The 115343-nt window shown below is 64.1% G+C and carries 74 protein-coding genes, 1 tRNA gene, 1 pseudogene and 1 CRISPR repeat array (2 of these 77 cut by a window edge); of the genes and pseudogenes, 43 read left to right on the top strand and 33 right to left on the bottom strand.

Features of this window, described 5'->3' with window-relative positions; translation table 11 throughout:
* From gyrA to KF838_00610, 5 genes are all read right to left on the bottom strand, one after another.
* Positions 1-2374 carry the 5' portion of a DNA gyrase subunit A gene (gene gyrA, locus KF838_00630; protein QYK48372.1) on the bottom strand. Its footprint begins 314 nt before the window's first position, so 2374 of the gene's 2688 nt are visible here — the first part of the coding sequence; it begins with the start codon at positions 2372-2374; its stop codon lies off the left edge, out of view.
* Between the two features lie 174 nt (positions 2375-2548).
* Positions 2549-4357, bottom strand: coding sequence for a hypothetical protein (locus KF838_00625; GenBank protein QYK48371.1), 1809 nt, complete (start codon positions 4355-4357; stop codon positions 2549-2551).
* 609 nt (positions 4358-4966) lie between these two features.
* Positions 4967-6715: a 30S ribosomal protein S1 gene (locus tag KF838_00620; protein ID QYK48370.1), complete on the bottom strand. Its 1749-nt coding sequence runs from the start codon at positions 6713-6715 to the stop codon at positions 4967-4969.
* Positions 6716-6991: 276 nt separating this feature from the next.
* A complete protein-coding gene (locus tag KF838_00615) occupies positions 6992-7708 on the bottom strand; it encodes a TrkA family potassium uptake protein (protein QYK48369.1) in 717 nt (238 codons plus the stop codon).
* A gap of 35 nt (positions 7709-7743) precedes the next feature.
* The gene (locus KF838_00610) at positions 7744-9606 is read right to left on the bottom strand and encodes a hypothetical protein (protein ID QYK48368.1); all 1863 of its coding nucleotides are present in this window, start codon (positions 9604-9606) and stop codon (positions 7744-7746) included.
* A 68-nt stretch (positions 9607-9674) separates the two neighbouring features.
* Between KF838_00610 and KF838_00605 the strand changes: the two genes are divergently transcribed.
* Entirely contained in the window at positions 9675-10649 is a 975-nt protein-coding gene (locus KF838_00605; protein ID QYK48367.1) for a calcium/sodium antiporter, read from the top strand.
* A 537-nt stretch (positions 10650-11186) separates the two neighbouring features.
* Here KF838_00605 and trpS read toward each other — a convergent pair.
* A complete protein-coding gene (gene trpS, locus KF838_00600) occupies positions 11187-12257 on the bottom strand; it encodes a tryptophan--tRNA ligase (protein ID QYK48366.1) in 1071 nt (356 codons plus the stop codon).
* An 85-nt stretch (positions 12258-12342) separates the two neighbouring features.
* Here trpS and corA point away from each other — a divergent pair, with 85 nt between their 5' ends.
* On the top strand, positions 12343-13470 hold the full coding sequence (gene corA / locus KF838_00595; GenBank protein ID QYK48365.1) for a magnesium/cobalt transporter CorA: 1128 nt from the start codon (positions 12343-12345) through the stop codon (positions 13468-13470).
* Positions 13471-13497: 27 nt separating this feature from the next.
* Here corA and KF838_00590 read toward each other — a convergent pair whose 3' ends face one another.
* Together KF838_00590 and KF838_00585 are read right to left on the bottom strand one after the other, a co-directional pair.
* On the bottom strand, positions 13498-15009 hold the full coding sequence (locus KF838_00590; GenBank protein ID QYK48364.1) for a DUF1501 domain-containing protein: 1512 nt from the start codon (positions 15007-15009) through the stop codon (positions 13498-13500).
* A 51-nt stretch (positions 15010-15060) separates the two neighbouring features.
* On the bottom strand, positions 15061-16839 hold the full coding sequence (locus tag KF838_00585; GenBank protein ID QYK48363.1) for a DUF1553 domain-containing protein: 1779 nt from the start codon (positions 16837-16839) through the stop codon (positions 15061-15063).
* An 89-nt stretch (positions 16840-16928) separates the two neighbouring features.
* Here KF838_00585 and KF838_00580 point away from each other — a divergent pair.
* Positions 16929-17015, top strand: a tRNA-Ser gene (locus KF838_00580).
* Between the two features lie 364 nt (positions 17016-17379).
* Here KF838_00580 and KF838_00575 read toward each other — a convergent pair.
* From KF838_00575 to KF838_00550, 6 genes are all read right to left on the bottom strand, one after another.
* A complete protein-coding gene (locus tag KF838_00575; protein QYK48362.1) occupies positions 17380-19158 on the bottom strand; it encodes a recombinase family protein in 1779 nt (592 codons plus the stop codon).
* Between the two features lie 83 nt (positions 19159-19241).
* Positions 19242-19778 (bottom strand): DUF2924 domain-containing protein, encoded by a 537-nt coding sequence (locus KF838_00570; protein ID QYK48361.1) that lies wholly within the window; start codon positions 19776-19778, stop codon positions 19242-19244.
* Positions 19775-20314: a hypothetical protein gene (locus tag KF838_00565; protein ID QYK48360.1), complete on the bottom strand. Its 540-nt coding sequence runs from the start codon at positions 20312-20314 to the stop codon at positions 19775-19777. The genes KF838_00570 and KF838_00565 overlap by 4 nt, the downstream gene beginning before the upstream one ends.
* A gap of 102 nt (positions 20315-20416) precedes the next feature.
* On the bottom strand, positions 20417-20668 hold the full coding sequence (locus tag KF838_00560) for a hypothetical protein (GenBank protein ID QYK48359.1): 252 nt from the start codon (positions 20666-20668) through the stop codon (positions 20417-20419).
* 81 nt (positions 20669-20749) lie between these two features.
* Positions 20750-21100, bottom strand: coding sequence for a hypothetical protein (locus KF838_00555; GenBank protein ID QYK48358.1), 351 nt, complete (start codon positions 21098-21100; stop codon positions 20750-20752).
* 39 nt (positions 21101-21139) lie between these two features.
* Complete coding sequence (locus KF838_00550) at positions 21140-21391, bottom strand: hypothetical protein (protein QYK48357.1); 252 nt, start codon at positions 21389-21391, stop codon at positions 21140-21142.
* Positions 21392-21831: 440 nt separating this feature from the next.
* Here KF838_00550 and cas1 point away from each other — a divergent pair, with 440 nt between their 5' ends.
* From cas1 to KF838_00480, 14 genes are all read left to right on the top strand, one after another.
* Positions 21832-23619: a CRISPR-associated endonuclease Cas1 gene (gene cas1, locus KF838_00545; protein ID QYK48356.1), complete on the top strand. Its 1788-nt coding sequence runs from the start codon at positions 21832-21834 to the stop codon at positions 23617-23619.
* 3 nt (positions 23620-23622) lie between these two features.
* Positions 23623-23913: a CRISPR-associated endonuclease Cas2 gene (gene cas2, locus KF838_00540; protein ID QYK48355.1), complete on the top strand. Its 291-nt coding sequence runs from the start codon at positions 23623-23625 to the stop codon at positions 23911-23913.
* Positions 23914-23980: 67 nt separating this feature from the next.
* Positions 23981-28402, top strand: coding sequence for a type V CRISPR-associated protein Cas12b (gene cas12b / locus KF838_00535; GenBank protein QYK48354.1), 4422 nt, complete (start codon positions 23981-23983; stop codon positions 28400-28402).
* 412 nt (positions 28403-28814) lie between these two features.
* Positions 28815-32686: a CRISPR direct-repeat array (repeat unit 36 nt; unit sequence GCCGCATCGGCCAACACGGCTCTGATCGATGGACAC).
* Positions 32687-32794: 108 nt separating this feature from the next.
* The gene (locus tag KF838_00530; GenBank protein ID QYK48353.1) at positions 32795-36433 is read left to right on the top strand and encodes a tetratricopeptide repeat protein; all 3639 of its coding nucleotides are present in this window, start codon (positions 32795-32797) and stop codon (positions 36431-36433) included.
* Positions 36434-37512: 1079 nt separating this feature from the next.
* Positions 37513-39126 (top strand): DNA modification methylase, encoded by a 1614-nt coding sequence (locus KF838_00525; GenBank protein QYK48352.1) that lies wholly within the window; start codon positions 37513-37515, stop codon positions 39124-39126.
* On the top strand, positions 39126-39938 hold the full coding sequence (locus KF838_00520) for a hypothetical protein (GenBank protein ID QYK48351.1): 813 nt from the start codon (positions 39126-39128) through the stop codon (positions 39936-39938). The genes KF838_00525 and KF838_00520 overlap by 1 nt, the downstream gene beginning before the upstream one ends.
* Positions 39939-40111: 173 nt before the next feature.
* A complete protein-coding gene (gene terL / locus KF838_00515; protein ID QYK48350.1) occupies positions 40112-41758 on the top strand; it encodes a phage terminase large subunit in 1647 nt (548 codons plus the stop codon).
* Between the two features lie 1099 nt (positions 41759-42857).
* Entirely contained in the window at positions 42858-43556 is a 699-nt protein-coding gene (locus KF838_00510; GenBank protein ID QYK48349.1) for a hypothetical protein, read from the top strand.
* Between the two features lie 8 nt (positions 43557-43564).
* Positions 43565-44953, top strand: coding sequence for a TolC family protein (locus tag KF838_00505; GenBank protein ID QYK48348.1), 1389 nt, complete (start codon positions 43565-43567; stop codon positions 44951-44953).
* On the top strand, positions 44950-46656 hold the full coding sequence (locus KF838_00500; protein ID QYK48347.1) for an efflux RND transporter periplasmic adaptor subunit: 1707 nt from the start codon (positions 44950-44952) through the stop codon (positions 46654-46656). Before KF838_00505 ends, KF838_00500 begins: the two co-directional genes overlap by 4 nt.
* 15 nt (positions 46657-46671) lie before the next feature.
* Positions 46672-50358, top strand: a complete 3687-nt coding sequence (locus tag KF838_00495; protein ID QYK48346.1) for an efflux RND transporter permease subunit — start codon at positions 46672-46674, stop codon at positions 50356-50358.
* Positions 50359-50528: 170 nt separating this feature from the next.
* Positions 50529-50843: a cation transporter gene (locus KF838_00490; GenBank protein QYK48345.1), complete on the top strand. Its 315-nt coding sequence runs from the start codon at positions 50529-50531 to the stop codon at positions 50841-50843.
* 54 nt (positions 50844-50897) lie between these two features.
* Positions 50898-51350, top strand: a complete 453-nt coding sequence (locus tag KF838_00485; protein QYK48344.1) for a metal-sensitive transcriptional regulator — start codon at positions 50898-50900, stop codon at positions 51348-51350.
* Positions 51351-51392: 42 nt separating this feature from the next.
* Positions 51393-53894 carry a copper-translocating P-type ATPase gene (locus tag KF838_00480; GenBank protein QYK48343.1) on the top strand — a complete coding sequence of 834 codons (2502 nt, stop codon included), beginning with the start codon at positions 51393-51395 and terminating at the stop codon, positions 53892-53894.
* Between the two features lie 1147 nt (positions 53895-55041).
* Here KF838_00480 and KF838_00475 read toward each other — a convergent pair.
* The 3 genes from KF838_00475 to KF838_00465 form a co-directional block, all read right to left on the bottom strand.
* Entirely contained in the window at positions 55042-55251 is a 210-nt protein-coding gene (locus KF838_00475) for a hypothetical protein (protein ID QYK48342.1), read from the bottom strand.
* A gap of 127 nt (positions 55252-55378) precedes the next feature.
* A complete protein-coding gene (locus KF838_00470) occupies positions 55379-58195 on the bottom strand; it encodes a protein kinase (GenBank protein ID QYK48341.1) in 2817 nt (938 codons plus the stop codon).
* A gap of 21 nt (positions 58196-58216) precedes the next feature.
* Complete coding sequence (locus KF838_00465; GenBank protein QYK48340.1) at positions 58217-58843, bottom strand: sigma-70 family RNA polymerase sigma factor; 627 nt, start codon at positions 58841-58843, stop codon at positions 58217-58219.
* Between the two features lie 127 nt (positions 58844-58970).
* Between KF838_00465 and KF838_00460 the strand changes: the two genes are divergently transcribed.
* The 3 genes from KF838_00460 (at position 58971) to KF838_00450 (ending at position 61902) form a co-directional block, all read left to right on the top strand.
* The gene (locus KF838_00460) at positions 58971-59624 is read left to right on the top strand and encodes a hydrolase (protein QYK48339.1); all 654 of its coding nucleotides are present in this window, start codon (positions 58971-58973) and stop codon (positions 59622-59624) included.
* Positions 59625-59783: 159 nt separating this feature from the next.
* Entirely contained in the window at positions 59784-60716 is a 933-nt protein-coding gene (locus tag KF838_00455; GenBank protein QYK48338.1) for a pirin family protein, read from the top strand.
* 178 nt (positions 60717-60894) lie between these two features.
* Positions 60895-61902, top strand: a complete 1008-nt coding sequence (locus KF838_00450) for a zinc-dependent alcohol dehydrogenase family protein (protein QYK48337.1) — start codon at positions 60895-60897, stop codon at positions 61900-61902.
* 72 nt (positions 61903-61974) lie between these two features.
* On the opposite strand, the gene KF838_00445 is transcribed toward KF838_00450, so the two are convergent.
* Complete coding sequence (locus KF838_00445) at positions 61975-62157, bottom strand: hypothetical protein (GenBank protein ID QYK48336.1); 183 nt, start codon at positions 62155-62157, stop codon at positions 61975-61977.
* Positions 62158-62173: 16 nt separating this feature from the next.
* Here KF838_00445 and KF838_00440 point away from each other — a divergent pair, with 16 nt between their 5' ends.
* The 3 genes from KF838_00440 to KF838_00430 all read left to right on the top strand — a co-directional run bounded on the left by KF838_00440 (position 62174) and on the right by KF838_00430 (position 65601).
* A complete protein-coding gene (locus tag KF838_00440) occupies positions 62174-62893 on the top strand; it encodes a hydrolase (GenBank protein QYK48335.1) in 720 nt (239 codons plus the stop codon).
* 134 nt (positions 62894-63027) lie between these two features.
* Positions 63028-63648, top strand: a complete 621-nt coding sequence (locus tag KF838_00435) for an antibiotic biosynthesis monooxygenase (GenBank protein ID QYK48334.1) — start codon at positions 63028-63030, stop codon at positions 63646-63648.
* An 18-nt stretch (positions 63649-63666) separates the two neighbouring features.
* Positions 63667-65601, top strand: coding sequence for an amidohydrolase (locus tag KF838_00430; protein ID QYK48333.1), 1935 nt, complete (start codon positions 63667-63669; stop codon positions 65599-65601).
* A gap of 853 nt (positions 65602-66454) precedes the next feature.
* On the opposite strand, the gene KF838_00425 is transcribed toward KF838_00430, so the two are convergent.
* From KF838_00425 to KF838_00410, 4 genes are all read right to left on the bottom strand, one after another.
* Positions 66455-67147: a hypothetical protein gene (locus KF838_00425; protein QYK48332.1), complete on the bottom strand. Its 693-nt coding sequence runs from the start codon at positions 67145-67147 to the stop codon at positions 66455-66457.
* Between the two features lie 408 nt (positions 67148-67555).
* Positions 67556-68839, bottom strand: a complete 1284-nt coding sequence (locus tag KF838_00420; GenBank protein ID QYK48331.1) for a hypothetical protein — start codon at positions 68837-68839, stop codon at positions 67556-67558.
* A 175-nt stretch (positions 68840-69014) separates the two neighbouring features.
* Positions 69015-71753 (bottom strand): serine/threonine protein kinase, encoded by a 2739-nt coding sequence (locus tag KF838_00415; protein ID QYK48330.1) that lies wholly within the window; start codon positions 71751-71753, stop codon positions 69015-69017.
* A gap of 206 nt (positions 71754-71959) precedes the next feature.
* On the bottom strand, positions 71960-72553 hold the full coding sequence (locus KF838_00410) for a sigma-70 family RNA polymerase sigma factor (protein ID QYK48329.1): 594 nt from the start codon (positions 72551-72553) through the stop codon (positions 71960-71962).
* A 975-nt stretch (positions 72554-73528) separates the two neighbouring features.
* Here KF838_00410 and KF838_00405 point away from each other — a divergent pair.
* Both KF838_00405 and KF838_00400 read left to right on the top strand, forming a co-directional pair.
* A complete protein-coding gene (locus tag KF838_00405) occupies positions 73529-76759 on the top strand; it encodes a hypothetical protein (protein ID QYK48328.1) in 3231 nt (1076 codons plus the stop codon).
* Positions 76760-77493: 734 nt separating this feature from the next.
* The gene (locus KF838_00400) at positions 77494-79677 is read left to right on the top strand and encodes a hypothetical protein (GenBank protein ID QYK48327.1); all 2184 of its coding nucleotides are present in this window, start codon (positions 77494-77496) and stop codon (positions 79675-79677) included.
* A 435-nt stretch (positions 79678-80112) separates the two neighbouring features.
* Here KF838_00400 and typA read toward each other — a convergent pair whose 3' ends face one another.
* Both typA and KF838_00390 read right to left on the bottom strand, forming a co-directional pair.
* Positions 80113-81996: a translational GTPase TypA gene (gene typA / locus KF838_00395; GenBank protein ID QYK48326.1), complete on the bottom strand. Its 1884-nt coding sequence runs from the start codon at positions 81994-81996 to the stop codon at positions 80113-80115.
* A gap of 315 nt (positions 81997-82311) precedes the next feature.
* A complete protein-coding gene (locus tag KF838_00390; GenBank protein QYK48325.1) occupies positions 82312-82680 on the bottom strand; it encodes a hypothetical protein in 369 nt (122 codons plus the stop codon).
* Positions 82681-82804: 124 nt separating this feature from the next.
* Here KF838_00390 and KF838_00385 point away from each other — a divergent pair, with 124 nt between their 5' ends.
* Together KF838_00385 and KF838_00380 are read left to right on the top strand one after the other, a co-directional pair.
* On the top strand, positions 82805-83722 hold the full coding sequence (locus KF838_00385) for a prepilin-type N-terminal cleavage/methylation domain-containing protein (GenBank protein ID QYK48324.1): 918 nt from the start codon (positions 82805-82807) through the stop codon (positions 83720-83722).
* 257 nt (positions 83723-83979) lie between these two features.
* Complete coding sequence (locus KF838_00380) at positions 83980-84828, top strand: transposase (protein QYK48323.1); 849 nt, start codon at positions 83980-83982, stop codon at positions 84826-84828.
* A 527-nt stretch (positions 84829-85355) separates the two neighbouring features.
* On the opposite strand, the gene KF838_00375 is transcribed toward KF838_00380, so the two are convergent.
* The 3 genes from KF838_00375 to rmuC are packed head-to-tail and all read right to left on the bottom strand — an operon-like array spanning position 85356 to position 87664.
* Positions 85356-85979: a hypothetical protein gene (locus tag KF838_00375; GenBank protein ID QYK48322.1), complete on the bottom strand. Its 624-nt coding sequence runs from the start codon at positions 85977-85979 to the stop codon at positions 85356-85358.
* Positions 85976-86164 carry a hypothetical protein gene (locus tag KF838_00370; protein ID QYK48321.1) on the bottom strand — a complete coding sequence of 63 codons (189 nt, stop codon included), beginning with the start codon at positions 86162-86164 and terminating at the stop codon, positions 85976-85978. Before KF838_00370 ends, KF838_00375 begins: the two co-directional genes overlap by 4 nt.
* 45 nt (positions 86165-86209) lie before the next feature.
* Positions 86210-87664: a DNA recombination protein RmuC gene (gene rmuC, locus KF838_00365; protein ID QYK48320.1), complete on the bottom strand. Its 1455-nt coding sequence runs from the start codon at positions 87662-87664 to the stop codon at positions 86210-86212.
* 323 nt (positions 87665-87987) lie between these two features.
* Between rmuC and KF838_00360 the strand changes: the two genes are divergently transcribed.
* The 10 genes from KF838_00360 to argS all read left to right on the top strand — a co-directional run bounded on the left by KF838_00360 (position 87988) and on the right by argS (position 97619).
* Positions 87988-88602, top strand: a complete 615-nt coding sequence (locus KF838_00360) for a response regulator (protein QYK48319.1) — start codon at positions 87988-87990, stop codon at positions 88600-88602.
* A 107-nt stretch (positions 88603-88709) separates the two neighbouring features.
* Positions 88710-89018: a co-chaperone GroES gene (locus tag KF838_00355; GenBank protein QYK48318.1), complete on the top strand. Its 309-nt coding sequence runs from the start codon at positions 88710-88712 to the stop codon at positions 89016-89018.
* A 102-nt stretch (positions 89019-89120) separates the two neighbouring features.
* Positions 89121-89354: a hypothetical protein gene (locus KF838_00350; GenBank protein ID QYK48317.1), complete on the top strand. Its 234-nt coding sequence runs from the start codon at positions 89121-89123 to the stop codon at positions 89352-89354.
* A gap of 236 nt (positions 89355-89590) precedes the next feature.
* The gene (groL, locus tag KF838_00345) at positions 89591-91249 is read left to right on the top strand and encodes a chaperonin GroEL (GenBank protein QYK48316.1); all 1659 of its coding nucleotides are present in this window, start codon (positions 89591-89593) and stop codon (positions 91247-91249) included.
* A gap of 50 nt (positions 91250-91299) precedes the next feature.
* Positions 91300-92664 carry a hypothetical protein gene (locus KF838_00340; GenBank protein ID QYK48315.1) on the top strand — a complete coding sequence of 455 codons (1365 nt, stop codon included), beginning with the start codon at positions 91300-91302 and terminating at the stop codon, positions 92662-92664.
* Positions 92665-92797: 133 nt separating this feature from the next.
* Positions 92798-93229, top strand: coding sequence for a hypothetical protein (locus KF838_00335; GenBank protein QYK48314.1), 432 nt, complete (start codon positions 92798-92800; stop codon positions 93227-93229).
* A 27-nt stretch (positions 93230-93256) separates the two neighbouring features.
* On the top strand, positions 93257-93754 hold the full coding sequence (locus KF838_00330; GenBank protein ID QYK48313.1) for a hypothetical protein: 498 nt from the start codon (positions 93257-93259) through the stop codon (positions 93752-93754).
* 1 nt (position 93755) lies between these two features.
* Positions 93756-93941, top strand: a complete 186-nt coding sequence (locus KF838_00325; protein ID QYK48312.1) for a hypothetical protein — start codon at positions 93756-93758, stop codon at positions 93939-93941.
* 737 nt (positions 93942-94678) lie between these two features.
* Positions 94679-95659, top strand: coding sequence for an NAD(P)-dependent alcohol dehydrogenase (locus tag KF838_00320; protein ID QYK48311.1), 981 nt, complete (start codon positions 94679-94681; stop codon positions 95657-95659).
* A gap of 88 nt (positions 95660-95747) precedes the next feature.
* A complete protein-coding gene (gene argS / locus KF838_00315; protein ID QYK48310.1) occupies positions 95748-97619 on the top strand; it encodes an arginine--tRNA ligase in 1872 nt (623 codons plus the stop codon).
* A 1-nt stretch (position 97620) separates the two neighbouring features.
* Here the strand turns inward: argS and KF838_00310 are convergent, their stop codons facing one another.
* On the bottom strand, positions 97621-98754 hold the full coding sequence (locus KF838_00310) for a 6-phosphofructokinase (GenBank protein QYK48309.1): 1134 nt from the start codon (positions 98752-98754) through the stop codon (positions 97621-97623).
* A gap of 60 nt (positions 98755-98814) precedes the next feature.
* The gene (locus KF838_00305) at positions 98815-99045 is read right to left on the bottom strand and encodes an NINE protein (GenBank protein QYK48308.1); all 231 of its coding nucleotides are present in this window, start codon (positions 99043-99045) and stop codon (positions 98815-98817) included.
* 194 nt (positions 99046-99239) lie between these two features.
* On the opposite strand from KF838_00305, the gene KF838_00300 reads away from it, so the two are divergent.
* From KF838_00300 to KF838_00285, 4 genes and pseudogenes are all read left to right on the top strand, one after another.
* Complete coding sequence (locus KF838_00300) at positions 99240-100298, top strand: DUF58 domain-containing protein (GenBank protein ID QYK48307.1); 1059 nt, start codon at positions 99240-99242, stop codon at positions 100296-100298.
* A 48-nt stretch (positions 100299-100346) separates the two neighbouring features.
* Positions 100347-102659, top strand: a complete 2313-nt coding sequence (locus KF838_00295; protein ID QYK48306.1) for a BatA and WFA domain-containing protein — start codon at positions 100347-100349, stop codon at positions 102657-102659.
* The gene (locus tag KF838_00290) at positions 102656-105058 is read left to right on the top strand and encodes a hypothetical protein (GenBank protein QYK48305.1); all 2403 of its coding nucleotides are present in this window, start codon (positions 102656-102658) and stop codon (positions 105056-105058) included. The genes KF838_00295 and KF838_00290 overlap by 4 nt, the downstream gene beginning before the upstream one ends.
* Positions 105059-105489: 431 nt before the next feature.
* Positions 105490-108070, top strand: a pseudogene (locus KF838_00285) (ATP-dependent Clp protease ATP-binding subunit).
* Positions 108071-108172: 102 nt separating this feature from the next.
* On the opposite strand, the gene KF838_00280 reads toward KF838_00285, so the two are convergent.
* From KF838_00280 to KF838_00270, 3 genes are all read right to left on the bottom strand, one after another.
* A complete protein-coding gene (locus tag KF838_00280; protein ID QYK48304.1) occupies positions 108173-108967 on the bottom strand; it encodes a PEP-CTERM sorting domain-containing protein in 795 nt (264 codons plus the stop codon).
* A 304-nt stretch (positions 108968-109271) separates the two neighbouring features.
* Entirely contained in the window at positions 109272-110069 is a 798-nt protein-coding gene (locus KF838_00275; protein ID QYK48303.1) for a hypothetical protein, read from the bottom strand.
* 147 nt (positions 110070-110216) lie between these two features.
* Positions 110217-110858, bottom strand: coding sequence for a sigma-70 family RNA polymerase sigma factor (locus KF838_00270; GenBank protein QYK48302.1), 642 nt, complete (start codon positions 110856-110858; stop codon positions 110217-110219).
* 63 nt (positions 110859-110921) lie between these two features.
* On the opposite strand from KF838_00270, the gene KF838_00265 reads away from it, so the two are divergent.
* Positions 110922-112799 carry a serine/threonine protein kinase gene (locus tag KF838_00265; GenBank protein ID QYK48301.1) on the top strand — a complete coding sequence of 626 codons (1878 nt, stop codon included), beginning with the start codon at positions 110922-110924 and terminating at the stop codon, positions 112797-112799.
* A 103-nt stretch (positions 112800-112902) separates the two neighbouring features.
* Positions 112903-114945, top strand: coding sequence for a serine/threonine protein kinase (locus tag KF838_00260; protein QYK48300.1), 2043 nt, complete (start codon positions 112903-112905; stop codon positions 114943-114945).
* A gap of 106 nt (positions 114946-115051) precedes the next feature.
* On the opposite strand, the gene KF838_00255 is transcribed toward KF838_00260, so the two are convergent.
* Positions 115052-115343: the 3' portion of a hypothetical protein gene (locus tag KF838_00255; GenBank protein ID QYK48299.1), read on the bottom strand. It continues 239 nt past the right edge of the window; the window shows 292 of its 531 coding nt (coding positions 240-531); its start codon lies beyond the right edge, outside the window — the gene reads right to left on this strand; its stop codon occupies positions 115052-115054.

Raw genomic sequence — 115343 nt, 5'->3', positions numbered from 1 at the left:
GTTTGCCGTAGCCGTTCTGGGTGACGGTCAGGAGCGTGAGCGTGGGATCCTGCGTGATCAGGTCTCCGTCGGCATCCTCGATCATGGGGATGGGCACGACGCCGATGACCTTGTTTCCCTCTTCGAGTTCGATTCCCTTGACGCCCGCGGCGGCTCGCCCCATCAGGCGTGCGTCCTGCTCGTTGAAGCGGATGGCCATGCCGTTCGCGGTCGCGAGGAGGATGTCGTCGTTTCCGTCTGTGAGGGTGACGGCGAGAAGTGAATCGCCCTCTTTCAACCCGACGGCGATGATGCCGCCCCGGTTGACGTTGCGATACTCCTTCAGCGCGGTGCGCTTGACGATGCCCCCCTCGGAGACGAATGTGAGGAACTGGCTCGAAGACTCGAAGTTCTTGACGGTGAGGAACGCGCGGCAGCGCTCACCCTCGCGGAGATCGAGGAGATTGACAAGCGCCCTTCCCTTGGAGGTGCGGGTCATTTCCGGGAGCTCGAAGACCCGCTTCTTGAAGACACGACCCGTGTTCGTGAAGCAGAGCAGGTCGTCGTGCGTGGAGGCGACGAAGAGGTGCTCGATGAAGTCGTCGTCTTTGGCGTCGGAGGCGATGATGCCCTTCCCGCCCCGGTTCTGTGTACGGTATGTGTCGAGGGGGACACGCTTGGCATAGCCCGCGTGAGAGATCGTGACGGCGACGTCGTGCTCCTGGATCAGCGCGCCGACGTCGATATCTTCCGCGGCTTCTTCGATCCGTGTGACGCGGGGCGCGTTGTAGCGGGCACGCATATCGGCGCAGTCGCTCTTGATGATGTCGAGGACGAGTTGCCCGTCGCCGAGGATCCGCTCGTAACCCTCGATCTCGTTGACGACGCTGCGATACTCGCCGGTGAGACGCTCGATCTCCAGCCCGGTCAGCTGGATCAATCGCATGTTGCCGATGGTCTCGGCTTGCAGGCGGGAGAGCGCGACGCCGCCCTGCGATTCGGCGGCAAGGAGCTGGCGCTGGAGGCGCTCGGGGAGCGCGGCGTGGTGCGGGTGCGTCGGCGGGATGCGGAATCGACGCTCCATCAGGCGTTGGATGGCCTCTTCCCGCGTGGTGCTGGCGCGGATGATCCGGATCACCTCGTCGATGTCGCAGACCGCATAGATCAGGGACTCGAGGACGTGGGCCCGCTTCTTCGCTTCGCGGAGCAGGAAGCTCGTGCGCCTGCGGATGACCTCGACCCGGTGGTTGATGTAGCAATCGATCATCTCTCTGAGGCCGAGCGTCCTGGGACGGCGCCCGACCAGAGCGATGTTGATGATGCTGAAGGTCTGCTGGAGCGGCGTGTGCTCGTAGAGCTGCCGCTCGACGACAGCGGGGTCCGCGCCCTTCTTGAGTTCGATGACGATGCGTGTCTGGGCTTCGCGACCGGACTCGTTGCGTACGTCGGAGATGTTCTCCAGACGCTCTTCCTTGACGCCCTCGACGATCTTCTCGACGAGGCCGTTCTGGCCCAGTCCGTAGGGGATTCTGTCGATGACGAGCTGGTCGCGTCCGGACTTGGTCTGCTCGACGTGGCAGATGCCTCGAACGTAGACGCGCCCGCGCCCTGAGGAATAGGCCTCGATGATGCCGGCGCGGCCCATGATGACGCCGCCGGTCGGGAAGTCGGGCCCCTTGATGCCCACGCGAGTCACCTTGCCGTCGGCATCGACCTCGTCGGTCATGAGCTCGCCGAGGGAGATCGTCGGCTTCTCGATGACGCGGACGATCGAGTCGAGCACCTCGGTCGGGTTGTGCGGCGCGAGCGACGTCGCCATGCCGACGGCGATGCCGAGCCCGCCGTTGATCAGCAGGTTGGGGAACCTGCCGGGGAGCACCGTCGGCTCCATCAGGCGGTCGTCGTAGTTGGGCTGCTCATCGACGGTTTCGAACTCAAGATCGGCGAGCATGTCGACTGCGGCGTGCGTGAGGCGTGCCTCGGTGTAACGCATGGCGGCCGGCGGGTCTCCCTCGATCGATCCGAAGTTGCCCTGCGGATCGATCAGCTGAACGCGCATCTTCCATTTTTGGGCCATGCCGACCATGGTCGGGTAGATCACGCTCTCGCCGTGCGGGTGGTAGTCGCCCGACGTGTTGCCAGCGATCTTCGCACACTTGAGGTGCTTCTTGTTCGGACGCAGCTTGAGCACGTTCATCGCGACGAGAATGCGCCGCTGAGAGGGCTTGAGACCGTCGCGGACATCGGGCAACGCCCGGTCCATGATCGTGCTCATCGCGTAAGTGAGGTATGAATCCTTCAGCTCTCTGCCGATGTCGGTGTCCATCATCCGGCCCGCTTCATCGGGCGCCGGCGATGACGATCCGTCGTTGGTCACGATGTCCTGTTCGGCCATGCGGCGGGGCTCCCGGAACGCGCCTTGGCGCGCTCCGGAATGGTAGGTTTCACACCCCACAGAATCCCGGTTTCCGACCCTGATTCGGCCCTCTTTCCGAGCATTTCAGCGAGATGGCCAGGGCGGATCGAAGCCCCGCCACTTCTACCGAACGACCCAGGTCCCCGAGGTGGTTCACCCGCCTGATTCGATGCCCGTTTCGGCCTCGGCGCGGCCATCCCCCGTAGTGTTCGGACCCGCGCTCGGGATGGGAGAGACGACATCGAGCAGGTCGCAGAGGATCAGAATCGCGAGCGCGCCGGCCTCCGGCGGCATGCGCTGATCCCAGAGCGATGCACGCACACCGCCATTTGCTCGCTCGGGGGACGCGTACATGTGGCATGTCGCCTCGTCCGCCGTCAGCGAGCCGATGAACCGGACACCGCCGAGCAGGCGCGCGAGTTCGCGGGGTAACTCCTCGGGCGGGGTCAGACGCTGATCGGCGATCATGGAAGATGCCGCGGCGATCGCGCGGAGAGACTGAGCGGTCGGGAGTGGGTTCGATGCCCCGGTGAAGAGGATCCCCCCCACCATGTCCGCGCCATCGTCGCCGCCGTCTTCGGGCCTGATCTGGTGCGTCCAGATGATTGCTCTCATCTGGCGGAGCGACTCAGCGGCTGGGATCGGCCCTTCTGCGGGCGCGAGCGCTTGTTCCGCCCAGAGCAGCCAGGGCATCTGGCCGACGATCATCGGCGCGGGAGTGTTCAGGAACGCCTCGCGAACGAGCTTCGTCGCCATCGAGACGTGCTCCGGCGAGCCGGAGTAACGAGCCCGGACCGACCTTCCCCATGCGAGGAACGAGCGTTCCGGCCCGGAGAGCGATCCAACCTCGGCCTCATCCATCCGTCGATCGCACGAGCGGAGCATGGCGGCAACGTCATCTGGAAGCACTTCGGCGGCATCGAAAGCCGCACGCGTCGCGATGGAGACGATCGCAGCGGACATCGGCGAGGCATCGGGTGCGATCTCTTCCGGGCCGACGAACGCGAGATCCTCGATGATCCTGCGAGCGAGCCGCGCGGCGTGGTCTCGCACGTCCTTCTCTCCGCCGTGACGGCGGGCCGCACGGGCGAGCGCGAACGCGACCAGTCCCTGCTCGATCGGCGAGCCGACGGCGGGCTCGTAGCGATCCTGCAGCGGGAGATATGTACCCGCGATGCCGGCTCTCTCGCCGGGCTCGGTCTCGCGTGAGAGAAGATTGGAGACGATGCGATCCGTCAGCGACTCCAGATCCTGCACAGTCGGTGGCGATGTCGATGGGAACCCCGAACCCCGGTAGAGAAAGTGAGGCGATGCGCCCGCGCCCGTCTGCGCCAGGTGCGTCGTGCGAAACGTCATGAACGACACACCAAGATCTCGGCGAACTTGCGATGGATCTCTGATCGCGTTCTCGGGAGAGCCGGTCACCGCTGAGGCGACCGCGCCGATCGCGGCCCGGGGCTCTGTGCCGGTGGCGAGCATGGTGCCGGGAAAGAGACCCTCGACGCGATCGCCCAAACGTGCCGCGACGCCGTGGATTCCGGGCGAGAGTGTGAGGTAGAGGTCCTTCATCGCGTCAGGTGCAACGGGCACGGGTGGAGAGGCCAACTCGAGCGAGAGCACGAGGGATCGGGCAACCTCGCGCCGAAGATCCGGATCCACCGGGATCGGCACGCGTCCCGAGGCCTCGCGGATGGCTCGCGCCGAGGCCTCTCGGATCGCTACCCCGCGCCCGGGCGCGAATGAGACGCCCCGGCCCACGATGCGCCCGGCGTATCGAATCGTGACCGACGCCGGACAATCGGGGAGTGCGGCGTGCGACAGGTCTGAATCCGGCGGGATCGAAATCGCATCGACCCACGCGCGGACCTTGTTGAACGCGGCCATCGCCTCGGCGGGCTCGGGGAGCCCCTGAGCGACGGCCCGTCCGGGAAAGAGAGGAGCCGCGGAAAGTCCGAGAACCACGAGCAGAGCACACAAGAGCGGCGACCATACTTGATGCCATCTGCGTTGCAGGGGAGGTTGGTGTTGGCGGTGTGTGTTGCACGCACACAACGGTGTTGTTTCTGGTATGCTGTGTTCGCGGACCTGACCCCCTCTGGGGCTCTGGAAACGCGTTCTCGCGTCGGGCATGGTGGCCTGGCACGCCCATTGAACATGGATGTGCGAAGGACACCCAAAGATGCTGAGAGCACTTCTTACCATGTCTGACAGCCGCCTCCGGATCGCGATGCTTGCCGCGTTGAGCTTCCTGGCCCTCTGCTGAAGGTCTTCCTTCTGAACAGGGTAAGGAACCCCGCGGGCCGGCGTCGCGATTGTCGTTTCGGGCGAGTACCCCAGACCGCCCGCCTCAGACTGCCTTGCACCGTCCCCTTCATCACGGGACTTGATCGATCACACGCCCCGGCCTGGAAGGTCGGGGCGTGTCGGTTGTGGTGCCACCTGTCTCCAGACCTACGGGCCCAGCCCACGGCCTGCGCTGCTCTGGAGAGCAGTGCCACCGGAATGAAAAGCCCCGGCCAGATGGCCGGGGCTGGTGTGAGATCAGAGGTTCAGGCGTCGATCAGGATCTGATCAGAGCTGGATCTTGTCGGTGCCCATGGAGCCGTGGGTGTCCATGCCGCCTCGTGTGGGCTTGGGCGTGCCGCCTGCAGCGCGATCGGCGGTCTCGTCGCGTGTCTGGGTGTTGTCGCCCCACTGTGCACGCTTGAGGGAGAGGCCGATCTTGCGGTCGCCTGTATCGACGCGGAGGATCTTGACGTCGACCTCGTCGCCGGGCTTGACCACATCCTGCGGGTTCTCGACCTTGTGGTCGGCCAGCTCGGAGATATGGAGGAGGCCTTCGAGATCGGACTCGAGCTCGACGAAGACGCCGAAGTTGGTGATCTTGGTGACCGCGCCGCGGACGACCATGCCGGGCTTGTAGTGCTCGGGGATCGCGGTGACCCACGGATCCTCGGTGAGCTGCTTGAGGCCGAGGGAGATGCGCTGCTTTTCCTGATCGACTTCGAGCACGACGCAGCGGGTCGAGTCGCCCTTCTTGACGACCTCGTTGGGGTGGGTGACCTTGCGGGTCCAAGACATGTCGGAGATGTGGAGCAGGCCGTCGATGCCGGGCTCGATCTCGACGAACGCGCCGTAGTTGGCCAGGTTGCGGACCTTGCCCTCGACGACCGTTCCCGGGGGGTACTTCTCGCCGACGAGTTCCCACGGGTTGACGTCGATCTGCTTCATGCCGAGCGAGATCTCCTGCTTGTCCTTGTTGATCTCAAGGACAACGACATCAACCTCCTGGTTGGGCTGCACCATCTCGGACGGGTGGTTGATGCGACGGGTCCACGACATCTCGGAGATGTGGACGAGACCCTCGATGCCGTCCTCCAGTCGGACGAACGCGCCGTAGGACATGAGGTTGACGACCGCGCCGCGGACGCGCGAGCCGACGGGGTACTTCTTCTCGATCTCCTCCCACGGAGAGGCCTCACGCTGCTTGAGGCCGAGCGCGATCTTCTCCTTCTCCCGATCGATGTTGAGGACCTTGACCTCGATCTTCTGGTCGATCTTGAGGAGTTCGCTGGGGTGGTTGATCCGGCCCCAGGACATGTCGGTGATGTGCAGCAGGCCGTCGATCCCGCCGAGGTCGATGAACGCGCCGAAGTCGGCGATGTTCTTGACCGTGCCTGTCACGACCTCGCCCTCCTTCAGCGTGGACATGAGGCGCTTCTTCGCGGCATCGCGCTCGTCCTCGATCAGCTTGCGCCGTGAGATGACGATGTTCTTCCGCTCGGTGTCGATCTTCAGGATCTGGGCCCGGACCTTGCGGCCGATGTAGTCGCCGATCTCGCCCGGGCGACGGACATCGACCTGAGAGGCGGGCAGGAAGACCGGCACGCCGATATCGACGAGCAGGCCGCCCTTGATCTTGCGGGTCACCATGCCCTCGACAACGTCGCCCTCGCGCTGCGTGTCGATGATGCGCTGCCAGTTGAGCATGCGGTCGGCGCGACGCTTGGAGACCTGGACCGTGCCGTCCTCGCCCTCGAGCGATTCGAGCAGCACGTCGATCGTGTCGCCGACCTTGAGTTCGGGCATGTTGTCGAACTCGTCACGCGGGATCAGTCCCTCGGACTTCAGCCCGACCTCGACGACGACGCCGTCGCCCTGGAAACCGATGACCTTGCCCTTGATCAATTTGCCGGGCGTGAGGTCGCCGATCTTGTCCCCGAGCAGCGCGTCCATGCCGCCCTTGGAGGATCCCATCAGAAGCTCGAGCTCCGCGTCGAGGTTGCCGCCGAGGGCGCCGATCAGATTGTGGTCGATCATGAGAACGGTGGTCTTCCCGGGGGTGTCCCGGATGTCTGGGCCCGTCTGATCGTGACACGGTCGGCGAGTGTCGCGAGTTCGGATGCCCTTGCCGCGCCGTTGTTCGGACGCGCGGCAGCCCCTGAGGGGCGATTGCTTCAACCGGGTGTCACCGCCTCCCGCACACGCGAGATATTCAGCGGGCCGACCGATTCGCAGGAAGGGAAGGATAGGCCAAGCTCTCCACCCCGGCCAAACCCCCGCCCGCCCCTGGCTCCGTCGCCTTCCGGGGCGTGATCACGCCTCGATCCGCGCAAAGTCCTCGTCCTTCCCCATGAGAATCAGGACATCGGAATCTCGCAGCGGCTCGGTCGGGAGCGGGACCTCGATTCGCGCCTCCGGCTCCCCAGATCGGACCGTCGCCCCTGCGGGCACTGACCCGTGATGGGCCGGGCGGACGCGCTTGACAGCCACAACGTGCAGCCCCGCCTTGGCGCGGAGGTTGAGTTCGATCAGTGTTTTCCCCACCCATGCTCTGGGCACACCGAGTTCGACGATGCTGTACCCCTCGTGGAACTCGATGTGGCTGAGCAGGTTGGGGGTGCGGATCCGGTTGGCCCAGCGGTCGGCCGACTCCTCCTCGGGGTTCACCACCTCGTCCGCACCGATCTTCGCGAGGATGCGTGCTGCGAGCGGGGACGCCGCGCGGGCGATCACACGCCCGACGCCGTGCTGCTTGAGAAGCACCGTGACGAGTAGTGTCGCCTCGAAGTTGTTGCCGATGCCGACGACCGCAGCGGAGAGATTCTGAGGGAGGTTCGCGCGGAGCGCATCCTCATCGGTGGCGTCGAACGCGACCGCGAGCGTGACATCGTCGCGAAGGTCCTCCACGATCGAGCGGCTTCGATCGATCGCGATGACCTCAACACCCCGTGCCGCGAGCGAGACCGCGAGCCCCTTCCCGAACTGCCCGAGCCCGATCACCGCGACCGGCCCGCTCGAATCCTGTGGCATCGTTCCGCCTCCTGGCGGGCACCAAGCGCCCGCGATCAACTCAGGTTCACACCCTCACGAGGAAAGACATAATCACGCGACGGGGGCCGACGCATCACCAGCGCTCCGAGCAACGCGAGCGGCCCGATACGCCCCAGCAGCATCGTCCCGATCAGCACCCAACGCCCGCCCGTGGAAAGATCGGGCGTGATGCCGAGCGAGAGCCCGGTCGTGGTCGCGGCCGAGACCGCCTCGAACGCCAGCGGTCCGATCGGCCCCGGGTCGGTCAGCGCGAGCATGATCGCGGAGCCCATCGCCAGGAGCATCATCGACATCGCGATCGCGCCGGCCTTGCGAACCAGCGTCTCGGGGATCGCTCGCCCAAACGCCTCCGTCTCCGACCGACCCCGCACCGTCGCCAGAATCGACAGCACAAGCACCGCGAGGGTCGTTGTCCGCATCCCGCCCGCCGCAGAACCAGGCGAGCCGCCGACGAACATCAACCCGATCAGCACGATGACTGAGGCAGGCGTGAGTTCCTCCGTTGGAACGCTGGCGAGCCCGGCCGTGCGAGGCGTTACGGCGAGAAACGCCGCATCCGCGATCTCTCCGTGCCAGGGGCGCATCGCGGCGTGGCTGCCGAAGCTCTGCGCGATCAGAATCGAGACGAACCCGATCGCGAGCAGTGCGGCCGTCGTCGTCAGCGTCAGTTTCGAGTGCAGCGAGAGGCCCGCGGAAGCCGCCCGGCTGCGCGGGACTCGCCCCGCCACGGCCCGACGACTGCGGCGCCTTGCCCTGAGCACTTTGAGCACATCGGCGAGCACGGGAAAGCCGATGCCCCCGAGGATGATCAGCGGCATGGCAGCAACATACGGCAGCGCGGCGTTGCGATACGGGATCATGCTTGACCCCGTCAGATCGAACCCAGCGTTGCAGAACGCGCTCACGCTGTGGAAGACGCTCAGCCAGACCCTGCGGCCCATCGAGAGGGACTCGCCGGATTCGGCACGCCAAAGTGGCAGCATGATCCCCGCGCCGACGGCCTGTATCGCCAGCGTTGCGAGCAGCACGAAGACGACGAATCGCCACAGATCGCCGATCGAGCCCCGCTCCAGCAGTTCACGCATCGAGACGTGCTCGCGCAGCGAGAGAGCTCGCCTGAACAGAATCGAGAGCCCGGCCCCGAAGAGCACGATGCCGAGCGCGCCCAACTGGATGAACGCCAGGATCACCCCCTGTCCCGCCTCGGTGAATCCCGTCCCTGTGTCGCGCACCACGAGCCCCGTCACGCATACCGCCGATGTGGCGGTGAACAGAGCGTCCGTCCACGTGATGCCGCTCGGCGTGCACACGGGGAGCTTGAGCAGCCCCGCGCACGCGAGGATCATCGAAGCAAACCAGAGCGGGAGCATGAACGCTCCGGGAACCACTTTGAGTGCTCCTCGCACCCCGCGCACCACCTCGACAGCGCACGTGAGCAGGATCGCGCCTTCAAACAGGCGGATCGCAACGGTTGAATCCGTGCCGGCGGTCAGCCCCCCCACCACCGCAGCCGCGAGAAGCAGGATCAGCATCGGCGCGTCGAACATCCGCAGGGCGGTCGCGGCGTCCGGTGCGTTGCGACCCACCGCGAGCAGGGCCAGCCGCCTGAGCGCGTGGGGCCAGTCTCTGGGCACGGGCGGCCTATTGCCCGTCGCCAGACGCACGAGCCAGTACGCGCCGACGATGAAGCACTCGACAAGCGGCAGGACCGTGTCGCCCTGCGGAACCGCATCGCCCAGGCGCATCGCCACAGCGCAGGCGCCTGAGATCGCCAGCCCTCGGGATACCCAGACGCCGATCGATTGCACCGAGACCGCGAGCCCGACCCGCCGGGGGCGGCTCTCCGAACGCCCGGTTGATTCACGCTCGCCTTCCATCGGCTCGCCCAGCGTAGCGTGCGTCCGCCTCGCTCGCGAGCGTGCCCGAGACGCGGAATAATCTGCACATGAAGGATTTCCTCCTTTTCGCGGCGGGGCTCGGGATGCTGCTGGTCGGCGGGCGGGTGCTCGTCTCCGCGGCGGTCGATATCGCCCAGCGATTCGGCGTGCCGACGCTGCTGATCGGGCTGACACTCGTGGCGTGGGGAACCTCAGCACCCGAACTCGCGTTCAACCTGACAAGTGCGATCAAGGGGAAGCCGGATCTGGTGCTCGGCAACGTGGTCGGGGCTTCGATCTGCAACATGGGGCTTGTGCTCGGCGTGGCCGCGCTCATCGCACCGCTCGCCGTCGAGGCCCAGATCGTCCGGCGCGAGATCCCGCTGATGATCGGGATGTTCGTGCTGATGCTCGCGACGTCACTCTCGGTCGATCTCCAGCACGCGGCCGGGGGGCGTCTTGAGCCGCTGATCCTGATCGCGGCGTTCGGCGCGTACAGCGCGGTCGCGATCCGGGCCGGGCTGCGATCTCGAACAGTGGACAAGCCGCTCGAAATCCAGACCAGCGAGAACTCGATCGTCGGCAGAGTCCGCCCGCTCTGGATGGCCCTTGTGCTGGCGATTGTGGGCATGGCGTTGCTCAGTGTCGGCGGCTCGATCGCGTCGGATGCAGCGGGCGGGATCGCGGTCGGGCTGGGCCTCTCGCCCCGCGTCGTCGGATTGACGGTGGTTGCGATCGGCACCACGATGCCGGAACTCATCACGTCGATCATCGCGGTCCGCAAGGGTCAGGCCGACCTGGCCGTGGGGAACGTCGCGGGATCGTGCCTCTTCAACATCGGCGCGATCTTCGCGGTGTGCGGCCTGGTTGCGCCCGCGCCACCCGCGCCGGACGCGCTCCCGTCGATCGTTGCGATGTGCGTGCTCGGGCTGATGCTGATCCCCATGTCACGGACGCACAACAGGCACATCTCTCGCGTGGAGGGCGCGATGCTGCTCTTGGTGCAGGTCTCGTTCATCACGTACGAGTTGCTGCGGAAGTAGACGCTCACCCAGCGTTCGCACGAGTCACGATGCATCACGACGGAATCTCGGTATCGCGTGTGAGCCGAACGGACCCGCACTCGGGACACCGAGGTCTCTCGCCCACTCTGGGAGTTCCCCTCAGGTCATAGCCACACTTGTGGCAGCAGTATGGCGGCAAGGGCGTGGGAGTGATCCATACTACAACTGAAGCGACAGCGGGAGCTGCGGCGTAGGCAATCCCCTCAAGCCCGAACGCAACGACGTTCATCACCGCGGCCAACGCGCACAGGATCGACACGACCACACGAAGTGGCATCTCGAAGCCCAGTCGAGACCGGCGCACCAAGAGCGGCATCGCGAACAGGCATGCGAATACAGAGGTCATTGAGACTGAGCCGGCGATCGGAAGAGCAACCTTCTGACCAGCCAAACCCTCACGAAGCAGAGGCAAGGCCGCACCAAAGCAACAGGAAACCAGAACCGTCCCAGCGCACCCCGCGAACGCGAGTCCACAGATGAGCAGTCGGACAAGACGCCGCTGCTCGAGTTGCTCGCTCACCCCACCGTCCTCGTCCCGAAGTCGATCTTCATCGCCTTCTTCGACGCGTATAACGTCTCCTCGGCGACGGCGTTCGCCCGGCGCACACCCTTCCGGATCACATCCTGCACGATGGCATCGCCCCGCTCCCCATCCAGCTTCGCGCGGCGTTCACGCATGGGCGCGAGCAGCGCGTTGATCGCCGCGCCAAGCTCGGCTTTGACATGCCCGTGCATGACCTCCTTACCGCTCGCGTACTCGGCGCGGATTGCCTCCGCGCGTTCCTTCGGCAGGAACGCATCGCAGAGTTTCAGGAGGATGTGGTCCTGCGAGACCAGCCCGGTCGCCGGATCGGGCAGCACCGTCACCTTGTTGATCTTCTTCTGGACTGTCTTCTCGTCGTCATACAGGAAGATCGCGTTGTTGAGCGACTTGCTCATCTTGTTGACGCCGTCCAGTCCCGGGAGCCGTGCGATCCGGCCGATCTTCGCTTTCGGAATCGGGAAGACACCCCCGGCCTTCACGTGCTCCTCCGGGAGCACACGATTCCCCACGCCCGCGTAGACCTGGTTGAACTTCAGCGCGACATCGCGGCACATCTCGATGTGCGCCTCCTGGTCCTCACCGACCGGCACGAGTTCCGGCCGGAACGCGAGGATGTCGGCGCATTGCCCCACGGCGTACATCGGGAAGCCGAACGAGTAGTGGTCGCCCAGCCCCTTGCTCTCGATCTCGGTCTTGAGCGTCGGGTTCCGCATCACCTTGTTGAAGGGCAGGAGCATCGCGAACAGGAACGTGAGTTCCGCGATGGCCGGGATCTCTGACTGGAGCACGAACGTCGATCGCTCCGGGTCAAGACCCACCGCCAACCAATCCTTCACAATCCCGATCGTGTTGGCGCGGATCTCGTCCGGCTTCTCCGCGAGCGTCGTGAACGCGTGGACGTTCGCGATCAGGAAGTAGCAGTCGTAGGAATCCTGCAACGCGAGGCGGTTCTCCAGCGAGCCGACGTAATGGCCGAGATGCAGGCCGGTCGAGGTCGGGGTGTCGCCGGTGAGGATGCGGGGCTTGGTGCTGTTCGGTGTCATGGACTCAACTCTAGCGGGCTCTGGGAGTGGGCCGTGGAGATGGCTTGTTGGGCTTGGGCGCACATTCCAGCCGATCTATCCCCCTATGAGCAAGCGTCGGCGTCTGAAGCATCGTGGCGTGTACTACCGGCGTTTCACGCAGACGGCCGCCGCGCCTGGCACTCTTGTGACCCAGCCCGAGGCCGAGCCGACGCGCGTCAAGATCATGTCGTATACCGCGGACTCCTTCGAAGAATCCGAGCTCCGCCCCGGCGATCTCGGGCCGATCCAGCAGCGTCGCCCCGGGCACACCGTGTGGATCGATGTTCAGGGGCTGCGCGACCACGCCCTGATCCAGCAGATCGGCGCAGCGCTCGGGCTGCACCACCTGCTGCTCGCCGACGCGGTCAACGTCGGCCAGCGGCCCAAGGTCGAGGATTACGGCGAGGTGCTCTTCATCGTTGTGCGTCTGGCCCAGCGCGAGCCCGAGCACGGCTTCGCATGGGAGCAGATGGCCATCGCCATCGGCGACGGGTTCGTCGCGACCTTCCAGGAGACGCCGGGCGACTGCCTCGATCCACTCCGAGAGCGTCTCCGCCAGGGGAAGCAGTCGCTGCGCACCCACGGCGCGGGGTTCCTCGGCTGCATGATCGTGGATGGCGTGGTTGACGGGTACTTCCCCGCGCTCGAGGGTGTGGGCGAGGAACTCGAGAAGATGGAGGACGAGATCATCGATGCGCCGAGCCGCGCCGCCCTGCACAATATCTACGCGCTCAAGCGCGAGTTGATGGCGATGCGCCGCGCGACCTGGCCGCTGCGTGAAGCCCTCTCGCATCTCATGCGCGACGGCCATCCGCTGCTCGAAGAGAGCGTGAAGCCGTACCTGCGCGACGCCGCGGACCACGTCATCCAGATCGTTGACATCATCGAGACCTACCGCGAACTCGGGGCATCGTTCATCGACGTCTACCTTTCAAGTCTCTCGAATCGCACCAACCAGGTGATGCGCCTGCTCACGGTCATGAGCACCATCTTCATCCCCCTGACGTTCCTCGCCGGCGTCTACGGAATGAACTTCGACACCAGCAAGCGCGGCAACATGCCCGAGCTCGGCTGGCAGCACGGGTACGGACTCTTCTGGGTCATCTCCGTCGGGCTGGCAGCGGTCATGCTCACCATCTTCTGGCGACTCGGCTGGCTCAGCGGCATCGGACGCGACCAGAACGAGAAGTGACCCCGCGATCTACCCCGCGCCCACGTGCTACGCCAGCAGACCCTGCACCGGCTTCCCCTTTCCGTCCTTCGTCACGTAGAAGGGTCGCTCCTCCGTGAGATACGAAGTCTCCGGCGAGATGCCGAGCGCGGTGTACATCGTTGCGTGCGCATCGATCAGCTTCACGGGGTTCTCTACCGTCACCATCGGGTGATGGTCGGCGGTCTTGCCGTAGGCCACGCCTCGCTTGAAGCCCCCGCCGAAGAACGCCATGCAGTTTGTGCTGCTGAAGTGGCCGTGGAAGCCGTACATCCCCTCGTGCTCGATCACGAGGTCGGAGCCGTCGTGCGTCTCTGAAGCGCCGTCGGGCTCGGTGCCCGCTGCTGGCTGGCTCGCGATCGTCCGCCCGAACTCGGTGCCGATGACGACCAGCGTGCGATCCAGCATGCCGCGTTGATCGAGGTCGCGGATGAGCTGCGCGATCGGGGCGTCGAACTGCTGCTTCATCTCGCGCATGCGGCGCGCCCCGTGCTCGTGCATGTCGAAGCCCTTGAAGGGCCCGTACTGGTACTCGACCTGCACGAATCTCGCGCCCGACTCCACCAGCCGGCGAGCCAACAGCAGCCCGTGCCCGAATCGCTTTCCGTTGTCGTACCCGGGCTCGTAGAGGTCCGCGTTGGCGATCCGGGGCTCATACGCCGCGATCGTCTCGGGCGACTCTTCTTTCGTGTAGTCGAACGCCCGCTTCACGGGCGAGTCCATCATCGCCCGCGCATCGTCCATCGCCTTCAGATACTCCTGAGCCCGCGGCGCATCCCGCAGCGATGCGTCCGAAGCACGGGCCAGGTCGCCGAGCAACCGCTGCCGCCGATCGAGCCGATCGACGGACATCCCCGCCGCGGCGGAGAGCGTCGCGAGCCCCTGCGTCGCATCGGGAATCATGAACGGCGCGTGCTCAACGCCGTAGAAACCCGGGCCGATGTACTCATTGATGAAGATGCGTTCCTCATCCGAAGAGTCAATATCTCGTCCGATATAGATGTAGGGCGGGATCTGCTCGTGCCTTCGGCCCCGCGTGCGTCCCACGATTGCGCCGATGCTGGGTGCCTTCACGCCCGCGGGGAACAGATATCCCGTCATCGCGTAGTACTGCGCCTTGAGGTGGATCGCGCCGAACATCACGTCGTTCGACAGGGAACGCAGGATGCACCCCTTGTCCATGACCGATGCGATCTCTTCCATCCCCGCGCCGAGCATGACGCCGTCGGCCGCCGACGGAATCGGCTCGCACGTGCCGCGAAGATCCGACCCCTTCATGCCCGCGACAAACGGCGTGTACTGCTTCGGATCCCACGTGTCTGTCTGCGCCACGCCCCCGGGCAGCCAGATGAAGATGCACGCATCGGCCCGCGCCGGCGGCTGGGGCACAAGCCCCGGTTGAAAGAGCGATGCCCGAGCGCCGCGAGGAATCCCCAGCCCCGCCGATGCCGCCAACGCTGTGCCAAGCCCGGCACGCAGAAGATCACGCCGCGAGAACGAGTTGTTCCAACCATTCGCCATCTGTATCTCCACCGCTGACTCGCCTTCGTGCCTTCGTGCCTTCGTGCCTTCTTACTTCACGTACTGAAACTCAGGCGACACAACCATCGCCCAGCACAGATCGATAGCCGCGGCACGCCGCGCCTCGCGCCCCTCCCCCGCCTCTGCCAGATACACCATCACCACCCGCTCTTCCTCGGCCGACGGTGGACGCGAAAGGAACGCCCGGTAGATCACGCCCGCGACCTCGGCTTCAGTCGCCGCCGCCAGACGATCGAGCAGCGGCCCATTGCCGATGAGCGCGAGCAACTCCGGACCGTTCAACAACTCGAGCGATTGCACCACCGCGACATCGTCCGGACGCTGTGTGCTGATCTCGTTGCGCGAGGCCGGCTTGCCGAGCGCGCGGCTCAACGCCGTAGACTGATTCACGTGATACAGGCGCCGCGCGGGCTCGAGCCCCTGATGCATGGCGACCCGCACGCTGTCTACCACCTGCTCCGCCGTCAGCCGCCTGAGGGTCGGCGAGCGATAGAAGCGCGGCGCGTGCTTATCGGCAACGTCGAACACATCGGCGAGCGCGGCATCGAAACGCAGTTGATACGTGCGGCTCGTGAGGATCAGCGTGATCGTCCGCTTGAGATCAAACTCGTGCGCCATCAGGTCATACGCCAGCCAGTCGAGCAACTCGGGGTGCGATGGCTCAACATCAAGTCGGTAGTCGTCTGCCGGCTCGAACATCCCGAGGCCCATGTACCGCTTCCACAACCGATTGACGATCGATCGCGCGAAACGAGGGTTCGCCGGGTCCGTGATCATCGCAGACACAAGACGCAGACGCCCGGCCTCGTCCGTCGGGATATCCGTCGGCCACTCAGCAATCGCCGGCTCTCCGCCGTCCGGCTCGAACGGGAAGGCCGCAACGACGCTTCGACCCATGTTCTTCTCGCAACGGATGACCTCGAGATCGTGTTCGGAGAAGAGCCCGGCGAACGCGAGGAATCGCGTCTGCGGCCACTCGTCGTTCTCGAAGTGATTGTGGCAAGAGGCGCACTTCATGGCGGTGCCCATGAACACCTGTGCCGCGACCGCCGCGGTCTGCAGCGTCTCCGTGTGCGTCTCGTTCCGCACGAAGACGACGCGCGCCGGCTTGCCGTTGGCCTGCGTCATCACAGGCGGGTTCGCGCCGGGGATACCAAAGTCGATGATCTGCGCGACAAACACGTCGTAGGGGCGGTTCTCCTTGAACGACTCGTTGATCCACTTGCGGTAGTTGCCCCGCGTGGGGATTCCTCCCTGCAACGCGGCGTACGACGAGGCGATCGCGTCTTCCCAGAAGGGCGTCCAGTGATCGGCGTAATCGCCTGATCGTGCGAGCAGTTCGGCGACGAGCGAGGCCCGCTTGTCGGGCTCTCGCGAGGAGACGAAGCGATCCAGTTCCTCGATCGTCGGCACCACACCAATCACGTCCAGATACACGCGCCGCGCAAAGGTGTGGTCGTCAATCGTTGGTATCGCATCGGGCGAGAAGCCCGTCGCGCCGGCCTCCGCCGCTTCCGACCACCGCGCGAGAATGAAGCGGTCGATCTCGTTCGCGACATAGGGCTCGATGCTCGTCGCCAAGGCGGGCGGCTCTGCCGGCTTCGGCACCAGCCCCAGACGCAACTCGCGACGCACGGCCATCATCGCGGGCTCGTTTGATGCGAATAGATCGCCCGGGCCGATGCGAGCAGCCGGTTCTCCATCGCCCGTGCTCCCGCTGGCATGAAGCCAGCCCAGGCACAACGCTGCGCCCGCTACCACGCCAAGAGCCGCCACCCGCCCTCGCCCGAGTCGAACGAATGATTCCATGAGATCAATATACAGACCTTCCGCCCTACGCCATAGGGGGCGACTGAGATCCGACGACGCCCTTCCGACCTAGACTCTCACCCACACCCGGAAAGGTGGCAGAGCGGTTGAATGCGCCAGACTTGAAATCTGGTATGGGCTCCGGCTCATCGGGGGTTCGAATCCCCCCCTTTCCGTTCCAAACCCGGACTCTCCGGGCCGTGACTCCGTCGCTGCGGATCCGCGGCCAGTTCCTCGCGGACGTTCGCGAGATTCCCGCGAGGCCGGATTCTCAGAACCCAGAACGTCGCGCCGGTTCCACCTCTTTGGGGACCGGATTCTGAGTCGGCGAGTTTGGCAGTGTCTCGGGCCACGGTGCGCGCTCCGATTGTTCTGAGTCGCCCACTTTCGCGTGAGCCGCGGCTCGGGCACGGAGGCATGCAGTGTCTCGGGCCGGAACCGCGATGCTTCTGGAGCCGAGGCGCATGAGTTCTCACGCAACTGGCCTGAGACGGGATGCTGGCGTGTCGGGCGGGTGGTGATGTCGTGAGTTGGGGCCGCTCAGCTGCCGTGCGTTGGCAGGCCCAGTCGAACCGCCTGCAGCGACCAGTCGAGCGAGTCCGCCGCGTCGTGCAGGTCCTCGAGCGCGATCCGCGGGCTGAGCGTGCCTGTGAGCGCGGCACGGATCGCTGCGGGTGAGAGCCGCGTCAGGTGCAGCAGATGATGGACGCGGCTGCGGTGGATGCCGTGCTGGTCGGCGATCGCGTTCACCTCGCCGCGTGTGCGCATCACGGCCTCGTGAAGCACGAAGGCCTGCCCGATGGCACGCACGATGTGGGGCGATGGCACAAGCGTGCTCGCCGCGTTCAGGCGCGGCACAAGGTCGCGCCCCTCGGGCGAGAGCAGCAGGCGTCGGCCATCGTGACGCTTGATCTGGAGTTCGGTCGTCAGCACCTCGCGCCCGCCTCTGATGCCCTGCCGCTCCGATGGCTCGATCCGGACCTGCGGCGTGAAGTGGCAGCGTCGTCGAGGACGATCGCCAGCCCGTCCATTGGGCTTGGCCCGCGCGGCTTCGCCGAGCGCGTCGGCGCACGCACGGATCTGCGCGATGCTGAGCGCGACATCGATGTGATCGAGCCCCAGGACCACGCTCTCGATGATCTCTCGCACCCAGTGGTCGCGGCTGGTGGCCTCGATCTCGTCGAGGATCAGCCCGTGCGCCGCTTCGAGTCGGTCGAGCACCATCGCACGGACCAGATCATCGATCAACCCCGCGTTGACGCGCCCGATCGGGCAGGTGCGGTAACCCTGCTTGCACGCCTTGAGACTGATGTAGTACCGGACGATGTGCTTGCCGCGATCTCCCTTGAGGTTCGCGGTGTTGGCCGGGGTCATGGTCACGCCCTCGATCGTCTTGAGCTTCTTCTTGAGCAGGTGGGTGTGGGTCCAACGGGGCTCTGCCCTGGGCTTCGCCTGGTCCATGCGGGCACGCACCCGATCCCACGTCGCCCGGTCGATGATCGCCTCGTGCTGGCCCGGCCAGACCTCGCGTGTGCCTCGCCCCTTGCCCTTGGGGAGGTTGTGCCCTCGGACGTGGACGATCTGCCCGATGTAGATCGCGTTGGTCAGGACGCGACTGATGACGGACGTGTCCCAACGCTTGTCGCCGGGCGATCGGTCATTGTTCTTCGAGGGCCGCGGCGGAGGGGTCCCCTCGGCTTCGAGTTGCTTCGCGACGCCCAGCGGCGAGCCGCTCTCGAGATAGAGCGCGTAGATGCGTCGAACGATCGCTGCCTCCTCCGGCACGACACGGAGCACCTTGTTGGCGGGGTTGGGATCGCTCGGCATCGGCCTGCGGTACCCGAGAGGCGGGTTGCCGCCGACGAAGAGCCCTTTGCGCTTGGTCGCGGCCACCTTGTCGCGGATGCGTTCACCCGCGATCTCACGCTCGAACTGGGCGAAGGAGAGGAGCATGTTGAGCGTGAGCCGCCCCATCGAGGTGGTGGTGTTGAACTGCTGGGTGACCGAGACGAAGGAGACGCTGTGCTCGTCGAAGGTCTGCATGAGCCGCGCGAAGTCGGTCAGCGAGCGCGAGAGGCGATCCACCTTGTAGACGACCACGATGTCCACGCGCTGCGATCGGATGTCGGCCAGGAGGCGTTTGAGACCCGGGCGCTCGGTGTTGCCACCGGAGAACCCGCCATCGTCGTAGAGGTCGTCGATGGCGACCCAGCCGTGGCTCCGCTGGCTCTTGATGTAGTCGAGCCCCGCTTCGCGCTGGGCGTCGAGGGAGTTGAAGACCATGTCCAGCCCTTCCTCGCTGGACTTCCTCGTGTACACGGCGCACCGGTACTGCCGGAGGCCGGACGAGGAGCTGGGATCCGTCAAGGTTGGTCCGCTTCGAGCGTGTGGGTCCGCACGCGTCATGCGTTCTCCCCCTTGCGGGTGGCGCGGCTGGAGATGCCGAAGAACTTCGGACCCGACCAAGTCGAGCCCGTGATGACCGACGCCACGCGCGAGAGCGATCGGTACGTGGTGCCGTTGTAGACGTAGGCCTTGCCGTTCTCGACGACGGTGACCTCGTAGGTGCGACCCCGCCACTGCCGCACCAGCCGCGAGCCGGATGGCAGCGCGGCGCTCACGGTGGGCGCGGTCGGGCGTCGGGTCCGTGCATCCGGGTCGGGGCTTGCTGATGATGCAGGGCGATCCACGAACGCGTCACGCATCGCGACCTTGAGCAGACGCCGGGTGACCGGGTCGAAGTCGCCGTAGACATGCGCCTGTGCCCGGAACGCGACCTCGCGGATCATGAAGCGACGCTGGGGCGGTTTGCCCTCTCCTCCGTACGCACGCCAGAGGCCGAGGAGTTCGGCGTGCCCGTGCAAATCGAGCCGCGCGAGATCGACGAGGGGCCTGGATGCGGATGTGCGTGGGGCCTTGCGGGTTCGTGTGCGGCTCATGCGCCTCCCTTCTGTGAGGCGGCCTTCGCGGGTGTGGGCTTGGTCGTGCGGTGCGCCGATGCCGCGAAGCGGCCGCGCTTCCCACCATCGGTGGCTTCGAGGCGCACGAAGCGAGCGGCATCGCCCTTGGCCAAGATCTCACGCGTCATCGCGGCGTAAAGCGTCGCGGCGGGTGTCTTGCCGCCCGGGCTGGTCCAGAGGCGTGCGGCCGCCATGCGCTCGATGAGCTCGGATGCAGAGAGTCCGAGCCGAGCTTCCTTCGCGGGCAAGCCCTGCAGCACCTGAGCCGCGGCGTCGAGCGCCGAGAGGCGCTTGGGTTTGAGCTTGGCGGTGGTCTTGGTTGCGGGCTTCGGTGCCGACGTCGTAGACGCCTTCGTGCCGCCCTTGCTGGCGTCCTTGGCCGTCGCGTCGGGCTTGGCGTTCAACTTGGCGAGTGCGTCGGCGCGGGCTTTGTCGTTCGCGACCGTGTCCGGCGCGGGCTTGCTGCTCGTCTTGCTGGCGGGATTGGACTTCGTCGTGGGGGTCTTCTTGGACATGGTGGTCTCCGTCGTGGGTGTGGAACCCGTCGCACATCGCTCCGGGGAATCGCGCTGGCACCGGTCTCCCGGAGCGGCGCGTGGATGAGCGAGGCGTGGGGGTCACCTGCTCTGCACGATCGAGATCTGGAAGACCGAACCGTCGCCGAAGCGCAGCACGATCCCGGCGTTGGTCGTCAGCAGCATGGCCCGCTCGAAGGTGGTGACGTTCGCGAGGTCGTCAAGGTCGTTGACCATGTCGCGGGCGATCTCGGCAAGGGCGATGTCGTCGTCCTCGCCCTCGACCTCGTCCCTGGCGTCGAGGATGTTCTGGATGGAGTTGAGCAGGATGTCCTGAAGGTCGGTGTCGTGCATGGTGGTGCTCCTGTCTGTGGTGTGGTGCGGGTCGGGTCCAAAAGCAGCGAAGCCCGCCGTCAACTCTCGTTGGGGCGGGCTTCAGGTCGTCGGGTGGGTTGTGGATCGGTCTACGAGGTCGGGGTTGCGGGGCTGGGTTCGGGCCTCCTTGCCGCGTGCCTCGTCGCAGGCGTCGCTTCGCCCCTGGCGATAGCCAGCGTGCAAGCCGGATCTGTACCCGCTCTCGAAGGCGTGGCGCACGATGTCCCGGATCGACCAGACCGGGATCTCGTGGAAGTCGAGCGCGTCGCGACCGCGAGTCTCCAAGGTCTCCAGCAGGAGTTCCGCCTTGGCCCATTCGAGTTCCTCGTCGAGGTCGTGACGCTTGGCGAGCGCGTCGAGCGAGGGTTTGGGGTTGGTGGGATCGGGTGTGGTCTCGTGGGGGTTCGTCATGAATCGTCTCCTTCGGTGTGTGGCGCGTTGGTCGTTGGTTCAGCGGTTCGTCGGCCTCGGGGCGTACTCGAACCCGGCGTTCACCAGCCGCTCGGCGTCGGCGAGGCAGACCACCCAGTACGCGCCCTCGCCCAGCACCACCGTCCCCGCGCTGGTGCGGTCGGCGATGCTGAAGGCGCTCTCCTCGCTGCGGACCACCACCGGTTGGTGGCGAAGCCCAAGGCGCTCGTGCGCCGCCCTCGCGGCGGCCTTGAGTTGGTAGAACGGCGAGATCTGGTTCGCGTGCGTCATGGCGTTCTCCTTCGCGGGCGGCGGCAGCTCCGTGAAAGTGCCGCCCGCGTCAGAGACATCAGGGCAAGATCATCGCGCACAGGCAAGGCGATCCGGCCCATGTCGCGAGGAATCCGCGATCAGCGTCCAGAATGTGGGCAAGCAGTGGGCATGTCACGCGCAAGTGGGCGGGTGCCCGCTTGTGGCGTTGTAGCCCGACGGATCTGCATGCGTTTCATGGCGTTTCCGGGGCCTCCGTGGCATGAACAAGTGCAGGGCATGTCGACGTTCCTGCGCATGACATACGTAAAGGGGTCGTTGTCATTGTGGTCTGCGCCGTCACTCAGGTGTGGCCTTCTACAGCACGTGGTGACACCCTGTTGTTATATCTTTCGCGAGACCGCCAACGCTGCTCACCAACACAGTTCCACATGCCGATCTGTGCCCCGGGAGGTGCTCACATGTGGCCATGCCGAGGCGTTGCCGAACATGCGTATTGCCCACGGCTGTTCTACTACATGACGGTCGAGGGCGTCTTCCTGCCCAGCTCTGATACGGAGCAGGGTACGGGCGTGCATCGACGGGTAGATCGTCCAAGCCAATCGCCCAACGAACCAAAGCCCAAGAGCCCATCGCAGCCCGCATCATCCGGTAGTACGGACTCAGATCCCGAGAGGCCACTTTCAGTACGGAGTCTGGTGCTGACCAGCGAACGCCTCGGGTTGACAGCGACTCTTGACCTAGCCGAGGTCACGGGCTACACGGCGATTCCGGTCGAGTACCGCAAGGGCCGGCCCAAGCGTTCTGGACAAGTCGCTGAGCCAACAGACGACATGATGGAGCAGCCCCGACTCCTCCCGGGTCCTGAGCCCTGGCCGACAGATCGTGTGCAGATTGGGCTCCAGGTTCTGCTCCTTGAAGAGGCCGGATACACGGTGCCCGAGGCGTATCTTTACTACGCATCGGAGCGTCTGAAGCTCCGGGTTCCTGTAGATGAAGGCCTTCGATCGTTCGCCCTCGCAACGCTTGCCGAGGCCAAACGAGCGGTAGAAGGACCGCGGCCTCCTCCTTTGATAAACGATCCCCGTTGCCCGCGATGCTCCCTTCAGCCGATCTGCCTCCCCGACGAGATCAATCACCAGCGACTGACCGCCGTCACGATCGGTGGCAATGCCCCTTGCCCACCACCCGAAGAACTCACGCCTCGCAAACTCTGGCCACCCCGCGATGACGGCATTCATGTCGTCCTGCAGCGCGATGGAATCCGTGTGGGGGTGCGCGGCCAATCCGTACGCATCACAGACAAGGATGGGGAAGTCGTCCGCGACCTGCCGCTCGCGAACGTGGAATCACTGGCTGTCGTTGGCGGCGTACAAGTGTCCACACAGGCACTGACAGTCTTCGCTGAGCACGAGGTCCCAGTTGCGTACCTCACCGGCGCTGGGCGTCTGGTCGCGATGATGGATCCCATGGGACCGACCAGTGCTGCCGTCCGTGCGGCACAGATCCGAACGCTCGACACGCCCGAGAGAGCTCTTGAACTCGCTCGCGCGGTCACGGTCGCAAAGATCGCGAATCAGCGCACGCTGTTGATGCGCAACTACTGCCTCGGGAGCGGTTTGCCTGCACGTGTCGCCGACGACCTCCAGCAGTGCATCGGGTCCGCTGAGTCAGCACCCACTCTCGAAGTCCTCCGTGGCCACGAGGGCAATGCCGCGGCGATCTACTTCGCTCACTTCGCCGGCATGTTCAAGGAGGGCGTGCGAGAAATCGCCGATCGTTTCGACGCCAACGGTCGCCAGCGACGCCCGCCGCCCGATCCGATCAATGCCGTGCTCTCATTCGCATACTCCATGCTGACGCACGAATGCACGGCGGCAGCGCGGCTCGCGAGTCTCGAACCGACGATCGGTGCCCTGCATGTGACTCGCCCAGGTCGCCCAGCTCTCTCTCTCGACCTGATGGAGCCATTCCGTCCTCTGATCGCAGACTCTGTGGCCATCTCAGCGTTCAACCGAGGCGAACTGGCGGAGGGGCATTTCCTCAACACAGCCGCCGGATGTGCCCTGACAGACTACGGACGCAAGGCCTTCTTCGGGGCTTACGGCCGACGCATGGACACCGAGGTGACGCACCCGGTCTTCGAGTATCGCCTGAGCTACCGACGCATGCTCATGCTCCACGCGCGGCTTGTCGCCGCGTGGCTCCTCGGCGAGGTGCCGACACTCTCCTTCCTCACCACGAGATGACCTATGCGCCGCTGCTTCCTGGTCTGTTACGACATCCGCGAACCCAAGCGCCTGCGCCGCATCCACAAACTCATGAAGGCCTATGGCGAGCCGTGGCAATACTCGGTCTTCTATTGCACGCTGAAGGCGATCGACCGGGTTCGCCTGGAGAACGCCGCCCGCGAGATCCTGAACCTCAAGGAAGACCAACTCCTGATCGTGGACCTCGGATCCAACGAGCAGGCCGCCCGCGAGTCGTCGACCTTCATGGGTGTCGGCGTGCCGGAAGCCGAAAGCGGCATGGTGGTGATTTGATTATCCGTTGTACTATTGTTCTACTGCGTGGCAATCATCGCTGGGCCGACTTGCGCCGGAGGTACTCGTGTCAACCAAAAGCTACAAGCTGCGGCTTGATTTGCGAGCAGATCAGCCAGTTGCAGATTGCGCTCGCTTCTGTGGACGCGCCGACGAGATCGGATCCGTGGGAAGGTGGCTTGATGACACACGCGAGGTGTTCAATAACGGTGTTACGTACCTGACGGGATGGCTGCTCCGCATGCATCGCGGTGCCGGTGTGTGCAGAGAGAAGCGAGACGGCATCTGGCGAGAGTGGCAGGAGATCACGACGCTCGATGCGCTCAATGAAGCCAGGTCGCGGCACGAGAAGGATCCGGGTTCATTCGCGCTGCTGGAGAACCGCGAACTTCTCGACGCCTTCAGAGATAAAGGGAAGTCCGAAGCAGAAGCCGTCGAGCTGGCTGAGTGCTGCCGCCGCATCGCCAAGGAGTTGTGCCCGTCCAGCGAGGACAGTTCCGGTGCCCAGATGCCAAGAGACGACTTGGACCTGTTGACGCTCGAAACGTCAACTGCGAAGGGGGTCAGGGATCGCGGGGTGGACAAGACCGGCAAGCCGAAGCAGAAGAGCGGTCGCCGGCCCCGATGGATGCTGAAGCAGGCGATCGCGGCCACAGCACCTTCCGCATCAAGCTGGAGCGACTTTGAAGCACGAGTCACTGCCACTACGGAGTTTCAGAGCGCGGCCAACGACGGCAAGTCCCTGCTCAAGCAGCTGAAGCAGAAACATACAGGAGCGTGGTGCGACGTTCAAACACCCTTGTGTGAGTATGCAAACACCTGGGAGGCTGACAAGGCGAAGGCGGAAAAGCGTGTCGAAGATTCGGCCGTGAGTGGGAGCATCGCCGCCTATCGCCGACTCTTGGAGCTGGACTGTCTCCCACTTCCCGGACTTCAGCGCCCGAGCGCATATCTCCGCATCGACAGCGGATCGGCGGAGTGGAACTACGCCATCTGGAACATGGCCGGTCAGCGGGTACGGAGCCACCTGGGTTGGGTCCGCCGTCGGGCGACGGAGCGGCTGCTGTGGGAACTGCGGACGAGCCTGTTTGAACGTGGCGGATGGATTCGCACGAAGCGCGATGGCAAACCCATCCGGAAGGACGGCCTCACGCCGTACGACATCCAGTTCGAGAACCCGCCGGACGGCGAGGCTGGCGACTTCGAGCAGCGACACGCATTCGCCGGCAGGAAGTGGGTCGAGGCCCTGCGCGAATACGAAACAGATGAGATGCCCAAGCATCTCGAAGCCACTGCATTCAGCGCCGCCGAGCAACCGCGCATCCGCAGGCGGACGGCCAAAGGGTGGGCGAAGGTCCGCGACAAATGGATTGATCTCATCGCCAAGGCGAGCAAGGCCTACAGGCAGGCTCCATCGGCCGACGACCTGCTCGAAGCGTTCGACCAGATGCGGACCCGGAAAGCAAGGGACTTCGGTGATCGACGCCTCTTCGAGTGGCTCGCGTCCCCCGAACGCCGCTGGCTCTGGGATGGCACGGACAAGTGCGACGACAACGACTGCGGCCGCGAGGACCGCGATTGCCTCACGGCGTTCATCGCCCACAACGAACATCTTGCGGACCAGCCGAAGTCGATCACCTGGACGCGGGTTGATCCTGTCAAGCATCCGGTCTGGCCTTTCTTTAGCAGCAGACGCGATAACAAGAACAGAATCGTCTCAAACTCTGCGGTGGCCTACAGACTTCGCAAGGAAACGACCGACGATGGCCACAGACTGCTTCTCATTTGCAGTCAGCTACTCACCCGGCAAGACGACGGCACATATAGAAGCGTGAACGACGTTTGTGTCGCGCTGCGTGGCTACGATGACTTCGAGCGAAGCATTGCGTTGCCGGCGAATAGCGATGTCTCTGCATCGGATAAGTTGCTGTTCCTTGACGATCTTCTCGGCGGCAAGCCCCGCGAGGGAACGCTTAGCGGTATGAAGGTGACTTGGGAACGCGATGAGCTTGAGGCTTCGCATCGGAAGTGCAAGCCGACTAGGAAGCCGCCTCGCATCTATGCGAACTTTAGTTGCGATGCGGGAGAGGCAGAGTTGCCTGAGTGGTTGACGAAGGGTGTCGGATACCTCGACAAGAAGAATGCCCGCGACGGCATCAAGGGCTTGTTCAAACTGGACGGCGGTATCCGCTTCGAAGGCAAGGCAAAGAAGTCCGCTAGCGACGATACCGCGAAGCCTGGCACGATTCGGCCACCCGGCACCTGTGCATGGCCGAAGGACGCCATCGACCACGGCTTCACTGTCCGCGGAACCGACCTCGGCTATCGCACCTCGTCAGCCGGCGCGTTGTGGCGACTGTCATTCACCAAGCCCGACGGAAGGACGGCGTGGCAGGTCGGCAAGTGCGAGGGGAAACCCGTGTACGCAGTCCTTGTGCGTACTTCAACGGTCTCTCTCCCCGGCGACGGCGAGGCGCTGCCCACGGAAGAACAGGCGCTGCGTGAGCAGTTGTATTCTCTCCGCACCCGTCTCAATCTGAACAACTCGCTCCTGCGTATCGCCCGGCTTCTGGCGCTCGAGGCCATCACCCAGCGGAAGGCCGACGGCGCTAAGGTTCGCAAGCGAGCTCACGACATCACCAAACGCATTGGGACGAAGTGGAAGACGGAGACCCGGAGTCTCGACGAGACGGAGATCAAGGCAAACTGCCGCAAGGCGGCAGAGCAACTGGTGCGATGGGCATCCACCGACGCCATGACCGAGTCTCTGAAGGCGATCGGCCATGAAGGCTCGATGTGGGACTTGCTCGCCGGCCGCGATGCATCACTCAAGGCGCTCGCTGAGAGGGTGCCGACCACGGAAGTGCCGACCGAAAAGCAAGCCAAGGAACAGCGAATCGACCGCGATACGGCCAAGGCGAAGCGCCAGGCAGAGGATGAGGCGTTCGCGGAGGCGGTCCACCAGCTCTGTAGGCCGCTCGCCAAGGCGATGTGCGACGGTCACGACGCAGAAAGGCGTCGCCGAGCGACCGCCGGACTGTGGTTCGAGTTTGACCGTGCGCTCATGCGCGAGGGGAGTTACGGCGACAGTGGCGACAGAGACGGCAGGCGCGACCTGTTCGAGAAGGGGTTGCTCCGCCTGCTCCGAAAACCGCCGGTCACGAAGCACGGCGACCGCAAGGACGAAGCCAACAACCTGCCGCACGGCCGCACGCATCGCGGCGGCGTCTCAATGAACCGCCTGAACTTCCTCGACGACGTGAAGAACTTTGTCCGGCGCTGGTCCTGCCGCCCGCGTTGGCCCGGTGATGTGCGCCGCGTACCACGCGACGCCAAGGTCAACCGTGGTGATACCGAGCACCTCGATCACCTGCGCGAGCACCGGGCCAAGCTCATCGCGCATGCCGACGTGGCCCAGACGCTTGGATTCGAGCAGGACCTTCGCCGCGGGCTCTGGCGATACCGCGACATTTCAGGACAACTGCTGTGGCACCGGCCCGAGCGCGGCCACTGGTACCGTGAGCATGACGGCGGTCTTTTGCAGTGCCAGCCGGCAGGTTCCGTCAGCGACACCGATGCCCGGCATCCACATCCCGCCTACAAACCGGCCCACGTTCTCGTCTACGAAGACTTGACCCGCTACAGGATGAGTTCCGATCGTCCGAAGAACGAGAACGCCGGGCTTGCACGCTGGTCTCACCGTCAGATTCTTGCGTTTGCCCAACACATCGGCGGCCTGTTCGGCGTGCCGGTTGCCACGGTGGATGCCCGCTTCTCGTCACGGTACTGCTCGCACTGCGGCGCGCCCGGCTGCCGCGCAGTTCGATTCGATCCAGCCTGGCTGGGCCAGACTTGGATGAAACGGCTACTCCAATCTAACGACGTCCGTGACGCGGCCATGAAGCGTGTGGCGACGAATGTTCGTTCCCGCACGAACAACGACGCACACGCCCTCGACTGTGAAGAGGACCGACCCTGGGTGCTCCGTGATGGCGGCACACACTTCGTTTGCGCTAACACCAGCTGTCCCGTTCACTCCACGCCCATAGACGCGGATGAGAATGCAGCGGGAAATGTCGGTCTTCGGTTCCTTCGTGGCATCGACGGGATTCGCGCAACGATCAACGGGAACGGCGCGGTCAGTAGTAGTATTGGATACGTGGCCCCCGGTACGGTGTTGGAGCCGGTTGGCGATGGGGAGGCGTCGGAACGTGAGCCGTATTGGAGCAATCGGCACGGGGACCGCTCACGAACACCCGCCGCCAAAGCACATAAGGGGGTTCAAGGCGCGTCTACCCCCGCGGACGACATCGAAGACGAATACGAGCCCGGCGGCGTGCGCGTTCTGTTCCGCGACCCGAGCGGGGGCTTCCGCGTCAATGACCGCTGGTTCGAGGGCAAATTCTTCTGGGGCGCGGTCGCCCGGGCATGCGCGGCCGGGATCAACGCCACGAACGCCTCGCGGTTCGGGGCCACCGACGACGATTGAGCGGGCGGCTCAGGGCCGGTATACTCCGTTTGTCTCGGGAACGTGTCTTCAGCCCGTGCCCCCATGTGGCCCAGCCCGAGGGGAACTCGCCGGGTGTTCAGCGATGAAGGCGGGCAACCGCTTGTCCCGAGCGCATCGATCAGTCCCGCGTTGGCCCCGCCATCAGGCAAAGCCAGGCGTCGGACGCCGTTCATTGACAAGTTGGCTGAAGCGGCCCGTCTCGCGGCGGCCCCGCGAGCGTGACGGTGGTGAAGGGGGGTGCCGGGCACGCTCGCGGCTGCGGAACTGGCCAGATATCAAGGGCTTAGCACACGCACTCGCACCTCAGATACCACATGTTCAACCACGACATTGATCACACTCGCGACAGTCATTGCAAATGCCCGTATTTCAGAGACTTGCGAGTGCGGCAGCCGCATCGGCCAACACGGCTCTGATCGATGGACACCTTTCGGCGATCCGCCCCGGCGCGGACCTGTCGAGCCGCATCGGCCAACACGGCTCTGATCGATGGACACTGCGTGCTGTGGCCGGTTTCGGACTTGCGGGGCTTGGCCGCATCGGCCAACACGGCTCTGATCGATGGACACGAGGGTTTGGCCCGAACCGGTGGCGATCATCTCGCCGCATCGGCCAACACGGCTCTGATCGATGGACACGTCGGATGCGCTGTTGGTGTTGATCGCGGAGAAGCGCCGCATCGGCCAACACGGCTCTGATCGATGGACACTCATGGATTGCGACACGACGGGTGTGGAGCCGTCGTGCCGCATCGGCCAACACGGCTCTGATCGATGGACACACGCCCAAGGCGGACGACACGGGCGTGCTCGACGGCCGCATCGGCCAACACGGCTCTGATCGATGGACACATCACGATCTGTCCGCCGTTCTCAAAGCGAGCCGGCGCCGCATCGGCCAACACGGCTCTGATCGATGGACACTACAAACCGCGCTTGTGATCCTCACCGCCGAGCGTGGCCGCATCGGCCAACACGGCTCTGATCGATGGACACCGGGCGATACGAGCAATCGAGGCCGCCAACGCGCCGCCGCATCGGCCAACACGGCTCTGATCGATGGACACGCTAAGATTCTTCACATACACGAAATTTACCATGCCGCATCGGCCAACACGGCTCTGATCGATGGACACGCGTAGCCGTACCCGAACGCCAGCACCGAGCCGTTCGCCGCATCGGCCAACACGGCTCTGATCGATGGACACACGTCGGCGCACCGGACGTCCGCCGGCGGGAGCGAGCGCCGCATCGGCCAACACGGCTCTGATCGATGGACACTCGTTGTCTTGCGGACTCTCGTTCTGCTTCGGCGGGCCGCATCGGCCAACACGGCTCTGATCGATGGACACTCCCCTTGTTGTCTCTGTCCAACACCACCAAGCAGCCGCCGCATCGGCCAACACGGCTCTGATCGATGGACACGCCTGCCGGTTGGAGGTCCACCCCAGCGACGGCCCCGCCGCATCGGCCAACACGGCTCTGATCGATGGACACGTGGCCGGTAGATATTATGAGCGATCCCGTCGGCTCGCCGCATCGGCCAACACGGCTCTGATCGATGGACACCCTCGCTTCCAGCGCGTCGCGCACGACGAGGGCGTCGCCGCATCGGCCAACACGGCTCTGATCGATGGACACCCGCGTTCCTCCACCTGCAATCCGGTGGCCCGAGGGCCGCATCGGCCAACACGGCTCTGATCGATGGACACGCATGCGCGTATTCGAGCGGGTACGAAGCATGCCGCCGCATCGGCCAACACGGCTCTGATCGATGGACACCCGGCCATTTCCTTCCAGTCCTCCACCCCAGCCGCCGCCGCATCGGCCAACACGGCTCTGATCGATGGACACAACAGGCCGCGCACGCCAGCGGTCACACCATCGAGCCGCATCGGCCAACACGGCTCTGATCGATGGACACCGTTCCAACTCGCGCGGCATAACAATCTCCACTCGCCGCATCGGCCAACACGGCTCTGATCGATGGACACGCCGCCTCAGTCCGCAGCCGCGTCCGCACGCTGCTGCGCCGCATCGGCCAACACGGCTCTGATCGATGGACACTCCATCTCGTCAACACGCGCCACAAGCGACATCAGCCGCATCGGCCAACACGGCTCTGATCGATGGACACGTGATGATCGACGGTGGTTCCAGCACCTCTCGCCGCCGCATCGGCCAACACGGCTCTGATCGATGGACACCGAGAGCTCGCTGAGCGTCTCGGCATGGATCATTCCGCCGCATCGGCCAACACGGCTCTGATCGATGGACACCGAGGGTGTTGAGTTCGGGGAGAACCTTGTCGGGCCGCATCGGCCAACACGGCTCTGATCGATGGACACCCAGGCACTATGGCGGTACACGCACAATGCGGCGCACGCCGCATCGGCCAACACGGCTCTGATCGATGGACACTTCTCCCTCGTGTCGATCCACCGATCAATCGCGGCCGCATCGGCCAACACGGCTCTGATCGATGGACACATGCTCAACCCCGCACGCAAGCGGGGGCGAGGGTGCGCCGCATCGGCCAACACGGCTCTGATCGATGGACACCATTGAGGTCATCGTTGATGACCATCTGACGCGGCCGCATCGGCCAACACGGCTCTGATCGATGGACACGGCGGCTGCTGAACTATACGCTTTGGCATCAAAGGCCGCATCGGCCAACACGGCTCTGATCGATGGACACCACTGTGGCCGATGGTAGTGTACCCTGTTGGGGACGCCGCATCGGCCAACGCGGCTCTGATCGATGGACACTGCATATTCGTCTCGGTTGGATGTCGTCGGCTATGCCGCATCGGCCAACGCGGCTCTGATCGATGGACACAAGGTCATGCAGCGGGTGTCCTTGTGACCGGAGCGCCGCATCGGCCAACGCGGCTCTGATCGATGGACACTTCAGCCCGTTGCGAGCGCTGAGCACATACCCCGCCGCATCGGCCAACGCGGCTCTGATCGATGGACACCTTTGATCAGGGCGCGCTGGTGCTGGATGGGAGCGCCGCATCGGCCAACGCGGCTCTGATCGATGGACACTGCATGACCTCCACCGCGCCACGGGTTCCGACCACGCCGCATCGGCCAACGCGGCTCTGATCGATGGACACGGGAGCGTGTGTCGCGTGTCCAAGTCACAAACAGCGCCGCATCGGCCAACGCGGCTCTGATCGATGGACACAGCGAGCTCGGGGTCCACTTGACCAATTCGAGATCGCGCCGCATCGGCCAACGCGGCTCTGATCGATGGACACGCCATCATCTTCCTGACGTAGGAAGAGCTCGGTAGGCCGCATCGGCCAACGCGGCTCTGATCGATGGACACGGGAACATCTGGCGGTTCGTGGTCGATCGCGAGCAGCCGCATCGGCCAACGCGGCTCTGATCGATGGACACCTATCCGATGCTTATCACCACGCTCTCCGCTATGCGCCGCATCGGCCAACGCGGCTCTGATCGATGGACACGCCGAACTCGGCAGACTTCTTCGCCCTGGTCACGACGCCGCATCGGCCAACGCGGCTCTGATCGATGGACACCCGATGATCGTGGCGCGGACCACTGGCCCGGACTGTGCCGCATCGGCCAACGCGGCTCTGATCGATGGACACGACTCTGTTACGGCGGTGAAAGTTGCTGGATCGAGGCCGCATCGGCCAACGCGGCTCTGATCGATGGACACCCGAAGTAGACGTTTCTCAGGAAACCGTCGAGCTGCGCCGCATCGGCCAACGCGGCTCTGATCGATGGACACGTGAACATCGTGCATGCGTGGGGCAAGAGAGCCGTGCGCCGCATCGGCCAACGCGGCTCTGATCGATGGACACTGATTTCTTCGAGTAGTCCAGCGTTAGCGGTGTGCCGCATCGGCCAACGCGGCTCTGATCGATGGACACGCGCCGTTGGTCGCCGTGAAGCGCACCTTGGTGTCGCCGCATCGGCCAACGCGGCTCTGATCGATGGACACGCTCGGTGGCGTGCTCCTTTGTGTGATCCGCCCATACGCCGCATCGGCCAACGCGGCTCTGATCGATGGACACTTGCAGCGTGACAGGGGTATGGGGATAAACAGAGGCCGCATCGGCCAACGCGGCTCTGATCGATGGACACAACTGCGAGGTGATGACCCGGTAACCCTTGAATCGGCCGCATCGGCCAACGCGGCTCTGATCGATGGACACGAATGCCCAATGCCAAATGCCCAATGCCTCACTCTGCCGCATCGGCCAACGCGGCTCTGATCGATGGACATCTGACAGACACTCTGCCCAAGAAGAAGCTATTCAGATTGCCTTGCACTGCCGCGATGCCGTATCTTGATCTCCCACATTCTGCTACTATGGCCAACCGGGAGGTAACCATGTCAAAGCAGGTGCTCGCTGTCGCTGCTGGTGAACTGAGCTCTGGAGCAATTCTCACCGCGTTCGGCCTTGCGGCAGGTGCGCTAGGCACCATCACAGCCGGTGCAGGCATAGGTACTGCGCTCGCGTCTGGCCTTGCGGGTGCCACACTCAACGCAGGCGTCAGCATCCTCACCCACAAGCACGCCAGCTTCGCCAAGCGTGTCGCACAGAAACTGCGCGAGCCGGATGCCTTCTTCGCGAATGGTGACGTGACGCGCAAAGTAGGCGAGTGCTTGGGGGCCTGCCTTGGAGCCCTTGCAATTGACGAGAACATACCTTCCCAACATCGTAGTCTCTACAGAGAACTCTCGTCGCAGGCACCACGCCGATGGCCAGAGATCGCCGATGCTCATTCGTATCGCGGGCTCGATGAGTCAACTGTAACTCGCTTTTTCAATCGCCGTTGGCACGACCCGAGCGACCTTCAGACGCTGACACCAGATCAGTTCCAGCATCTCCTTGTAGCGATCGCCGATCGCCATCTCACGCCAGAAGAGCGTGCCACGATTGAGTTTGCGTCTGAGCGACTGCCGGGCATGCTTCCTCAGGCGGTCTTCGAGGGATTCAAACTCGCGCAGACGGACAACGACCCGGCATACGCGGCGCTTCAGTTCATGCTTGTGGGCGAGATGGCCGAGGCACTCGCGGATGTTCAACGCTCGCTCGTGGTGGTTGACTCACTTACGCGAGAAGTCCAGAAGTCGCAAGTAAAGGAGTGGAACGAGATCCAGAGCATGCGTCTCATGCTCACATCCCTCGACTCGACGCTGCGAGAATTGCATCGCATGGAGGCAGAGAGACACGAGAGACTTGCCGCTGCCATCGAGCACTCCTCAGATTCTTTGCGAAGCCTCTCTGATGGACTGGTCGAGCTCGCAGACCGCGTCGCTGACCTTACAGGCGTTACGAGCAGGATTGATCTTGGCGTCCACGAGATCACTCAGCTCGTGGCAGAAAGCGCAGTAGCTACTTCCAGACGCGCCGATGTATTCGCCGCCCAGCTCGACACCAGAATCGATGGTGTCGAGCTCATACTCTTCGAGCTCATCAAAGAGATTCGGAGTGCTGCTCACCAGCCGCGCGACGGAGTACTCGATTCGAGTCGGGTCACCTCCGAACGTGCTCGCCCTCTTGATCCGGAACCACTAGAATCAATCGTCGGCAGAGAAGGTGATGCACTGACCATCAAGTCCCTCGTGCTTGAGAAAGGCACACGACTCGTGGTCTTGGTAGGCCCGCCTTGTGTGGGCAAGAGCACTCTGGCTTTACACGTCTCGCACCGGATCTCCCGCGAAGGGAAGATACCGGGACACAGAGTTGACCTTGCAAACGTAAAGACCGCTGAGGACGCAGCGGCTCGCGTTGCAGAGTCTCTTGGCGTTCTCATCGCAGGTACTCGACAGAGCGGCGCGCAGAAGCATGTTCAGCAGACGCTGATCAATGTACTGAAAGAACGAGGCCCGGTCCTCTTGCTCTTGGATCACTTCGAGCGTCTGGTCGGCCATGCATCGAGCACGGTGCTGGCGTGGCTTCAGGGGGCTCCAGAACTCATGGTGGTCGCGGCTAGCCGGGAGGCAATAGACTACGCGGATACGCTCGGACCTTCAGCCCCGAGGTGCGAGGTTTACAGGGTTCGCCCGCTTAGGGTGCCCGAATCGAACGAGTGCGATAGTGCTCCAGCGGAAGTACTCGAACGAATCGACAGCGTTCGCTTATTCATCGATAGAGCAACTGTACGACGTCCAGGTTTCTCAGCGAGTGGCGATGATATTCGCCACATTGCCCGGATCTGCATAGCACTCGGCGGATTCCCTGCCTGCATCGAACTCGCCGCAGCTTGCGTGGACAGCGCGAGTCTCCGGCAGATCCATCAGAACCTCGCGGCAGCCGCACTCAAGCCACGACGTCTAACGACCGGGGACGCAGTATCACGATCGTACCTCTACCCCGCATTGGATGCATCACTGTCACACATGAGCGAGGTTGAACGCCGCTGCTTCCTTCAACTCGCTGATTTTCCTGTCGGTGTGAATGTGGAAGAGGCGGACGGTTTGCTCCTCACCACCCCAGACTCACCGAGTATTCGAGTTCTCCAGGATCTTCGCTACGCGAGTCTTATCGAGGTCAGCGTTGTTCATAACGCATCCTTATACACCGGCGAGCTGCGCGCTTATCTCTACGAGCCGATACGCGAGTATGCCTCCCAGCGTCTCCGCAGTGACCTCGGAGACGACCTGTACGCTGAGCATTTGAAGCGCGTCCGTTCGTACCTCATGTCATATGCTACGCGATGCAATCGTGCAATGCGCGGCTCAGACGACGTGCTCGCTCATGAGGCGTTGTTGCTTGAGAGACCGAATCTCGCGGCACTTCTCGATAAAGAGATCCAACGTGGCGACATCAGAGCGTCAGCCGAGGTCCTTCTCCAGCTTGAAGAGTCATTTCTTCGTTGCGGCCCTGCAGCAACGCTGCAAGCGTACGTCACACGCGTACTCTCGCTGCCGGGCAGTATCGACGTGGCGCATCGTTCACGACTGATAAGACGCTACTCGGAGGCATTGTGGCTTCGTGGCGATTACCCGCAGGCGCTGGAACAGTCCAAACGCGCTCTTGAACTGGCGAGTCAGCAGAGCGATGGTGAGGAACATGCCATCGCCATGGGGTGGCACGGAAGGATGCTGAGCCACGCAGCTCATCATGATGAAGCGATACCACTGCTTAGACTGGCCCATGAGAGGCTGCGGTCATCGCATCAGCACAGTGAACTCGCGCAAGTTGCGCTTACGATGTCCAACTGCTACGACTGGAAGGGAGATACAGACAAGTCTCTCACTCTTCTTACACAGTCCGAGCAGACAGCAAGGAGCTCAGGCGACCAGTCCGCGCTTGCTCGTGTGCTCAATCGACGTGGAATCGTGCTTTGGCATAATGGCTGTTCGGATCAAGCGCTGCAACTGTTTCATGAAGCGAGAGATCTGAACCGTGCGCTGAGCGATACCGTCTGGGTCGCCGGCGCAATCACGAACTGTGGCCTTGCGCTCTCTGACCTCGATCGGTTTGAAGAGGCGGCTGCGCACTTTGACGAGGCACAGCTTCTGCATCTTCAGCAGGGCAATCTCGGATGGGACGCGGTCAACGCTGTCGGACGAGCCAGGATGCTATTGTACGCAGGCCGCGATCGGGAGGCCATCGCTGAGGTCGATCGCGTCGAACCCGCTATTAAAGACATTACCTATCACGAGAATCTTGCTCTGCTACATACTGTACGCGCAGTGGCGAGGTATCTTTCCGGAGACGTGGAAAGGGCGGCTTTTGAGCTGAGAGATGCGGTGCGCAAACTGCATCGTGGATCAAGAAAAATGCTCCGCGCATACATTGCTTATGTGATCAGAGCAGAGTGCGAGCATTCCCTGGGCAACCGGGACAAGGCTGTGAAATTCTTGTATAGAGCAGCACGCGTCGCGAAGGTTCGTACCATCACATCCGATTACCGCGTTAGATATGTCCGTGACATAACGAGACGAGCCCGGATCCTCGCAGAGGATCTCGGGGTACCTGTTCCGGTAGTTGACATGTGTGAACCGAGTGTATCCTGAACGGCACAAACTATAGAGAGTCGAGCACCAATGAACCAATCGGGCCATAATGACACACCCACCATACACACAGACCTTCCCTCCGTGAGAGAGAGACTGCAGCCACTCAAGACGCACCTAGCGACGATATCGTCTCCTGGGCACTCGTACCCATGGAATGGACTCGAACAGCAGATGAAGGATGATGCGACAAGCCGACTTCGACTTGTTGGGTATGGAAGCCTTTTGAACCCGCTGTCCGCAGCTAGGACAATCTCCAACACGCCTCCCGAGGGACACCCGCCCGTTCTGGCAATGGGCGCGTTGCGCGCGTTTAACTACCGCATGCCCCAGTCTGCGATCGATCGATATGGAGTAGCAGCTGGGCCAAGCGAGCGAGCCGCACTGAACACAGAGCCCACTGGCTCAGTGGAGCACATCCTCAATGGACGCTTGCTCGAAGTAAAGGCAGAGGACATACCTGCCCTGAGAGAACGTGAGAAGCAGTATGATCTCCGGCCTGTAGCATGCGTGTGGTGGCATGGCATCAACACCGTGCCATTCACAGCGTATGTCTTATGCTGTCCGCCAGGCGGAAAGAACGGCGAGGCATACGTGGATGATACATTGAAGCCGTATCGACCGTATTACGAGCTCTGCCGTGACGGCGCGGCACTAGTCTCCGACGAGTTTCTTGAGACCTTCAAATGCACGACATTTCTGGCTGATCGTGCCACAGATATGCGCGTCTGGGAGCGAAGCTGTTAGTCCGTACTGACCGCCGCTTCCCAGCTTTCACCATGCCAGTTGGGTATGGGGCCAGTCTGCGCTCACCAGACAAGACACGACACCAGTTCCTTTCCTTCGTGGAAGTCTGCCGCCCTTCACGCCCTCCCTCGCGGCATCGATACGCCCATCTCGTTTACAACCTGTCGCTTCGTAGATTCGCGCCACGGGCCCGCTACACTCGCACCGAACGCACATAGACCCTGCCCGTCGCGGGGTCGTAACCAAGAGGAGGTTCGTTATGAAGGTATTTGCTCATCAGCACCCGGTCGGTCCTCGTCATAGGCACCGACACCGAGCCAAGGAGTACCCGCATGTCACGGACGATCCGTTCTCGTTCCAGTTCCCGCCCGATCCAGTCGAGTAAACCCAGCACCACACCCTCCAAGACCACGCCTCCGAAGCAGAGTGCCGCACGCACGCGAGCCGACAAGCCCGTCGCGGACGCCGTACCCGCCGCATCACGCGGCTCGCCGAACACAAGCCCGCCCGCCTCGCTCCGGCTCGAGCGCATCGCCGCTCGCCGCATCAATCCCGCCCCTTACAACCCGCGTCTCGACCTCAAGCCGGGCGATCCCGACTATGAGAAGCTCGCGCGCTCGGTCGACGAGTTCGGACTTGTCGAGCCGCTGGTCTGGAACCGCCGCACCGGCAACCTCGTGGGCGGCCACCAGCGTTTCAAGATCCTGCTGGCTCGGGGCGTCAAGGACGTCGACGTCAGCGTCGTCGACTTGCCCATCGAGCGCGAGAAGGCCCTCAACATCGCACTGAACAAGATCTCCGGCGACTGGGACGAGCGGAAGCTCGGCGCCCTGCTCGACGAGCTCACCGCAACGCCCGACCTCGACGTTCTGCTCACGGGTTTCGACATGGGCGAGATCGACGGTCTGATCGCAAACTCGCGGCTGGAACTCGACCCCTCACGCGAGGAATCGTTCGACATCGAAGAAGCGTTGCGACTGGCGGGCAAGGGCCCTGCCATCACGAAGCCCGGCGACCTCATCACACTCGGGCGCGACCCGCGTCTCCAGCATCGCCTGCTCTGCGGCGACTCCACCGATCACGCGCAGGTGCGTCGCCTCATGAACGGCGAGCGCGCCGTCTTGTTCGCGACGGATCCGCCGTATCTTGTTGCTTACGACGGCACGAACCATCCCGGCAAGGGCAAGGCCAACAAAGACTGGAGCGATACCTACGGCGTGACGTGGGACGATTCCGTCGAAGACACGGCGCTCTACGACGGCTTCATCGGTGCCGCCGTCGCGGAGGCCATCGCGCCCAACGCGGCGTGGTACTGCTGGCACGCGTCGCGCCGCCAGGCGATGCTGGAATCCATGTGGATCAAGCACGGCGCGTTCGTGCATGCCCAGATCATCTGGGCCAAGAACCGCGGCGTGCTCACCCGCACCTGGTACGCCTGGCAGCACGAGCCGTGTCTGTTCGGCTGGATCGTCGGCAAGAAGCCGCCGCGCCGCTCGAGCACGTATCTCTCGACTGTCTGGCAGATCCCCACGATCCCCAACGGCGACGAGCGGCCCGAGCACCCGACACCCAAGCCGCTCGACGTCTTCACCATCCCGATGGACCAGCACACGCGTCCCGGCGAGATCTGTTACGAACCCTTCGCCGGATCCGGCAGCCAGTTCATCGCGGCCGAGACACTCGGACGCCGCTGCTACGGCATCGAGATCTCGCCGACGTACTGCGACCTCATCGTCCGCCGCTACATCGCCTTCGCGGGCGAGGGCGCGGTCGATCCCGCGATCGCGAAGAAGTATCGCCTGACCGATCGGCAACCAGCGCGTGCATCGGCCGCGCCGAGTGATCGCAGCGCCGCACAGACCATCGAAGCGAAGGCCCCGGCAGCCAATGCACGCCGCGCATCCAAACCCGCAGCACGCTCACGCTCGACGAAAGGGGGACGCTGATGGCAAGGCGAACCCGCACGACGCGCTCCAAGAACCACAAGCAGCCCGCCCACCCGGAACGCAGAGCGAGCGACGGCCAATCTCCCGCTGCGTCCGACTTCCACGGGGCACCCCACCTGGGTCCCGAAGCCATCACGCCCTCAGAGCGGACAGTCCTCTCCCTCATCCGGGATGTTCGTGAAGGGCGCATGTCGGGCGTCATGCTCCACAGGGACGACCGCCTACGCGTCGTCGAGCATCTGACGGCCGAGGGGTACTCCGGGCCGGAGATCGCAGAGGTCCTGAAGGTCTCGGAGCGCACCGTCATCCGCGACCGCATCGCCGTCCGCGAGATGAACGCCCTCTTGCCGAGCCCGGAGCTGGTCGGGCAGGTTGTGGGGCACCTTGTCCGCGGCGCCGAGCAGGCGATAGGCCGCCTGCGCCGCATCGGGCGCGAGGCAGGGATCAAGCCCGCGGAGAGGATCGAGGCCGAGAGGGTGACATGGCAGATCCAGCGTGAGCTCGTGGTCACGCTCCAGGGCCTCGGCTACCTCCCCACCGCCTCCACCACTCTCAACGCGCACATCACGAACGGCGAGGAACTTCCCCAGACCGAGGCGCTCTTGGCCGAGATCGAGCGTCTGGAATCACTTCCGGCACTCCAGGCCGCGGACGGCACACTGATCGTCTCACCCGAACTCTCCGAACTCCGCTCTGTCCTCACGCGTTCCGTCGTGGCCCAGCGGCTGCACACGTTGGCTCGCGGCGATGACTCTCATCCGGACTCGCCCCGAGCCGAGGGCCATGTCGACGACACGGGAGGTGACGCATGAAGTCTCGCCCCCCACCTGCCCCCCCACCTGCCCCCCCACCGGCCCCCCCACTTCATCAACACCCACTTCATCAACACCCACCGCATCAGCCCACTCCACATCGGCCCCCACTGCGTCACACGCCCGACCCGCAGCGCGCCGGCGACGCTCGTTCCGTAGCAGAGTCCGCGGCCATGCGGGTCTCAAGAGTCCGCTGCGAGCGGGCTCGGCTCTCGCCGATCGAGTTCCTACGCATCTACCTCCCGAGCTACGCGCAGCAGCCATTCTCGCGCATGCACATCGAGATGGGAGAACTGATTGTGCAGGCGTCGGAGCGACGGGGAGCACGCGTGGCGATCGCCGCGCCACGCGGCCACGCCAAGAGCACGGTCGTCACACTCGCGACCATTCTCTGGTGCATCGTCTTCAAACTGGAGGACTACATCCTCCTCGTCTGCGACTCGCAGGATCAGGCCGTGGGCCATCTCGCATCGGTCCGCGAGCAACTGGAGAACAACCCACGGCTCCGGGAGGACTTCCCGGATGCGTGCCTGGTGCCGCCCGCGTCGCGCCGGCCGCAGGTCTGGCGGCGGAACGAGATCGTCACCGGCAACGGCGTCAAGGTCTCGGCCCTCGGCTCCGGCACCAAGATCCGCGGCCGACGCCACAACCAGGCCCGGCCCGGGCTGATCGTCGCCGACGACATCGAGAACGAGACGATGGTGCGCAGCCCCGAGCAGCGGGAGCAGCTCGCGCACTGGTTCAACGGCACGCTCTTGAAGGCCGGTGACGCCATGACGAACGTGCTCGTGGTCGGCACCATCCTGCACCATGATTCACTCCTCGCGACGCTGACGGACACGCACCGGAGCCCGGGATGGCAGAGCCGCATCTACCGCGCCATCGAGCAGATGGCCGACAATGAACCGCTCTGGGAGCAGTGGCGATCGATCTACACGGGCCTTGTGGAGGATGCGCCCTCGGGTCCTGCCGCCGCCGAACAGTTCTTCCACACGAACCGAGACGCGATGCTCGCTGGCACGAGGGTCCTGTGGCCCGAGCGCGAGAGCTACGAACAGTTGATGATCATGCGCCTGATCGAGGGGCAGGCGAGCTTCGACGCCGAGAAGCAGAACCACCCCGTCGATCCCGAGCGTGCGATCTTCCGAGAGCGCGACCTGGTCTTCTGGGACGACCACCACATCGGCGAGGCCGAGCTGCTGGTCTCCCTGCGAGGGCCGCTCGCGTTCTACGCCGCGTGCGACCCGAGTCTCGGCCGCCTCGGGCGGCACAACGACGACACGGCGATCATCGTGGTGGTACGGGACAAGGCGACGGGCGTCCTCTACGTCCTCGAAGCCGACATCACGAAGCGCACACCCAACTCGACGATTGAGCACCTCATTGAACTGGGGAAGCGTCGCAGCTTCACGCATGTCGGCATCGAGACGAACCAGTTCCAGCACTTCCTGGCCGACGAGCTGACGCGGCGAAGCAACACCGCCGGGCTTTGCCTTCCGGTTCGGAAGATCACGCACACGTCAGACAAGCTCGGACGCATCCAGAGTCTGCAGCCGCTGGTGGTCAATGGCACGCTGCGTTTCAGCCGCAAGCATCGGAAGCTGATGGAGCAGCTGATCCAGTTCCCCTTCGCGGCCCACGACGACGGGCCGGATGCGCTCGCGCTGGCCGTCGAGGTCGTGCGCCAGCCGGTCTGCTACGTCACCGATCTGGATGCCCTTGCCCGCCGCAGAGCCAACGCGGAAACACCCGAACAGCGGATGGCGAGACTGCTCTACGATGACAATCCGCGGATCTGGAAGAACATCGCAAGATGGTGAGGGTGGCTGGGCAAGTTCTGGGTCAGCGATCCGGATGCGCCGCTGTTCTGAGATGGGCGGCAGGAGTCCTACGGGCAGCGGATGCTGTGCCTCCTGAACGACGAGGATCATCCGGCGTGGAGGGAGATTGCGAGGGCGTGAGTGAATCCACTCTTGCATCAGCATGAGCGCGTCGCTCTCACCCACCCAGCCGCTGGATCGGACCGGCGGGATGCTCCTGTCGACCGGCTGGCTGAGGTTGCCGCCCAGTCGATCGGAGCCTCAGATCTCGCTTCCGCGTGCCGTCTCATACCTGGTCGTGGGAGCCTTCGATGCACCCGTTCGGAGCCCCGGATACTGCAACACGATTCCTGCGTTCATGGACGAGGGATCCGACGCGATAGCCCTGCACAATTGCGTAACAAAGACGCACTCACATTGGTCAAGGGCATTGACTGATCCAAACGCGCGATGTATACTCCCCCGCAGTATGATTCGACGTCTTGCCCACTACCGGAATATCGTCGCCATCCTCTGGGTGGTGGCGATTCCGTTCTGCTGCTGCAACTTGCGCACGCTTCTGGCGGGGGATATGGCGCGCCGCGCGGCTTCCTACTCAGATGATGGACCTGTTCTCGCTATGACGAGCCCGACAGAGGACCAAGGCCCCCGCGCTCGCAGTTGCTGTCAGGACAATTCGGCGACCAGGAGCGGGGCCTCTCACTCGGGGCCGCAGAACGACCCGTCGGATCAGCAGCGGGACTGCTCATGCGACAAGAGCGGGGGGAAGATGCTCTCGGTCGAGAAGTCTGCCCTGGAACTGCCGGCCCAGGTTGTTGTCGCGGCTCTCGAATGGGCCCCACGGCCCGAACTCCGGCATCCGGACCCGGTCCGGGGGCATGTAGAGTTTCCTCCTGCGGATCACCGATCTCTGACTTCGCTGGTGCGCATGCACTGCGCGCTCATCGTGTAGCAATCCAAGGTCCGGCCGTTGCCCCGGAGCGTCCTCCGACGCTTCTCCCGGGGGCGCTTGCGCCGGACGCCTCCTCGCGCCCACATCTCAGCTCCCTCTTTGCGATCCCGCGTTCCCTGTTCATTCCCCGATTGACGGAGGTTCAACATGTTCATTCGCACAAGCATCACTCTCGCCGCACTGCTCGCGGCTGGCACTCTGCTGGCCGGCGCCGCCCAACCCGGACACCACGACCATCACGCTCCCAAGTCGACGCAGCCCAGCCCGCAACCAGCCAAGGCGGCCAATGACCGCTGCCCGATCCAGGGCGAGGAAATCGACGCGGAGACCCCGATGCGCCAGTGGAGGGGGCACTCGATCGGTTTCTGCTGCCCAGGCTGCGACAAGAAGTGGGACGCCAAGCCCGACGCTGAGAAGGACGCGTTCCTCGCGAAGTACGTGAAGCTCGCGCCGCCAACCCCGGCGGTCGATCTCGCGCGGCGGTTCCAAGCCGCGAGAGCGGCCGGAGACACCGCTGCGATGGACCGGATGTTCTTGGGAGAAGGAAAGGCCGCCGTGCTCCAGAACGGGAGAGACGCCGGCACTTGGGAGCGATACCGAGAGGAACACCTCAAGCCCGACTTCAAGGCCTTCGGCGCGACAGCCTGGCGAACGGTGACTGAGTCCGAGACTTCGATCGGCGCGGCGACCATCGTCAGCCAGATCGTGGCGCTCACGTCGGGCGAAGGTTCGAAGAAGCGTGAGCTATCCGCCGCGGTCACGCTGGTCGTCGTGGATGATGGCGGCACGCCCAAGGTCGCCCACATGCACTGGTCTTCAGACGAGGTCGTCGCGGGCAAGAAGTGAGGTAACCCATGAGACTTACCACCCACCAAAGGCGCTTGCTCACGGCCACGCTGCTTCCCGCAGCGCTGCTCGCAGGCTGCGGTGGCACGCCCATCGCCACAGAACGCGAGGCGAGGGCAAACCTGGAGAGCGTCCGGTCTGCCTATCGACCCGGGGACGCAAAACCCGAACTGCCGTCGCTCAGCAGCGCGTCGCCGCTGGCGGACTACTTGCGATACGCCATGCTCAACAACCCGCGTGTTGAGGCCGCGTACTACGCGTGGGCCGCCTCCGTCGAGCGCATCACGCCCGCGCGGTCGCTGCCCGACCCGCGTCTGACTTTCGAGGCCGACATCACCGACGTGCTGGATGCGGTCATGCCCGGCCTCATGCTCGACCTGCCGGGACCCGGCAAGCTCCGAGCGGCCGGTGATGTGGCGGCGGCGGAGGCGCGGGTGGGGTACTTCGGCTTTGAGAGCCAGGTGCTCCGGGCTGCGTACGCCACCAAGTCGGCGTACATCCGCCTTCACTTTCTTGAGGACACGATCCGAGTGCAGCGCGAAGCGCTCGCTCTGCTCGGCGACGTCGAGTCGCAGGCGGAGCAGCAGCTCGGTGCCGGACGCGGAACGATCCAGGACGTTCTGCGAGCCCAGATCGAGCGCGAGCAGCTCTCCAACCAGATCGCCAACCTGGAGGACTCGCGGGGCGTGCTGGAGGCCGAGTTCCGGGCCGCGCTCGGTCACTCACCCGCGGATGCATCGGTGCCCGTCCCCGGCACGTTTGAAATCGGAGCGTCGCCCCCGTCCGCGGACGCGGTGCTGGAGATCGCGGCGGAGCGCAACCCGGTGCTGCGGCAGATGCAGGCCGATGTGCGCCGCGGCGAGGCCATGCTCGATCTGGCCCGCACAAGCCGGGTACCGGACTTCACGGTCGGTATCGAAGCCGATGTGAAGGCGAATCCCATCATGTGGCGTCCGACGGCCAGCATGACACTTCCGATCTGGCGCGACAAGATCGAGGCCGAGATCGCCGCGGCGCAGGCGGATAAGCGGTCCGCCGAGGCGCGGCTCTCCGCCGAGCAGATCGCCATCGCCGCCGAGCTTGCCTCCCTGCTCTACTTGTACCGAGAGAGCGGGCGCAACGAGGCGTTGTTCGGATCGTCGCTCTTGCCGAAGGCGCAGCAGTCGCTGGATGCGGTCCGATCCGGCTACGTGACCGGTCGTTCGACGTTTCTGGACGTGATCGATGCCCAGCGCCGCTTGCTCGAGTTCGAGCTCAGCGCCATCGAGGCCAGAGCGCAGAGGGAGCTGGCGATTGCGTCCATCTCACTCCTCATCTCGGGATCGGCTCCGGACGGAGCCCCGGTCCTGCCCATCAGCACTCCCGACCGCGCGCAGCCGAAGGAGGCCCGTCCATGAAGCGCAACACCATCATCTTGTCGGTCCTTCTCGTTGCCGTGCTTGCCGCGGCTGGCGGATACTGGCTGGGGAGTGGCGGCGGCCATCGGCCCCCACCCGCCAGCGGAGCCCCGGCCGGCCCGGCACCCGCTCCTGCCAAGCAGACCTACACCTGCTCGATGCACCCGCAGGTGCGTCTCGATCAGCCGGGTGATTGCCCGATCTGCGAGATGCCGTTGATCCCGGCGGCGGCGGCGACGGCGGGTGCGGCGGGTGCGGCGGGTGAAGCTCCCACGCTCCAGCTCTCCGAGCACGCGCTCGCTATGGCGAGCGTGGAGACGGTTGCGGTTGAGAGCCGGCCACTGGCCCGCGAGCTGCGGGCGGTCGGACGCATCGAGTACAACGAGTCCTCGCTGGCAACGATCACGCCGCGCGTGGACGGCTACGCGGAGCGGTTGTTTGTCAACTTCACGGGCGTTGCGATTCGCCAGGGCGACCACCTCGCCGAGGTCTACAGCCCCGAGCTGCTGGTGGCACAGCAGGAGCTCCTCATCGCGATGCAGGCGGGCGACGCGGGCGAGGCGCTGGTGAACGTCGCCAAGACTCGGCTCCGTCTGCTCGGGCTCACCGATGAGCAGATCGCGCTTCTGGTGGAACAGAAACAGACCACCGACCGGGTCACGCTCTACTCGCCGATCAGCGGCACGGTCATCGAGAAGGCGATCGTCGAGAAGGCGTCCTTCAGAGCCGGCGACATCCTGTACCGGATCGCCAACCTCGATTCGGTCTGGGTCTACCTGGAGGTGTACGAGTTCGATCTGCCATGGATCCGGCACGGCCAGAGGGTGCGGCTGTCGGCGGAAGCGATCCCGGGGCGCACCTTCGAGGGGCTTGTCACCTTCGTGCAGCCCATTGTGAACGACCAGTCCCGGACCGTGCGCATCCCCGTCCACATCGACAACACGGACCACGCGCTCAAGCCGGGAATGTTCGTGACCGCGTCGATCGAAGCATCGCTGACGGCCGAGGGCCGGGCCGCGCCGACGGGCGTCGAGGGCAAGTACACCTGCCCGATGCACCCGCAGGTGCTCAGGGAGGCCGACGGCGAGTGCCCGATCTGCGAGATGTCTCTGGAGCAGATCCCCGGCGACCCGGTGGAGGTCCACGGCGATGCGTCGGCGCATGCGGCCGACGCCCATGCGCACGAGGCGGCACCCGGCGAGACGCCCTCACTCGCGACCAAGTACTTCTGCCCGATGAAGTGCGAGGGCGAGAAGACCTACGACCAGCCCGGGCGCTGCCCGGTGTGCAAGATGAAGCTCAAGGAGATGCCGGCGGAGGCGGGCGCGTCGGGCGGTACCGGCGGCGTGCTGGCGGTGCCGGTGGCGGCCGTGCTTGATTCCGGGACGCGGCGGATCGTCTACGTGGAGAAGGCCCGGGGCTTGTTCGAGCCGCGGCAGCTCACGCTCGGGCCCAGGGCCGGCGCGTACTACCCCGTGCTGTCTGGCGTCTCCGCGGGCGAGCGTGTCGTGACGCGGGGCAACTTCCTCATTGACAGCCAGTTCCAGGTGACGGGGCACCCGAGTCTCTTCTACCCCGGCGGTCTGCACGCCACGATGGGCCACGACCACGGAGCGGCCGCGTCCGACGCGCCGCAGACTCAGCCCGACGCGGCGCCTTCTCCATCGCCACCACCTGCCCCCACCGGCGGCCACAAGCACTGAGCGAAGGAGCCACCCATGGTCAACGTGATCATCCGCTGGTGCATGAAGAACACGTTCCTGATGACGCTGATCCTGCTCGGCATCTGCGCTGCGGGGTACTGGGCGATCATGCGCCTGCCCGTGGACGCCATCCCGGACATCGGCGAGAAGCAGGTCATTGTCTACGCCGACTGGGAGGGCCGGAGCCCGCAGGACGTGGACGATCAGGTCACCTATCCGCTCACGACGAGCCTCACCGGCACGCCGGGCGTGAAGGCGATCCGCTCCATGTCCGGCTTCGGGTTCTCGATGGTCTTCGTGATCTTTGAGGACAGCGTCGACTACTACTGGGCGCGTTCGCGCGTGCTCGAACGGATGAATGTCGCTCAGCAGCGTCTGCCGGAGGGCGTGACGCCGGTGCTGGGGCCGGACGCAACGGCCCTCGGTCAGGTGTACTGGTACACGGTCGAGGGCGAAGGGTTCGATCTTGCGGAGTTGCGATCGATCCAGGACTGGTACATCCGCTACCAGCTCCAGACCGTGCCCGGGGTGAGCGAGGTGGCCAGCATCGGCGGCTTCGTCAAGCAGTACCAGATCGACATCCACCCCGACAAGATGCGGGCCCATCGCGTGACGATGATGGAGATCGTCGAGGCCGTCGGCAAGAGCAACATCGACGTGGGCGCGAAGGTCATTGAGCAGAGCGGCGTTGAGTACTTCATCCGCGGCCTGGGGTTCGTCAAATCGGTGGAGGACCTCGAGCGGGTGGTGATCCGCCAAGAGGGCGGCACGCCACTCTATCTGCGGAGCGTGGCGACGGTCCAGCTGGGCCCGGACTTCCGGCGTGGGGCGCTGGACAAGGGCGGGGTCGAGGCCGTCGGCGGCGTTGTGCTGATGCGCTACGGCGAGAACCCCCGTGAGGTGGTGGCGCGCGTCAACGAGAAGATCGCCCAGCTTGAGGCGGGCCTGCCCCGCAAGACGCTGGCCGACGGCCGGGTGTCGGCCGTTCGACTCGTGCCTTTCTACGACCGCACGACCATCGTGCAGGAGACGATCGACACGCTCAAGGAGGCGCTGTTCGAGGAGGCGTTGATCGCGGGATTCGTCGTGCTGTTCTTTCTCATGCACCTGCGCTCGACGGCAACCGTGCTCCCGACGCTGCCTCTGGCTCTGGCCGGCTCGTTCATCCTGATGTACGCGTTCGGCGTCGACAGCAACATCATGTCGCTCGCCGGGCTCGCGATCGCCATCGGCGACATCGCCGACATGGGCATCATCATGACGGAGAACATCTACCGCCGCATCGCGGGCGCGACGCCCGAGGAACGACGGGAGAAGGGCCACTTCGGGCTGGTGTACGAGGGCGCGACGGAGGTCGGGGGCGCGATCATCACGGCGGTCACGAACACGATCGTCTCGTTCATTCCGGTCTTCTTCCTGACCGACCAGGAAGGGAAGCTGTTCCAGCCGCTGGCGTTCACCAAGACCTTCGCGATCGGGTCATCGGTCGTCCTCGCCATCACGGTGGTGCCGTTCCTGTGCTACCTGCTCTTCCGGCCCGTGAACTGGAAGCTCCGCACGACGCTCGCCCTGGCCGCCGGAGTGGGCGTGCTGGCGGCGTTCGCGACTCAGTTCGCGTTCATGTGGGGTCTCGGGGGAGCGCCCGATCGCGGCTGGCTGGTCGCGGCCGCGGTGGGGATCGGCGTCGCGCTGTGCGTGATCCGGATGACGCGGGAGAAGTTCCTGCCGCTGGAGCAGAACCCGGTGTCGCGGGTCATCGCCCGCGCATACGTCCCGACGCTCCGCTGGATCCTCAACCACAAGAAGTCGTTCCTGGTGGCTCCGGTCCTCATCCTCTTCGTCGGGCTCTCGGTCTGGCTGGGCATCCACCGCACGCTCGCGCCGCTGGAGTGGGGCGTGAACGCGTTTGCGCACGAGCCGGCCTCGCCCGAACTCAAGCGTCTCATGTACGTCGACCCCGACTCGGAGCTGACGCGTCCCTTGATGGAGCTCGACCAGCTCCGGTGGCAGCGCATCGGTCTGGCCGACGGCTCCGAGCGCACGCGGCTTCTGTGGCGTCGCCAGGACCCTGCGGAGAGAGATGCCGAATCGGCCGCAGGCCTCGCCGTGCTCAAGGAGGGCCGCATTCTCCCGGGCCTGGGACGTGAGTTCATGCCGCCGCTGGATGAGGGCTCGCTGCTCTACATGCCGTCGCTCTTGCCGCAGGCATCGCTCTCGCAGGCGGTCGAGGTCAACAGCAAGCAGGACCTGGCCATCGCCAGCGTGCCGGAGGTCGAGAGCGTGGTCGGCAAGATTGGGCGGGCCGAGTCCGCGCTGGACCCCGCGCCGATCGGGATGATGGAGTCCATCGTGATCCTCAAGCCGGAGAGCCAGTGGCGGACACGCCCCGTCGAGCGTGTGTTCTCCGACTGGCCCGCTGCGCTCCGCACGCCGCTTTCCTGGGTCTGGCCGGAAGAGCGTCGCATCACCAAGCAGGAGATCCTCGCCGAACTGCAGGAGAAGACCGCGATCCCGGGCGTGCTTCCCACTTGGCTGCAGCCGATCCAGACGCGGCTGGTCATGCTGCAGACGGGCTTCCGGGCGATGATGGGCGTCAAGATCTACGGGAGTGATCTCCGCGAGATCGAGAGGGTGGGCCTGCAGATCGAGCAGCTTCTTCGGGAGGTGCCCGGCGCTACGGACATCGTCGCCGACCGCATCGTCGGCAAGCCCTACATCCAGATCGAGATCGACCGAGAGCGGATTGCCCGCTACGGCGTCAACATCCGCGACGTGCAGGATGTGATCGAGGTTGCGCTGGGCGGCATGAATCTCATGGAGTCGGTCGAGGGCCGCGAGCGTTATCCGATCCGCGTCCGGCTGGCCCGCGACTTCCGCGAGGATATGGATGCGATTCAGCGGATCAACGTCCCCTCCTCCACTGGAGCGCAGGTGCCCCTCGCGCAACTGGTGTCGATCTCAACGGTGCTGGGCCCGCAGGAGATAAAGGGCGAGCGGGGGCTGCTCGTCGGCTACGTGACGATGAACACGCGCGACCGCGACGAGGTCTCGGTTGTGAAGGACGCGGAGCGCGTGCTCCAGCAGGCCCTCAAGGACGGGCGGCTGACGCTCCCGCCCGGCACCTACTGGGAGTGGTCCGGCCAGTTCGAGAACCAGGTGCGAGCCACCAAGCGGATGCAGATCCTCGTTCCGATCACGCTGGGCATCATGTTCGTGATGCTGTACCTCGGCTTCTCACGCTGGTGGATCGCCCCGATCATCTTCTTCGGCGTGCTCGTGTCGGCGTGCGGAGGGTTTATCATGCTCGCGCTCTGGGGCGTGAACCTCTCGGTGGCGGTATGGGTCGGCTTCTTGGCGCTCTTCGGTGTCGTGGACGACGACGGAGTTGTCGTTTCGACTTATCTCGAAGGGGTCTTCAAAGGAGGTCGATTCAACTCCATCGGAGAAGTCCGTGAAGCCGTGATCGTGGCCGGTCTCAAACGCATCCGCCCGTGCCTCATGACTACCGCTACGACCTTCTTTGGACTCATGCCCATCTTCTGGGCGACCGGTAGAGGTGCCGATGTCATGCGGCCAATGGCCATCCCGATGATGGGCGGCATGTCCGTATCGCTCATCACGCTGTTCATCGTGCCGTGCGTCTTCTGTGCCGTCGAGGAATGGAAATGGAGCCGTGCCCGCCGCAGGCAGCTCGCGGCATGACATCCGCGGCGCCGAGGGACGCCCGCCGGCCGAGAACTCGATGTCGTTCGGCATGTGAACGCGTCCATCGAAGGGCGCTGGGATGAGCGAATCGGTGAAACGTCGGAAGAACGAGAGCATCAGAGTTGTATCACATACTCTGGGGGAGTATATTTGAACAGGTGCTTCACATGACCACGACGACCCAATCTCAGCCGGCTCGATACACCCTCGCCATCGACGACATGAGCTGCGGCCACTGCGTCCGGGCGGTCTCCGGAGCGCTCGGACGGGTTCCCGGCGTCACTGTCCGCTCGGTCGCCGTGGGCAACGCGGAGATCGAAGCCCCCGATGGGCTGAGCGTCGCGGCGGCACTGGCGGCCGTCGAGGAGGCGGGATATCCGGTGCGAATCAGGGAGACCAGCCCCTCAAATGGCACGGCCACCCAAAGTGCGTGCTGTGACTCGGGCAATCCCGGCAACATCCGGCGTGGCTGCTGTGGTTGAGTGAGCGCATGCGCCGGGTCCCTGTGAGGGTCTTTGTCTGAAGGATGATCAGTCATGAAGAGACGCAAGAAGTCCGGATCGAAGAGCGAGACTGCGAGCCCATCCCGCAACGGACACGTTGCTGACGGCGCTTCGGGGACCGGCGCGAAGGCCGCCGCTTGCTGCGGCTGCGCGGCGACAGACGTGACAGCATCGACGCTGGATGGGTTCGGCCCCGGCGCGCACGCCGCGGGCGTCGACGCCGGTCTCAAGGCCGCCAACCTCCGGCACCTCAGGCGCATCGAGGGCCAGGTCCGCGGCATCGCCGCGATGATCGAGGAGGACCGCTACTGCGCGGACATCATCCAGCAGTGCGCGGCGGTGCAGGAGTCGCTGCGATCCGTGGCGAAGAACCTGCTGAGGAACCACCTCGGGCACTGCGCCAGCCGCGCCATGCACGGCGACAAGCAACAGCAGGACGCGATGGTCGAGGAGCTGATTGAACTGGTCGGAAGGATCGCACGTTGAGCGCGACGGTGCGCCACGCGTCAACGCACAAGGGCAAGAGCCATGACTACCAAGAACGCTGGCGATGACCGCGCGCCCGCGCACGGCGATACCTCGCACGGCTCCACGCCATCGCACCCTTGGCAGCCCGTGTCGGAGCGGTGCGATCTGCCGATCGAGGGCATGACGTGCGCCTCGTGCGCCATGCGCATCGAGAAACGCCTGGCCAAGCAGCCCGGCGTCACCTCCGCGAGTGTCAACTTCGCCACCAAGGTCGCAACGGTGAAGTTCGATCCGGTGGCTACCGGCCCGGAGGCCCTGGCCAAGGCCGTGGACGACATCGGGTACAGGGCGATCGTGCCCGCGGCCCGATCTGCCGGCCCTCGAGCACCGCATGGACAGAGCGGCCACGATCACGCGGCGATGTTGCGCGAGACGGACTCGACACGGCTTCGGCCACACGCCCACGGGCAGCATGCGGCGGCTGGCGGAGACGACCATTCGGCCCACATGAGCGTGGGCGAGGCCGAGGCACAGCGCCTGCTGGTCAAGATCATCGTTGGGGCGACCCTTTCGCTGCCGGTGCTTGTCATCGCGATGTCGCACGGCACGATCGACGCGTTCAATGTTCCCTGGATCAACTGGCTCCAGCTCGCGCTGACCACGCCCGTGCTCTTCTGGTGCGGGTGGCAGTTCTTCCGCTCGGCCTGGAAGGGTCTCCGGCATTTCAGCGCGAACATGGACACGCTGGTCGCGATGGGCACGGGCGCGGCGTACGTCTACTCGCTGGCGGCGACGGTCTGGCCGTCGTTCTTCGCGGGTGTGGCGGGCGGCGCTGCGGGGGCGGGCGGAGCGGCACACGTTGCGCACGCCGCAGACGTAACGGGCGGGACGCACATGGTGCCCGTCTATTTCGAAGCCGCCGCGGTCATCATCGTGCTCATCCTTCTGGGCAAGTACTTCGAGGCCCGGGCCTCCGGCCGAACCACCGCAGCGATCAAGCGGCTGATCGGCCTGCAACCCAAGACCGCCCGGGTGCTGCGGGACGGCGTCGAGGGCGACGTGCCGATCGAGGCCGTTGTGGTCGGTGACCGCGTGCTGGTGCGGCCCGGCGAGAAGATCCCCGTGGACGGCACGGTCGAGAGCGGGCAGTCGGCGGTCGATGAGTCGATGCTGACCGGCGAGAGCTTGCCCATCGAGAAGAAGGCCGGCGACAGCGTTTTTGGCGCGACGATGAACACGACCGGAGCCCTGCGGCTCATCGCGACCAAGGTGGGGGCCGACTCCGCACTCCAGCAGATCGTGCGGCTGGTGCAGGAGGCCCAGGGGAGCAAGGCCCCGATCGCCCGCCTTGCCGACAGGATCAGCGGCGTCTTCGTGCCCATCGTGATCGGCATCGCTCTGGCGACCTTCATCGTGTGGTGGTACGTGTCGCCACCAGACTCCCGGTTGAGCATGGCTCTGGTCACGGCGGTGTCGGTGCTCATCATCGCGTGCCCGTGCGCGCTCGGATTGGCAACGCCAACGGCGATCGTGGTCGGCACGGGACGCGGGGCCGAGCAAGGCATCCTCATCAAGGACGGCGAAGCCCTGGAGACTGCGCACAAACTGACCGCGATCGTGTTCGATAAGACGGGGACGATCACACACGGGAGGCCCGCGGTGACGGATGTCGTCCCTGCCGCGAACTCGGGCGTTGACGCTGAGGAACTTCTGCGGCTGGCGGCCTCGGCGGAGCGTCACAGCGAGCACCCGCTCGCCGCGGCGATCGTGCGCGAGGCGACTGCCCGGGGCGCGCGACTGGTCGAGCCCACGGAGTTTGGCGCGATCGTCGGGCATGGTGTCGAGGCGAGCGTGGATGGGAAGCGGCTGCTCGTGGGCAAGGCGGCGCTGCTCGAACAGCGCGGTATCGCGATCACCCTCGCGGACAAGGGCGCGGAACTGGCGGCGATGGGGCGCACGCCGATGTTTGTTGCGATCGATGGGCGTGAGGCGGGGATCGTGGCTGTCGCTGACACGATCCGGCCGGAGTCAAAGGAGGCGGTCGAGACGATGCGCGGGCTGGGGCTGCGGGTGGTGATGATGACCGGCGACAACCGGCTCACGGCGGAGGCCGTGGCGTCGCAGGTGGGGGTCGATCAGGTCTTTGCCGAGGTGCTGCCGAAGGACAAGGCCGACAAGGTTCGATCGCTGCAGGAGGAGGGCCATGTCGTGGGCATGGTGGGCGACGGCATCAACGATGCGCCGGCGCTCGCGCGGGCGGACGTCGGGCTCGCTGTCGGTACGGGGACGGACGTCGCGATGGAGTCGGCGGACATCACGCTCATGCGGGGCGATCTCCGCGCGGTGCCGCAGGCGATCGCCCTCTCGCACGCGACGATGCGGACGATTCGTCAGAACCTCTTCTGGGCGTTCATCTACAACGTGGTGGGCATCCCCGTCGCGGCGGGCGTGCTCTATCCGCTTACCGGGTGGTTGCTCTCGCCGATGATCGCGAGCGCTGCGATGGCCTTCAGCAGCGTGAGTGTGGTGCTGAACAGCCTTCGACTCAAGCGTGTCCGGTAGCGACCGTCGTCGAACGAAAGCGTGTTCCCAGCACACGATACCTGCGGACCACCGTTCCGGTGGTACCCATTCGCTACGGGCGCGACATACGGCGTTTCGGTCAATGCGGTGCTCACCTTTCTGGCCCTGCGCGCTCTGGGGCGGGGCTTCCGATCTTTCTTTCGACGCGTCGGCTGATCGTTGCCGGGAACCGAATGACACCAGCCCTTTCATTTGTATCGTGCGAGCGAGGTTCACTCGGAATCCCATTCGACGGACCAAATGCCTAGAAGGCGAAACGGCAACGCCATGAGTGGTGGCATGGGTGTGTGCCAAGGCCTGAGCGGCCGCAGGTTCCCATGTATCTCGTGGCCGTGCCGCACTTCTCCACCTGTATCGTGTCTTGCATTGCAGATCGATCGTGCTGTAACCTGCTTTATGACAACCCTTTATGCGCCTTTTGTGCGTAGACACACATGACAAATCTGCCACCCTCCACCCCACCGATCCCGACATTTCTGGACATTTCATCACACTCTGCAACTCCCCTGAGTTGCCATTTCCTGCCAGTTTGTGCCAATCTGGACGTTGTTGATCGGTCTCTGATCGCCCAACCGGGGTCCGAATCCACTTTGTCTTCGCGCCGAGTCTCGCACGATCTGCGACTCCGGCAGGACCAGTTCAAACACAGGCCGATTCTGACACGCCGGCGCTCTCCCCGTTCCAAACCCGGACTCTCCGGGCCGTGACTCCGTCGCTGCGGATCCGCGGCCAGTTCCTCGCGGACGTTCGCGAGATTCCCGCGAGGCCGGATTCTCAGAACCCAGAATGTCGCGCCGGTTCCGCCTCTTTGGGGACCGGATTCTGAGTCGGCGAGTTTGGCAGTGTCTCGGGCCGCGGTGCGCGCTCCGATTGTTCTGAGTCGCCCACTTTCGCGTGAGCCGCGGCTCGGGCACGGAGGCATGCAGTGTCTCGGGCCGCATAGCGAGCTCCGATTGTTCTGAGTCGCCCACTTTCGCGTGAGCCGCGGCTCGGGCACGGAGGCATGCAGTGTCTCGGGCCGGAACCGCGATGCTTCTGGAGCCGAGGCGCATGAGTTCTCACGCAACTGGCGTGAGACGGGATGCTGGCGTGTCGGGCGGGTGGTGATGTCGTGAGTTGGGGCCGCTCAGCTGCCGTGCGTTGGCAGGCCCAGTCGAACCGCCTGCAGCGACCAGTCGAGCGAGTCCGCCGCGTCGTGCAGGTCCTCGAGCGCGATCCGCGGGCTGAGCGTGCCGGTGAGCGCGGCACGGATCGCGGCGGGTGAGAGCCGCGTCAGGTGCAGCAGATGATGGACGCGGCTGCGGTGGATGCCGTGCTGACCCGATACGACCTTCACAAGGCCTCCAGATCGGTTCGCCCGCGCCACTCGGGGGGCAGTCCGGGGTGGGTCCGGGACGAGTCGTGACGCATTCGGCAAAGTGGAATCATCGAACTGACGCACGCGTGCCGAAACTCGGACCTCGTCATTGTGCGAGATCGTGCTCTACTTCGCGACGCAGGATCTGGGCTTCAAGCCAGTTGTGAAGATGCATCCGCTCGGGCATGCCCTCGCTCTGGTCGAGCCAGTCGGCGGCCTTGGCGAGCCACTGCCTCGCCTCATCGCGCTGGCCGAGGCTCACGTGCGCCCGTGCCAACCACACCCAGTTGATGACAGCTCTCACAGGGTCCGAGTCGATCTGGATGCTCTGCATAAAGACCGGCACGGCATCGCCCGGTCGGCCCTCGCGGCAGAGCAACGCGCCGCGCAGCGTCAAGGCCCAGTGTGACTGCAGAGAGCCCTCAATCCCGACACGACCGATATGTGATGCAATCGCCAGTTCGTCCTCACTCATCGCCCCGAGGGTGAAGGCCCTTGCGACGAGGTACTTCCGTAGCTCCAACGGCTCGCACCGCTCCAGCATCGAGCGGCACACGTCGCGGTACGAAGCCACGTCTCCCGCCAGAATCAGAACCGCGGCAAGCTCGAACCACGCCTCGCCCGCGCTGGCATAGAGACCAGCTATAGCTTGAGCGTAGTGCTCCGCGGCACTGCACCAGTCGCGCCGCCCGGCCGCGGAACGGGCCTGACCGAAGTGAAGCCAGTCCTGATATGAGGCAATTTCGGTATCGCCGGGAATGGCCGCGAGCGCCTCGCGGCTCACTTGCTGAGCCTCGTCCAACCGGCCGCAGTTCGCCAGCGCGAGCACCAGGCTCACCCAGCTCCTCACATACTTGGGTTGAAGCGCCACAGCTTTGCGGAGTGGTCCGATGGCCGCTTCCGGGGCGCCGTGGTGGATGAGAGTCCACCCTAGTGTCGTCCATGCGGCGTAGTGCGTTGGCCGGAGCGAGACGGCTGTCCGGTAGAACTGGATCGCCTCCTCATATCGCTCAGCCCGCCGAAGCGAGTTGCCTAGTTCAAGGTTCACCCAGAAGTCCGCCGGATCGCGCAACTGAGCGTCGCGCAGGATCTCGATGGTCGCGTCATTGGAGCCAAGATCGCTGAGCCGAAGACCGACGATGACGAGTTGATGCACAGGCGGCGCGGGGACCGCGGTCGGAGCGTCCCGCACGAGCTGCTGGAGACTCGTCAGGTCGTGCCACGTCGCAAGGTCGTGAAAGCGATCCTGCCACGGGTCGGATGCGGCCGCTTGCGCAACCGCGAGCAGTCGCCGCAACTCATCGTCGGAGCTGCTGAAAAGCTCGATGAACGCGGCGTGGTCCAGCGCCGGCAGGAGGACATCGCGCAGTGGCGACGCGCGTACTCGGGTCGCGGCCGTCGTCGGGTCGACTTCACGCCCGATGCCGATCCTTATGAAAGCGCTCGTATACGCGTCGCGCGCAGGAAAGAAGGTGTATCCGACGGTGGCGGGCTCCGGGAAGCTCTCTCGGATTCGGTCCAGTTCGCGAGCAACTTCGAACTCCTCCGCGGCCAACGCCAGACGCGACTCGAGCTCCGGCGACTCGGCATCCTTGAGGTGAGAGCGTGCGGTACTGAGCACCACCGCTGCCTCGGCCCATTGACGGCTCCGCACCAGCCGCTCGAGCAGCGGCAACTCCGATTCGATGGCAATGCGGGCGCTCACCTGACGGACGACACGCTCAGTGTGACGAGCGTTCTCCACGCGTTGGAACCAGACTCCTCCCGCGATCATGGCCGCGAGCGTGACAACTGAGAACGCGATCGCTGCAGCCGCCGTTGGCCGCCGCCGACACCATTTCACGGAACGCTCAGCGATGCCAACCGGCCGTGCGAGGATGGGATCGCCCCGACCAAAGCGTTCGATGTCATTCGCGAGATCTGCCGCGCTGCCGTAACGCCGCGCCGGGTCCTTCTGAAGGCACTTGAGGCAGATGGTCTGCAGGTCGCGCGGCACGGCGGGATTGAGGTGGGTCGGGGGAACGGGCTCGTCGGATATGACCTGACGCTGTGTTTCGGCTGCGGTCTCGCCGCGGAACGGGGGACGCCCAGTGAGCAGCTCGTAGAGGATCGCTCCAAGAGCATAGATGTCTATGAGGGGACAGAACTCGGTGGCGGCTCCTAAGGCCTGCTCGGGCGCCATGTAGCTCGGTGTGCCCAGATGTGTGCCCGTGATGGTGATCGCTGTGCTCTGGCCCGGGTAATCCGAGCGCCGCGCCAGACCAAAGTCAGCGATCTTCAAGGTGCCATCGGTTGCCACCAGGATGTTTCCCGGTTTGAGGTCGCGGTGCATGATGCCGCCGGCGTGCGCGGCGTGAACGGCTCTCGCGAGGATCGAGATAGAGGCCGCCGCCTCTCGGGATGAGCGAGGGCGGCCGTCGAGTTGCTGTGCGAGGTTCCCTCGCTCGACAAGCTCCATGACGAAATACGGGCGACCGTCACACTCCCCCGCATCGAACACCTGCACAATGTTCGGGTGGCAGAGGGCAGCGACAGCTTCCGCTTCGCGCCTGAATCGCTCAAGTTCGAGCGGCCCGGCGTATCCCCCTGCGAGCAGCATCTTGATCGCGACGTGGCGATTGAGCTTCAGATGGCGTGCCCTGTAGACAATCCCCATACCTCCGGTGCCGACGACGCCCTCGATGTGATACCCCGGCAACTGCGGGAGCTCGTTTGCCGGTGCCTGCCGAGCTTGTCGACCAGCGCGAGTGTCCCCCGACGGCATGACGGCATCCAAGTGGTCTTCCATCGCCCGCGCCCGCGCGAGTCGCTCTCTGACTTCGGGCAATAGATCCGGGTACTCCCGGCAGGCTTCCTCGGCCGTCAGATCGGAGCCGAGAATCTCCTCAAGGAGAAACTGGATGCGTGATTCGTGCACCGACATAGAAGCTCCAGCGGCTCCGCTTCACGGTTCACTCGGCAGCGAGTCCACGGGCCGAAGATCGCCGACAGTGTGACTGAGGAGAAGCACCGCACGGTTCACTCGCCGCTGGACAGTCTTCACCGAAACATCAAGGATCTCCGCGGCTTCGCCTCGCGTGAGCCCTTGAATGCGAATGAGACTGAACGCCTCGCGCTCCTCTTCAGGAAGGTCGTCGATCGCCTGAAAGAGCCGACGAGCTACGGGGCTGACCTGGGATCCCGTCGATTCCGCGGCGGCCGCATGGCCGTCGGGAATCTGCGCTGCAGGCGGTTGTTCATCTAAGCGTCGGGCCAGGTCATTCAGTTCCCAGCGCATGTGCTGGTTGGCGATGGCGAAGAACTGACGCACGTTCCCGGGCCTTGCCTTCCGCATGGCCTTCAGCAAACGCTCAACCACGGCCCCAAGCATCTCCTCAGTCTGGAGATTCAAGGGTGCCCGTGTAAGCCGGGGATAGCTCCGAAACAGAAGGGCCCCACAGAGCAACTCCAGGCGTCCGACCGAGCGGGCAAGCAGATCTCGCACCAACGGCTCGGCCAGCGAATCGCCCTGGAGCCCGGCGAGTTCATCCAGATACCCCTGAACTGCGAGAGTGGTGTTCTGCTGGTCCACGGCTCCGGATTGTACCTCAAGCAGCAGCAACCCGGCACATCTGGAGCGCGGTGACCCAGCCCCACGCTCAGAAGAGTTGAGCGAGGCCGAGTGGTCCCATCAGTGCACATCAGCAAAGGAAATCACTATGAGTATCAGAAGCGGACTGTCCTCACTTCTCCGCCCCGAAGAGTCAGTGCTCGTTCTGATCGATCATCAGCCCTACCAGCTGGCAAACTTGAACAGCCACGATCCCCACATGGTGGTCAACAACTCGGCGGGATTGGCGAAGGCCGCCAAGGTCTTCGGCGTCCCGACCATTCTGACGAGTGTGGTCGAAGATCGCGGCGGCCGCATCTTCCCACAGATCACGGATGTGTTTCCCGGCCAAGCGGTGATCGACCGCACCCTGATCAACACCTGGGAGGATCCGAAAGTCGTCAATGCAGTCAAAGCGACCGGGCGCAAGCAACTGATCATCGCGGGACTGTGGACCGAGATCTGTGTCGCGATGCCGGCGATCCAGGCTGCGGGGGAGGGCTGGGACGTGACAGTCATCACCGACGCGTGCGGGGGCATATCGGTCGAGGGGCATCAGGTGGCCATCCAGCGCATGATTGCAGCTGGCATCAACATGATGACATGGGTGGCGCTCGCATCGGAATGGCAACGCGATTGGGCGCGGGCTGAAACTGCCGCGGCGATCAACGCAGTCGTCATCCAAAACCTTGCCGGGAGCGGGATCGCCTATCTGTGGGAGCAGCAACTGCTCAACACTCCGGTGCCCGACGCAGCAGGCTGATGTCGGCCGGAAGTGGGTCTGCTGGCAACCTTCGTATCCGCCGCCACACTCGCGGCCACGCGGTCGCGTTGGTACGAGAAAGCACGACCGCATGGACATACCACGAGGTAGACTGGGCGCGAGCGATCGTGCAGCGGGAGCCCCGCGGAAGGAAAGCCAATGAGCTGGTTGCCAACAGCCGATGCCGACAGCGATCTGAAATGTCCCGCTGGCTTAGAGATGGTGATCCTCCCCCGCGCGAGCGATATCGGCGGATTCGAGGTGCGTCGGGCTCTTCCTTTCCGTTCGAAGCGAATGGTGGGTCCGTTTATATTCTGGGATCAGATGGGCCCGGGCGAGTTCCTAAGCGGCAAGGGCATCGACGTTCGCCCGCACCCGCACATCGGGCTCGCGACGGTGACCTACCTGCTCAACGGTTCGATCGACCATCGGGACTCCTTGGGCAATGACCTCCGCATCCACGCTGGCGACGTGAACCTCATGACAGCAGGCGCCGGGATCGTCCACTCTGAACGCACTGGTAAGGACGTTCGCGAGCAGCCATCAAGACTCTTCGGCGTGCAGAGCTGGTTGGCACAACCACGAACCCAAGAAGAAGGCGACCCCGAGTTCACCCGCGCTCGTCGGCAAGACCTACCGACTTTCGACGAGCCGGGAATCTCGGGCCGCCTGATTCTCGGCGAGTTCATGGGTATCCGGTCGCCCGTGGCCACGCAGTGGCCGACTCTTTACGTCGACGTCTGCATGAAACCGGGCGCGAAACTCGGCATCCCCGCGACAACCGAGGAACGCGCCATCTACACGCTTCTTGGTCACATCGAGATCGGCGGCATCCGCTTTCCGCCGCAACAGATGCTCGTCCTCCGCCCCGGCGACGAAGTGACGGTCATCGCCCACGATGAGGCGCGCTTGATGGTCCTCGGAGGCGCGGTGATGGACGGACCACGCTACATCTACTGGAACTTCGTGTCCTCTTCCAAGGAGCGCTTAGTGCAAGCGAAAGAGGACTGGAGAAAGCGTCGCTTCCCGATTATCCCCAGTGATGCCAACGATTTCATTCCGTTGCCGGACGGACCCTCTCCTTCTGGCTGACACGATGCAAGGGTGTACCGAACTCGAGTCGTTCAGTCGCGGTTCGGTGCGAAGAAGGCGGCCGCTTCTCAACGGCTACGGGCATTGCCGCTACCGGAGTGGGTGGGCCGTGTGCACAACGTTGAGAAAGAACCGCCCGTCCCGGCGCGCACACGCAACCACAATGAGGAGCACCGACATGACTGATCAGATGAAAGCCGTTGTACTCTCCCGCTTCGGAGGGACCGATGCATTTGAGCTGCTCGATGTCCCTGTTCCGCGAGTCGAATCCCGACAGGTTCGGGTTCGCGTCCATGCGACCGCCGTCAACCCGCTCGATTATCAGATCCGACGCGGAGACTACAAGGATCATGTGCCGCTCCCGGCGATCATCGGGCATGACGTCTCTGGCGTCATCGAGGAAGTTGGATCCCGTGTGACCGAGTTTCGTGTCGGCGATGCGGTGTACTACACGCCGCGAATCTTCGGCGGCCCCGGCTCTTACGCCGAGCAGCATGTTGCCGATGTCGAACTCGTCGGCCGCAAGCCGGAGAACCTCAGCCACCTGGAGGCGGCGAGTCTCACGCTCGTCGGCGGTACGGTATGGGAGGCACTGGTGACGCGAGCTGTGCTCACCGTGGGGGAGACGATTCTCATCCATGGAGGCGCGGGCGGCTTGGGCACGATCGCGATCCAGGTCGCGAAGGCGATCGGCGCTCGAGTGATCACCACAGCGAAAGCCGGCGACCATGACTTTGTGCGCTCGCTCGGAGCGGATGCGGCGATCGACTTCACTTCGACGGACTACGTCGATGCCGTCGCCGAACTGACGCGAGGCAAGGGGGTCGATGTCGTCTTCGACACCATTGGCGGCGACACGCTCACACGAAGCCCGCTCACACTCGCCGACTTCGGACGCGTCGTCAGCATCGTCGACATCGCACAGCCGCAGAACCTCATCGAGGCGTGGGGCAGGAACGCCGCATACCACTTCGTCTTCACACGACAGAACCGAGGAAAGCTGGACGCGCTCACCACGCTGGTCGAGCGCGGTCTCGTGAAGCCGGTCATCGGCGCGACTCTTCCGCTCGCGAGAATGGGCGAGGCCCATGAGCTCCTTGAAAGCAGACGGTCGTATGCACTCCGCGGCAAGGTCGCGATCGATGTAGCGGGCGAAACGGTTGCGCTCCCGCCGCGCGTCTCGTAGCGGAGCGCTCCAGATGCCCGGGCGATGATCGCTTCGGTCAGCCGCGCTCGGACGTGCGTCTTCCGCGGATGCTCAAGCCCACGAGAAGCCCGGGGGCAGGACGCCCCTCATCGCCAACTCCAGTATCGACTTGGGCGGCCCGTTCTTATCCACGACCGTGGAGCGTCCCGCCTTCCCCTGTCCCGGCCCCGCGCTCAGTAACAGTGGGAGCCCTTCGGACGCACCCGAGGGCTCGGCCTTGATCCTCGCATTCATTCAGGAGCACACCGCCATGTCATCCGCTTCCAACCGTCCCAAGCTCTCCGAGAAGGGCCTCCTTACCCCCAACAACTGCGTCGTGGCCATGATCGATCTGCAGCCGCAGATGCTCTTCGGCGTGGGGATGAGCGGCGAGTTCGACCGCCAGAGCATCATCAACCGCAATGTCGCACTCTGCAAGGCAGCCCGGGTCTTCGGCGTGCCGACGGTTCTCTCAACCGTGGAGTCCAAGTCGTTCAGCGGCAACACCTGGCCACAGGTGATCGCCGCCCTGGGCGGTCAGGAGCCAATTGAACGCACCTCAATGAACTCCTGGGACGACGCTAACTTCGTGAAGGCAATTCAGGACGCTGGGGGAGGCGGCCGCAAGAAGATCGTTCTCACTGGTCTCTGGACCGAGACCTGCGTCGCGCTCCCCACGATTCAGGCCATCCACGACGGATACGAAGTCTTCATCGTCGAGGACTGCTGCGGCGATATCAGCCAGCTCGCCCACGACAACGCGATGAAGCGGTGTATCCAGGCGGGCGCAAGGCCCGTCACCGCGCTCTCGGTCATGCTCGAGTGGCAACGCGACTGGGCGCACCGCGGCACATACGACGCAGTCATGGATATCGCCAAATCACACTTCGGTGCCTATGGCATCGGCGTGGAGTATGCCTACACGATGGTCCACAAGGCACCGCCCACGACGTATCCCGAGTACAAGGTGCCGGCAGCCGGCGGGCACTAAGCGTTCGAGGATCCTCGCGGTCTTCCTGATCAGCGTGACCCATGTGATCCACGCCTTCTGGATCGCTGCGCCCATTCTCAAGAGCGTGTCGATCGTTGGCGGCTTTCTGCTCACGGCCGGATGGAGTACGAGAAGTGTCGAACGCTTCGGAGATCCCAACCTCACCCGATTCGCCTGCGCTCCGGTTCCTCCGCACCGACGCGACCGATCCTCCGGTGACAGTTATCCGGGACATACGCGTGCGCCCCGGGGCGGAGGGTCGATTCGAACTGCTGATGGGTGCGCTCATCGCCGAGGCGACCAGTCAGCCCGGACACCTTGGTGCGACTGTCCTGCGACCGGTCGGTGGTGTCGATGGCGTTGACCGCGGCGCGTATCGATTCGTCTACAAGTTCGACAAGCGTTCCAACCTCCTCGCGTGGCACTCGTCAAAGACGCGGGCAGAGCTCTTCGCACCGATTGCCGAGCTGGTCAGGAGTGATCGATTCGAGGAGTATCCTGGGCTCGAGACGTGGTTCGATCTCCCGCCGGACTTCGCGCCCCCGAAATGGAAGACCACGCTCATGTCGTGGGCGGCAATCTACGTGCTCGTCGTCGCGCTCTCGTACATCATGCAGAAGCTGGGAGTGAAGCTGCCGATCCCCCTCGCGGCCCTCGTTCTGACCGGGATCATCGTGCCGCTCGTCGCATATGTCGTCGGCCCCTTGCTCGGCAGAGTGCTGCGGGGATGGCTTCACGCGGGACCGACGATCTAAGCAGCAATCGGACACACCATGACGCGCTCACACGACCACATCACCAGACGCGAAGCAATCAGCGTGGCGGCCGTCGCCGCGACGGGTCTGCTTACCGGAGGATGCACCGTGACACGCCCCACAGCAAGCGGCATCGACTCCTTGGTCCCAGATCTCATCGTCCACAACGCTCGCATCACAACGATGCAGAGGCCCGGGCATGAGGTGCGTGCGCTGGCCGTCGACGCCGGACAGTTCGTCGCCGCCGGTGATGACAAGGAAGTTCTCGCCCTGAAGGGGCCTCAGACCCGCGTCATCGACGCTGGCGGCCGTCGTCTGATCCCCGGGCTCAACGACTCGCACGTGCACATCATCCGCGGCGGGCTCAACTACAACCTGGAACTCCGCTGGGATGGTGTCCCATCCCTTGCAGACGCTATGCGCCTGCTGCGCGAACAGGTCGCCCGCACGCCACAGGGACAGTGGGTCCGCGTCGTCGGCGGCTTCGCCGAACTCCAGTTCACCGAGCGCCGTCTGCCCACGCTCGATGAACTCAATGCCGCCGCACCCGACACGCCCGTGTTCATCCTCCACCTCTACGATCGGGCCTTGCTGAACCGCGCAGCACTGCGGGCCGTCGGCTACGGCAAAGACACTCCGGATCCCCCCGGCGGCATCATCGAGCGCGATCGCGACGGCAACCCCACCGGTCTGCTGGTTGCTGACCCGAACGCTTGGATTCTCTACAAGACGCTCTCTCTCGGGCCAAAGCTCCCGCCCGAACACCAGATGAACTCGACCCGGCACTTCATGCGGGAGCTGAATCGCTTGGGCGTTACCAGCGTGTGCGACGCGGGCGGCGGCTTCCAGAACTACCCAGATGACTATGCCGTCATCAACGAGCTGCACAATCGCGGCGAGATGACCGTGCGCATTGCGTACAACCTCTTCACCCAGCGCCCGCAGAAGGAGCGCGAGGACTTCGCCGCGTGGGCCGCGAACAACCGCATGTACCAGGGCGACGAACTGCTCCGCCTCAACGGCGCGGGAGAGATGCTCGTCTACTCCGCGGCGGACTTCGAAGACTTCATAGTCGCTCGCCCCGACATGCCTGGTTCAATGGAGGAAGAGCTCGAAGCCGTAGTCGGCCTGCTGGCACGCAACAAGTGGGCCTTCCGCCTGCACGCCACCTACGACGAGACCATCACACGCGCACTCGATGTCTTCGAGCGAGTGAACCGCGAGGCGCCGATCTCCGACCTGCGCTGGTTTTTCGACCATTGCGAGACCATCAGCGACCGCAACATCGAGCGTGTGAAAGCCCTCGGAGGCGGTATCGCTGTCCAGCACCGCATGGCCTTCCAAGGCGAGTACTTCATCCAGCGCTACGGCAAGCAGGCCGCGGAACGCACGCCGCCCGTGCGGCGAATGCTCGAGATGGGCGTTCCCGTCGGCGCAGGAACCGACGCGACCCGCGTCGCCAGCTACAACCCCTGGACCAGCCTCTCGTGGCTGGTCACAGGCCGGACAGTCGGCGGCACGGCCATGTATCCGGACTCCAATCTCCTCAGCCGTGAAGAAGCCCTCCGGCTCTACACGGGCGGCAGCGCGTGGTTCAGCCGCGAAGAAGCCCGGAAGGGCCGGATCGCTCCCGGACAGCTTGCCGATTTCACCCTCTTGAGTGACGACTACTTCTCCGTGCCGGCACATCAGATCCGTGGCATCGAGAGCGTGCTCACGGTGATGGGCGGCCGGGTTGTCCACGCCGCGGGCGCCTTCACGCCACACGCACCGACTCCGATACCCGTGCTGCCGGAATGGTCACCTGTCGGGAAGTTCGGCGGGCACTGGCGCGTCGCCGCGGGAGCATCGCTGCCACCCTTGCCCGTGTGCTGTCCTCACGGGCTGACCACCGCCCCCCTTGGTCGCGATGCACTGGGCGGCGGCGCGGGATGCTCCTGCTGGGCTTTCTGACTCGTTTGAGAAGCCATGCTCTTGCGGCGTGTGATGATGAAGTGAGGTTCGAGACACGTCAGGCGTGGCACACCTCGGATCGAGCGTGTTGCATAATGTGTTGGGAAATAGAATATTAGAGCACATTTGGCGTGCCGGAGTCATGACAAATCTGCCACGCTCACTCCCCCCGATACCGACATTTCGCGACATTTCATGACACTCTGCGACTTTCAGGAATTGCCGATTCCTGCCAGTTTGTGCCGACTTGGGCGTTCTGGCTGGTCTGGGATCCACCCTTCGAGGTCCACGCCTTCTGTCTTCGCGGACTTTCGCGAGACTCCGGCGTGCCTCGATTCTCAGAACCCAGTGCGTCGCGCCGGATCGGCCCCTTTGGGGGCCGGATTCTGAGTCGGCGAGGTTGGCAGTGTCTCGGGCCGGAGCGGCGATGCTTCTGAAGCCGAGGCGCGTGAGTGCTCACGTGAGTGGCGCGAAGCGGGACGGAGGCGTCGCGGAGGGATGTTGATGTCGTGAGTTAGGGCCGTTCACGTTCTAAGCCGCGTGCGACCCGAGTCTCGGCCGCGCCGGGCGGCACTACGAAGACACGGCGATCATCGTGCTGGTGCGGGACGGGGCGACCGGCGTGCTGTACGTCCTCGAAACCGACGTGGAGGGAGATTGCGCGGGCGTGAGCCACGATCGGGAGCAGCAGAGCTGTCAATGAGCTCGCCGCACACAGGTGCAAGAGCCGAGCACATGCATGGCACTTACAGGAGGCAGACGAATCAAGAAGTCTCGCATGCCAGCTACGCGAAGCCGCCCCGGCATCTGGAGAGACACCGAGGCGGACAGAGGGTGAGAGGGTGGAAGAGAGTCAGCCGGTCGCGGCTCGGGGTCGCCTGCGTGTCGCGAGGAGTCCGCCGAGGCCGAGAAGTGAGAGAGCACCAGGTGAAGGGACGACGTCAAACACGCTCCAGGTTGTGCTCTGTGTGCGCACGAAGGACTGGTTGTCCTCAAAGATACCATCGTACTTGCTCTGGTATCGGTACGCGCCCGCCGGCCACATCATCGTTGTAAGCGGCTCGAACGTCAGCAGATCCACAACGAAGTCACCCGAGGGTGTGAACACGCCGCCCGAGTAACTCCCGTGCTCGATGAAGCAGTATGACCAGTCTCCGATGTGTGTCGTTGGTGCTATCTGGTTCGCAAAGAGCACAGGACGCGTGACCGTAAAGACGTACCACTTCTCGGCACCCATCACGAACGAGCGTGTGCTGGTGTCCGGAACTCCTGGCACCGTTTCTCCGTTATACGCGTACGAGTTGTTCTCGGCGACCATCGAGGAGTCGACCGTCTGAGAGAACTGCGTGTGTGCTGTCGCAGTCACACGAGAGTGCGCGAGCAACTGATAGCCCAGCGATCCGCTCTCAACCGAGTTTGTGGTCGCCCACCATGAGTGCGTGCTGTAGATCGGGTCGCCGCCTGACCACCCCGCGTAAACGGATTCGTACCCACCCCTGAGCGTGAGCGGCCCCGCATGTGCCACAACCGCGAACGTACTGGCCACAAGGGCTGCACATACCATAAGACTACGCGCGATGCGCGGCCGCAGATCTGAATAGACGTCCACATGGTTCATGATGCTTCTCCTCTGTTGCGTACAGGATCGATGCTGGGTGACAGATAGCGTTGGACATCCGCAGGTATCTGTGCCCCTAGAGAGAACATGTTCAGCATGACTCACCTCGCTCCAACTGGCTCTGAAGCAGGTCTCAAGGGTTCTGGTAACCCTCAGCGTCTCAGCGTGAGCTGGGGCAACGCCGCATCAAACAAACGTCAAGCCCGTGGCTGTCTTGCTGACTGTTCGTGAGCAGCACACAAGACATCTTTCCTGAATCCCCCGGCCGGCCGTTGAGCTCGGCCGGGGTTCCACGCACGTCGCAGCGGGGGAGGCAATCCCGCGGCCCTCAGCGTCTCAGCAGGCGCTGGGTCTGCGCCGCCGCGACGCCATGACCCCACCCAGTGCGAGCAGTGTCACCGTGCCCGGCGTGGGAACAGGAACCGTGACCATCCAGCCCGCGGTGCGACCCAGCGGATCGATGCCCGATCCCACGAACATCGTGCCATCATCAGAGACGGCGGTGATGCTGCTCAGGTGCCACCCTTCGAGGTTTGCCACGCCGCTGATCTCCAGATACGCGGAAAGGTCGAAGAAGTTGTACCCGGCTCCGTCGAACACCCAGAACGCGGCCCGCTCGTCAGCTCCAGGAAGCGTGACCGAGCCCACGACAACGTTCCCATCGAACGAGAGGTCGTTGATGACCGAGTCGTGATCGTCGAGAATGTCGATCACGCCGTCGTCGTTGATGTCGCCCGCATCGAGGGTGTAGTTCTGTCCGGTCGACGTCCGGTTGAGATTTCCCTTCGTGTTCGACCGCGTGGTGCTGTATCCCGCAAGGGCGATCCCATCGCCGGAGACATGGGTCAGCCCCTCCACGTGATCGAAGATGGTGTACAGGCCATTCCCGAACCAAGCGATGCCCACAGAATAATCGAACGAGATGTTCTGGAATCCGACGTGCGCAACGCCGACCGTGACCTGTCCATCGGCCGACATGCCGCGGGCCTCCGCGCCCACCATCAGCATCGACATCGGATACTCCGTGCCGACACCGCTCGCTGTGTCCCAGCGAACCGCGCGCCGAGAGACCACCGAACCACTGAGATCCGTGTACCCTGTCCCGACGATCGTCGAGGCGTGAAGGTCCGCCGAGTGTGCTGCTGACAAGTCATAGGAGCCAACGCCCAGAAAGTTCAGCGTTGCATCGGCGACTCCCTCCCGCGTGTCCCAGAACGCACCCTGACCAAACTGACCCACCGGCTTCGTCACCACCACAATCGGAATGCCCTTGATCGGGTCTCCCGGCCCGCGCTGCGGCGACTGCCGGAAGAGCGTCATCTGCGTCTCATACAACTCACCGTTCGCGTCGAACCGCTCGGGCATCGGGAAGTGCTCGCCCGCGTGCCAGAGACCAGAGTCAAAGACCTGGTTCTGAACACCCCTCTCTCTGATCGCCCTGTACGCCACGACCGTCGTCTCACCTGAACCGACGACATCAACAGGAGTCATCTCCAGCATGTCGGGAAGAAAGTCGAACGCCAGGAAGGACGGGGGCCCCCACTGCGCCGACGCCGTTGACGTCAAGCCAGCCGCGGCGACCAGCGCGAGCGCACGAGAAACAGTGATCGAACGAGCCATAGCGATGCCTCCTCTGTGATGTGACAAGGACCACGAGGACGGCGAACGCGGCGGGATACCCGCCCTGCCACGAACGTCGCCCGAAGCCGCCCAACAACAGGGGCTTCAGAGACACTTCGTGGTACAGGGCGGGATCTCGCAGGCACTTTTCGGAAACTTGTGCTGGGCGAAGGACCTACTCATCCATGAGGCCATACACCAACCTGAGGTCGGCGAAAGCGGGCGGCTCCGGCCGATCGACCTCGCGATAAGCGGCAATCCATCGACCTGCCATTCGCCTCTCGGGTTGAGCCTCAGGAACGAAGCCCGCACCCATTGGGACCCTGTACCGCGCAACCTCGTTGATCGTGTGCTCTGCCAAAGCAAACTCACGCCTGGTGATCTGGCCCTCGACAAGCACGCGTTCTGCCCGGTGGGCTTCCCACCAGAACTGCATATCCGAACCGATGGCATCAAGGATAGAGCGAGCGAGCGGCTCCGCAAGATCGCATTCCCCTCTGGCCGCATGCAACTCCGCGATCTCAATCTCTGCGCGGATTCGTTCGATCGGATCGTTGTGCGCAATGTCCTGCAACTCCACGAGAACCCGATCAAGCTCGGCAAACGCCTCCTCGTCGCGTCCCATCACACCGAGCCAAGATGCCCACTCACGGTGTGCCACAACAATCATGATGCTGAGGCGATTTGGATGCTTCTGCTTATACACTTCATATCGATGCTGAGAATGCTCACGGATCTCATCAAGCCGATGTTCACGCATCATTGACTGCGTAAACTGGTTGATGCAATCGATCGCGGTCAGAGAGTCTGGCCCCTCCTCGCGTTGAAGTATCTCAACAGCGCGATCCAGCGTGACAAGTGCCTCGCTCCACTCTCGTGCGGCCTGTTGAGCGAGTCCCTGAAGGATCAACGTGCCCGATACCTGGATGTCATCCGGTCCGAGCAGCCGCTCTTTGAGTTCCACAAGCATGGCCCACGTCTCTGCGGGGCGATTGGATCCTAGCGTGCCCTCCATCAGCTCGGCGAGCATCTCGTTGCGCTTCGCAAGCTCGTCCTGACCCACGGCACGCTCGGCACGCGCCAGCCGCCGGATGGCACGGGCTACCTCTGGATGATCGTCCGAGCGAAGGCGGAACGACGCGATCGCCGCACGCTGCGCCAGAGGCAGTGCGTCTGTGACTCGACCTTCAGCCAGCGCTATATCCGTATTGATCGCAATGAGCGATGATGTAAGCGTGGGATGTGCCTCCACGCTCGCACTTCCGTCGGATTCGATCTTGTTTACAAGGGATTGGGCACTTCTGAATCTGCCCCGCTCAAGCTCTATCCGTGCCAGGGTGTAGAGACTCGTGAGCACGTCGTGGTGTGATGCGGGCAGAACCCGCGATCTTGACTGGTACGCACGCTGAGCGAGCAACTCGGCCTCCCCCAACTTCCGACGCTGAAGCAGGATCCCCGCGAGTGTGTCCGCGGCTCGCAAGGTCTCGGTATGGGCCTCGCCCATCGTGATCTGATGCAACCGAAGCGAGTGACGTGCGTGGAGTTCTGCCCGTCCAAGCGTTCCGCGGTCGTTATAGAGAGCAGCCAAGAGTCCACGGAGCGCCGCCTCAAGCATGGGTTGATCGCGTAATTGGCCAGACTCAAGTTTGCGATCGAGCAGATTGAGACTCTGCACCGACGCTGCAGTGAGCGGGTTACCGGCCTCTATGCTCGCGATCGGCAGCAACTCATCGATCAACTGCCGCACCGCATCGGCCCTGGCCGACTCCGTTGTCGCGCGGCTGCGCTCATACGCTTCTCGTGCCCGTGCCGCATCCGTGCTGGCGATCGTGTATGCAACCAAGCCCACACCCGCAGCCACCAATAGCCCCATCACAAGCCCCGCGGCGACAACCCGCCGATGCCGCCGGATCGTCTTCCTCGCCACGTACCACCTGCTGTCAAACCGCGCTCGCACCGCTTGCCCCGCGAGCCAGGCGCGAAGATCGTCACGAAACTCCCCCGCGGTCGTGTACCGCCGCTCCCTCACCTTCGCGAGCGCCTTCAGCACGATCGCGTCAAGGTCCGCCGGAATCTGATTCACGACAGTCGACGGTCGCACCGGGTCGCACTCTCGGATCTGTCTCAGCAGCTCCGCCGTCGGCACGTCCGTCGCGTACGGCAATCTCCCTGTCAGACACAGAAAGAGCAGCAGGCCCATCGCGTACACATCCGTCCGGATGTCGACCGCCTCCGCGCCCCCATCGATCTGCTCTGGCGCGGCATACGCGAGCGTCCCGAGAAACGCGCCCGTCATCGTCACGAAAGATGATCCGGAGGCATCGAGCGACTTCGCCAGACCGAAGTCCAACACACGCGCCTTTCCATCACCGGCCACGATCACGTTGCTCGGCTTGATGTCTCGATGCAGCACCGCACGCTGATGCGCCGCGGCAATCGCATCCGCGACCTCCGCCATCACCGCAACGATCCGGCGCATCCCTGCCGCACCATCGGCTCGCGTCCGCATCGACCATCGGTCGATCGTCTCTCCCTCAACATACTCCATCACGTATCCAAGTCGCCCGTCCTCCACGCGGCAGGCCTCGATGATCCTCACGATGCCCGGATGATCAAGCCGCGCTGCGAGCTCGACCTCACGCTCAAATCGGTACCGCGTCGAAGGATGGCGCTGGGTGTCCCCGAGTGGCAGCTTGATCGCAACGAGCCGGCCTGTGCCGCGCTGAACCGCCTTGTAGACCGCGCCCTGACCGCCGAAGGCAACCAGCCCCTCGACCGAGTAGCCCTCCACAACCACCGGGCTCGCACCCTCCATGGCTCGCTGGTGCTCCGGCTTCAGACCACGCTCGACCTCGTCTCGGCTCCGTGCCACAGGCCCCCGGAAGCGATCCAGAAACCCCTCTGCCGATCGCATCGCGGACAGGAGATCGGCACATGTCCCGCACGACCGAACGTGCTCCATCGTCGCGTGATGATCGGTGCATGGCTCACCCGTTGCGAGTGCAGACGCGTACTCCTCCAATGCTTCAAGCCCCGGACACACGCCGTCACCATCGCGAGAACGTGGGTCCGAGGAAGGGCCGTCACGCGCTGAACTGAAGTCCTCGGGGCATGCCATGGTCACACATCCTCGTACAACTCGTCGAGGCGTGCAACGATCGGCTGGAGCCGCTTTGTGACACGATACTTCGCGTTGTACACCTCTTCACGCGACATACCGAGTTGTGCGATAACCTCGTCGATTTCAACCCCTCGCAGACCATACAGCTCGAAGGCCGCGATCATCCGCTCGTCCGTGCCGCCCTCGCGAAGCTGCGCAAGTGCCTCTCGCAGGATCTGGTTCTGCCGCTCGTCAAGCCAGAATCGCTCGACTTCGTGCTCGCTCGTTGCCTCTAGCCCCGCGGCACACTCGTTCGCTTCACGACGTTGACGCGCCTGCCGCACGCGATCGATCGCGCGATGGCGGAGAATCGTGATAATGAACGCGCTCAGACGCCCCCGCTCACGGTCGTACTTGCCCTGTCGATAGGCCTCGACGAACGAGACCATCGCGGCTTGCACCGCGTCCTCCGCCTCGGCGTGCGTAAGACCCATCCGCCGACAGACCGCCAGCATGATCGGCCGGCATCGGCCGTCAAGCTCTTCCCAGGCAGACGAGTTGCCCGGCTCTCCGAGTCCGTGCAGCAGCGCGGTTGTGGTCCTCATTGAGAACATGTGCTCATCACTCCGTGACTGGCTGTCACACATCCCACAGAAAAGACCACCGCATCGGCCCGGCAGCCACGCCCCGTCGGCTCTCGCACGATCGCGGCGTCAGGCACAGACCTGATCGGTGTCGCTGCAAAGGGGTAAGCGGAGGTACCAGTGTCTGCCGGAGTATGGAGCACATGCATGCGAGGCCTCCCAACCGTCGAACCTGCAACAACTATACAAACAAATACCACACGCGCGTGCTGCGCAACACTTTCATCATGAATAGATCGTGAAGATACCTGCTCGCCGGAATCGGGTCAACGTGTATGTCGAACCCTGGTGGTCACGTGGCCGCAGCGCACTCGCAACACTCAAGGCCGCTGACGATTCGACCCTGAGGCGCTGTTTGCCATACTCCCGCCTCCACAAGCGGCGACCTGACTCGCCCCTCAGCACCGCAAGGCAACGTGACATACCACGTCGGACGATGTGATTGTAAGCACTTGCAAAACATAAAAATGCGAGTGACACACACTCTCGTGACACTGACTAATCTGCGACCCTTAACCCCACCGATCCCGACATTTCTGGACATTTCGACACACTCTGCAACTCCCCCGAGTCACCATTCTCCTGCCAGTTTGTGCGAATCAGGGCATTGTAATCGGTCTTTAGTCGCCCTACAGAGGGACGAATTCACCTTGCCCTATCGTCGAGTGCCAACGCGCGATCACTGCGGATCATCATCCGGCTACAGAATCTCACGGCACCGGGAGATGGCATACCGAAGACCCTCACAGAAACCGTGAGAAGTGGTTGCATCGCACCCCCTTGCCAATCTATACTCGCAAGTCAGGCAACGAATGTACGAGCGGCCAGGCGAGATAACGCCTCTGTCGAGGCTTGCGTCCACATGTTGAGCAGAGCTCGATTTGCGGTGCTGCCCACTTGCCGGGTCCGCATGGCTTTCATCTTGCCCGGCCATTGGAGCAAACGATGTCCAAGCACTACGCACTGTTCGAGTCGCTAGAGCCACGTCAACTGCTGGCCAGCTACTTGGTCGACAACATCGGCGATATCGTCGATGGCAACTACGACCCGGGCCAGACGACGCTGCGCGAGGCCATCATGCTGGCCAACAGCAATCCTGGTCCGGATTCGGTCACCTTCCACGAATCGCTGGCTGACGGAATCATCACTCTAAGCGGATCGCAGTTGCATATCTCAGGCGAGCTAGCGATCAATGGCCTCGGAGCCGATCGTCTCGCCGTCAGCGGCAACTCCGCGTCTCGCGTCTTCCAGATCCTGGCGGGTGCAAACGTGTCCATCAGCGGACTGACCATCACGGCGGGAAACGCCCACGATGCAGGTGGCATCTTGAACGGTGGCACACTGACCCTTACCGACACCCGAGTCGCAGGGAACAACGCACATACTGGCGGCGGCATCCTCAACAGCGGGACGCTGACGCTGACACGCTCAACCGTATCAGATAACACCGCGAGGAATGCTGCTGGCATTTCCAGTGTTCGCGGCACCGTGACGCTCTACGAGTCGGCAGTATCGGCCAACGCCGCGGGTTATCAAGCTGGCGGCATATGGATCGGCACCGAAGCCATCGTCACACTGACCAGCTCGACCGTGTCGGACAACAACGCGCAGGATGGCGGTGGCATTTGGAGCGTCGGCACGCTGATGCTGGCCGACTCCACCGTATCTGGAAACGACACGCGCGGTGGCGGCGGCGGCATCATCAGCGCGGGCACCGTGACGCTGATCGACTCGACTGTGTCGGGAAACTATGCCTATTGGGGCGGCGGCATTTACAATTCCAATGTGATGTCGGTGATTAACTCGACCGTGTCGGGAAACACCGGGAGCACTAGCGGGGGCGGCATCCTCAACAACCAAGGCACGGCAACACTGATTGGCTCGACCGTGTCGGGGAACTCTTCATCTCGAGGGGGTGGCATCAACAACAGCAGCTACGGCATTCTCACGCTGACCAACTCGACTGTCTCAGGAAACACCGCAAACCAAGCGGGTGGCGGCATCTTCGACGATGCCTTCGCCACGGCGCTCACGATCAATAACTCGACGGTCTCTTTCAACGTCAGACAGGGTCTGTATCTTGAACGAGCATTTGCTGCGCTGCTACAAAGCACAATTGTCAGCAGCAACTCTGGCGGAGACATTGTCGGGATACTCGCCGCAGACTCGATGAACAACCTGATCCAGAACGCGATGAAATCAGGAGGTTTGGTCAACGGTGTCGGCGGCAACGTCGTCGGGAGCAACCCTCTCCTCGAGCCGCTCTCGTTCAACGGAGGTTCTACGCAGACACACGCGATCCTCACCGACAGCCCGGCGATCGATGCCGGATCCAACCCAGTGGGATTGTCCACCGACCAGCGTGGCTTCGCACGCACACAAGGGTTTGCCACGGATATTGGCGCTTTCGAGTTGCCCGCCGACCCCACCATCGGCTCTTTGACATCCTCCGGCCCATCAGCCGCCCGTGGACACTCCTTCACACTTACAGCCAACGACGTCACCGATGCCGGAGGAACCATCGCGCGCGTGGACTTCTACCTCGACGCGAACAACGACGGTATCGCCGACACAGTGGAACTCATCGGGAGCGACACCGATCCGGCCGATTGCTTCTCACTCGCATACACCGTTCCCGTTGATGCTCCCCTCGGCGCGACCTCCTTCCTCGCGATCGCCACCGACACCGATGGATTCGCGAGCGACACCGCCGCGACGAGTGTCGCGATCACAGGGGCCGTCCCCAGCATCGGCTCACTGACATCATCGGGCGAGTCAGTTGTTCGCGGGCAGCCCATCACCTTCACAGCCAATGCTGCCGCTGATATCGACGGGTCTGTAGCCCGCGTGGACTTCTACCTCGACGCGAACAACGACGGGATCGCCGACACGGGCGAGCTCATCGGCAGCGACACCGATCCGACAGATGGCTTCACGCTCGCGTACACCGTTCCCGCCGGCGCGACACCCGGTGCAACTCCCTTCCTCGCCATCGCCACAGACAACGACGGGCTTACGAGCGCCGTCTCCGCCGCGATTGTCACGATCATCGGTGCAGCCCCCTCGATCGGCGCTCCCGCCGGCGCCGCTGACGACAACGACACGCATCGCGTCGTTTCGGTCAACACGCTCGGCCACGTCCTCGTCTTCGAGCAGGGGTGGGTGCTCGAGAACCTGCATGAGAAGACAGGCGCGCCCTACGCCACCTCACCCGCAGTGCTCTGGGCCGATCCCAAGGACGGGCTTATCTATGTGGCAGCGACTTCGGCTTCGGGGCTCATCCTCTTCACACGCTCCAGCACGGGCGATTGGACCCTCCGCAACCTCTCGACCGAGACGGGCGCGACCGCCTCCCCTGTGGGCAATCTCACACACTTCATCTCAATAGGCCAGAAGATCGTCGTGATCGCGGGCATCACAGAGGATGGCCGTATCGTCGCCTTCAAGCAGTCGCTCACAACCGCCTCCGGAGGCGGCCCCCACTTCGACTTCATCGATATCTCCGCCGACCTCGAATCACAGGGCCAGACCACGCCAAACCTCACCGGGCTGACGAGTTACGTCCCCAAATGGGACACATGGCACCTCGCCGGGGTCGATACGCTCGGCCGCATCCAGTCCATCTGGATCAACACCAATAATCCCGCGTTCACAAAGTGGCGCACCGACAACCTCAGCACCATCACAGGCGCCCCCGCCATTTACGGCCAACTCGCCGTCACACTCACCGCTTGGGGCGGCATCAACATCACGGGCATCGATAGCTCCGGCAACATGCTCACCACATGGTGGATCCCTCGCTTCGGCGGACACTGGGCCGTAAGCAACCTGACCACGCGTTACGCCGGACCACAACTCATCGGAGGCAACCTCACCGCGTACACCACTCCATGGGGGGGAATCAACTACGTGGGACTCGATGCGGAGGGCACAATCCACGTCTACTGGTGGATCCCCCGCTTCGGTGGGCAGTGGGCCGTTTCCCCCCTGCTGCCTTCCGGCACGCCCTCCGTATACGTCCCGACCGGCGCGCTCACCAGCTCGTGTTCCACCGCTGGCACGCTCAGCGTGTACGGCACTGATGCGAACGGAAACGTCCTCCGCATGGGTTGGCAGCCCGGACCCGGCAGTGCCTGGACCGTCGAGGACCTCACCTCCATCGCCATCGAGCAGTAGTATCGACGAGACCCGCCAAGTGTCAGTCCACAGAGTTCGGCTGCGTAGTGGCCAAGCCCGTGGTGCCGCCGACCCCATCCTCTTGCTTGGTTTATCCGAACCCTGACCAGATCACACATGATGCCAACTCTTGATGAGTCGGCTTCAGGTGAGGGTGCGAAGTCCGTTTCTTCCCTGCGGCGTCTTTGTATCGGGCGCGCGATGATGACGTGAGAACCAGAATCTCGCTGGGCGGGGTTTGCACCGACATGGCTTCGCAAGCCCAGGCAGACCGCCCGCAGCGACCAGTCGAGCGAGTCCGCCGCGTCGTGCAGGTCCTCGAGCGCGATCCGCGGGCTGAGCGTGCCGGTGAGCGCGGCACGGATCGCGGCGGGTGAGAGCCGCGTCAGGTGCAGCAGATGATGGACGCGGCTGCGTGCGGTGCTAGGAACCGCACGCTGGGCCTTACCCGCGCCGCCTCCTTCAGCACGACACGGAACACCTTGTCGGCGGGGTTGGTGACCTGACCAGAACAGCGGTCCTCGTCCTGATGATGACCAGCGCGAGAACCCCCAGCCACGCGCAGGTCACCACCGGCGGCCGCAGTGTGACGCAGAGTTTGGCGCAGAACACGCATGCGCTTCTCTGGCGCACTCCTCCCTTGGCTTCCGCGTCTCTTCCTGCCAAGACACCTGCCCGTGAGTGACGAGACGTCCGTCTCGTCCGGTGCCGCGTGTCACCAAAGGGAGAAACCCATGTCCGCTATACGTCATGTCCGTGATGCATCCATCATTCGCCCGACACATCACGTCTCACACGCACTCGCCCTCGCGATGGCCGTGGGACTCGCCGCGCCCGCGCTCGCACAGAACGTTCACTGGAACACCGCCAGCGGCATCTGGGCAACCCCGGGTAACTGGACACCGGCAGGAGTCCCGCAGCCATTCCACAATGTCTTCATCGGAAGCCGCGCCAACGCCGAGAACGCGACCGTCTGGCACGATGGGTTCGGATCACAGCAGATGGCCAACCTGTTGATCACCGACGGCATGACCGTGCGCAACAACATGGGTTCATTCCACGTCGCGGGCAGCACGAACCTCACCGGATCCAACATCGTCTCAGGCCCATTCGGCCTCCTCACCACCTACGCCTCTCGAATGCTGCTCGAACCGATGAAGGGCTCATCGCTCACGACCGGCAATCTCTCGCTCAGCGACGGCGCCCGCATCGACATGGTCGGCCAGGCCTTCGCAGGCGTCAATGGCATCCTCAGCGTGGGAGCAAACTCTCGTGTGGGAGGCATCGGGTTCTTCAACCTCAACGGCACCGGCGCAGGCCCCGGCATCACACTGCTCAACGATGGGCGTCTCCGCGGGCTCGACGGCGCTGGGCTCACCTTCCGCCAGAACGCGGGCGGCCTCTTCGATCTCGACGGCGTCTCCGGCAACGGCATCGTCGATCTCAGCGCAGGCGCCAACTCCTACATGCGCTTCATCGGCTCTGCACTCGCCGACTCGTTCAGCGGCGAGATCATCATGTCGCGATCATCGCGCCTCGACATGGACCTCACTCAGGGCTGGACCGCCGATGCAAACAGCACCATCAACGTTTTGAACGACAACATCGCCAATACCCCCGCCACGATACGCGGCGGTCCGGTGACGGTCGCGGGCGAGATGAACCTGAATTCCGCTCTCGCGGTCTACTCCAGCTCGCTCACCTTCGAGCCCTCCGCACGCGTCCACATCGATCCTGGCTTCTGGCTCGGCGCGGGCCATCTTGGTTTCACCGAGACCACTTTCAACGGCGGCGTCTTCAACATGGGCCAGAACGCGAGCATGGGTTTCTATGACCATGTCAGAATGCGCGGCGGCGAGTTCATCATGCAGCCGAACGCAGCAGGATACAAAGGGCTGCTGCGACTCTACGAGACATCGGCCTGGGACGGCCACATCATCATCGACGGGGTCAGCCAGATCTTCGGACACGCAACCATTGCAGGCCCGACCGTCGTCGATGCAGATACGTTCTACATGACCACGTTCCCCAGCACACCCACCGTGTGGGACATCAACAGTACATTCGTCTTGAATACGAACGCTCTTTCTGAGATTCACGGCAACCGCGACCATTCAATCATCAACGTCTCAAGCGGGGCACTCGGACGCTTCACACTCAATCTCTCCGATCCAGAAGCTGCCTGGAACATGGCAGGCCAGATGAACCTCGGCGGATTGGGCCTCTTTCCCATCACTCGCCTCGCCGGCTCACGCATGATCGTCGAAGGCAGTCTCAACATCACCGGCGGCATTGTCCAGATCACCGCCGACACCGAGTTCTCCGGCGCGGCCGTCGACATCGCACACGGCTCAACCCTCCGCATGCGAGGCCGCACACTCGTCGATCAGGCGACCGCCTTCCTCGGCACAGGCAACCTCCGCAACGGCATCGGAGGCATCATGGACCTCGCGCCCGGCGCGTCGCTCAGCCAGATCGGCCTCGTCAACGATGGACTGCTCACGATCGGCGACGGAATCGTCGGCATCGCAAGCGTCAACCAGTTCACCAGCACGCCCTACGCCATATGGGAGCTCGATATCGGAAGCCCGCTCGACATGGTCAGCAACGACCTCTTGCTGGTCGACACCGTCGCGACACTCGGTGGCGTGCTCAACGTCACACTCGCAGACCTCGCGCCAGGTGCCATCGCGCCGCGCGTCGGAGATCAGTTCATCATCCTCATCGCCATGGATGGCGTCCTCGGATCGTTCACCAACGACCCGGTGACCGTCGCCGGAGCACTGACCTATGAGTGGACCGTGCTTTACGCTCCACACACCGTCATCCTCCGCCTGGACAGCATCGTGCCCGCACCCGGCAGCGTCGCCCTCCTCGCCTGCAGCGGCCTGATCGCCTGTCGCCGCCGTCGCGTGTGAGCCCACGCTTCCATCGCTCCCTTGTTGGCCGCGACCCCGGAACCGCTCCGGGGTCGTGGCGTTGAAACCCGAATCACCCGCAGCCCCTTGTGCTTCACCCAATCTTGCAGCATGCACAGGCGGCCCTGAAGCTTACGGAGTTCCTTCTCGTATTCCTCGCGTATCAGCCGTAGCGGATCGCTTCGCTCTCAGTCATTGACATCGGTGCCCATCCCTTGCTGATGTCGTGTGGTACCGCGCCAGAATACCACAAGGAGCAGCCCAAGAGTGGCGAATCGCACACAACACCTCGCTCGCAGCTCGTTCGGCGCGATACATACCGAACCCATGGCGCGAACAACAGCACACGTTCACCAGCAGTGAACGTATCGCCCATTCCAAACGTGCCCTGTGCCGCCGACGGATCAGCGTCGAAGCCGCGCGAAACCCGACTCATCAGGCCTCCGCGCCCGCCCGCTCCTTGTCCTTCGACTGACGCTCCGCACGCTTCCGCATGCTCTCATCGAGAATCCGCTTCCGCAGACGCACGCACTTGGGCGTGATCTCCACAAGCTCGTCCTCCTCGATGTACTCAAGGCACTGCTCAAGCGACATCTTCCGCGGCGGCTTCAGCGTGATCGTCGCGTCCTTGCTCGCCGCACGCATGTTGTCCAGGTGCTTCAACCGCGAGATATGAAACGGCAGGTCGTTGTCGCGATTGTGCTCGCCCACGATCTGCCCCGCATACGCCTGCTCACCCGGCGCGACAAACAACACGCCTCGCTCCGCCGCGAGATTCACCGCATGGGGCGTCACCTGCCCGCCCTCGGTCGCGATGATCACGCCGTTGATGCGCCCGAGGTTGTCCTCGGACGCGGGCACAAACGCCTCGAAACGGTGGTGCATGATCGCCTCGCCCTGAGTGGCGGTCAGGATCCGACCACGCAGACCGATCAACGCGCGGCTCGTCATCTTGAAGAGCATGTGCGTCGTGTTCTCGCCCCGCGGCTCCATCTTCACAAGCTCGCCCCGGCGCGATCCGACCAGCTCCATCACGCTGCCGACCGCCGAGTTCGGCGCATCGATCACCAGCGACTCCATCGGCTCCGAGAGAACCCCGTCGATGCTCTTGAGAATCACCTCCGGCTTGCCGACCGAAAGCTCGTACCCCTCGCGACGCATCGTCTCGAGAAGAATGCCCAGGTGCAGCAGCCCGCGACCGGAAACAACGAACTCATCCGACGTCCGCCCGTTCTCGACACGCAGCGCAACGTTCGTCTCAAGCTCACGCATCAATCGCTCGCGGATCTGCCGGCTTGTCACATACTGACCCTCCTGCCCCGCGAACGGCGAATCATTGATTCGGAACGTCATCGTCATCGTCGGCTCATCCACCGTGACCGGCTCCAGCGCAACCGGGTTGGCCGGATCCGCGAGCGTGTCGCCGATGTCAACCCCCTCGATCCCGATCACAGCGCACAGGTCGCCCGCAGAAATCTGCTCCACCTCTTTCCGGCCCAGCCCCTCGAACCGAAGCAGCTTGCCGATCTTGGCGTTCTGCTTCCGGCCGTCCCGCTTGATCACCGTGATCTGCTGCCCGACAGAGAGCGTCCCGGCATACACACGCCCGATGCCGATCCTGCCGACATAGTCCGACCAGTCAAGCGTCGTGACCAGCATCTGCACCGGCTTCGAAGCGTCATCGCTCGGCGCGGGCACATGGTTCACGATCGACTCGAAGATCGGACGCAGATCCTGACCGGGCGCATCCATATCCGTCGTCGCCCAGCCGCCCCGCCCCGATGCGTACACACAGTGGAAGTCCAGCGCGTGATCATCCGCACCAAGATCCACCAGCAGGTCGAACACCTCGTCAAGCACCTCGTCCGGACGCGCCTCGGGCCTGTCGCACTTGTTGATCACCACCACCGGCTTCAGACCCGCCTCCAACGCCTTGGCCAGCACGAACTTCGTCTGCGGCATCGGGCCGTCGAACGCATCCACCAACAGCAGACACCCGTCCGCCATCCGCAGCACACGCTCCACCTCGCCGCCGAAATCCGCGTGCCCAGGCGTGTCGATGATGTTGACCCGGAAATCCTCGCCCGACGCGCTGTGATAGTTCACCGCGCAGTTCTTGGACAGGATCGTGATCCCGCGCTCACGCTCCAGCGGGTTCGAGTCCATGATCAGATCGTGCTGACCGCCCTGCAGCTTCTCCAGCTCCTCCTTGCGGAAGTTGCCGGACTGCATGAGCAGCTTGTCCACCAGCGTGGTCTTGCCGTGGTCGACGTGGGCGATGATCGCGACGTTACGGATATTGGCTGAAGAGGATGGCATACGGACTCTGGGATTCGACTCACCCGGGAACGATCACGCCTCGGTTCGCACCGAGTCATTGGCGTGCATCGCTCTCGAGCGGCTATGTGTGCGGCAGGAAAGGACGGCAGCCGGCACGAGAGCGCCAAACACTCACGTTCAACCGACAGACTCTAAGGATAGGCGACCAACCAACCAGACACCCGACAACCCGTCTCCCCATCGCCCAAGGCCCCGCCTTGAACAGAGTCCGAAGCGCGAGCGGCCTCCCATGCCAATCGCCATCCACTCGCCGAAGGCCACGTCTCTTATCCCACACCTCTCTACTCAACCCATTCACGTCTCGCCCGACCGCGCCCACGCCCGCAGGACCCGAATCACCAGCTCCGAAACCCCGATCAGCAACCCCGCGCCCGGAATCAGCGACAGCAGAAGCCACAGAAACTTCGACCGCCTCTCCTCCGTCAGCCGCTCATGCACCTGCACATACGCCATCAGCCCGACTCCGCCTCCGCACACAATCCCCACGATCACCAGTGCCGTCTCGATCCATCTCACCCGCGGCCAAACCCACTCCGCAATCATCAACCCCGCAACCGCACACACGATCGCCGTCGCCGCAACGAGATAGGACGCGACAATCCCCAACAGCATCGACTCGAACTCGACCACGAACCGCCCCGCGCCCCTCTTGAATCGATCCATGCGAGTCTCCCGCACAACTCCGCACGTACGCCCATCACTTCCTTGCGCTCACCGTGTGCCGCAGTTCAGGTGCGCAACACCCCGCCCCTTCCATCAACCCGCCCGTTCCGATACCATTCCCTCCATGCGCACGCCGCGCCCGAGCCCAACCCGCACGCCGCGTGCATTCACACTCAACGAGCTGCTGGTCGTCATCGCCATCATCGCGGTCCTAGTCGGCATCTTACTCCCCGCCCTCGGACACGCGCGCGCCAACGCCCGCGTCACCCTCTGCCTCTCCAACGTCCGCCAGCAGGGCGTCTCAGTTCTCTCCTACGCCAACGACTTCAGCGGCCTGCTCCCGCCCCGCATCCTCTACCACACCGAACCCTCCACCACCGACCCCACCGGCTGGGAGTCCAACCCCTGGCTCATCAACGCCCTCCTCGCCCGCTACGAAGGGCGCGACTTCCGACGCCGCGAGTTCGGATGGGACTCTCCCGTAGACATCTGGCGCTGCCCGAACGTCAAGCCCGACGACGACGACCTCCGCCAGACCCACAACGGAAACCTCCACCACGCCCCCAACTACTGGCTCTTCTCCGAAGTCGTCATGAACGAACGCACCGGCTCGCTCCTCATCTCCAACGCCGCCCCCGACGCCTGGGCCCCCCGCTACGGCTCACGCGCCTGGCGCACGCTCGATCAGGTCGTCCGAACCTCCGACATCGCCATGCTCATCGACAACGTCGATTACTTCGTCATCGAGCACGGCCACCGCGACGCACGCGAGTTCTTCGGACGCGCCGAAGAGATCATCATCCCCGGAAACGAATCCACCTACGACAACCGCGGCTCCCACGACTCGCTGAGGGTCCGCCCCGCCGCCTTCGCCGATGGACACGTCGCCGCCATCCCCGCCACCGCCCCATACTGGCAGGACACACGCCACACCTACACCACCGGCTCCGGACCCGGTGCCGACTTCCACGAAGCCGAGGTCAAACACCTCCTCTGGTTCATCGGGCCCGGCTCCTTCCGCGCCGGCGGCGGCGAAGACTGATCTCCCTGCACCCCCCGCGCAGCGGCATCCTTCAACCGCCTCCTTCACTCGTGTGGCATGCCTGCTCGAAGAGCAAGCATGTCTGAGAATGAAACGCCCGCTTCCTCGCCGAAGACGACGCATCGAAAAGGGAGCCCCGAGCGCGAGAGCATTTTGCGCCATGTGTTCCAAGGGTTTCCATTGTGGAGACTTGCGCGATCTGATGGCTCATGCCATGCTCGGTCCCACTGGTGGAGCTGCCAGACAGGAGACCGAGCATGGACAACGCGAGTTGGAGGGTGTTGGCGGCGAGCGTGCGGAAGCTGGATCGGAGCCCGCGTGGCGGTCGCTTCACCTTCACCGATGCGGACATCGTGCTGACCTTTCTCTGGGCCGTCTTGCACCGACGACCCACCTCCTGGGCGTGCCGACGCGATGCATGGCCGTTGTGGCGGCGTGGTCGATTGCCCTCGCCAAGCAGGATGAGCCGGCGGCTGAGAACCACCAGCGTCCAGGCGTTACTTGCCGCGGCGGAGGCGGAGAATCTGGTCTCTGCATCGGGAGCGTTGGTGCTGGCTCTTGACGGCAAGGCCCTGCGCGTCGCCTCGCACTCCGGAGACCGGACCGCGACCTTCGGCGCATGGGGACTGCGCGGCTACAAGCTCCATGCGATCTGCGATCTCGCGGGCTCGATCGTCTCCTGGCGTCTCACGCCCATGCACTGCCATGAAGCAGTGATGGCCAAGCGGATGATGCGAGACATGGAGTTGAACGGGTATGTGCTGGCCGACTCGAACTACGACAGCGTGAAGCTCTATGAACTCTGCGCGTGCAAGGGCGGACAACTGGTGGTTCCGCGGAAGGACTGCCGCGTGGGTCGCGGCGTGCGGCGGTCCGGAACGCATCCGGACCGCCGTCGAGCCATCGACATGCTGGAGCAGAGCATGACGGGCTTCGGCAGGGGCCTGCTGTCACTCCGGCGCGTGATCGAGCGTGTGTTTGCACGCCTGGAAATGACCCACCATGTGGGGCTTATCCCGCCGCACGTGCGCGGCATCGAGCGGGTCCGTCGATGGATCCAAGCCATCATCATCCTTGATCGACACACACAGGCAATGAAGCGATGACGCAAAAAGCTCGCGAGCTCGGGGTGTTGCATCTCCACACCACACAAAGCACCCGCCTCTTCGCGCGCCTTCACTCATGCATGTCTAAGCAGGGCGAAGCCCTGTACGCTCGTAGCCGGGGCGTGGAGCGCAATCGCGAAGCGATAAGCGACACCCCCGGTAAACTCCGCCGCGAAGCGGCTTCCTCTAAACGCCTTCAAGTCGCCAACGGCGACGCTTCTTCGCCCGCAAGGGCGCACGACCGTTGCCGGGGGCGCAGCGCCGTCGCGAAGCGACAAGCCAGCCCCCGGTACACTCCCCCGCGCAGCGCATCCTTAGAACGCCTCCCAGTCGCCAAAGGCGCCGCCGCTGCCTTCAAGGCCCAACGGGCCGCCCTAGCCAGAGCCCAGGGCAAGTGAGTGGCGAAGCCACGAGCGTCGCCCTGGGTACAAGCCCCCCGCGCAGCGCATCCTTTGAACGCCTCGGAGTCGCGCACGAGCACGAAGTGCGAGGAGCGACTGAAGATCCGCGCCCTACACGCCCTCTGCTCACCACGCGTTTCGCACGACGATTACACCAGCATGCTCAAGCGGCAACCCCAGTACGGACGAGTATCGAGCTCCACTCCAACCCCGGTATGATTCCACCTCCTCGCCCTCTGACATCATCAGCACCAGGAACCGGCTCGACGAATCGAGCACGACAAGCACCGCACCGCGATTCCGCAAAGGCGTGACTGGCGTATACCCCGCAATCTTCTTTCGATACAGCACGATCGCGTGGTATTGACAGAGGCGAATATCCGATACGCTCTGCTTCACGAAGGTGACGCCAAGCGCCTTGCGACGCACGACCGCCTCAGTCCCTCGCACCGTCCATGCACTCGTGTACGTCGCCGCTGCCACGTACGAAGCAACGATCGTTGCCTCAAGCACGAATATCCATGGCCTGCTCAAAACGCCGCCGTACGGAGCAAAGAGCCACATCGTGTGCAGAAAAGCAAGCACACAGAACGTCGCGATGAACAGTTCCCACGAATAGACCACGCCGCTGTCCTTCACGATCCAGCCCGTGCCATCCTTCGTGGCCTTCGGCTCGACCGCGAACACGCTGGCTCGCCGAAACGCGCGTCCTCCCCGCTCGCAATGACGCATGAACGCCGAGTCGCTCACCCCCGGCTCTCCGGCCCCTCCACCACCCCCTCAATCAACCTCGCCCTCACCTCAACCTCCGGCAACGACTCCACCCCCTTCGCCGACTTCACGCCGCTCTCCTCGAACTTCCGGATCGTCGGCAACAGCCGCGACTCCACGCTCGATGCGAACCTGTTGTGCTGCTCCACCGCGCTGTTTAGCATCGAGCTGCTCAACGCACAAACGATCAAGAAACATAGCTATTGCGTCTACTCTTCCGCGGGCTCAGCCTCCGAGTCTGCATCTAGATGCGCCGCATCGATTCCGAGCACGGCGGAGGACTCCAAGATGGGCATTTCTTCGACCGCTTTCAGCTTTCGCTGAACTGCTCGCGTGCGGACGGAAGCGTCGTCAATCGTGTTGCTCGCTTCAGAGAGCTTCTTCCTAACCTTCTCGATGATCGACGAGAACTTGCCGAACTCGGTCTTGACCGCAGATAGCACCTTCCAGACCTCGCTCGATCGCTTTTCAATCGCCAGCGTTCGAAAGCCCATCTGAAGGCTATTCAGCAGTGCGGCAAGAGTAGTTGGTCCTGCAACGACAACTCGATGCTCACGCTGCAAGAACTCCGTAAGGCCATGGCATCGAAGAATCTCTGCGTAAAGGCCTTCTGTTGGTGCATAAAGGATGGCAAAGTCCGTCGTGGCGGGCGGCGAGATGTACTTTTGCGCGATATCTCTCGCACAATTCTTGATCTGAATCTCCAACTGCTTAACGCTCTCGCGAACTGCGTCGGGATCACCACGCTCGGATGCGTCGACGATTCGCTCGTAGTCTTCCTTTGGACACTTGGCGTCAATCGGCAACCAGACGGGATCATCGGAGTCCGTGTTCTTGCCGGGAAGGCGGAGCGCGAACTCGACTCTCTCGGCACTGCCAGGCTTCGTGGCGATGTTTCGCTCGTACTGCTCTGGAGTCAGCATTTGCTCTAGCAGATTGCCTAGCATCTGTTCAGACCACGTTCCTCGGGCTTTCACATTCGTAAGCACCTTCTTGAGGTCGCCCACGCCTGAGGCGAGCGTGTGCATCTCGCCCAACCCCTTGTGCACAAGCTCAAGCCGTTCGCTCACCAGTTTGAACGACTCTCCCAATCTTCTCTCAAGAGTGTCGTGCAACTTCTCGTCCACGGTCTGCCGGATCGACTCAAGCTTCTTTGAGTTATCCTCCTGAATCTCCTTGAGGCGCTGCTCAACGCTGGCTCTGAGTGCTTCCATACGTCTGTCAATCGCTTCCCCCCAGTTCTTTGACTGTTCAGACGCCGTACTGGTAAACAGTCTGATTGACTGCGCGAGTTCCTCACGAAGAAGTCGGCCAGTTTCTTGATTTGCCGCGTTTCCCCTCGCGATCAAGTCGGCGAAAGCATCAAGTCTTTCGGCCTGTTGACTACCGATATCTCGCAAGTTTCTCGTGAGGGAGTCTGACGCCCCTCGCTGGCTGTTGCTGATCTCTTCTCGCTGTTGACGAGATTGCTCCGCACCGTCGGTGCGAAGTCTCGATATCTCGTCTCGCAATGCTTGCGATGCAGCGCCGGTGGCCGCTTCAGTCCTGTCGAGTCGCTCAATTACTGGTGAAAGATCAACCCGCCGGTTGCGGACTAGCACGATGACGAGCACGCCCGTTACGAGTTGAGTCACAGCCAAGACCACCAAAAGCACATTTGTCATGGGCTATTGATCCCTTAGTGAAGACAAAGACAAGCTAATCCACCGCCTCCCCCCGCGCCTGCTGCGCTCTCATCCCCCACCACGCGCACACCGCAGCCAACCCCAATCCCAGCACCGCAACAACACCCAGCATGATCTCCATGCCCCCATCCTAACCATCCCTAACTCGCCCCGCACACGCCATCTGTCTTCATCTGGCCCTTTGGCCATTCGGCACTTTGGCCATTTCTCCGCGGCCTGCCATCTTGGCACCCGCACCCCCCATCCCTCAACCTCATGGCAGCACCCCACGCCACACCCGCCCCGCCCCCCACCATAAACCCTTGTCAGATCACACCCTGCACGCACCTCTCGCCCGGCACCCGCTTTGCCTCTGCATCGGCACGATGATGTCGGTGCGCGACGAGTTCAACGCCAGCACACCCCCGGCCGACGCCCGCGGCGGTCGCCCCGCGCCCGGCGGCCGGCTCAACCTCCTCCTCTCCTACGCCGGCTGGCGATCCGAGTCCTGGGTTGATCAACTCCCGCGGCTCCTCGAACCGATGGGCGTCCAGTCCCTCCGCGCCGGCACCGGACGCGAAGCCAAAGACCTCATACAGGCAAACCCCATCCACATCGCCGTCGTCGATCTCGGGCTCCCCCTCGACGGCTCCGCGGCCGCACAAGACCTCTCCGAAGGTGGCAGCCGCCTCCTCGAACTCCTCGCCCGTCTCGACGCCCCGCCCCCCACCGTCGCCGTAAAACGCCAACAGTCCACACGCGACGACTCACGCGAACTCTCCGATGCACTCCGCCTCGGCGCATTCGCCGTCATCGATCGCCCCAGCGGCACCCGCGACCTCGAACTCCTGCTCGAAGTCCTCCGCCGCGCCCTCTCACGCTTCTACGCAGGCCGCTGGCCGCATTCACCCCGCATCCCCGACTCACCACCCACCTGATCTCCATTCTGCGAATGCCGAATGGCCAATGCCGAATGTCTCTCCCCTTGTCTCTGTCTCGCTGATTCCCTCACGTCAATCCATTTACTGCCTCGAAGGAGTTTCCCATGGCAAAGAAGTCCGACACCGGTATCCGTCCCCTCCACGACAAGATCCTCGTCCGCCGCGACGATGCCGAGACCAAGACCGCCACCGGCATCTACCTCCCCGAGTCCGGCAAGGAGAAGCCCAAGACCGGCACCGTCCAGGCCGTCGGCGACGGCGCCCTCAACACCGAGACCGGCGAGCGCATCCCCCTCACCGTCAAGAAGGGCGATCGCGTGATCTTCACCTCCTACGCCGGCACCGAGATCAAGCTCGACGGCACCGACTACCTCATGATGTCCGAGGACGATGTCCTCGCCGTCATCGACTGATGGGCAGTGACGGAGTGACACAGTCACACAGTGACACAGTGTCCCCGTTCCTTTCCCCACTCCGTCACTTCGTCACTCAGTCACTTCGTCACTGGATTTCCGATGACCCCTACCCAACTCCGACAAGCCCTCTCCGAACTCGACGGCCATCGCGACCTCGGCGTCGCCTTCGCCGATGTCCACCCGCCCAGTCTCGGGCTCGAGATCAAAAAGGCCATGCTCATCCCCGATGAGCCAGACCACCTCGTCAAAGTCACCGACGGAAAGTCCATCTACATCCTCGATGCCGAACGCATCGCATGGATCCGAATCGAACTCAAGAAACAAGTCTCGTAAAGAAACAAGACAAGAACTCACCACAGAGACACAGAGAACACAGAGAAACCGCAAAGTGAAAGACGTGAAGCGTACATCCGAGTCCCTCGTCAACACGCACACCCCGTGCCGCGACGGCTTCACACACGCTTCACGCTCCTCGCTTTCCCGCTTTCTCCCCCTCTGTGCTCTCTGTGCCTCTGTGGTGAGTCCGGATTTCTTTGCATCGAATCCGATTCCCTGAAAGGAACAGTCTCATGGCAGCCAAAATGATCGCCTTCAACACCGACGCACGCGAGCGCATCCTCCGCGGCGTGCAAAAACTCGCCCACGCCGTCAAGGTCACGCTCGGCCCCTCCGGCCGCGTCGTCATCCTCGAAAAATCCTTCGGCGCACCCACCGTCACCAAGGACGGCGTCACCGTCGCCAAGGAGATCACCCTCGACGACCCCTACGAGAACATGGGCGCACAGATGGTCAAGGAGGTCGCCACCAAGGCCTCCAAGGACGCGGGCGACGGAACCACCACCGCCACCATCTACGCCGAAGCCATCTACACCGAAGGCCTCAAGAACATCACCGCCGGCGCAAACCCCAACCTCGTGAAGCGCGGCATCGACGCCGCAGTCTCCGCCGTGGTCGCCGAGCTCGGCAAGATGTCCAAGAAGGTCGACTCCAGCAAGGAGATCGCCCAGGTCGGCACCTGCTCCGCCAACCAGGATGAGCAGATCGGCAAGATCATCGCCGACGCCATGGACAAGGTCGGCAAGGACGGCGTCATCACCGTCGAAGAGGGCAAGTCCCTCGAGACCGAGGTCGAGCTCGTCGAGGGCATGCAGTTCGACAAGGGCTACCTCTCCCCCCACTTCGTGACCAACCCCGCCACGATGGAGGCCACCCTCGACAAGCCCTACATCCTCATCTACGAGAAGAAGATCTCCTCCGCCAAGGACCTCCTCCCCCTCCTCGGCAAGATCGCCGACGCCGGCGCCTCCCTCCTCATCATCGCCGAAGATGTCGAAGGCGAAGCTCTCGCCACCCTCGTCGTCAACAAGCTCCGAGGCGTCCTCAAGGTCGCCGCCGTCAAGGCACCCGGCTTCGGCGACCGCCGCAAGGCCATGCTCGAGGACATCGCCATCCTCACCGGCGGCAAGGCCATCATGGAAGAACTCGGCCTCAACCTCGAGACCGTCGAACTCTCCGACCTCGGCCGCGCCAAGAAGGTCACCCTCGACAAGGACAACACCACCATCGTCGAGGGCGCCGGCTCCTCCAATGACATCAAGGGCCGCATCGAGCAGATCCGCCACCAGATCGCCGCCACCACCAGCGACTACGACCGCGAGAAGCTCGAAGAGCGCCTCGCCAAGCTCGCCGGCGGCGTCGCCCAGATCAACGTCGGCGCAGCCACCGAAGTCGAAATGAAGGAGAAGAAGGCCCGCGTCGAGGACGCGCTCCACGCCTCTCGTGCGGCTGTCGAAGAGGGCATCCTCCCCGGTGGCGGCGTCTCCGTCATCCGCGCCCGCAAGGTCCTGGACAAGCTCCGCAAGAAGACGGAGAACCAGGACGAGCGCGCCGGCATCGACATCATCCACCGTGCCCTCTCCGCCCCGATCAAGCAGATCGCGGCCAACGCCGGCCTCGACGGCTCCGTCATCGCCAACAAGGTCGAAGAGTCCGAAGTCACCAACTTCGGCTTCAACGCCCTCACCCACGAGTACGGCGACATGCTCAAGATGGGCGTCATCGTCCCGACCAAGGTCGAGCGCGTCGCCCTTCAGAACGCCGCCTCAGTGGCAGCCCTCCTGCTGACCACCGAGGCCGCGATCGTCGAGATCAAGGAGAAGAAGGCCGCGCCGGCTGGCGGCGGCGGCGGCATGCCCGGCATGGGCGGGATGGATGACATGGATTATTGAGATAAAGGCATCTCGCCTCGCGACCGCGAAAGCGATCGCGAGCGCATTGCATGAGTTGGCTGGCCGACGCACATGCCATCGCACGTCCAATGCTTCTGCTGCTCCGAACAGCTGAAGGCTGGCTGACTTGGCGGGCTGGTCTCATCTTGGTTGGACTGCTCTCTTGCTTCGCACCGGCATGGCTCTATGTAGATTGGTCTGCGCAGCATTCACCCAAATCCGAGTTCCCACTTTTGACTGTGCTCGCTTGGTATGCAGCAGGGTTCACAATCCTATTAGCCACATGGATTGTCGCACGCGAGGTATATTGGCGTACAGGACGAGGCACTCGCATTGCCGTCTCCTTTGCGTCGCATCATGTGGATCCGAGTGACCTGCTCATTGTGCGCAAGACGTTTGACAACATAGGCCGTTCGTCGCGCTGCGCGACCTATATGTCGTTCCGCGCGTTCCCGACGAGTCCATCGAGCACCACTGCTGACCAGAAACGTATAGCCGCACGCTATAAGTTTGCGCTGTCACTACGGGTTTCCGTATCACCCATCACGAAGGACTCTGCGACCTACCACTACACAGTCGACGCCATGGTGGCCAGTCAGAAACTTGATGCAAAGTTCCGAGAGTCTATCACTCGCCTTATTCAACACCTCGGAATTGAACCCGCCGGCCCCTCTTCTGTCATGAATGACCTGCGGAGACGTGCGGAGTGGCTTCACGAAGCAGTGCTCGCAACGCTCGGGATGGTCGCCGTGTGCGAACGGCGCCTTGCTGACGCCGGCAACATTCTTGAATATTTGGACTCCGCTCTTTCAAGGAGACTGCCAGCCGACGATGATCGGAGGCAATACATCCGTCACATGTGTTGCCTATGTCTGATGGAGACTTCTTGGTATCCCGGAACCGGGCCCGGCGGTACCGACCAACTGCAAAGAGCAATCGCTGATGCCCACCGTGCGATCCAACTATGCGATTCGGAGTTTAAGTGGGTCTATGCCACACAGGCCAGAAATTACTTCTTTGCAGGCGACCTCGAAAAGTCAATCGGGTGCAATAACAAATGCCTTCAGATAGATCCTAACGAATCTCAGGCTGTACTAAACCATGCGGTTCTGATGCTGTTAACGGACAAGTATGTCGATGCGGCGGACACGTTCCGCCGATATCTATCGAGTCCCGACGCCCCTCAAACAGACTGGCGTGATTTGATTGATTTTGCTGATGTCGCGTCAGAAATGGGGCATGAGAACGCGATCTTTATTCAGTGTCTCTATAGGGGAGTTATTCCGGGTTTCACTATCCCCACAACCTTGACCGCTTCGCTTGAAGCATGGCTAGACGCATCCGCTGAGCGAAAGCCCCTGCGCCAACTGTACGCAAATCGACCCCGATACAAGCGGCTGGCGCAACCCGCATAAGGCAGGTGGGCGGGTGGCCCTAACCTTTCTTGACGTTCCCCGTGCTACCAAGATTGGTCGCTCTGGACCAATCTCGGTGCTCTTCCGCCCGCTAGCGCTGGAAAGGCGGTCCCCATTCGGTTACGCTGATCGCATGCTGTACGAGGACAAGTATTCGTTTGATGCCGTAGTCGAAAGAGCATACTCCAAGTCCGGACTCCCTCTGGACGACTTGCCGTACACGGATGCTTTCGACTTGATATACGCCGAGGTGACCAAGTCCTTCCCGAGCAAGACGGAGCGGGAGGTCTTCCACTATCTCCTAACCGTCCGCAAGGCCGCGGAACTGCCCCGATCCGGAAAGCCGGGCTCCCCCGCACCCCACCTGGAGCCGGACCAGAAAGATGCATTGGCGAGAGCCGTCGTGGCCGAGGTCGGCTCCGTCGGCGCTCGCGACCAGTTGCCCTATACCGACAAGTTTGACCGCGTCGCAGCCAGCTTCAAGGCCGCCACGGGCATCGACCTTCCGCGGCACGACCTGTGGCGAGCAATCGCCAATCTCTCCAAGACCCCGCTCAAACCATAACGCACCTCGCGCCACTGGAGTCCTGCCATGAACTACTGGAGGATGCAACTCCATCCCTCTGACCCCGCCCGATCCGCAGCACACGCTATTCGAAGCGTCTCCGCTGGCTTCATCGGCCTCGACTTCGAGTCCGATGTGGGCGACATGCGACGGATCTCTCGCGAGAGCGTCTCATCGGGCGAGCGAGACTACTTTGACTTTGTCTCGCCCATGCAGGTCGGCGACCTTGTCCTCGTGGTGGCTCACCACTTCCAGGTCGCGCTCGTGACGGTAAGCGGAGAGTACAACTACATCGCCACGCCCGACCGCGGCTTGGGCGTCTGGTTCCGCCACTTCCGCCGGATCGACACGCGGAAGACTCTCTTCTGGGCCGATCACATGACCAATGCCAAGAAGTGGGAACCCATCACCATGACCGACACGATCGCACGACTTCAAGATCCCAAAGGAAAGACCTATCAGTTGATCGAGGAGTGGCGCCGCGAAGCAACTGCACGTGCTTCGGTGGAGCAAGTATACTGCTGAGATGAACTCAGGCATCTGGCTCGGACTTGCAGGGGTCGCCGCATTGTGGATTGCAGGCGGCGTGGCTGTTGTTCTTCGCAAGAAGCAAAAAGAGAGAGATCGAGCTACGATTCTTCGAATCGTCCAAGACATGGACAGCCGCAACGATGGTCCATCGGCCCCACGCGATGACACTTCGCCGCTCTGACGGCTTGGAAGCGCTACCTCCCCCGCTGCCTCACGTCCGAGCGTCCCGAACGGGACGCAGGCCTTTCGGCGCGCCTTTGAGGCCGGCACGGCCGACAGAATCCAGCCCAGGGGTGGGGGGGCGTGAGCCCTGGGGATCACGCCGCGCCACCAACCCCCTCCCATTCCGATCCGAGCCCTGCAAGGGCGGCACCTCTCCTCTTCAGCCCGCAGGGCTGGAAGTTGATAGCCGGGGGTCAAGGGAGCACCGCCCCCAGCGATCGAGTGCGACCGCGACCCCCGGAAACCCGTCGCGCAGCGACTTCCTTTGAACGCCTCCCCGTCGCCAAAGGCGACCGGCCTTTGTCTTTCCTCTTCTCTGAGCGTCCCAGCGGGACGCCCGTTTGTAGCCACGGGTGGAGGTCGCGCTTCGCGACCGGAACCCGTGGAAAGCCCGCCCGCAGGGCGCATCCTGAATGGAGCGGGGCGGACGCCCCCGACTCCCTCTTCTCTCCCCAGCCCGGCGGTTTACCCGACGGGCGCTCTCCCCAACCTCCCCCTCGCGATCGCCCTCAAGAGCGATCGCGAATCTCCCAGCGGCCCGGACGCCCCCGCATTCCCCTTCACCGACTCTCCCCCAACCCCCGCACCTCGCCGGTCCCCGTGCGAATCACGGGGCCGGGCTCGGCGCGGCCTCCTTCTCCCCTGTTCCCCGTCACCCATCGCAATTGACTTCCTGCCTCTCGCTACTCTCTGGCCATGCTCGCCGCGACCTATCGCTGTTACGGGCCGCCATCGGTCTTGTCCATATCCGAAGTGCCGACGCCGTCGCCGGGACGGGGAGAGGTTCTGATCCGGGTGCGGGCGTCAACGGTGTCGAGCGGCGATGTCCGTGTGCGATCGCTGGACCTGCCCTCACCCGTCTTCATGCCCATCGTGCGGTTGGTCTTCGGCGTGAGAGGTCCGCGCAACCCCATTCCGGGTGCGGAGTTGTCCGGCGTGATCGAGGCGGTGGGAGACGGTGTGGACGAATGGAATGTCGGCGATCTCGTGATCGCGTCGACCAGCGCCAAGGGGCGGGCGAACGCGCAGTTCGTGGCTTTCCCTGCGGACGGGGTGATCGTCAGAAAGCCGGACAATCTCGGTTTTGAAGAGGCAGCGTGCCTTCCCTTCGGAGGGCTGGCGGCCAACTACTTCCTGCAAAGGGGCGGGCTGCGCGCTGGTCAGCGGGTGCTCATCAACGGGGCAAGCGGGTCGCTGGGAACCCACGCGGTCCAGTTGGCGCACCACGCCGGAGCGCATGTGACGGCGGTTTGCACCCCCAAAAACCATGCACTGATGCGTGAGTTGGGCGCAGACGAAGCAATCGACTATCAGGCAACGCCGCTCGAGTCTCTGCATGTGGAGAGGAAGTATGACATCCTGTTCGAGACAGTGGGCAAGGTGGCGTTCGCGCAGACGAGGCATCTGCTGGCGGAGGACGGGCGATTTCTCGCGGCGGTAATGACCCTGACGGAGATGCGCCAAACAATAACAACGCGACTGGGGCGGCAGAGGGTCATCGGCGGGGTGACCGCCGAGCAGCGTGCAGACCTGCAGCACCTGGCCGATCTGTCGGCCGCGGGACATCTGACGCCGCCGATCGACAGGGTGTATCCGCTGGAGGAGATCGCCGCGGCACACGCCCACGCACAGACCGGTCACAAGGTCGGGCACATAGTCCTGGTCATGCCGGCGTAATGTGAATCCTGATCCCGCTCCCCATTGCCTCCTCCCCACAGCCCCTCTCCGCCTTGCGCCAACCCATGCCGCACCTACGCTTGGCGGCATGACAGCAGCACGATTCGATCCGGTCGAGATCCTCGATGAGCGGTTCACCACCGCCATCGCCGCCGCATTCCCGGAGGTCCCCGAGGCCGACCGCGATCCCCTCATCACCCCCAGCAAGATGGCCAAGCTCGCGGACTTTCAGTCCAACGGCGCGATGGCCCTGGGCAAAAAGCTCGGCAAAAACCCGCGCGAAGTCGCCGCCGCGATCGCCGCCAAGGTGAACATCGCCGACATCGCCGAACCCCTGACCGACGGCTCCATCGCCGGCCCCGGCTTCATCAACATCAAGCTCCGCTCCGACGCCCTCGCCGCCCTCGTCGCCAACATGGACACGCCCTCCCTTGGTGTGCCCATCCCCGAGGTGAAGGAGACCGCGGTCGTCGATCTCTGCGGCGTAAACCTTGCCAAGCAGATGCACATCGGCCACCTCCGCGCCGTCATCATCGGCGATGCCATCGCGCGGCTCTTCGAACGCCTCGGCCACAACGCCGTGCGCCAGAACCACGTCGGCGATTGGGGCCTCCCCATCGCGATGGTCACGGCCAAGCTCAAGCAGTTGTCCGACGCGGGCACAATCAACCTCGCCACGCTCACGCTCGACTCGATGGAGAAGCTCTACAAGGCGGCCCAGCTCGAGTGCGCCGCGGAAGAGCGGGGCCTGGCGATGGCGCGGAAGTACCGCATGGGCCCGAAGGCCATCGCCGAACTCGAAGCCCAGGTCGAGGGCGCGAAGGAAGCCCTCGCCCACGCCAAGCAGACCCTCGTGAAGCTGCAGGCCCACGAGCCCGCCGTCTTCGCCATCTGGCAGCGCATCAGCGACATCACCATGAAGGCCTGCCTCGACACCTGCGCCGCCCTGCACGCCAACGTCAAGCCCGAGCACTCCGCCGGCGAGTCCAGTTACGCCCTCGAACTCGGCCCCGTCGTCGAAGACCTCACCTCACGCGGCATCGCCGAAGTCTCCGACGGCGCGCTGGTCGTCCGCGTCGAAGGACTCGAAGAACCCTGCATCATCCGGAAAAGTGACGGCGGCTACCTCTACGCCACCACCGATGTCGCCGCGATCAAACGCCGCGTGCAGAAGCTCGGCGGCACGCGCGTCATCTACTGCGTCGATGCCCGCCAGTCGCTGCACTTCAAGCAGGTCTTCGGCGCCGCCCATCGCGCCGGGTACGACATCAACCCCACCACCAGGAAGCCCGCCAAGATGGACCACGCCGGGTTCGGCATGGTGCTCGGCGATGATGGCCGCCCCTTCAAAACTCGCTCCGGCGAGAACGTCAAACTGATGGATGTGATCACCGAGGCGCTCAAGCGTGCCGCGGCTGTAGTCGAGACCCAGAAGGACGCCCCGAACTGGAGCGTTGACGAGAAGGCGAAGATCGCCGAGGCCGTCGGCGTCGCCGCCCTCAAGTACGCCGACCTCTCGAACGACCGCGTGAAGGACTACGTCTTCTCGTTCGATCGCATGCTCGCGTTCGAGGGCAACACCGGCCCTTACCTCCTCTACGCACTGGTGCGTACGCGGAGCGTGCAGCGAAAGGCCGTCGCCGAGCGCGGCCTCACCCCTGCGGCATGGCAGAACGCGCCGATCACCGTTGCCGAGCCCGCCGAGAAGGCCCTCGCGCTCGCTCTGCTCCGGTATCCCGGCACGCTCGCGTCCGCGGCGGATGCCCTCGAGCCCCACCGCATCTGCACCTACCTGTACGACCTCGCGGGCATGTTCAGCACCTTCTACGACCAGTGCCACGTGCTCAAGGCCCCCGACGACGCGACCATGCTCTCGCGCCTGCGCCTCTACTCCCTCACCGAACGCGTGCTGGAGGATGGCCTGACAACACTCGGCCTGCCGACGCTGGAAAGAATGTAACTCACCCCTCCGCAAAGCTCGTCCCCACGCTCCGCGCCGCCGCGAGCAGCGGATGGTCCAGCGGCACGAGCCGCTGCTTGTTGCTCGCCTCCGTCAGCGCAATGTCACCCAGTTTCGCATCCTTCCACACGACCAGGCGTGAGCCGCGCTCCGGGTCCATGTCGCGCGCGGGCCCGCAGCCGAACTTCAGCAACTCCATCGCGTGATCGCCGAACTGCGTCGCCAGCACGCGATCGAGCGCGACCGGCGTTCCGCCCCGCTGCACATGACCGAGGACGACGTAGCGCGACTCTACGCCGATCTTCTCTTCGATCATGCCCGAGAGCGCCTTGCCGATGCCGCCGAGGCGAATCGGGTCCGGGCTCGTCGCCACCACGCGCTCCACGAACGCGCTGCCGCCGGCCATCTTCGCACCCTCCGCGGCACACACAATGCTGTACTTCTTCCCCTCGCTGGCACGCTTCCGGATGTGCTCGCAGACACGATCGACCGAGAACGGAATCTCGGGAATGAGGATGATGTCGCTGCCGCTGGCGATCCCCGCGTGCAGCGCGATCCACCCGGCGTTCCGACCCATCACCTCCACCACCATCACGCGATGATGGCTCGCGGCGGTCGTTCGCACGCGATCGATCGCGTCCGTAGCAGTCTGCACGGCGGTCAGGAAACCGAACGTCAGGTCCGTCCCGTAGATGTCGTTGTCGATGGTCTTAGGCACGCCGATGCAACGCACGCCCCGCTTGACGAACGTATCCGCGCACGACATCGTGCCATCGCCCCCGATGACGACGAGCGCCTGAAGCCCGTGCTTCTCGATGACCGCCATGCACTGGTCGGTGCGATCCTCGATGATCGGCTTTCCGTCCGCCCCGACGCCGCACGCGAACTTCCGCGGGTTGGCCTTGTTGGACGACCCGAGGATGGTACCTCCCTGGAGGAGGATGCCGGAGACGTCTCTCGGCGTGAGCGGCCGGACGCGGTCCTCGATCAGCCCCAGAAACCCGTCCTCGATGCCGACGGTCTGGATGCCGTGCGACGCGGCGTCCTTCACAACGGCGCGGATGACGGCATTGAGCCCGGGGCAGTCGCCGCCCCCCGTGAGGACCCCGATGCGGGAGATGGAGTTGGATGGCATTGGGAATGATAGAGCGTGATGGAGGAGCCCCATCTCCTCCGATGTGAAGCCTGCACAGACTCACGCGTGCGCCGGTCGCCACGCCATCCGCTCGACGCGCTGCTCGAGATTGCTGATCCGCGTCATGCCGGGGATCAGGAAGAGGTCGATGAGCTGCCCGAAGCCCAGCAACCCAAACGTGAAGAGCCAGATCAGGCCCGTGACCCACCGCCCGTGATAGAACCGGTGGAGCCCACAGAGCCCGATGAAGCAGAAGAGCCAGAGGATGTAGGAGACAGGTGTCGAACGCATGGGCCAAGGCCCTCCTGACAGGTGCGCTCCGCGTGTGCGAGGTGTCCGAATCCGGACGCTGCGGAGCGACCTTCCAGCCCTTTATTCGGAACCCCTCCCTTCGCGCTTCACTTTCCGCCTCTGCCGCCCGGAATGGGTACGAGAAGCGGCACCTCGCCGAACCCCGATCGGGATCTGTCGGTACCATTGCCCACATGAGCCCCCCCACCAGCACGGATGCCGGAGAGCGCGGGATCCCAGCGGGTGCCGGAAGCCCCGCGCCCGCCGCCCGACGCGGCGTGCTCCCCGAGGGCGATGCCTCCCTTTACCTCCACCCCCAGACCCTCGCTCGGCTCGGCACCTTTGAGCTCCGCGCCAAGATGATCGTCGAGGGCGTCATGAGCGGCACGCACCGCTCCCCCTACCACGGCTTCAGCGTGGAGTTTGCGCAGCATCGGCCCTACGTCGCCGGCGACGACATCCGCCACCTGGACTGGAAGGTCTACGGGCGGACCGACAAGCTCCACCTGAAGCAGTACCAGCAGGAGACCAACCTCGATCTGATGATCCTGGTCGATTCCTCCGGCTCCATGGACTTCGGCTCACGCTCCTTTGAAGAGGCCTCCGGCGTCGGACGCAAGACCAGCCCGGATGGACGGACATACTGGAGCAAGTTCGATCACGCGACAGCGATTGCTGCGGCTATTGCGTACATCACCCTCCAGCAGGGCGACCGCGTCGGCCTGCTCGTCTACGCCGATGAGGTCCGCGCTCAGCTCAAGCGTTCCAGCGCACAAGGTGTGTGGCGACAGATCGTCGGCGCACTCTCGATGCACCCCGTGGACCGCCCCACCAACCTTCCCCGCGCGGTCGAGCAGGCGATGAGCAAGCTGACGAACCGCTGCCTGCTCGCGATCGTCAGCGATCTGTTCGTGGATCTTGAGCAGTTGAAGACGACGCTGGCCCGCGTCCGCCATCGGGGCCACGATGCCATCCTGTTCCAAGTGCTCGACCGCGCCGAGTTGTTGTTCGATCTCAAGGACGAGGCACCGTTCATCGGTCTCGAAGGCGAGGGGCAGGTCCGCGTTGATCCGCGCGCGATCCGCGAGGCGTATCTGGACGAGCTGCGGAAGCACCTGGAAGGCATCGAGCGGCTTGCCCGCGGGTTCGGCTTCGACCATCAAGTTGTGAGCACGCATGAATGGCTCGGCCCGACGCTCGCGTCCTTTGTCGCTCGACGGAACGCGCAGATCAAGCGTTCGAAACATGCATAGGGAACGGGCAATGGGCATCGTGAATCGTGACCGAGGCAGACACGCCGCATGAACTTCGTGCATCCAATACTCGCGCTGGTCGGTCTCGCGGCAATCGCGCTGCCGATCATCATCCACCTGCTGATCCGCAGGCGTGTCAAGCCCTTGCGCTGGGCGGCGATGCGTTTCCTCCTGGATGCGTACAAGCAGAGCCGCAGGCGTCTCCTGCTTGAGCAGATCCTGGTGCTGCTGGCGCGGTGTGCGCTCGTCGCGTGTGTCGCGCTCGCGCTGGGGCGGCTTCTCTTCGGGGGGAGCGCGGGCGCGGGGCTCGGCTCCGGCACGCGCCCGACCTCGCTCATCCTTCTGATCGATGACTCGCTGACGTCGGGGGCCGGGGATGCTCTGGCAAGGCACAAAGCCGAGGCGGCACGCCTGCTCTCTGAGTTGAATCCCGGCGCGGGAGACACGGCGGCGCTGGTGACGCTCTCTCGCCCGGCCGAGGGCGTTGTGCTGCCACCGAGCAGCGACATCGGAGCGGTGAGGAGCATCATCGAGCGTCTGACACCGACAGACGCCTCCGCCGACCTTGCGGGCGCGCTGAACGAGATCAATCGGTCCGTGCTCGCGATCGACGAGCGTGACCGCCCCCGTATTGTGGTCGCGGTGCTCTCCGACTTTCTCGCGGGCTCGGTGGACCTTCAGACGCCTCTCGCGGCCCTCATGCCGAAGCCCGACGCGTTGCTTTTCTCGGCACCGAGAGCGGATGGCATCGACAACGTGGCGATCACGAGCGTCGAGCCGCTCCGCTCGGTCGTGACGGGCGGGCGTTCGCTCGCTTCGTCGAATCAGGTCCGGGTGACACTGATGAGGTCCGGACCGAGCGTCGGCGAGGCAACGAGCCGCGTCGTGCGTGTCTTGACCACACGCGAGGGGGGCGGCTCCGAGACGCTGGCACAGGCGCAGGCGAGGTTCGAGCCGGGGCAGAGAGAGGCGTCGGTCATCATGCAGGCGAACATCGGGCCGCCCGAGACCGGCTCGCGTGCGTCGCGCGTGATCGCGGCGACGATCGATGCCGACGCGCTCCCCGGCGACGATGGCGTGCATCGCGTGATCGAGTTCCGAGACTCCATCCGAGTGGCGGTCGTCGCGCCGCGCAGGTTCCAGCAACCGACCGAGGGCTCGGGGCTGGATCGATTCGATGCCGCGGACTGGATCTCGCTCGCGCTCGAGCCGATCGCGCAGCAGGTCACGGGCCCGAGAGCGGACATTGAGACATCACGCGTCGAGCCGGGGGCGATCACTTCGGCGCGGCTCGCGGGGTTCGATGCGATCGCGCTGTGCGCGCCGCAGTCGCTCGATCAGACCGGGTGGCGTGCGGTCTCGTCGTTTGTCGATCAGGGCGGGCTGCTCATGATCGTGCCGCCCGCGGGCGTCTCTGTCCACCTCTGGGCGGACCAGCTCGCGTCGCTCGATCTGGGCTGGACGATCGGGCGCGAGGCGAAAGAGTTTGAGCCCGCGCTCTCGCTCGATGCCTCGACATCGCTCTCGCCTCGTGAAGACCTGCTCGCGCTCGTTCGCCCGGAGTTGCAGGAACTGGTGCGAGCAGTCGGCGTGCGTCGTGCACTCCCGCTCGCGATCGATCCGGACCGTCGCGAACGTGCCGTGCTCGGGCTGGCGGATGGCTCGGCCTTCCTCGTGGCCGGAACGCCCAGCGGCGACACGCCGCGTTCGGGGCGCGGGCTCGTGGTGCTCTTCGCCTCTTCGCTCGATCTGGGCTGGACGGACTTGCCGGCCAAGCCGCTGGTCGTGCCGCTCGTGCAGGAGATCGTGCGTCAGGGTGTCGGCGTGGCGCGCGGGATCTGGCACGCATCCGCCGGCACGCTCCCCCCGCTGCCGGCGGGGACGAGCGAGCTGCGCTCGTCGGAGAAGGTGATCGAGACGGGCTCATCAAGCCCGATCACGATCGCGATAGCGGGGCGCGAATCGGCTCCGCCGCCGATCAGACGCTCGGGCGTCTTTCGCGCGCTCGACGCCCAGGGCTCGACGCGCGCATGGATCTCGATCGCGCCCGACCCACGAGCCAGCGACACGAGCCCGGTTGCGCCCGCAGCGCTCAGATCGTGGCTGAGCGCGATCGCTCCCGATTCACCAGCGGCGGAGTTGGCGGTCGCCGAGCGCGCCGAGACAGGGCGGGGTCGGCTCGCCGAGGCGATCGGCACCGTCGACGGCGCGAAGGATCGATCGTTCGCGCTTCTCCTCGCGGCTCTGGCTCTCGCGCTTGCCGAACTCGTGCTCGCGCGATGGTCCAGCCACGCACGCGTCTCGTCAGACCCGACGATCGCTTCGGGGACACGGGCCGGCACCGGAGGGCTCGCGGCATGAACGAGCTGCTGAACCGGCTTCTGTCCACCGAGACACTCCGATTCGGAGATCAGGATGTCCGCTTCGGGCTCACGCGCCCGCTCGAACCGTGGGGCTGGGCTCTGGTCGTGACCGGCGCGGTCCTGCTCGCGATGTGGGCCTACTGGAAACTCGACTCGGGCAGAAGAGCACGCGTCGCGCTCGCGACAGTCCGCGCGATGCTGATCGTGTTTCTGGTGCTGCTTGTGCTCGGGCCGCGGCTCGAAAGACAGAACGAGACCATCGAGCCGGACTGGGTGGTCGTGATGGCGGATCGCTCGGCGTCGATGTCGGTCGCGGATGTCGATGTGCCGGGCCGCTCGACGGATCGCATCACGAGAGACGAGCAGCTGCGCGAGGCGTTGTCGCGTGCGCACCCATCCCTCCAGCGGATCGCGGCGGAGCGCGAGCTGCTGCTCATGGGCTTCGACGGCGCGGCGTTTCCCATCAGAACCAGCAAAGACGACCGCGGGCTCGCGCCGATCACGCTTCCGCCCGCGACCGGCTCGCGCACCTCGCTCTCGAGTTCGCTCTCGCAGGCGCTCGCGAGAACCGCCGCACGCCCCGTCGCGGGCGTGATCCTGCTGAGCGATGGCCGAACGACTGAGCCCCCCGATCGCACGCTGTTGCGCCGGTTGCAGAGCGATCGCGTGCCTGTCTTCCCTCTTGCACTCGGAAGCCCGACACCGATCGGCGACCTGGCAGTCACACAGGCCGTCGCGCCGACGGTTGCCTTTGTGCGCGACACGATCCCCGTGTCGGTGCGGATCGAGCGCAGAGGCGACCCCGAGAATCGGCTCGACGCGACCGTTGAACTAATCGATCAACTGACGGGCCGCGTGTACGAGTCTCGGCCGTTGAGCGATGCCGAGCCGGATCCGACAGACCCCGCGGCGGTCACGCTGACGCTGAGCGGCTCCGATACCGATGCGGGCTCACGCGATTGGAGCGTTCGCATCGTCCCGACAAGGGCCGACCTGATCGCCGAGAACAACACAAAGTCATTCGCGGTTGACCTGCTCGACCGCCCCATCCGCACCGTCTACTTCGATGGGTATCCGCGATGGGAGTACCGGTACGTCAAGAACCTGCTGATCCGCGAGGGCTCGATCAAGTCGTCGAATCTGCTTCTGGCCGTTGAGAAGCGCTTCCTTCAGGAGGGCGACGAGCTGCTGCGTTCGCTGCCCCGATCGTCTGAGGAGTGGGCTCCGTTCGACGTTGTGGTGCTCGGCGACCTGAGGCCCGATCTCTTCACCACCGAACAGCTCCAGCAGATACGCGAGCACGTCGCGATGCGCGGCGGCGGCCTCTTGTGGATCGCCGGGCCCGGCTCAACGCCGAACGCCTGGGGCGAGACGCCGCTGGCCGACCTATTGCCGTTCGCCATAGGGAGCGATTCCGGTGCCGGCATGCGACAGACGGGCTCGGTGCGTGCATGGGATCGACCCGTCGTTGTGAGGCCAGCGCCCGCATCGGAGCGGCTGGGCCTGCTCAACCTCTCTCAGCCGCGCGGCTGGCCTGCACAACTGGCCGACCCCGATACCGGCTGGTCGCTGCTCAGGTGGGCTCAGCGAATCGAACCGGGAAGCGTGAAGCCGAGCGCGGAAACGCTCGCCTTCGCGCACGCGGCCGACGGCCAGCGGGGAGCATCACCCCTCGTGCTGACCATGCGATACGGCGCGGGGCGCGTGATCTATGTGGCGACGGACGAGACCTGGCGTTGGCGGTATGCGCGCGGCGAGACGCTGCAGGAGCGGTTCTGGCTGCCGCTCGTGCGGCTGCTTGCACGCGACAGCGTCGGACGCACGGGATTGCCGGCGGTGCTTGAGCTCTCGCAATCCGTGGTGCCGGTTGAGCAACCGGTGCGGATCGCGGTTCGCCTTCTGGATCAATCGCTGGTTGATGCCGCGCCGAGCACGATTCGCGTTCGGCTCGTGCCGATCGGTGAGAACTCGATCGGCCGCACACCTATCGACCTGCGCCTTCAGCAGGAATCCGACGGCGTGGTTCGGGGCGGGATCCGGACCTATGCCGACGCCTGGGTCGCCCTTGAACCGGGCGAGTATCGAGTCGAGGCATCCGAGCCGATGCTGGCCGGCATCGGGCTTCAGCAACCGCTCTCTATTGTCTTGCCAGATAACGAGATGCGCACCCCAGAGACCGATCACGCCCTGCTGGCGGTGCTCGCCCAGGAGACGGGCGGTCGCATGCTGACACTCCAGGATCTGGAGAATCTCGAAGAGGTTCTCCCTAACCGACAGGTGCGGATCGTCACCCCCCCCACCGTGCAAACACTTTGGGACACTCCACTTGCGCTCATCTGCTTCCTGTTGCTCGCGTGCACCGAATGGATTGGTCGTAAACTGATTCGGCTCGTGTAAGCAGAGCGGGATGTTCCACATGGGCTCTAAACGGCCAGTTGGGGCCACTCTGTGCCCGTGTATGGAGAGTCGTGGCGCACAATGTGCGCGACTGCCCAATTGGCATACCCGGACGGATTCGGCAGCATCCGGACGAATCAGAACGGCGTTTGCGATACGTGAAGGACTTTGGCGAACTGGCACGGCACTTGAACCGATCCAGATTGGTCGAGTGGGCTTCGCTGGCTTCAACCCCAACGATTCCTGAACTCGGGCTGATCCGAAACGTAGGAAGACACGAATCGTGTTGGTGAAAGGAAGTAGGGTTCGAGAGAGCGCGTTGCGGATCGGTTTGTGCGAGAAAGAAGTGCAAGTGCGGCGACCATTCGCGACGTGGGATGCATCAAAGAGAGTGTCAGGCCACGGCTGGGAACAGCCGCAGGAGAACCGCGATGTTTGAGAGATTTACCGATCGAGCCCGCAAGGTCATGGCGTTGGCCAATCAGGAAGCGCAGCGGTTCAACCACGAGTACATCGGCACCGAGCACATCCTTCTGGGTCTTGTGAAGGAGGGCTCTGGTGTCGGCGCGAACGTGCTGAAGAACCTCGATGTTGACCTCCGCAAGGTGCGTCTTGAGGTTGAGAAACTCGTCAAGGCAGGCCCCGAGATGGTGACGATGGGCCGGCTCCCCCAGACGCCCCGCGCCAAGAAGGTGATCGAGTACGCCATCGAAGAGGCCCGCAACCTCAACCACAACTACGTCGGCACCGAGCACCTGCTGCTCGGCCTTCTGCGCGAGCACGACGGCGTCGCGGCACAGGTGCTGATGAACCTCGGCCTGAAGCTCGAAGAGGTCCGCGAGGAGGTCCTGAATCTCCTCGGCGCGGGCACCGAGAGCGAAGAGTCCTCATCGGTCTCTCCCTCAGGCCCCGGCCAGCAGGCATCGGGCGGTCCGGGCGAGGCACGAGGCGGCAAGCGCAAGAGCCAGACCCCCGCGCTCGACTCGTTCGGGCGTGATCTGACCGAGCTCGCACGCGAGTCCGGCCTCGATCCTGTCATCGGTCGCACAAACGAGATCGAGCGTCTGGTCCAGGTCCTCTGCCGGCGTACCAAGAACAACCCGGTGCTGCTCGGCGAGGCGGGCGTCGGCAAGACCGCGATCGTCGAGGGTCTGGCCCAACGGATCATCTCCAACGACGTACCTGAGATCCTTTTCGACAAGCGTCTGGTCGTGCTCGACCTGGCGATGATGGTCGCGGGCACGAAGTACCGCGGCCAGTTCGAGGAGCGCATCAAGGCCGTCATGACCGAGGTCCGCCGCGCCAAGAACGTCATCCTCTTCATCGACGAGCTCCACACCCTGGTCGGGGCCGGCGGTGCGGAGGGCGCGATCGACGCGTCCAACGTGCTCAAGCCCGCGCTCGCCCGCGGCGAGATCCAGTGCATCGGTGCCACAACGTTCGACGAGTACCGCAAGTACATCGAGAAAGACGCGGCCCTTGCTCGCCGCTTCCAGTCGATCCCCGTCGATCCCCCGTCCAGCGAGCAGACCTTCGAGATCATCAAGGGCCTGCGTGAGAAGTACGAGCAGCACCACCGCGTGCGTATCACCGACGAGGCGATCAAGGCCGCCGTCGAGCTCTCCGGGCGTTACATCACGGGGCGCGTGCAGCCCGACAAGTCGATCGACGTGATCGACGAGGCCGGCGCCCGCGTCCGCATCAAGAGCATGACCAAGCCGCCGAACCTCGCCGAGCTCGAGGCCGAGATCGAGAAGCTGACGGTCGCGAAGGACGAGGCGGTCCGGGCCGCAGACTACGAGCGTGCCGCGGAGCTCCGCGATCAGGCCGAGCAGATGCGGAAGAAGAAGGAAGACATCCAGAAGCAGTGGCGGACGCGCTCTCAGGAGTATGACGGCACCGTCGATGAAGAGATCATCGCCGAGGTCGTGAGCAAGATGACGGGCGTGCCGCTCAAGAAGCTCGAGAAGGACGAGGCCCAGCGCCTGCTCAAGCTCGAGGAAGAGTTGCACAAAAAGGTCATCAGCCAGGAAGAGGCCATCAAGGCCGTCTCGAAGGCGATCCGCCGCGCCCGCGCCGGTCTGAAGGACCCCAAGCGTCCTATGGGCTCGTTCATCTTCGTCGGCCCCTCGGGCGTGGGCAAGACCCTGCTCTCCAAGGCGCTGGCGGAGTTCATGTTCGGGAACGAGGACGCCCTCGTCCACCTCGACATGTCCGAGTACATGGAGAAGCACAACGTCTCCCGCCTCGTCGGCGCGCCCCCCGGCTACGTCGGCTACGAGGAGGGCGGCCAGCTCACCGAGCAGATCCGTCGCCGCCCGTACAGCGTCGTCCTGCTCGACGAAGTCGAGAAGGCGCACCCCGATGTCTTCAACATGCTCCTCCAGATCATGGAGGAGGGACGCCTCACCGACTCGTTCGGGCGTCACGTCGACTTCCGCAACACCATCATGATCATGACGAGCAACATCGGCGCTGATCTGATCAAGGGTGGCGGCGGGTTCGGCTTCCAGAAGCGCTCCGACGCGGTCGATCACGACAACGTCAAGACGATCCTTCTGAAAGAGATCGAGCGGTTCTTCAGGCCTGAGTTCATCAACCGTCTCGACGACATCATCGTCTTCCGTCCGCTCACCCGCGAGGACCTCGTCCAGATCATCGAGTACGAGGCGGGCAAGCTCGGCAAGCGACTCGCAGCACAGGGCATCAACCTGACGCTCGACCAGCTCGCCAAGGACTTCCTGATCGAGCGCGGCTACAACCCGGACTACGGCGCGCGGCCACTGCGCCGGGCGATCGGGCAGTTCATCGAGGATCCGCTGTCCGAGATGCTCCTCTCGGGCGACCTGCACAACAAGAACGCCGTCCAGGTGACCCGCCTCGAGGGCGAGGACAAGCTGACCTTCGTCCCGACGGAGGCGCCACCCGCTCCGGCACCGGCTCCGACCGACACGCCCGTCGGCTCCGGCGCACCGAGCACCTGAACCGGCCGCTCGGCTGTTGACGACATGAACAAGGGGCATCCGGCCTTCGCCGGGTGCCCCTTTCTCTCTCACCTCGTCGCATGTTGAAAGTTGAACAACTCCGCGTCATCCGGGAGAAGCGGTGCTGAGTTCACCGGCGTCGCCGTGCCATGACCAATCCGGCGATGCCCGCGATCGCCATCGTGCCGGGGGTCGGGACCTTTGCAGGGCGTGCAAAGTGCATGAGCGGCAACTCCATAGGGAGTGCCCCGACTCCGTCAGGATCCCAGTTGAAAATCGCGACGCCGTAGCGCTCGACCGCATTCCGGGGCGAACGCACGCTGACCGAATGCGACTTGTTCTTGGGCACCAGGATGTCGATCGAGGCAGCGGCCCACTTCACATGGGCGTCCTGGTCGCCGCTGTTAGTCACCGTGTACGTGATCGTGCCGTTCTTGATCGAGCTCGAGAAACCCAGCGATGTGATGCTGCCGAGGAGCCCGCCGAAGCCCGTGAAACTCGCGTCGATGGTGGCGTCGTCGAGGACCACGTTCGACACTTGCGGCGTGTAGGTATCGACGCGAGAGGTCTTCCATTCACCCCCAGGCGACAGCCACTTCAGCTCGCTCCGCTTCCGTTTCACTTCGAGCGTCGTGGACTGGTACGACTCGAACTCGGAGCCGAAAGAACCCTCGCGGCTCATAATCGACCACTTCATCGCGGGATCTCCCCATGAGATCTCGCTCCGCATGTTGCGTGTCCCTTCCTGCACCTCGCGGTAGATGAGCGACTGACTGCCATGGAGCGGCTCGGTCATTTGGTAGAGAAACACATCGGGTCCACCGCCCCCGAAGGAGATGCTCGATCTGATCTCCGCGCACGCGGTGTTGCACAGGAACGCGGTCGAGACGCAGAGGACGCTTCTTGCTGTGTGGGAGGTGTGCATGGCTTCGCCTTGTGTTCTCTGGAGTGTGCTGCCGCGGGAGTCACTCGCACCTCGCCGACGCACGCCCATGCAGTCTCAAGCGAAAGAACGACAGTGAACCGGCGCGCCGCGCGAGTTCTTTCTCGCTTCTCGTGCCGCTCATGGTCAGCGTCTACGACACGCCGCCCGCTTCGGCGCCCACCGACACCCCGTCGGCTCCGGCGCACCGAGCACGTGAGGCAGAGTCGATCTCTTCACGAAATGAACAAGGGGCATCCGGCGAAGGCCGGATGCCCCTTCTTGTTGCTTCGGGTTTGATTCGCGATCAACGCCGACGCCTCGATGCCGCGAGACCCGCAAGCCCGGCGAGGGCGAGTGTTCCCGGTGTGGGGACGCCGCCGGCCGGCGCGAGGTAGCTCACGGAGAAGCCGATGACGCCGTCGCCCAAGCTGCCCCCTTTGGGATTGAACGTGGCGACACTCTTCCGTTCGGTCGCGCCGTTGGCCGCCTTGCGATTCTCGGTCAGCGTCTTGCCGGCATCGATGTCCCCGGAGATTCCGGTTCCGGGCCACGTGACGGTGACTTTGGCATCGGTCTTGTTCTCGACTGTGTACACGATGGTCCCATCCTTCACCGTGCTCTTGAAGACAAGGTGGGTAATGAACTCGCCGACACCATTGCTGGACAGCACATTGAACATCGTGTAGGTGTCCTCGTGCTTGGTGTTGTCAACCGCCGGCACATACGACTTGGCCCGCTTCTCGAACGAGAGCCCCGGTGTCTTCATGCTGAAGTCGCTCAGACGCTCGTTCGACACGAGGTTGGATACCTGCGTGAACATGATGTTCGCGGGCTTATCCGCTGCGGGAGCGGCGATGATCTTGGCGCTGAGCGAAGGGCCCGCCCAGCTCACGTCGTAGCCCTTGTTCTTGTTGCCGTTCTTGATCGTCCAGCTGTAGTACTTCAGCGTCGTGAACGGAACGTCTGTTCTCGAACTCGTGATCGAGCTCTCGTTGATCCCGTTGTTGTCGAGATCGAAGTTCAAGGTGAGATCCGCGTTCGCGGAACCGCACGAAAGAGCCAGTGCCGCAAGAGACGCGAAGATGGTGCGAGGGTTGTTCATGGTGATTCTCCTGAGTGGTGGTGCAAAGTCTGGGTCTTTCCGGGCCTCTGCCCGTGATCCCGACAGACCCTCAGCGTGGACCGCACCCAAGACCGGCGCGAAATCGAGAAAGATCTCTAGAAGTTTCACGCGAGAGCGAGCGACGCCTCACCCCACGCTCAAGAACCGGGCCGCATCTCCCATGAGCCCGCGCAGCTTCTCGACCGCCCGCGACCCCAACCGCCTCACCGCGTCCTCGGACCTCCCCATGTCCCGCGCGATCTCGGAGATCGACTCCTGGTCCAGCAGCAGGCGTTGCACCACCGTGCGCTGGTCCGGGTCCAGCCGCGCGATTGCCACCATCATCGCGGCAACCGCCTCCTGCCTGCGGGGCAGCACACTGGGCGTCTGGAGGTCGGGCATGCACTGCCCGAGGAACGACTCGTGGCGCGACATTCCTCCCGGCGTCACGGCGACTCGCCCCTCTCCTCGCTTCTTCGCACGATGCCTGCGCACCGCATCGATGAAGCGATGGTCAAGTATCGTTGAGATCCAGCGGTAGAACGACTCCTCGCCCTGATCCGTGAAGCCCGGCAGATCGGCGACCGCCTGGATGTACGTCTCCTGCAGCAGGTCGTCCGGATCGATCCGGCCCTGCCACTCCGGTCCGATCTTCCGTGCGGCACGCCCGAGCAGCCGGTCGTGGACTGAGCCCAACAACCGCTCGATCGCGCGATCGTCGCCGGCTTGTGCCGCACGCACAAGGGCAGCGTCGTAGGAAGAGTGCTGGTCGCCAGTGTACGTTTGCATCCCGGGGATTATACTGGGCGTCTTCGGCGGCACCTCTGTGCCTGCCAGACCGGGGCGAGCCGCATGCCTGATCCGCAACCAGGTCTGCCTTCCGAAGACCGGCCCTCGCAGGGTCCATCCTACACGAGTTCGTTCGGTGATGTCGTGCGTATCCGGGACGAGCCCCTGCCCGAAGCCCCAGGGTATGACCTCGTTGAGGAGATCGGGCGTGGCGGCATGGGGGTTGTCTATGAGGCCTACCAGCGTTCAACCGGGAGAAAGGTCGCCATCAAGTTCATGCGTGGGCTGGGACGGGACCTCTCCATTCGCTTCGAGCGAGAGATCGACCTGCTCGCGCGTCTGTCGATTCCCGGGGTTGTCTCGGTGATCGACTCTGGCGTCCACAACGGCAACTGGTATTACGCGATGGAGCACATCGACGGGGAGCCGCTCGACGAGCGCGTGCAACCCGGCAAGGGAGATGTGCGCGAGACGATGGGGCTTGTCGCGTCTGTTGCCGAGGTCGTGACCAGCGCGCACGAGCGGGGCGTCTTGCATCGCGATCTCAAGCCGTCGAACATCCTCGTCGAGAAGGATGGGCGCGTCAGACTGCTCGACTTCGGGCTCGCCAAATCGATCGATCCGGATTCGGGCGTGAACGCTGAAGTCACGATCTCCGAGCCGGGGCGACCGATGGGGACGCTCGCGTACATGCCCCCGGAGCAGGCATCGGGCGAGGGCGCGTCGGTCAGGAGCGACGTCTACGCGATCGGTGTGATCGCGTTCTATCTGCTGACGGGTCGCCATCCGATCGAGATCGGGGGGACACTGATCGAGGCCGTCCAGCGCATCCGTACAACGCCGATCCCGAAGCCGTCGGCGTATCGCCCCCGCGTAAGCACGGACATCGACGCGATCATCTCGAAGGCGACAGCCAAACTCCAAGCGGACCGCTACGCCACCGCTGCGGAACTCGCGTCAGATATCCGGAACCACCTCGCCGGGCGGCCGATCAGCGCGCGTCGGGTGTCGGGCGTTGTCCGTGTCTGGCGATGGGTGATGCGGAACAGGATTCTCGTGGGTGTGGTGGGCGGGGCATTGATTGCCATGATTGTGATGGGCATCGCGTCTTTCATGCGCGTCGTCCGCGAGCGAGACCGCGCCAACTCGCTCTTGCTGGAGACCTTCTCCCACTTCAGTGATATCTCGCAGATGGAAGACATGGCGTTCAAGCGTGCCGCAGCTGCCGAGCGGATCTACGGCAAGCAGAGCCGCCTGTATGTCGTCGCGACGCTGCAGTACGCCATTCTTCTCGAACACCGACAACGCTATGTCGAGGCCGAGCACCTCGCCCGAGAAGCTCTCGCCGTGCTCGCAGAACTGAAGGGGATCTCAGATGGGGACAGATCGCTCGCGTCCTTGTACATGGGGCGGATCCTCGGCTGGCAGGGAAAGCATGATGAAGCGATCAAATTGCTGACCGAATCAAGGTCGCTGGCGAGAAACGCCAGACTGGGCGGGAGAGTGGATCCGTTCGCGGCCGGTCACACGGAGGCCCACGCCGCCCTCTTCCTGGGCAATAACCTGCAACTCGTCGGACGACACAGTGACTCGCTCGAACCCCTTGAGTATGCGTATCGGTGGTGGGCCGAAGACCCACCGACACGCGATGACGGGTGGTACACTGGGGCGATCCGCACATACGCCGAGTCGCTGCTCCGGATCGGAGAGGTCGCACAAGCCGAGGGTGTGCTTCTGGAGTCGTACCAGCGCGACTCTGCCGCGGTCCCCATGGACCTGCCGCGTCATCTGAGAAACGCAGTGGCACTCGCGGATTTCTACACAGCAGTCGGACGCGCCGATGACGCAAAGCCGTACCGGGACGAGGTCGCGCGGGCTCTTGACGCTGGGATCATGCCGCTCAAGCAGGATGTTCGATATCCGGAGTTCCCGCCCGAGTAACGAAGCACCTGCGAATGAACGACACGGATCCCTGGATGAAGCACGGGCGAGTATTCCAAGGTTGTATACTGCGCCTGTGCCGCGTGGCACCCGGGAGAATCGCATGGCCGAGCCAACGGAAGAGCGATTGATCGCCATGGCGGTCGCCCGATACTTCGGGAACACGGGGCCGAGCGATGGAGCCGAACCCTGCCCTCCCACGCGCCCGAGCGTTGACGCCTTGCTCGACGAATTATTCCCGAGCGTGAACGCGGAGGCGCGTGCATCGCTTCGCACATCGCTGATCGGGGCGATCAGCGGCGCATCCAGAGCGTCTCACGCCGAACGCGATCGCCACGCCGTGATCGGAACCGATCTCGGATCATCGATCCCAGAGGTCCCCGGATATGACCTGATCGAGGAGATCGGGCGGGGCGGCATGGGCGTGGTGTACGAGGGGTACCAGCGTTCGACCGGGCGCCGCGTCGCCGTCAAGTTCATGCGGGGCTCGGGGCGAGACCTCTCGCTCAGGTTCGAGCGAGAAATCGATCTGCTCGCGAGACTGTCGCACCCGGGGATCGTCTCTGTGATCGACTCGGGAGCCGCCGCAGACCGGTACTACTACGTCATGGAGTATGTCGAGGGCCGCCCGCTCGACCAGCACCTCACGCCCGGCACGAGCGAGCCGCGCAACGTTCTGAAACTTCTCGCTGACATCGCCGACGTTGTGAATGACGCGCACCAGCGGGGCGTGCTGCACCGTGATCTGAAGCCCGCGAACATCCTTGTTGAGTCCAACGGGCGTATCCGCCTCCTCGACTTCGGTCTCGCAAAGGCGATCGATCCCGATACCGGCGTCAACGCCGAACTGACGATCTCCGAAGCCGGGCGGCCGATGGGGACGCTCGCGTACATGCCTCCCGAGCAGGCATCGGGCGGCTCCAGCGGGATCTCGGTCCGCAGCGATGTGTACGCCCTCGGTGTGATCGGGTACTACCTGCTGAGCGGGCGTCACCCGATCGACGTTGACGGAAAGCTGCTGGATGTCATCAAGCGGATCCAGCACGAGCAACCCGATCGCCCATCTTCAATCCGGAACGGACTCGGCGCGGACATCGACGCGATGATCGGCAAGGCCACGTCGAAACTGCCGCAGGATCGCTACGCGACCGCCTCGGACTTCGGCGCGGACATCCGGCGCTATCTCGCAGGATTGCCGATCGAGGCCCGGCGCGTCTCCGACATCGTCCGCTCGTGGCGATGGATCAAGCGGAACAGGGCGCTGGCCGCCGTGGTCTGCGTCTCGGCGCTTCTCGTGGTCTCGTTCGGTGTCGCGGCGTTCCTGAGAGTCGTTGACGAGCGTGACAAGGCCCGCCGGATCGCAAGCCATTCGATGCGGGAACTCAGCCGCCTGCAATCGTCAGAAGAATCCACGCGGGCTGCGGTCACCGAGGCGAGAGAGTTGTACGGCGAGAACTCCGCGGTGTACGCCGACGCCCTGATCCGGCTCGCCCTTGTCATGGAACGGTCTTCGCAGCACACCGCCGCCGCGCTCGAGGCGGGTCGTGCGCTCGAGATCGTGAAACGGATCCTCCCCGAGTCCGACCCGCTGTACTCGATGGCCCATCTGCACTACGGACGCATGATCTTCCAGCCGGGACGGTACATCGACTCTGAGCCAGTTCTGCGAGAGGCGGTCCGACTGCTCGAAGCACACCCGGCGTTTGATGGGCTCGCACTGGCCCAGGCCCGGATGTACCTCGGCTCGGCGCTGCACCAGATCCCCGGGCGCATGCCGGAGGCCGAGCGGTACCTGCGGGAGTCTTACGAGTGGTACCGCCAGCATCCGGATCGCGATGATGGATACATGACGGGTGTGCTGCGCATGCTGGCCAGCGCGATCGCGAATCAGGGGCGTGTGGAAGAGGGGGAGGCCGAGCTGCTCCGTGCCCTTCACGAGGAGGAGCAGCGAGAGCTTCCTGATCCTGCCAGACGCCTTCGCTTGCTGCTCTTCCTCGCCGATTACTACACCGCGGGCAGACGCATGGACGAAGCGGCCGTCTATCGCGAGAAGGCGCAGGCGGATCTGGCCAAGGGGATCGATCCGTTCTCCGTGCCGACACCGGCGCAGCGCTACCTCGGTGAATCCGAGGCGGACCCACGCTGAAGCCCAGGCGAGCCGTGTCTTGACAGCAACAAAGGAAGAAGCCCGGCCCCAAGACGGGACCGGGCTTCGAGAGTGATCAGAAACAAACCGTCACGAACAAGATCGATCAGCGCCGACGACGCGCGACGAGCCCGGTCAGGCCGAGCATCGCAAGTGCCGAAGGTGCCGGGATCATGCCGATCGTGATGTCAGCCGACGTGGACGACATCTGGAGGGTGTAGGTGCCGAAGTCGCCGTTGTCGAACCCGGAGACGACGACGTAGTACTGCGTGCCACCCGTCAGACCGGTCGTGAATGCCGAGTTGGCACCAACGCCGGAGTCATCGTCGCCGATGATGACGTTCGAGAGAGCCGATGCGGGATTGAACCCGCCCGGGCCGTAGAGGTGCATGAATGTG

Source organism: Phycisphaeraceae bacterium (assembly GCA_019454185.1).
Lineage (GTDB): Bacteria > Planctomycetota > Phycisphaerae > Phycisphaerales > UBA1924 > JAHBWV01.
This window is presented reverse-complemented; position numbering and strand designations above follow the sequence as displayed.

What these genes read in the sequence shown, in the direction of transcription:
- KF838_00565 (QYK48360.1), bottom strand. Translation starts at nt 20,314, where the DNA reads ATGTCCAAGAAGACCCCCACGACGAAGTCCAATCCCGCCAGCAAGACG.
- KF838_00310 (QYK48309.1), bottom strand. Translation starts at nt 98,754, where the DNA reads ATGCCATCCAACTCCATCTCCCGCATCGGGGTCCTCACGGGGGGCGGC.
- KF838_00590 (QYK48364.1), bottom strand. Translation starts at nt 15,009, where the DNA reads ATGGCGAATGGTTGGAACAACTCGTTCTCGCGGCGTGATCTTCTGCGT.
- KF838_00415 (QYK48330.1), bottom strand. Translation starts at nt 71,753, where the DNA reads ATGCGATCGGCAGAGGGGTTTCTGGATCGCTTCCGGGGGCCTGTGGCA.
- KF838_00430 (QYK48333.1), top strand. Translation starts at nt 63,667, where the DNA reads ATGACGCGCTCACACGACCACATCACCAGACGCGAAGCAATCAGCGTG.
- KF838_00555 (QYK48358.1), bottom strand. Translation starts at nt 21,100, where the DNA reads ATGACGAACCCCCACGAGACCACACCCGATCCCACCAACCCCAAACCC.
- KF838_00520 (QYK48351.1), top strand. Translation starts at nt 39,126, where the DNA reads ATGGCAAGGCGAACCCGCACGACGCGCTCCAAGAACCACAAGCAGCCC.
- KF838_00620 (QYK48370.1), bottom strand. Translation starts at nt 6,715, where the DNA reads ATGATCGACCACAATCTGATCGGCGCCCTCGGCGGCAACCTCGACGCG.
- KF838_00455 (QYK48338.1), top strand. Translation starts at nt 59,784, where the DNA reads ATGAGCTGGTTGCCAACAGCCGATGCCGACAGCGATCTGAAATGTCCC.
- KF838_00305 (QYK48308.1), bottom strand. Translation starts at nt 99,045, where the DNA reads ATGCGTTCGACACCTGTCTCCTACATCCTCTGGCTCTTCTGCTTCATC.
- KF838_00500 (QYK48347.1), top strand. Translation starts at nt 44,950, where the DNA reads ATGAAGCGCAACACCATCATCTTGTCGGTCCTTCTCGTTGCCGTGCTT.
- KF838_00330 (QYK48313.1), top strand. Translation starts at nt 93,257, where the DNA reads ATGAACTACTGGAGGATGCAACTCCATCCCTCTGACCCCGCCCGATCC.
- KF838_00490 (QYK48345.1), top strand. Translation starts at nt 50,529, where the DNA reads ATGACCACGACGACCCAATCTCAGCCGGCTCGATACACCCTCGCCATC.
- KF838_00460 (QYK48339.1), top strand. Translation starts at nt 58,971, where the DNA reads ATGAGTATCAGAAGCGGACTGTCCTCACTTCTCCGCCCCGAAGAGTCA.
- KF838_00495 (QYK48346.1), top strand. Translation starts at nt 46,672, where the DNA reads ATGGTCAACGTGATCATCCGCTGGTGCATGAAGAACACGTTCCTGATG.
- KF838_00400 (QYK48327.1), top strand. Translation starts at nt 77,494, where the DNA reads ATGTCCGCTATACGTCATGTCCGTGATGCATCCATCATTCGCCCGACA.
- KF838_00325 (QYK48312.1), top strand. Translation starts at nt 93,756, where the DNA reads ATGAACTCAGGCATCTGGCTCGGACTTGCAGGGGTCGCCGCATTGTGG.
- KF838_00605 (QYK48367.1), top strand. Translation starts at nt 9,675, where the DNA reads ATGAAGGATTTCCTCCTTTTCGCGGCGGGGCTCGGGATGCTGCTGGTC.
- KF838_00485 (QYK48344.1), top strand. Translation starts at nt 50,898, where the DNA reads ATGAAGAGACGCAAGAAGTCCGGATCGAAGAGCGAGACTGCGAGCCCA.
- KF838_00370 (QYK48321.1), bottom strand. Translation starts at nt 86,164, where the DNA reads ATGCTAAACAGCGCGGTGGAGCAGCACAACAGGTTCGCATCGAGCGTG.
- KF838_00295 (QYK48306.1), top strand. Translation starts at nt 100,347, where the DNA reads ATGAACTTCGTGCATCCAATACTCGCGCTGGTCGGTCTCGCGGCAATC.
- cas1 (QYK48356.1), top strand. Translation starts at nt 21,832, where the DNA reads ATGTGGCCATGCCGAGGCGTTGCCGAACATGCGTATTGCCCACGGCTG.
- KF838_00355 (QYK48318.1), top strand. Translation starts at nt 88,710, where the DNA reads ATGGCAAAGAAGTCCGACACCGGTATCCGTCCCCTCCACGACAAGATC.
- KF838_00610 (QYK48368.1), bottom strand. Translation starts at nt 9,606, where the DNA reads ATGGAAGGCGAGCGTGAATCAACCGGGCGTTCGGAGAGCCGCCCCCGG.
- KF838_00405 (QYK48328.1), top strand. Translation starts at nt 73,529, where the DNA reads ATGTCCAAGCACTACGCACTGTTCGAGTCGCTAGAGCCACGTCAACTG.
- KF838_00615 (QYK48369.1), bottom strand. Translation starts at nt 7,708, where the DNA reads ATGCCACAGGATTCGAGCGGGCCGGTCGCGGTGATCGGGCTCGGGCAG.
- KF838_00470 (QYK48341.1), bottom strand. Translation starts at nt 58,195, where the DNA reads ATGTCGGTGCACGAATCACGCATCCAGTTTCTCCTTGAGGAGATTCTC.
- KF838_00530 (QYK48353.1), top strand. Translation starts at nt 32,795, where the DNA reads ATGTCAAAGCAGGTGCTCGCTGTCGCTGCTGGTGAACTGAGCTCTGGA.
- KF838_00420 (QYK48331.1), bottom strand. Translation starts at nt 68,839, where the DNA reads ATGGCTCGTTCGATCACTGTTTCTCGTGCGCTCGCGCTGGTCGCCGCG.
- corA (QYK48365.1), top strand. Translation starts at nt 12,343, where the DNA reads ATGAGCAAGCGTCGGCGTCTGAAGCATCGTGGCGTGTACTACCGGCGT.
- KF838_00440 (QYK48335.1), top strand. Translation starts at nt 62,174, where the DNA reads ATGTCATCCGCTTCCAACCGTCCCAAGCTCTCCGAGAAGGGCCTCCTT.
- KF838_00585 (QYK48363.1), bottom strand. Translation starts at nt 16,839, where the DNA reads ATGGAATCATTCGTTCGACTCGGGCGAGGGCGGGTGGCGGCTCTTGGC.
- trpS (QYK48366.1), bottom strand. Translation starts at nt 12,257, where the DNA reads ATGACACCGAACAGCACCAAGCCCCGCATCCTCACCGGCGACACCCCG.
- KF838_00385 (QYK48324.1), top strand. Translation starts at nt 82,805, where the DNA reads ATGCGCACGCCGCGCCCGAGCCCAACCCGCACGCCGCGTGCATTCACA.
- rmuC (QYK48320.1), bottom strand. Translation starts at nt 87,664, where the DNA reads ATGACAAATGTGCTTTTGGTGGTCTTGGCTGTGACTCAACTCGTAACG.
- argS (QYK48310.1), top strand. Translation starts at nt 95,748, where the DNA reads ATGACAGCAGCACGATTCGATCCGGTCGAGATCCTCGATGAGCGGTTC.
- KF838_00510 (QYK48349.1), top strand. Translation starts at nt 42,858, where the DNA reads ATGTTCATTCGCACAAGCATCACTCTCGCCGCACTGCTCGCGGCTGGC.
- KF838_00350 (QYK48317.1), top strand. Translation starts at nt 89,121, where the DNA reads ATGACCCCTACCCAACTCCGACAAGCCCTCTCCGAACTCGACGGCCAT.
- terL (QYK48350.1), top strand. Translation starts at nt 40,112, where the DNA reads ATGCGGGTCTCAAGAGTCCGCTGCGAGCGGGCTCGGCTCTCGCCGATC.
- KF838_00380 (QYK48323.1), top strand. Translation starts at nt 83,980, where the DNA reads ATGGACAACGCGAGTTGGAGGGTGTTGGCGGCGAGCGTGCGGAAGCTG.
- KF838_00445 (QYK48336.1), bottom strand. Translation starts at nt 62,157, where the DNA reads ATGAATGCGAGGATCAAGGCCGAGCCCTCGGGTGCGTCCGAAGGGCTC.
- KF838_00525 (QYK48352.1), top strand. Translation starts at nt 37,513, where the DNA reads ATGTCACGGACGATCCGTTCTCGTTCCAGTTCCCGCCCGATCCAGTCG.
- groL (QYK48316.1), top strand. Translation starts at nt 89,591, where the DNA reads ATGGCAGCCAAAATGATCGCCTTCAACACCGACGCACGCGAGCGCATC.
- typA (QYK48326.1), bottom strand. Translation starts at nt 81,996, where the DNA reads ATGCCATCCTCTTCAGCCAATATCCGTAACGTCGCGATCATCGCCCAC.
- KF838_00505 (QYK48348.1), top strand. Translation starts at nt 43,565, where the DNA reads ATGAGACTTACCACCCACCAAAGGCGCTTGCTCACGGCCACGCTGCTT.
- KF838_00560 (QYK48359.1), bottom strand. Translation starts at nt 20,668, where the DNA reads ATGCACGACACCGACCTTCAGGACATCCTGCTCAACTCCATCCAGAAC.
- KF838_00550 (QYK48357.1), bottom strand. Translation starts at nt 21,391, where the DNA reads ATGACGCACGCGAACCAGATCTCGCCGTTCTACCAACTCAAGGCCGCC.
- KF838_00480 (QYK48343.1), top strand. Translation starts at nt 51,393, where the DNA reads ATGACTACCAAGAACGCTGGCGATGACCGCGCGCCCGCGCACGGCGAT.
- KF838_00570 (QYK48361.1), bottom strand. Translation starts at nt 19,778, where the DNA reads ATGAGCCGCACACGAACCCGCAAGGCCCCACGCACATCCGCATCCAGG.
- KF838_00290 (QYK48305.1), top strand. Translation starts at nt 102,656, where the DNA reads ATGAACGAGCTGCTGAACCGGCTTCTGTCCACCGAGACACTCCGATTC.
- KF838_00390 (QYK48325.1), bottom strand. Translation starts at nt 82,680, where the DNA reads ATGGATCGATTCAAGAGGGGCGCGGGGCGGTTCGTGGTCGAGTTCGAG.
- KF838_00340 (QYK48315.1), top strand. Translation starts at nt 91,300, where the DNA reads ATGAGTTGGCTGGCCGACGCACATGCCATCGCACGTCCAATGCTTCTG.
- KF838_00410 (QYK48329.1), bottom strand. Translation starts at nt 72,553, where the DNA reads ATGTTCTCAATGAGGACCACAACCGCGCTGCTGCACGGACTCGGAGAG.
- cas2 (QYK48355.1), top strand. Translation starts at nt 23,623, where the DNA reads ATGCGCCGCTGCTTCCTGGTCTGTTACGACATCCGCGAACCCAAGCGC.
- KF838_00275 (QYK48303.1), bottom strand. Translation starts at nt 110,069, where the DNA reads ATGAACAACCCTCGCACCATCTTCGCGTCTCTTGCGGCACTGGCTCTT.
- KF838_00450 (QYK48337.1), top strand. Translation starts at nt 60,895, where the DNA reads ATGACTGATCAGATGAAAGCCGTTGTACTCTCCCGCTTCGGAGGGACC.
- KF838_00260 (QYK48300.1), top strand. Translation starts at nt 112,903, where the DNA reads ATGGCCGAGCCAACGGAAGAGCGATTGATCGCCATGGCGGTCGCCCGA.
- KF838_00335 (QYK48314.1), top strand. Translation starts at nt 92,798, where the DNA reads ATGCTGTACGAGGACAAGTATTCGTTTGATGCCGTAGTCGAAAGAGCA.
- KF838_00300 (QYK48307.1), top strand. Translation starts at nt 99,240, where the DNA reads ATGAGCCCCCCCACCAGCACGGATGCCGGAGAGCGCGGGATCCCAGCG.
- KF838_00265 (QYK48301.1), top strand. Translation starts at nt 110,922, where the DNA reads ATGCCTGATCCGCAACCAGGTCTGCCTTCCGAAGACCGGCCCTCGCAG.
- KF838_00270 (QYK48302.1), bottom strand. Translation starts at nt 110,858, where the DNA reads ATGCAAACGTACACTGGCGACCAGCACTCTTCCTACGACGCTGCCCTT.
- KF838_00320 (QYK48311.1), top strand. Translation starts at nt 94,679, where the DNA reads ATGCTCGCCGCGACCTATCGCTGTTACGGGCCGCCATCGGTCTTGTCC.
- KF838_00280 (QYK48304.1), bottom strand. Translation starts at nt 108,967, where the DNA reads ATGCACACCTCCCACACAGCAAGAAGCGTCCTCTGCGTCTCGACCGCG.